101 protein-coding genes and 2 riboswitches (1 of these 103 running past the window's edge) are annotated in these 115,343 nt (G+C 40.9%); of the genes, 45 read left to right on the forward strand and 56 right to left on the reverse strand.

Features of this window, described 5'->3' with window-relative positions:
* From ACI3K6_RS07055 to ACI3K6_RS07070, 4 genes are all read right to left on the reverse strand, one after another.
* Positions 1-396 (reverse strand): nuclease-related domain-containing protein (locus ACI3K6_RS07055; RefSeq protein ID WP_435554258.1); only part of this gene is annotated, 396 nt, incomplete at its 3' end.
* 887 nt (positions 397-1,283) lie between these two features.
* Positions 1,284-2,123: a DegV family protein gene (locus ACI3K6_RS07060; RefSeq protein ID WP_435554259.1), complete on the reverse strand. Its 840-nt coding sequence runs from the start codon at positions 2,121-2,123 to the stop codon at positions 1,284-1,286.
* Positions 2,124-2,318: 195 nt separating this feature from the next.
* Complete coding sequence (locus ACI3K6_RS07065; protein ID WP_335480726.1) at positions 2,319-3,002, reverse strand: response regulator transcription factor; 684 nt, start codon at positions 3,000-3,002, stop codon at positions 2,319-2,321.
* Positions 3,003-3,049: 47 nt separating this feature from the next.
* Positions 3,050-4,192 (reverse strand): sensor histidine kinase, encoded by a 1,143-nt coding sequence (locus ACI3K6_RS07070; RefSeq protein ID WP_335480728.1) that lies wholly within the window; start codon positions 4,190-4,192, stop codon positions 3,050-3,052.
* 275 nt (positions 4,193-4,467) lie between these two features.
* Here ACI3K6_RS07070 and ACI3K6_RS07075 point away from each other — a divergent pair, with 275 nt between their 5' ends.
* Positions 4,468-5,115, forward strand: a complete 648-nt coding sequence (locus tag ACI3K6_RS07075) for a YigZ family protein (RefSeq protein WP_435554260.1) — start codon at positions 4,468-4,470, stop codon at positions 5,113-5,115.
* A gap of 84 nt (positions 5,116-5,199) precedes the next feature.
* On the opposite strand, the gene ACI3K6_RS07080 is transcribed toward ACI3K6_RS07075, so the two are convergent.
* The 10 genes from ACI3K6_RS07080 to ACI3K6_RS07125 form a co-directional block, all read right to left on the reverse strand.
* Positions 5,200-6,264, reverse strand: a complete 1,065-nt coding sequence (locus tag ACI3K6_RS07080; protein ID WP_435554261.1) for a glycosyltransferase family 4 protein — start codon at positions 6,262-6,264, stop codon at positions 5,200-5,202.
* Positions 6,265-6,386: 122 nt separating this feature from the next.
* Positions 6,387-7,451: a glycosyltransferase family 4 protein gene (locus ACI3K6_RS07085; RefSeq protein ID WP_335480734.1), complete on the reverse strand. Its 1,065-nt coding sequence runs from the start codon at positions 7,449-7,451 to the stop codon at positions 6,387-6,389.
* A 407-nt stretch (positions 7,452-7,858) separates the two neighbouring features.
* Positions 7,859-8,710: a dTDP-4-dehydrorhamnose reductase gene (rfbD, locus tag ACI3K6_RS07090; protein WP_435554262.1), complete on the reverse strand. Its 852-nt coding sequence runs from the start codon at positions 8,708-8,710 to the stop codon at positions 7,859-7,861.
* A complete protein-coding gene (gene rfbB, locus ACI3K6_RS07095) occupies positions 8,710-9,732 on the reverse strand; it encodes a dTDP-glucose 4,6-dehydratase (RefSeq protein ID WP_335480738.1) in 1,023 nt (340 codons plus the stop codon). Before rfbB ends, rfbD begins: the two co-directional genes overlap by 1 nt.
* A 12-nt stretch (positions 9,733-9,744) precedes the next feature.
* Positions 9,745-10,305: a dTDP-4-dehydrorhamnose 3,5-epimerase gene (gene rfbC / locus ACI3K6_RS07100; RefSeq protein ID WP_335480740.1), complete on the reverse strand. Its 561-nt coding sequence runs from the start codon at positions 10,303-10,305 to the stop codon at positions 9,745-9,747.
* 19 nt (positions 10,306-10,324) lie between these two features.
* On the reverse strand, positions 10,325-11,200 hold the full coding sequence (gene rfbA / locus ACI3K6_RS07105; RefSeq protein ID WP_435554263.1) for a glucose-1-phosphate thymidylyltransferase RfbA: 876 nt from the start codon (positions 11,198-11,200) through the stop codon (positions 10,325-10,327).
* Positions 11,201-11,317: 117 nt separating this feature from the next.
* A complete protein-coding gene (locus tag ACI3K6_RS07110; RefSeq protein WP_435554264.1) occupies positions 11,318-12,028 on the reverse strand; it encodes a glycosyltransferase family 2 protein in 711 nt (236 codons plus the stop codon).
* Positions 12,029-12,041: 13 nt separating this feature from the next.
* On the reverse strand, positions 12,042-12,878 hold the full coding sequence (locus ACI3K6_RS07115) for a glycosyltransferase (RefSeq protein ID WP_435554265.1): 837 nt from the start codon (positions 12,876-12,878) through the stop codon (positions 12,042-12,044).
* Positions 12,875-14,212, reverse strand: a complete 1,338-nt coding sequence (locus ACI3K6_RS07120) for an O-antigen ligase family protein (RefSeq protein WP_335480748.1) — start codon at positions 14,210-14,212, stop codon at positions 12,875-12,877. Before ACI3K6_RS07120 ends, ACI3K6_RS07115 begins: the two co-directional genes overlap by 4 nt.
* 118 nt (positions 14,213-14,330) lie before the next feature.
* Positions 14,331-15,116, reverse strand: a complete 786-nt coding sequence (locus ACI3K6_RS07125) for a glycosyltransferase family 2 protein (protein ID WP_435554266.1) — start codon at positions 15,114-15,116, stop codon at positions 14,331-14,333.
* 265 nt (positions 15,117-15,381) lie between these two features.
* Between ACI3K6_RS07125 and ACI3K6_RS07130 the strand changes: the two genes are divergently transcribed.
* Both ACI3K6_RS07130 and ACI3K6_RS07135 read left to right on the forward strand, forming a co-directional pair.
* A complete protein-coding gene (locus ACI3K6_RS07130) occupies positions 15,382-16,380 on the forward strand; it encodes an LCP family glycopolymer transferase (protein ID WP_435554267.1) in 999 nt (332 codons plus the stop codon).
* A 129-nt stretch (positions 16,381-16,509) separates the two neighbouring features.
* Positions 16,510-17,781: a flippase gene (locus tag ACI3K6_RS07135; RefSeq protein ID WP_335475352.1), complete on the forward strand. Its 1,272-nt coding sequence runs from the start codon at positions 16,510-16,512 to the stop codon at positions 17,779-17,781.
* Between the two features lie 41 nt (positions 17,782-17,822).
* Here the strand turns inward: ACI3K6_RS07135 and ACI3K6_RS07140 are convergent, their stop codons facing one another.
* The 4 genes from ACI3K6_RS07140 to ACI3K6_RS07155 form a co-directional block, all read right to left on the reverse strand.
* Positions 17,823-18,743, reverse strand: a complete 921-nt coding sequence (locus ACI3K6_RS07140) for a glycosyltransferase family 2 protein (RefSeq protein WP_435554268.1) — start codon at positions 18,741-18,743, stop codon at positions 17,823-17,825.
* A 137-nt stretch (positions 18,744-18,880) separates the two neighbouring features.
* Positions 18,881-21,439: an Ig-like domain-containing protein gene (locus ACI3K6_RS07145; RefSeq protein WP_435554269.1), complete on the reverse strand. Its 2,559-nt coding sequence runs from the start codon at positions 21,437-21,439 to the stop codon at positions 18,881-18,883.
* Between the two features lie 296 nt (positions 21,440-21,735).
* Positions 21,736-22,698, reverse strand: a complete 963-nt coding sequence (locus ACI3K6_RS07150) for a peptidoglycan recognition protein family protein (protein WP_435554270.1) — start codon at positions 22,696-22,698, stop codon at positions 21,736-21,738.
* 107 nt (positions 22,699-22,805) lie between these two features.
* A complete protein-coding gene (locus ACI3K6_RS07155) occupies positions 22,806-23,699 on the reverse strand; it encodes a CPBP family glutamic-type intramembrane protease (RefSeq protein ID WP_435554271.1) in 894 nt (297 codons plus the stop codon).
* Between the two features lie 340 nt (positions 23,700-24,039).
* On the opposite strand from ACI3K6_RS07155, the gene ACI3K6_RS07160 reads away from it, so the two are divergent.
* Positions 24,040-24,339, forward strand: coding sequence for a DUF4359 domain-containing protein (locus tag ACI3K6_RS07160; RefSeq protein WP_335475341.1), 300 nt, complete (start codon positions 24,040-24,042; stop codon positions 24,337-24,339).
* A gap of 263 nt (positions 24,340-24,602) precedes the next feature.
* Here ACI3K6_RS07160 and ACI3K6_RS07165 read toward each other — a convergent pair whose 3' ends face one another.
* Genes ACI3K6_RS07165 through ACI3K6_RS07175 form a run of 3 tightly spaced genes read right to left on the reverse strand, consistent with a single transcriptional unit; the run spans position 24,603 to position 27,463 of the window.
* Positions 24,603-26,372 (reverse strand): hypothetical protein, encoded by a 1,770-nt coding sequence (locus tag ACI3K6_RS07165; protein ID WP_435554272.1) that lies wholly within the window; start codon positions 26,370-26,372, stop codon positions 24,603-24,605.
* Positions 26,359-27,321, reverse strand: a complete 963-nt coding sequence (locus ACI3K6_RS07170) for a hypothetical protein (protein WP_435554273.1) — start codon at positions 27,319-27,321, stop codon at positions 26,359-26,361. The genes ACI3K6_RS07165 and ACI3K6_RS07170 overlap by 14 nt, the downstream gene beginning before the upstream one ends.
* Complete coding sequence (locus ACI3K6_RS07175; protein ID WP_435554274.1) at positions 27,314-27,463, reverse strand: hypothetical protein; 150 nt, start codon at positions 27,461-27,463, stop codon at positions 27,314-27,316. Before ACI3K6_RS07175 ends, ACI3K6_RS07170 begins: the two co-directional genes overlap by 8 nt.
* 204 nt (positions 27,464-27,667) lie before the next feature.
* On the opposite strand from ACI3K6_RS07175, the gene ACI3K6_RS07180 reads away from it, so the two are divergent.
* The 7 genes from ACI3K6_RS07180 (at position 27,668) to ACI3K6_RS07210 (ending at position 41,495) form a co-directional block, all read left to right on the forward strand.
* Positions 27,668-29,446: a vWA domain-containing protein gene (locus ACI3K6_RS07180; protein WP_435554275.1), complete on the forward strand. Its 1,779-nt coding sequence runs from the start codon at positions 27,668-27,670 to the stop codon at positions 29,444-29,446.
* Positions 29,447-29,644: 198 nt separating this feature from the next.
* A complete protein-coding gene (locus ACI3K6_RS07185; RefSeq protein ID WP_435554276.1) occupies positions 29,645-33,037 on the forward strand; it encodes a tubulin-like doman-containing protein in 3,393 nt (1,130 codons plus the stop codon).
* Between the two features lie 136 nt (positions 33,038-33,173).
* Positions 33,174-35,522, forward strand: coding sequence for a hypothetical protein (locus ACI3K6_RS07190; RefSeq protein WP_435554277.1), 2,349 nt, complete (start codon positions 33,174-33,176; stop codon positions 35,520-35,522).
* Between the two features lie 2 nt (positions 35,523-35,524).
* Entirely contained in the window at positions 35,525-36,787 is a 1,263-nt protein-coding gene (locus ACI3K6_RS07195; protein WP_435554278.1) for a vWA domain-containing protein, read from the forward strand.
* Between the two features lie 16 nt (positions 36,788-36,803).
* Positions 36,804-37,442 carry a beta-mannanase gene (locus tag ACI3K6_RS07200; RefSeq protein ID WP_335475322.1) on the forward strand — a complete coding sequence of 213 codons (639 nt, stop codon included), beginning with the start codon at positions 36,804-36,806 and terminating at the stop codon, positions 37,440-37,442.
* Between the two features lie 13 nt (positions 37,443-37,455).
* Positions 37,456-38,721, forward strand: a complete 1,266-nt coding sequence (locus ACI3K6_RS07205) for a TRAFAC clade GTPase domain-containing protein (RefSeq protein WP_435554279.1) — start codon at positions 37,456-37,458, stop codon at positions 38,719-38,721.
* Positions 38,718-41,495: a GAP1-N2 domain-containing protein gene (locus ACI3K6_RS07210; protein ID WP_435554280.1), complete on the forward strand. Its 2,778-nt coding sequence runs from the start codon at positions 38,718-38,720 to the stop codon at positions 41,493-41,495. Before ACI3K6_RS07205 ends, ACI3K6_RS07210 begins: the two co-directional genes overlap by 4 nt.
* 114 nt (positions 41,496-41,609) lie before the next feature.
* Here the strand turns inward: ACI3K6_RS07210 and ACI3K6_RS07215 are convergent, their stop codons facing one another.
* Complete coding sequence (locus ACI3K6_RS07215; protein ID WP_435554281.1) at positions 41,610-42,314, reverse strand: YheC/YheD family protein; 705 nt, start codon at positions 42,312-42,314, stop codon at positions 41,610-41,612.
* 161 nt (positions 42,315-42,475) lie between these two features.
* Here ACI3K6_RS07215 and ACI3K6_RS07220 point away from each other — a divergent pair, with 161 nt between their 5' ends.
* Complete coding sequence (locus tag ACI3K6_RS07220) at positions 42,476-42,910, forward strand: Rrf2 family transcriptional regulator (RefSeq protein ID WP_435554282.1); 435 nt, start codon at positions 42,476-42,478, stop codon at positions 42,908-42,910.
* Between the two features lie 342 nt (positions 42,911-43,252).
* Here the strand turns inward: ACI3K6_RS07220 and ACI3K6_RS07225 are convergent, their stop codons facing one another.
* On the reverse strand, positions 43,253-43,474 hold the full coding sequence (locus tag ACI3K6_RS07225; protein ID WP_435554283.1) for a sugar phosphate nucleotidyltransferase: 222 nt from the start codon (positions 43,472-43,474) through the stop codon (positions 43,253-43,255).
* A 47-nt stretch (positions 43,475-43,521) separates the two neighbouring features.
* Positions 43,522-44,799 (reverse strand): UDP-glucose dehydrogenase family protein, encoded by a 1,278-nt coding sequence (locus ACI3K6_RS07230; RefSeq protein ID WP_435554284.1) that lies wholly within the window; start codon positions 44,797-44,799, stop codon positions 43,522-43,524.
* A gap of 190 nt (positions 44,800-44,989) precedes the next feature.
* Between ACI3K6_RS07230 and ACI3K6_RS07235 the strand changes: the two genes are divergently transcribed.
* The 4 genes from ACI3K6_RS07235 to ACI3K6_RS07250 all read left to right on the forward strand — a co-directional run bounded on the left by ACI3K6_RS07235 (position 44,990) and on the right by ACI3K6_RS07250 (position 48,801).
* Positions 44,990-45,601 (forward strand): NAD-dependent epimerase/dehydratase family protein, encoded by a 612-nt coding sequence (locus tag ACI3K6_RS07235; RefSeq protein ID WP_435554285.1) that lies wholly within the window; start codon positions 44,990-44,992, stop codon positions 45,599-45,601.
* 316 nt (positions 45,602-45,917) lie between these two features.
* Positions 45,918-46,484: a MarR family winged helix-turn-helix transcriptional regulator gene (locus tag ACI3K6_RS07240; RefSeq protein ID WP_435554286.1), complete on the forward strand. Its 567-nt coding sequence runs from the start codon at positions 45,918-45,920 to the stop codon at positions 46,482-46,484.
* A gap of 87 nt (positions 46,485-46,571) precedes the next feature.
* A complete protein-coding gene (locus ACI3K6_RS07245) occupies positions 46,572-47,600 on the forward strand; it encodes a serine hydrolase domain-containing protein (protein ID WP_435554287.1) in 1,029 nt (342 codons plus the stop codon).
* Between the two features lie 580 nt (positions 47,601-48,180).
* Positions 48,181-48,801, forward strand: a complete 621-nt coding sequence (locus tag ACI3K6_RS07250; RefSeq protein ID WP_435554288.1) for a LysE family translocator — start codon at positions 48,181-48,183, stop codon at positions 48,799-48,801.
* 73 nt (positions 48,802-48,874) lie between these two features.
* Here the strand turns inward: ACI3K6_RS07250 and ACI3K6_RS07255 are convergent, their stop codons facing one another.
* The 5 genes from ACI3K6_RS07255 to ACI3K6_RS07275 form a co-directional block, all read right to left on the reverse strand.
* Complete coding sequence (locus ACI3K6_RS07255; protein WP_435554289.1) at positions 48,875-49,477, reverse strand: response regulator; 603 nt, start codon at positions 49,475-49,477, stop codon at positions 48,875-48,877.
* Positions 49,474-50,604 (reverse strand): sensor histidine kinase, encoded by a 1,131-nt coding sequence (locus ACI3K6_RS07260; RefSeq protein ID WP_435554290.1) that lies wholly within the window; start codon positions 50,602-50,604, stop codon positions 49,474-49,476. The genes ACI3K6_RS07255 and ACI3K6_RS07260 overlap by 4 nt, the downstream gene beginning before the upstream one ends.
* A 6-nt stretch (positions 50,605-50,610) precedes the next feature.
* Positions 50,611-51,348, reverse strand: coding sequence for an ABC transporter permease (locus ACI3K6_RS07265; RefSeq protein ID WP_335479950.1), 738 nt, complete (start codon positions 51,346-51,348; stop codon positions 50,611-50,613).
* Between the two features lies 1 nt (position 51,349).
* On the reverse strand, positions 51,350-52,255 hold the full coding sequence (locus ACI3K6_RS07270) for an ABC transporter ATP-binding protein (protein ID WP_435554343.1): 906 nt from the start codon (positions 52,253-52,255) through the stop codon (positions 51,350-51,352).
* A 585-nt stretch (positions 52,256-52,840) separates the two neighbouring features.
* Positions 52,841-52,975 (reverse strand): hypothetical protein, encoded by a 135-nt coding sequence (locus ACI3K6_RS07275; protein WP_435554291.1) that lies wholly within the window; start codon positions 52,973-52,975, stop codon positions 52,841-52,843.
* Positions 52,976-53,241: 266 nt separating this feature from the next.
* Between ACI3K6_RS07275 and ACI3K6_RS07280 the strand changes: the two genes are divergently transcribed.
* Positions 53,242-53,409 (forward strand): acyltransferase, encoded by a 168-nt coding sequence (locus tag ACI3K6_RS07280; RefSeq protein WP_335478364.1) that lies wholly within the window; start codon positions 53,242-53,244, stop codon positions 53,407-53,409.
* A 168-nt stretch (positions 53,410-53,577) separates the two neighbouring features.
* Entirely contained in the window at positions 53,578-54,357 is a 780-nt protein-coding gene (locus tag ACI3K6_RS07285) for a M15 family metallopeptidase (RefSeq protein WP_435554292.1), read from the forward strand.
* A 178-nt stretch (positions 54,358-54,535) separates the two neighbouring features.
* Here ACI3K6_RS07285 and ACI3K6_RS07290 read toward each other — a convergent pair whose 3' ends face one another.
* On the reverse strand, positions 54,536-55,720 hold the full coding sequence (locus ACI3K6_RS07290; protein WP_435554293.1) for a toxic anion resistance protein: 1,185 nt from the start codon (positions 55,718-55,720) through the stop codon (positions 54,536-54,538).
* On the reverse strand, positions 55,717-56,373 hold the full coding sequence (locus tag ACI3K6_RS07295; protein ID WP_335478370.1) for a 5-bromo-4-chloroindolyl phosphate hydrolysis family protein: 657 nt from the start codon (positions 56,371-56,373) through the stop codon (positions 55,717-55,719). Before ACI3K6_RS07295 ends, ACI3K6_RS07290 begins: the two co-directional genes overlap by 4 nt.
* Before the next feature lie 548 nt (positions 56,374-56,921).
* Here ACI3K6_RS07295 and ACI3K6_RS07300 point away from each other — a divergent pair.
* Positions 56,922-58,295: a S1C family serine protease gene (locus ACI3K6_RS07300; protein ID WP_435554344.1), complete on the forward strand. Its 1,374-nt coding sequence runs from the start codon at positions 56,922-56,924 to the stop codon at positions 58,293-58,295.
* Positions 58,296-58,451: 156 nt separating this feature from the next.
* A complete protein-coding gene (galU, locus tag ACI3K6_RS07305; protein ID WP_435554294.1) occupies positions 58,452-59,333 on the forward strand; it encodes a UTP--glucose-1-phosphate uridylyltransferase GalU in 882 nt (293 codons plus the stop codon).
* A 162-nt stretch (positions 59,334-59,495) separates the two neighbouring features.
* On the opposite strand, the gene ACI3K6_RS07310 is transcribed toward galU, so the two are convergent.
* Genes ACI3K6_RS07310 through ACI3K6_RS07320 form a run of 3 tightly spaced genes read right to left on the reverse strand, consistent with a single transcriptional unit; the run spans position 59,496 to position 60,614 of the window.
* Positions 59,496-59,828, reverse strand: a complete 333-nt coding sequence (locus ACI3K6_RS07310; RefSeq protein ID WP_435554295.1) for a magnesium chelatase subunit ChlI family protein — start codon at positions 59,826-59,828, stop codon at positions 59,496-59,498.
* Positions 59,821-59,946: a magnesium chelatase domain-containing protein gene (locus ACI3K6_RS07315; protein ID WP_435554296.1), complete on the reverse strand. Its 126-nt coding sequence runs from the start codon at positions 59,944-59,946 to the stop codon at positions 59,821-59,823. Before ACI3K6_RS07315 ends, ACI3K6_RS07310 begins: the two co-directional genes overlap by 8 nt.
* Positions 59,947-60,005: 59 nt before the next feature.
* Complete coding sequence (locus ACI3K6_RS07320) at positions 60,006-60,614, reverse strand: transposase (protein ID WP_435554297.1); 609 nt, start codon at positions 60,612-60,614, stop codon at positions 60,006-60,008.
* A gap of 245 nt (positions 60,615-60,859) precedes the next feature.
* On the opposite strand from ACI3K6_RS07320, the gene ACI3K6_RS07325 reads away from it, so the two are divergent.
* The gene (locus tag ACI3K6_RS07325) at positions 60,860-61,141 is read left to right on the forward strand and encodes a hypothetical protein (protein ID WP_435554298.1); all 282 of its coding nucleotides are present in this window, start codon (positions 60,860-60,862) and stop codon (positions 61,139-61,141) included.
* A gap of 51 nt (positions 61,142-61,192) precedes the next feature.
* On the opposite strand, the gene ACI3K6_RS07330 is transcribed toward ACI3K6_RS07325, so the two are convergent.
* Entirely contained in the window at positions 61,193-61,633 is a 441-nt protein-coding gene (locus tag ACI3K6_RS07330; protein WP_435554299.1) for a ferritin-like domain-containing protein, read from the reverse strand.
* A 231-nt stretch (positions 61,634-61,864) separates the two neighbouring features.
* On the opposite strand from ACI3K6_RS07330, the gene ilvB reads away from it, so the two are divergent.
* A complete protein-coding gene (gene ilvB / locus ACI3K6_RS07335) occupies positions 61,865-63,604 on the forward strand; it encodes a biosynthetic-type acetolactate synthase large subunit (protein WP_435554300.1) in 1,740 nt (579 codons plus the stop codon).
* Between the two features lie 263 nt (positions 63,605-63,867).
* Here the strand turns inward: ilvB and ACI3K6_RS07340 are convergent, their stop codons facing one another.
* The 3 genes from ACI3K6_RS07340 to galE form a co-directional block, all read right to left on the reverse strand.
* Positions 63,868-64,701, reverse strand: coding sequence for a YitT family protein (locus ACI3K6_RS07340; protein ID WP_335478386.1), 834 nt, complete (start codon positions 64,699-64,701; stop codon positions 63,868-63,870).
* A gap of 307 nt (positions 64,702-65,008) precedes the next feature.
* Positions 65,009-67,162: an Ig-like domain-containing protein gene (locus tag ACI3K6_RS07345; RefSeq protein WP_435554301.1), complete on the reverse strand. Its 2,154-nt coding sequence runs from the start codon at positions 67,160-67,162 to the stop codon at positions 65,009-65,011.
* Between the two features lie 313 nt (positions 67,163-67,475).
* Positions 67,476-68,447, reverse strand: a complete 972-nt coding sequence (gene galE / locus ACI3K6_RS07350) for a UDP-glucose 4-epimerase GalE (RefSeq protein WP_435554302.1) — start codon at positions 68,445-68,447, stop codon at positions 67,476-67,478.
* Positions 68,448-68,755: 308 nt separating this feature from the next.
* Between galE and ACI3K6_RS07355 the strand changes: the two genes are divergently transcribed.
* The 13 genes from ACI3K6_RS07355 (at position 68,756) to ACI3K6_RS07415 (ending at position 83,902) form a co-directional block, all read left to right on the forward strand.
* Complete coding sequence (locus ACI3K6_RS07355; RefSeq protein WP_335478393.1) at positions 68,756-70,060, forward strand: NCS2 family permease; 1,305 nt, start codon at positions 68,756-68,758, stop codon at positions 70,058-70,060.
* 94 nt (positions 70,061-70,154) lie between these two features.
* Positions 70,155-70,958, forward strand: coding sequence for a pentapeptide repeat-containing protein (locus ACI3K6_RS07360; protein WP_435554303.1), 804 nt, complete (start codon positions 70,155-70,157; stop codon positions 70,956-70,958).
* A 74-nt stretch (positions 70,959-71,032) separates the two neighbouring features.
* Entirely contained in the window at positions 71,033-72,475 is a 1,443-nt protein-coding gene (locus tag ACI3K6_RS07365) for an N-acetylmuramoyl-L-alanine amidase (RefSeq protein WP_435554304.1), read from the forward strand.
* A gap of 516 nt (positions 72,476-72,991) precedes the next feature.
* Positions 72,992-73,210 carry a DUF1659 domain-containing protein gene (locus tag ACI3K6_RS07370; RefSeq protein ID WP_435554305.1) on the forward strand — a complete coding sequence of 73 codons (219 nt, stop codon included), beginning with the start codon at positions 72,992-72,994 and terminating at the stop codon, positions 73,208-73,210.
* Positions 73,211-73,350: 140 nt separating this feature from the next.
* Complete coding sequence (locus tag ACI3K6_RS07375; RefSeq protein ID WP_435554306.1) at positions 73,351-73,569, forward strand: DUF2922 domain-containing protein; 219 nt, start codon at positions 73,351-73,353, stop codon at positions 73,567-73,569.
* 145 nt (positions 73,570-73,714) lie between these two features.
* On the forward strand, positions 73,715-73,852 hold the full coding sequence (locus ACI3K6_RS07380) for a YvrJ family protein (RefSeq protein WP_335478403.1): 138 nt from the start codon (positions 73,715-73,717) through the stop codon (positions 73,850-73,852).
* A gap of 394 nt (positions 73,853-74,246) precedes the next feature.
* Positions 74,247-74,750 (forward strand): Lrp/AsnC family transcriptional regulator, encoded by a 504-nt coding sequence (locus ACI3K6_RS07385; protein ID WP_335478405.1) that lies wholly within the window; start codon positions 74,247-74,249, stop codon positions 74,748-74,750.
* Positions 74,747-75,955 carry an aminotransferase gene (locus ACI3K6_RS07390; RefSeq protein WP_435554307.1) on the forward strand — a complete coding sequence of 403 codons (1,209 nt, stop codon included), beginning with the start codon at positions 74,747-74,749 and terminating at the stop codon, positions 75,953-75,955. The genes ACI3K6_RS07385 and ACI3K6_RS07390 overlap by 4 nt, the downstream gene beginning before the upstream one ends.
* 238 nt (positions 75,956-76,193) lie before the next feature.
* Positions 76,194-77,663, forward strand: coding sequence for a GGDEF domain-containing protein (locus ACI3K6_RS07395; RefSeq protein ID WP_435554308.1), 1,470 nt, complete (start codon positions 76,194-76,196; stop codon positions 77,661-77,663).
* A 185-nt stretch (positions 77,664-77,848) separates the two neighbouring features.
* Positions 77,849-78,772 carry a polyisoprenyl-teichoic acid--peptidoglycan teichoic acid transferase TagU gene (gene tagU / locus ACI3K6_RS07400; protein ID WP_435554309.1) on the forward strand — a complete coding sequence of 308 codons (924 nt, stop codon included), beginning with the start codon at positions 77,849-77,851 and terminating at the stop codon, positions 78,770-78,772.
* A gap of 136 nt (positions 78,773-78,908) precedes the next feature.
* A riboswitch (cyclic di-GMP riboswitch) is annotated at positions 78,909-78,992 on the forward strand.
* Positions 78,993-79,094: 102 nt separating this feature from the next.
* On the forward strand, positions 79,095-79,463 hold the full coding sequence (locus tag ACI3K6_RS07405) for a response regulator (RefSeq protein WP_435554310.1): 369 nt from the start codon (positions 79,095-79,097) through the stop codon (positions 79,461-79,463).
* A gap of 285 nt (positions 79,464-79,748) precedes the next feature.
* A complete protein-coding gene (locus ACI3K6_RS07410; protein WP_435554311.1) occupies positions 79,749-82,124 on the forward strand; it encodes a sensor domain-containing protein in 2,376 nt (791 codons plus the stop codon).
* A 92-nt stretch (positions 82,125-82,216) separates the two neighbouring features.
* Entirely contained in the window at positions 82,217-83,902 is a 1,686-nt protein-coding gene (locus ACI3K6_RS07415) for a DUF2207 domain-containing protein (protein WP_435554312.1), read from the forward strand.
* Between the two features lie 199 nt (positions 83,903-84,101).
* On the opposite strand, the gene ACI3K6_RS07420 is transcribed toward ACI3K6_RS07415, so the two are convergent.
* From ACI3K6_RS07420 to ACI3K6_RS07440, 5 genes are all read right to left on the reverse strand, one after another.
* Positions 84,102-85,040, reverse strand: a complete 939-nt coding sequence (locus tag ACI3K6_RS07420) for a hypothetical protein (protein ID WP_435554313.1) — start codon at positions 85,038-85,040, stop codon at positions 84,102-84,104.
* 110 nt (positions 85,041-85,150) lie between these two features.
* On the reverse strand, positions 85,151-85,465 hold the full coding sequence (locus ACI3K6_RS07425) for a DMT family transporter (protein WP_435554314.1): 315 nt from the start codon (positions 85,463-85,465) through the stop codon (positions 85,151-85,153).
* Positions 85,465-85,791: a DMT family transporter gene (locus ACI3K6_RS07430; protein WP_335479030.1), complete on the reverse strand. Its 327-nt coding sequence runs from the start codon at positions 85,789-85,791 to the stop codon at positions 85,465-85,467. Before ACI3K6_RS07430 ends, ACI3K6_RS07425 begins: the two co-directional genes overlap by 1 nt.
* 81 nt (positions 85,792-85,872) lie before the next feature.
* Positions 85,873-86,457, reverse strand: a complete 585-nt coding sequence (locus ACI3K6_RS07435; RefSeq protein ID WP_435554315.1) for a TetR/AcrR family transcriptional regulator — start codon at positions 86,455-86,457, stop codon at positions 85,873-85,875.
* Positions 86,458-86,655: 198 nt separating this feature from the next.
* Positions 86,656-87,891, reverse strand: coding sequence for a serpin family protein (locus ACI3K6_RS07440; RefSeq protein ID WP_435554316.1), 1,236 nt, complete (start codon positions 87,889-87,891; stop codon positions 86,656-86,658).
* 122 nt (positions 87,892-88,013) lie between these two features.
* Between ACI3K6_RS07440 and ACI3K6_RS07445 the strand changes: the two genes are divergently transcribed.
* Positions 88,014-88,163: an Ig-like domain-containing protein gene (locus tag ACI3K6_RS07445; RefSeq protein ID WP_435554317.1), complete on the forward strand. Its 150-nt coding sequence runs from the start codon at positions 88,014-88,016 to the stop codon at positions 88,161-88,163.
* A 146-nt stretch (positions 88,164-88,309) separates the two neighbouring features.
* Here ACI3K6_RS07445 and ACI3K6_RS07450 read toward each other — a convergent pair whose 3' ends face one another.
* Positions 88,310-88,984, reverse strand: coding sequence for a PspA/IM30 family protein (locus ACI3K6_RS07450; protein ID WP_435554318.1), 675 nt, complete (start codon positions 88,982-88,984; stop codon positions 88,310-88,312).
* A 1-nt stretch (position 88,985) separates the two neighbouring features.
* Positions 88,986-89,399: a hypothetical protein gene (locus ACI3K6_RS07455; RefSeq protein WP_435554319.1), complete on the reverse strand. Its 414-nt coding sequence runs from the start codon at positions 89,397-89,399 to the stop codon at positions 88,986-88,988.
* A 180-nt stretch (positions 89,400-89,579) separates the two neighbouring features.
* On the opposite strand from ACI3K6_RS07455, the gene ACI3K6_RS07460 reads away from it, so the two are divergent.
* Entirely contained in the window at positions 89,580-90,701 is a 1,122-nt protein-coding gene (locus ACI3K6_RS07460) for a transglutaminase domain-containing protein (RefSeq protein WP_435554320.1), read from the forward strand.
* 124 nt (positions 90,702-90,825) lie between these two features.
* On the opposite strand, the gene ACI3K6_RS07465 is transcribed toward ACI3K6_RS07460, so the two are convergent.
* Positions 90,826-91,407: an LOG family protein gene (locus ACI3K6_RS07465; protein ID WP_335479017.1), complete on the reverse strand. Its 582-nt coding sequence runs from the start codon at positions 91,405-91,407 to the stop codon at positions 90,826-90,828.
* Positions 91,408-92,129: 722 nt separating this feature from the next.
* Here ACI3K6_RS07465 and ACI3K6_RS07470 point away from each other — a divergent pair.
* The gene (locus ACI3K6_RS07470; RefSeq protein WP_435554345.1) at positions 92,130-95,444 is read left to right on the forward strand and encodes a trifunctional glycoside hydrolase family 18/polysaccharide deacetylase/glycosyltransferase family 2 protein; all 3,315 of its coding nucleotides are present in this window, start codon (positions 92,130-92,132) and stop codon (positions 95,442-95,444) included.
* Positions 95,445-95,524: 80 nt separating this feature from the next.
* Here ACI3K6_RS07470 and ACI3K6_RS07475 read toward each other — a convergent pair whose 3' ends face one another.
* On the reverse strand, positions 95,525-96,070 hold the full coding sequence (locus ACI3K6_RS07475) for a hypothetical protein (protein WP_435554321.1): 546 nt from the start codon (positions 96,068-96,070) through the stop codon (positions 95,525-95,527).
* A 141-nt stretch (positions 96,071-96,211) separates the two neighbouring features.
* Positions 96,212-96,430 carry a hypothetical protein gene (locus ACI3K6_RS07480; protein ID WP_435554322.1) on the reverse strand — a complete coding sequence of 73 codons (219 nt, stop codon included), beginning with the start codon at positions 96,428-96,430 and terminating at the stop codon, positions 96,212-96,214.
* 143 nt (positions 96,431-96,573) lie between these two features.
* Here ACI3K6_RS07480 and ACI3K6_RS07485 point away from each other — a divergent pair, with 143 nt between their 5' ends.
* The 3 genes from ACI3K6_RS07485 to ACI3K6_RS07495 all read left to right on the forward strand — a co-directional run bounded on the left by ACI3K6_RS07485 (position 96,574) and on the right by ACI3K6_RS07495 (position 100,971).
* Positions 96,574-97,437, forward strand: coding sequence for a MerR family transcriptional regulator (locus ACI3K6_RS07485; RefSeq protein WP_435554323.1), 864 nt, complete (start codon positions 96,574-96,576; stop codon positions 97,435-97,437).
* A 134-nt stretch (positions 97,438-97,571) separates the two neighbouring features.
* A complete protein-coding gene (locus tag ACI3K6_RS07490; protein WP_435554324.1) occupies positions 97,572-99,176 on the forward strand; it encodes an amidohydrolase in 1,605 nt (534 codons plus the stop codon).
* Positions 99,177-99,282: 106 nt separating this feature from the next.
* Positions 99,283-100,971 carry a methyl-accepting chemotaxis protein gene (locus ACI3K6_RS07495; RefSeq protein WP_435554325.1) on the forward strand — a complete coding sequence of 563 codons (1,689 nt, stop codon included), beginning with the start codon at positions 99,283-99,285 and terminating at the stop codon, positions 100,969-100,971.
* 131 nt (positions 100,972-101,102) lie between these two features.
* Here the strand turns inward: ACI3K6_RS07495 and ACI3K6_RS07500 are convergent, their stop codons facing one another.
* Positions 101,103-102,017: a LysR family transcriptional regulator gene (locus ACI3K6_RS07500; RefSeq protein ID WP_435554326.1), complete on the reverse strand. Its 915-nt coding sequence runs from the start codon at positions 102,015-102,017 to the stop codon at positions 101,103-101,105.
* Positions 102,018-102,137: 120 nt separating this feature from the next.
* Here ACI3K6_RS07500 and trxA point away from each other — a divergent pair, with 120 nt between their 5' ends.
* On the forward strand, positions 102,138-102,458 hold the full coding sequence (gene trxA / locus ACI3K6_RS07505) for a thioredoxin (protein ID WP_435554327.1): 321 nt from the start codon (positions 102,138-102,140) through the stop codon (positions 102,456-102,458).
* A 113-nt stretch (positions 102,459-102,571) separates the two neighbouring features.
* Here trxA and ACI3K6_RS07510 read toward each other — a convergent pair whose 3' ends face one another.
* Entirely contained in the window at positions 102,572-103,819 is a 1,248-nt protein-coding gene (locus ACI3K6_RS07510) for a cation:dicarboxylate symporter family transporter (RefSeq protein ID WP_435554328.1), read from the reverse strand.
* 198 nt (positions 103,820-104,017) lie between these two features.
* On the opposite strand from ACI3K6_RS07510, the gene ACI3K6_RS07515 reads away from it, so the two are divergent.
* Positions 104,018-105,250 carry a sensor histidine kinase gene (locus ACI3K6_RS07515; protein ID WP_435554329.1) on the forward strand — a complete coding sequence of 411 codons (1,233 nt, stop codon included), beginning with the start codon at positions 104,018-104,020 and terminating at the stop codon, positions 105,248-105,250.
* 2 nt (positions 105,251-105,252) lie between these two features.
* A complete protein-coding gene (locus ACI3K6_RS07520; protein ID WP_435554330.1) occupies positions 105,253-106,203 on the forward strand; it encodes a response regulator in 951 nt (316 codons plus the stop codon).
* A gap of 264 nt (positions 106,204-106,467) precedes the next feature.
* On the opposite strand, the gene ACI3K6_RS07525 is transcribed toward ACI3K6_RS07520, so the two are convergent.
* The 6 genes from ACI3K6_RS07525 to ACI3K6_RS07550 form a co-directional block, all read right to left on the reverse strand.
* Positions 106,468-107,202, reverse strand: a complete 735-nt coding sequence (locus ACI3K6_RS07525) for an SIS domain-containing protein (RefSeq protein ID WP_435554331.1) — start codon at positions 107,200-107,202, stop codon at positions 106,468-106,470.
* Positions 107,203-107,674: 472 nt separating this feature from the next.
* Positions 107,675-109,123, reverse strand: coding sequence for a YfcC family protein (locus ACI3K6_RS07530; RefSeq protein ID WP_435554332.1), 1,449 nt, complete (start codon positions 109,121-109,123; stop codon positions 107,675-107,677).
* 86 nt (positions 109,124-109,209) lie between these two features.
* Positions 109,210-110,793: an amidohydrolase gene (locus ACI3K6_RS07535; protein ID WP_435554333.1), complete on the reverse strand. Its 1,584-nt coding sequence runs from the start codon at positions 110,791-110,793 to the stop codon at positions 109,210-109,212.
* Between the two features lie 107 nt (positions 110,794-110,900).
* A complete protein-coding gene (locus ACI3K6_RS07540; protein WP_335478962.1) occupies positions 110,901-111,611 on the reverse strand; it encodes a GntR family transcriptional regulator in 711 nt (236 codons plus the stop codon).
* A gap of 79 nt (positions 111,612-111,690) precedes the next feature.
* On the reverse strand, positions 111,691-112,509 hold the full coding sequence (locus ACI3K6_RS07545) for a fructoselysine 6-kinase (RefSeq protein WP_435554334.1): 819 nt from the start codon (positions 112,507-112,509) through the stop codon (positions 111,691-111,693).
* A gap of 17 nt (positions 112,510-112,526) precedes the next feature.
* Positions 112,527-113,495, reverse strand: coding sequence for an SIS domain-containing protein (locus ACI3K6_RS07550; protein WP_435554335.1), 969 nt, complete (start codon positions 113,493-113,495; stop codon positions 112,527-112,529).
* 1,285 nt (positions 113,496-114,780) lie between these two features.
* Positions 114,781-114,859: riboswitch (ZMP/ZTP riboswitch) on the forward strand.
* Between the two features lie 48 nt (positions 114,860-114,907).
* On the opposite strand from ACI3K6_RS07550, the gene ACI3K6_RS07555 reads away from it, so the two are divergent.
* Positions 114,908-115,343: the 5' end (the start) of a phosphoglycerate dehydrogenase gene (locus ACI3K6_RS07555; protein ID WP_435554336.1), read on the forward strand. It continues 764 nt past the right edge of the window; the window shows 436 of its 1,200 coding nt (coding positions 1-436); its start codon is at positions 114,908-114,910; its stop codon lies off the right edge, out of view.

The raw sequence follows: 115,343 nt of genomic DNA on the forward strand, positions 1-115,343 counted from the left end.
ATAATGCCACTTTGCTTGAATCCTGGGATCCTCAAAAACGTCTTCTGTTCCATCATCGTTTTTACGGGTTAGTTGATTAAATGTATTATCGAAGGTTAATTTGCCTTGGATATTTTTCAGTTCATTCATAAGGATCCATTTTTGTGAGAGGAGAAGATTGTCAATTTGAAAGTGGATTTCTTTGTACTGCAGCTCAAGGTCGTGGATAATAATGTATTGATCGTGCGGATATTGTTTGAGGTAGTTGCTTAAGGTTAGTTCACCACGATACCCAGCGATTCGTCTAGCGAGGTCCCTTTCGATGTCAGCATGTTTGGGATGCCCCGGGATTAGTCGCCGCTTTAGGGCTGCTGTTTGAAGAAGTCTTAGTGGGGGATATAGTTCTTTTAATATCAAATTTTTTTCACTCCTTTTCTTTTTTGAGATATTTCTTCGTATTTAGATAAAATTCCTGCTGATTGTCGAAATATTTTTTTAGAGGCGTTAGTATTTCCGCTGATTTTGCCTGGATTCCCGCAGGATTTTGCGCTAATTCCGCGTCTTTTCTCAATTTTTCCGCGGGATTTTAACCTTTTCCCGCGGGTTTCCGCATTTATTCCGCGACTCTGCTCCTTAGTTACTCCTTTCTAGTTCTTGCTGAACTAGGTGTAGCTACTCTGATTGGTGAGGATCTTTATAAGGAGAAGCTATAGATTTCCGCCGATTTTTCCTGGATTCCCGCGGGATTTTGCACTAATTCCGCAACTTTCTCAACCTTTCCGCGAGACTTTACCTTTTTCCCGCGGGTTTCCGCATTTATTCCGCGACTCTGCTTCTTAGTTACTCCTTTCTAGTTCTTGCTGAACTAGGTGTAGCTGCTCTGATTGGAGAGGATCTTTAAAAGGAGCAGCTATAGATTTCCGCCGATTTCACCTGGATTCCCGAGGGATTTTGCACTAATTCCGCGTCTTTTCTCAACTTTTCCGCGAGTTTTTTCCTTTTTCCCGCGGGTTTCCGCATTTATTCCGCGACTCTGCTCCTTAGTTACTCCTTTCTAGTTCTTGCTGAACTAGATGTAGCTACTCTAATTGGAGAGGATCTTTAAAAGGAGCATCTACAGATTTCCGCCGATTTCACCTGGATTCCCGCGGGATTTTGCACTAATTCCGCGTCTTTTCTCAACTTTTCCGCGAGATTTTACCCTTTTCCCGCGGGTTTCCTCAATATTTCCGCCAACTCCCCTAACAACGCCATATCCCCCAAAAAAAAAACACCCTAAGAATCGGGGTGTACTGTAATACAATCTATTTCCTCATCCAGCCCATGCCCATGGAGCCTTCTCCGAGGTGGGTGCCGATGACGGCGCCGAAGTAGCCGATGGAGAACTCAACGTTAGGGTATAAGGCTTCGAGCTCGGTTCGCCATTCGTTGGCTTCATCCTCGCGGTTGGCGTGGATAATGACGGCCCGGTAATCTTCGCCGCTGGCTGCGTCTTCGCCTAGCAAATCGGCCACTCGTTTTAGGGCCTTTTTGCGGGTGCGGATTTTCTCAAAAGGGATGATAACTTTGTCTTCAAAGTGCAGCAGTGGTTTGACCTGCAGCAGGCTACCGATCAGGGCTGCAGCGCTGGAAAGCCGTCCGCCGCGTTGTAGGTGGCTTAAGTCATCCACCATGAAATAGGCTCGGGCGGTTTGTTTTAATTCTTTCAGGCGGGCGATGATGGCGTCGGGATGCTCGCCTCGCTCGGCCCATTCTGCAGCTTCGAGGGCGTAGAAACCTTGAACCATACAGCTAACTTCCGAGTCGAACGCAAACACTTCAATTCCTTCCACCATAGTTCCAGCAGTAATCGCACCTTGATACGTTCCGCTTATGCCGCTGGAAAGATGCACACAGACGACGGCATCGTAATCCTTTGCAAGTTTTTCAAAGAGCTCGACAAATTGGCCGATCGGTGGTTGTGATGTGGTTGGGAGCTCTTTCGTTTTGACTTCCTCATAGAACTGTTTCCAGTTAAGATCCACTTCTTCTTGGTAAGCCTCGTTCCCGAAAATGACGTTTAACGGGATCATATGTATATTCCATTTTTCTAGTAATTCTTTTGGTATGTATGCAGTACTATCCGTGACAACTGCCGTTTTCATGTGCAATACCATCCTTGTCCCTTTATTAGCAAATAAGAAACACTCTTATGTCGCAATATATTCTAACCTGCCTAGGTTGGTCAGGTTGTTATTTAACAATATGCATAATGTCTATTTTATATGAAACAGAATAAATTTGCATTATTTTTAGGACAGAAAAAAGACACGCTGATCATGGCGTGCCTTCCTTCATTTTTATCTCACTTCTACCCAGCCATTTTTGATGGCAACGACAACGGCTTGGGTGCGGTCGTTTACGTTCATCTTTTGCAATATGTTAGAAACGTGATTTTTGACGGTTTTTTCACTGATAAACAAAGCCTCGCCGATACCGCGGTTGCTTTTTCCATCGGCCAGCATTTGCAGGACCTCGCATTCACGGCGGGTTAGTAAATGCAGTGGACGGCGAATTTCCATCATTGGCGTGTAAGAGCCGCCACGGGCAACACCTGCCGCAAGTTTGCGATATTCATTTACTAGGTTATGGGTAACCTTTGGATGGAGGTATGAACCACCTTCAGCAACAACACGAACGGCTTCAATCAGTGCGTCTGCATCCATCTCTTTCAATAAATATCCGCTTGCACCGGTTTGCAAGGCATGGGTAACATAATTTTCATCGTCATGGATGGATAGGATAATGACCTTTGTATCAGGATACCCCTCAATTAATTTTCGAGTCGCTTCGATACCGTTCATTTGCGGCATGTTAATGTCCATGATGACCACATCGGGACGATCTTCTTCCACGATGGTCAAGGCCTCACTGCCATCATCCCCTTCGGCCACAACCTTAAATGTTGGTTCGAACTCTAGTATTCTTTTAACACCTTCTCTAAAAAGCTGGTGATCGTCAATAATGGCAATTTTTGTTGTCATCTTATACGCCCCCTAAATCCTCTTCATTTTACATACTTGGGAAAATTTCAAACATTTAACGGGACACGAATCAAAATCTCGGTTCCCTTGCCAATTTTTGAATCCACTTTCAATTCTCCATCCAACAGGTCCACTCGCTCCCTCATTCCGATTAAACCAAACGAATCCGGCTTCTTCTGGCTGGGGTCAAACCCGATGCCATTATCCTTTATTAAAACTGTAACAGTTGAAGTTGTCATTTCAAGCTGCACCCTAATTTGGCAGGCATTCGCATGCTTAAGGGCATTTTGCACCGATTCCTGTATTAGACGGAACAGAGCTACCTCGTATTTCGGAGGTAAGCGGGTTTCCATACCATTATTGGTAAATTCAATGCATGAGTGATTATGATATTCTTCGATTGTGCGTAAATATTTCCTGAGAGTCGGTACGAGTCCTAGGTCATCAAGCGCCATTGGACGCAGGTCGTAAATAATTCTGCGGACCTCATATAATGCGGAACGTACCATTTTTTTAAAGCTTTGGATTTCAGAAAATGCCTCGTCTTCACTTTTTTCGCGAAAAACTCGTTCAATTAAATCTGACCGAACAATGACATTTGCTAGCATTTGTGCGGGACCATCGTGTATTTCTCTGGATAAGCGTTTGCGTTCTTCTTCTTGTGCCTCAATAATTTTCAAGCCAAAATCTTGCTTCGCTTTCGCATTTTCAAAGGCCTCACCAAGTTGTTTTAAATCGCTTTGCAAATAATTCATCACGACAGATATTTGAGAAATCAACTGATCTGCTCGATCAATTGTATCATTTAGGCCAAGCAGTCTGCGTTCCAATTCGTCCCTTTTTTCCAACAGTTGCTTTTTGTATTGCCAGTTAATGGACAGGTCCATTTGCAGCTGATGAGCCTTTTCATATGCTTCTCGGACCATTGCCTCAGAATAGTTTTTAAAGTTTTGGCTTACGGTCGACAGTTTTTTCCTAGCTTGGTTTACTTGCAACTCAAGCTGATCGCTCTCTTCAGTAAGCTTAAGCATCATTTCTTTTATACTGGTTAATTCATTCGTAATGCTTTCAAACTCTTCACGGCATTGCTCACTTATTTGGAAAATGTCACCTTTACTGCACGTAACCGTTGCAATCATTTCCTCACGAATGGCATCAATAGATTTTAGATTCATTTGAGTCATTTTCATTTGCATTCCTCCGGGATGGATTTCCCTTTAGGCTTTGTAAATACTTTACCATCTTTTGTAAGTTTCCGCTAAATTTACGCTCATACTAATTGACTATGCCCTATTTAACGAGATAATAGTAGAATAATAATAGGATTCTACTTCTTTCCACCTAGTATTTTCCCTATTAAACTAGACTTATTATATCATTCGAAGGTTACAGGCATATTAAAGGTATATTACAGCAAATTTCTTAAATTTTTATTAAGCTCTAAAGAAATTGAAAGGAGAACTCTATGCTAGCACGATACTTAACAGTAAAACAAGCCGGGGAACATGAGATCAACATCCAAAGATCCCGATTTATTGCTCACATAAAACGAACCGAAACAGAAACCGAGGCCCAAGATTTTATCCAGATGATTAAAAAACAGCATTGGGATGCGACCCATAATTGCTCAGCCTACTTAATCGGTGAACATGACCAGATTCAAAAAGCGAATGATGACGGTGAACCAAGTGGTACTGCTGGTGTACCCATTCTGGAGGTATTAAAAAAACGTCATCTAAAGGATACCACTGTTGTTGTAACCCGTTATTTTGGCGGAATAAAACTGGGGGCCAGCGGGTTAATCAGGGCTTATGGGAAAGCCACTTCAGAGGGACTAGAAGCAGTCGGTATCGTGGAACGACGGCTCGTTCAGGTCATGCGTGTCAAAATGGATTACACCTGGCTTGGAAAAATTGAGAAAGAAATGCGTGCCTCAACAGAGTATAAACTGAAAGAAATTCACTATTTGGATATCGTTGAAGTGGAAGTCTATGTAGATGAAAACAAAACAAAAGACTTTACAGATTGGATGATTGAATGTACGAACGGACAATGCAGCTTTGAAAAAGGAGAAACAGTTTATCTGGAAGAGGATTTTGTAAGGTCCCCTTAAAGGTAAATTATAGTAGGACTTGCGAAGGAAAACAATTGGGAAAATTTTTTAAAAAAGGGCACCATTTAAATTTGGGGCCCTCTATTATGTTCGATTTTTGGCGGTTCCCGTTTTCAGGATGTTGAAAATACGGAGTAATGGCCGATAGTTCCGACCCACTAGACCGATTTTTTCAGCGATAATTTCAATAATTAGAACCACTACGGCCATCAGGAACAGTGCACCACCAAAGCGGGCTTGGGAAAAAATAACCGCAACCAAGCCAAAAAATGCGGCCATGGCATAAATCAGCAAAACGGTTTGCCTGTGAGTATAGCCCATCCGAAGCATGCAATGATGCAAGTGAGATTTATCCGGAGCTGACAAAGGCTTTTTGTTGATGATCCGCCGGAGAATGGCAAAAAAGGTGTCGGAAATCGGTACCCCGAGAATGATGACCGGGATAATAAAAGAAATGAAGGTAATATTTTTAAAACCAAGTAAGGATAGCACTGAAATGATGTAGCCTAGAAAGAGTGCCCCCGTATCCCCCATAAAAATGCTTGCCGGATGGAAATTGTAAAATAGGAAACCTAGAATACTCACTAATACAATTAAGCCTACAGCCACCACATAGAGGTTTCCTTGGAGAAAAGCAATTCCCGAGATGGTAATTAAGGCAATTGACGACACTCCTGCAGCCAAACCGTCAAGCCCGTCAATGAGATTAATGGCATTGGTAATTCCGACAATCCAGAGGATCGTAATGGGAACACTTAATAGCCCAAATTGAAACTGCCCGCCAAATGGAAGGTTGATGAACACGACATTAAGTCCTCCAATAAATACCACAACACAAGCTGCGATCAATTGCCCTAGGAGTTTATACTTTGCCGGCAGCTCGAACATATCGTCTAAAACCCCGGTTATTACAATAATGAAACTTCCAAGTAGAATCGCAAAAGCGGCTGGATTTTCAGGTTTTAAGAAGATTATTCCGATTATAAAACTAAGAAAAATCGCCAATCCTCCCAGACGGGGCATGATGGTTTGGTGGACTTTGCGTTGATTTGGTCGATCGGTTGCTCCGATCATAAGGGCGAATTTTTTTACGATAGGAGTTATAAGTACTGAAATGACAAAACATACTACCAAGGTGAGAAACAGCATAAAAAATCCTCCTTCATTTTAGTTTGTCCATTTGGAGGAAATCGAAAACACGAAAATGGATGGTAAAAAATCGGAAGGGTACTAGAACAAAAAAAAGCCTAAAACCCAAAGGGTTCTAGACTTTATCGGTTACGTAGATTAATCGGTTTAAAGCCTTTTATAAATTTCAACAGAGGCTTATAATCTTCACGAACGAGCCCGATCTTTTCAACGAATAATTCAATGATAATCAGTAGGACTAAGATGACCATAACGGATCCCCAGACAGTTGCTTGTGAGAAGATAAACGCAACTAGACCGAAAATAGCAGCCATGGCATAAATCAATAAAACGGTTTGGCGATGTGAAAATCCTGCTTTTAATAAGCAATGGTGTAGATGTGATTTATCCGGTGCAGATAGAGGCTGCTTGTTTACTAGACGACGGATAATCGCAAAGAATGTATCTGAGATTGGTACGCCCAGAATGATTACTGGGATTACCAAGGAGATAAACGTTACATTTTTATATCCCAGCAATGACAGCACGGAAATGATATATCCTAAGAACAACGCACCCGTGTCTCCCATAAAAATCTTAGCAGGATGGAAGTTGTAAAATAAGAAACCGATAGTCGCAGCAGTGACAATGAATGCCATAATCGTAACATAACTGTTCCCCATAACAATGGACATTCCACCAATTGTTAACAAAGCAATGGAGGAAACGCCCCCTGCAAGGCCATCCAAACCATCAATTAAATTGATAGCATTCGTAATACCAATAATCCAGATCATAGTCAATGGAACGCTGAAGTAACCAAAATCGATGGTTCCACCAAATGGCAATTTAATAAATTCAATGTTCAAGCCTCCATAAATGACAACAATTGCTGCCGCCGCAACCTGACCTGCCAATTTGACCTTTGGTGAGATCTCCTTCACATCATCCAACATCCCTGTCAAGATGATGATAAAAGCGCCCAGCATAATCGGAAGATGAAATTCGCCAGCTGGCTTAAAGATCAGTACACCAATCAAAAAGCTTAAATAGATGGCCAAACCACCTAACCTTGGCATAATTTTCGAATGAACTTTTCGTTTATTTGGTTTATCAGTTGCTCCAATTTTAAAAGCAAACATTTTTACTAACGGGGTAAGGAGTATTGCCGCAAAAAAACAGATTACTAGAGTCAAATAAAATAACATACAGCGCCTCCGTGATTATATATCCAAATTCGACATAATTTCCAAAAATTAGATAAAACATTTATTTAAACATTATCCTAAAGGATTATAGCACACCCAGTTAAAGAAATAAACACCTCTTTTCAAGACCACTATTTCTTAAAAAAATAGACTAATAACTTACATGAAATGAAGGTTTCCATCTTATTTAGCGACCTCGTACCATTTAGGGCATACCAATATGTATAGACGTCAAAAAACGCGGAAAGTTTCAAGAACCTGCAAAAATTTCACCAAGTCCTCAATATTTTTATCTTCCCATAAAAGAGTGAAAAAGCGGTGAAAAAAAAACCACAGTCATAGACTGTGGCAGACCCTTTTCAGGTTATTCATTCCCATTCTCTTTTAGAACCATCTTAAAGGAGATTTTATTTTTTTTCATTCGTTTCAATGAGATAAGCATCCAAAGCAGCCTTCCAATCCTGAAGCGGTGTGAAACCCTGCTCCTCCAGCATCTTCTTGCTTAGAACCGAATATTTTGGTCTTGCGGCAGGGCGTGGGAACTGCTCCGTTGTTAACGGATTTACCTTCACCTCTACTCCAGCTTGCTTGAAAATTTCCACAGCAAATTCGTACCATGAACAAACTCCATTGTTTGTAGCATGATAAACACCATATCGATCTGTTTCCACTAATTCTACCATGAACCTGGCCAAATCAACGGTATAGGTTGGGGAACCGACCTGATCATGGACGACACCCACTTCACCCCGTTCTTTTCCAAGACGCAGCATGGTTTTGACAAAGTTCTGCCCATATGCACCAAAGACCCATGCTGTACGGACAATGAAAAATTGCTCTAAGTGCTTTTGCAGCAGCTGTTCACCAGCCAATTTCGTTCTACCGTATGCCCCAATCGGATCTGTTGGATGATCCGTTTCATAAGGTTCAGTAGCATTCCCGTTAAACACATAGTCAGTGCTGATATAAAGCAGTTTGGCCCCTGTTTGTTTCGCAGCTTTTGCCAAATATTCTGTTCCCAGCGCATTGATTTGATACGCCACTTCTTCATTTTCTTCCGCTGCATCCACATTGGTATAAGCAGCACAATGAAGAATCGCATCAGGCTTCACTTCGTTCATATAAGCCAAAACATCTGCCTCAACCGTAATATCTAATTCTGAACGATCAATTCCAACCGCCTGATGACCCTTTTTCTCCAATTCCTTAACAACATCCTGACCTAATTGACCAGCAGCACCTGTAACAACAACCTTCATTACTCTGCTCCCAATCTTTCGCCATATTGAGATTTAAAGTAGTCCTGATAGTCGCCGGAAATGATGTTTTCCCACCATTCTTTATTGTTTAAATACCAGTTGATTGTTTGTTCAATACCAGTATCAAATGTATATTTAGGTGACCAGCCAAGCTCTGTACGAAGCTTAGTTGCATCGATTGCATAGCGGCGGTCATGGCCTGGACGATCAGTTACATATTTGATTAAAGATTCCGGTTTGCCTAAAGCTTTTAGAATCGTTTTAACGATATCAATATTGGTGCGTTCGTTATTACCGCCAACATTGTATACTTCACCAACACGGCCTTTATGCAGTACAAGGTCAATCGCTTGGCAATGGTCCTCTACATGAAGCCAGTCGCGGATATTTAATCCATCACCGTATACTGGAAGCTCTTTGTCATTCAACGCATTAATAATCATTAATGGGATCAACTTCTCAGGGAAGTGATATGGTCCATAGTTGTTGGAACAACGAGTAATATTCGTTGGTAATCCAAAGGTTTCGTGATAAGCACGAACAAGCAAGTCTGCCCCTGCTTTACTTGCACTGTAAGGGCTATTTGCGGCAAGTGGAGTTTCTTCACTAAAGTAGCCAGTTTCACCAAGTGTACCGTACACTTCGTCTGTTGAAACCTGCAAGTATTTTTTCACGCCAAAGCTTTTAGCCGCATCAAGCAATGCCAATGTACCTTGAATATTGGTTTGTACGAAAATGCCAGGGTCGGTAATACTGCGGTCCACATGGGATTCAGCCGCAAAGTTCAAGACATAATCAAATTTTTCTTCTTGGAAAAGCCCTTGAACAAACTCGCGGTCTGCGATATCTCCGCGCACGAATTTATAGTTTGGTTTATGTTCAATGTCCTTTAAGTTCTCCAGATTTCCTGCATAGGTTAATAAATCTAAGTTAACAATTTGGTATTCAGGGTATTTATTTACCATATAGCGGACAAAATTGCTGCCGATAAAGCCGGCACCGCCTGTCACTAATAGTTTCATTTTGTAAGCCTCCTATTTTTCAAAAACAAAATTAAGATGGGTTGCATCCTTTAATCTAGGATGTTTTGTATCCTTTTCAGACAGGATTGGATTGGAAGTTGGCCAATCAATGCCTAAATCCGGATCATTCCACAGGATTCCCCCGTCATGTTCTGGAGAATAATACTCGTCCACTTTATAGGCTACTGTGGTGTCAGGCACCAATGTGCAGAAGCCATGCGCAAAACCTTTTGGCACTAATAACTGGCGTTTATTTTCCGAACTAAGGATAACGCCAACCCATTGTCCATATGTTGGAGAGCCTTTACGGATATCTACTGCGACATCATAAATCGCTCCAGTGATACATCGGACAACTTTGGTTTGTGCCTTCGGATTCAACTGAAAATGCAGCCCCCTTAAGGTGCCGGTTGGCGCAGACAATGACTGGTTGTCCTGAACAAAGTCATAATGTAAACCAAGCTTTTCGAACAGTTCTTTATTATAGCTTTCCATAAAATAACCACGGTGGTCGCCAAACACTTTTGGTTCAAGGATTTTTACACCTGGTAATTTTGTTTCCATTATATTCATTTGTTGTTAACCTCGCTTATCATTTCGTTCCTTGACTGGCAATTTTGAGCAGGTATTGACCATATTGATTTTTCTTTAATGGCTCAGCCAATTCCAACAGCTTCTCTTTTGTAATATAACCCATTTTGTAAGCAATCTCTTCAAGGCAGGCAATTTTTAAGGATTGTCTTTTTTCAACCGTTTCAATAAACTGGGATGCCTCTAACAATGATGCATGTGTACCCGTGTCAAGCCATGCATAACCACGGCCCAGGAGTTCTACACTTAACTCGCCCATTTCAAGGTATGCTTTGTTAATATCTGTAATTTCAAGTTCACCACGTGCCGATGGCTTAATATTTTTCGCAATGTCAACTACACGATTATCATAAAAATAAAGGCCTGTGACAGCGTAATTAGATTTTGGCATCTCTGGTTTTTCTTCAATAGAAACAGCCATTCCCTCTTGATCGAATTCAACCACGCCAAATCGTTCAGGATCATTCACGTAATAACCGAACACGGTTGCCCCTGTTTCTCGAGCAGCCGCTTTACGTAATAAATTGGTTAATCCATGGCCGTAGAAGATATTGTCTCCGAGCACTAATGCTACATGATCGTCACCAATAAATTCATCGCCCAAAATGAATGCTTGGGCTAATCCGCCTGGATGCGGCTGGATTTTATATGTAAAATTCATCCCTAAATCGGATCCGTCTCCCAAAATTTGTTCAAAACGATGGGTATCTTCAGGAGTGGAAATGATTAAAATATCTTTGATTCCAGCTAACATTAATACGGAAAGCGGATAATAGATCATCGGTTTATCATAAACCGGTAAAAGCTGTTTAGATACGACCTTTGTCAGTGGGTAAAGTCTTGTACCACTACCGCCTGCGAGAATAATACCTTTCATAAATGACAACTCCTTCTTCTAATCTTCTACAATTATCGTCATATTGGCCCTTCCCCATTATAATGAAGGAGCCCAAAAAAAGACAAACATAATAAAAAATGTAACAAAAACGTAAAATCACTGAAATTTGTATCTCGTGATAGCGGAAAGCGTTTTAACTCTCCCTTTTAGCTGGGAAGATAAAGATCGTTTCTTCATTCCTGTCACATTTCCTCCGTGACGGACATATTTCATCAACGGTTGATCAATATACGTGATTTTTTGCTTCTTCATCATACAAACAAGGGCAATCCACTGATCATGCATTTCAATGGATGGAGGAAAAGGTAAGATGTCAGACACCAGTTCCTTTCTAATAGCCATCATGGCACCGGTAAAAGCATTTTTTATTATATTCCCTACAATTCCTTGATTTATGTTATTGGCATTGTAGTGGTTCCAAGATGGATCAATGACCTTGAGATGGCCATCCACCACGCTCGCATCGTGGACCACCAATGTCGTTCCGGGGTCCTCAAAGGCCCGGACAATTTCAGACACCTTTCGATCCTCCCAAACATCGTCCTGATCGCATAGAAAAAGGATATCTCCCTTAGCCAAAGATATCGCTTTTTCAAAACTTTTAATCGCTCCTACATTTTTCTCATTTACATAAACCTGAACCCTGTCGCCATATGTTTCTTTAATAAGCGGAATCGTTCTGTCCTTAGAACCATCATCGACAATGATGACTTCATCATTTGGGCTCAATTGTTTCAGCACCGAATCCAGCTGTCGAACAATGAATGGCTCTCCATTATATGTTGCCATACAAACAGATAACATCATGACTTAACTCCTTTTAAATTGAAAAAAACTTCCGTAAAGTGTACAAGGCAATTTGTTTATTTTTCACTAATAACAGTTGCTTGAGAAAGCGCTTCGCCAACTGTTTTTTATAGGCTTGGAATAAATCTTGTTTATAATTTTGGTAAAAATGAATTTCTGAATTTAAAATACTTTGATACCGTTTGAGTGATACTCTGCTGTAATCCATAACCGATAATTCATGCTCTAACGTTACAGGCAAAATCCAAACCTTTCTTTGCTGGGCATATACTTGATGAAATAGCCAATGATCTAGGTAATCCAATGGAAAAGATGAATTAAAACCCTTGATGGACTGCAAAAAATCCACCTTCAAGAGTGTACCGGAATTGATGGCCATAACTTCCTGCTCCTGAAGCCCTTCCTTTGGACGGTCTCCCTGCAATGGTCGTAATGACGTGGTATAAACCGGTGAAATCATGGTGTTTTCACTGATAATTTTCGGAACAACAGCTGCCACCTTTTCAGGAAGATCCGGTAAGTTCAATGCTTTTTCAAAATAGTCCGCTGTTAATTCGGTATCATGGTCTAAAAGCAGCAGCCATTTGCTGCCATTAGCAATAGCCTGTGCTAACGCATAATTGTAGGCTGTGGCAATTCCCAAATTTCGGGGATCATGCACGTATGAAATGTGGTTCCCCTCATATTCTATGGGAGTAAACTCATGTTTGTCAGGACTATTATCATATAGAATAATGTCAATATCCTTTAACGGTTCATGACTGGAAAACAAGGTTTGCTTTAATGAATGAAACGTTTTACAATTTTCAGGGTTTACATTATATAAAACCACTACCATTGTGATGTTCATTTATATTCCTCATTTACGCGCAGTTCCTTCCTGGTTTGTGAAGCAATCAGTACCACCAAGAAGAAACTAATTCCGATTGGATTGTTAATAAACGGATTAATATTTGTTAATAATAAAATGCCTAAAAACGTCGCTAATAGGGAGAGATCCAGAGTCGTTAATCTTTGGCCTTTTTTATAAGCGATATAATAATTATAGTAAATCATTAAAAATAAATATCCCCATATGGCAAGGCCAATCACTCCCTGCTCGACCAAGATATCTAAAAAGCTCATTTCAATCCCTGTGATTCTCCCGGCAATTTCTGTTCCATATCCAGTACCAAATACCAGATTCGTCGGCTTAACAAGGATGTCCTTGGAGGCAGTGATGAATTCCATCCGAGCATTTACACTCGTATCATTCACTTCACCCTTATTTTTAGCATTTTCTTCAGCCGACTGCTGAACATTTGTTACCTCAAAGCGTTCCAGTGTCATATATTTGTACAAGAAAGGTACGGCAATCATGACTACTAATGAAATGGCAAACTTCCTTACAAATTCTTTTGAATGTATCAGCTGTTCAATCTTTTTGGCCAGACCCTTAATGGGGTCAACCAGAACTTTCGCATCAAGAACAATGATGGCAAGCACAATTAACATAAATGCAAGCAGGAATCCGCGGGTTTCAGACCAAAGCACGGAAATGGAACCTAAAATCACAAGGGTAATATTCAGCTTGCTTTTATTTTTATTTAACAAATCATTAAAAGCGAGGACCAGCCCGATGAGCACAAAGAAATGGCTTTTGTAAAAAACACTATTGCTTGGTCTGAAAAATAAATCATCCTTCATGACCGAGTTTATCGCATCATAAAAGGTTCCGAAATTACTGGCAAACACGGTTTTTCCCAAAATCGAAACAGATATCGTAAAAATCGCCACCGCTACAGCACTATATTTCAATAGCACCATAATTCGCTGAATCGAGAAACGGTCTTTGGCAATATAGTAGGCGAGCGGGAAATAAACAACGAAGTAGGATACCCTTAGAAAATCAGTCACGATGGCCCCTAATGGATGTCCATGAAGATAGCCAATCAGACTACTTGCTACAAACCAAACCAATAATACATAAATACCAATGGTTACAGCATTAAAACGAATAAAGGTATTACTATTTTTATCAAAAATTGCCTTATCTTTAATGATGCGATAGACATAAGTCAGCAACAATAATAGAAATAAAACTTGCCGGATCGAGACGATGCCAAAATCAATCAGCCTTCCACCGCCGCCAACAAACAATTCTACAAAGAATACGGTTAATAATACTTTTTCAAACTTATTCATGAAAGAATACCTCTCCTACAACCTTCCACCCATCTTTTCCAATGATAGAATAGGGCTTTTATTTAGTATCAATATTGATGGACACTTTTATGAGACAATCTTTTAGCACTTCTCTTCTTTAAAACCAACGCCAACCCCATTTATTGAAATATTTGTACATGGATTGCATAAATATCCTAAATAATTTTCCACTTTTGTGAGCACCACGTTCATAAAAGTGCACCACTTGGGAAAACGGGGTAAACACAATTCGTTTATTTTGTTGTTTTAATTTTATACAAAGATCATAGTCCTCAAAGTACATGAAATAACGTTCATCAAATCCGCCAACTGCCTTGAAATCACTGCTGCGCAATAACATAAAACATCCAGAGCCAATCCGTATGTCCACTTCTCGATCAGTAGGGATATCTCTAAGTTCATAGGTTGAAAGCCGTTTGTCAAACATGTTTTTTACAAATTGGAACGGTACAAAGCGTAAAAAATAATCGAAAACTGAAACGCGATCACGCATTAAATGCTGCGGTGTCCCATCTGAATTTAGCACCCGGGGAACGACTAACCCAATCGATTCATCCCGATCAAGGATTTTGATCATTTGCAGCAGGTCTTCTTTTACTAAAATAATATCAGGGTTAAACACCAAGAAGTATTTTTCCGGGGCGGTCAGTAAATTATAATTGTGCCCGAACCCAAAACCTCTATTTTCATTGTGAAAGGTAATCTCGGCAAAATCCTGATATTCTTTTAAACGGTTTTTATAATCTTCATTTGAATTGTTATCAAATAGAACAAAGCGAAATTTGTCGTCTTTTCCAAATTCCTTCTTTAATTGGTCCAGTACATTAAAAATATGTTTGCTGTTATAGGTCACAATACTAATTGCAACTTTTGCATTAGCCATTTTTCCACACTCTTTCATCACATTCTGGTTAAAGGTTCCTTGTTATTTTCTGCAAGGGGATTAGCCTACATTCAAAAATGTTGATGCAAAAAAACAAATGAATAGGGATAACAAAAGTCAATTATAGCACCATCGTGTCAAAATTTACACTTCTAACTGTCGATTTTTTTCTATTTTTAATTGCACTAATGGTTGCTGGATATTATAATTTAGGTTATGATTGTCAAATTTTAAGACTAAACCTGTAAAGAGGGGATTACTATAAATGAATTCTACTAGAGAAAGTGTAAAAAGAAAGAGACGAAGACCAAAAAAATGGCTACGATTTACATTATTCATAGTTTTCGTTCTATTAGTTGGCGGGGGCGTTTATTTCTATAATGTGTATTCAGATGTTGCCAAAGCCGTTGATAAAATGAATAAACCAATTTCCAGAGAAGTTTCCAAAAAACGTGAGACGAAAGTGGAAGTGGAGAAAAAGGATCCAATTTCCATTCTATTAGTCGGGGTTGATGAACGAGATGGAGATAGCGGCAGAACCGATTCCATGATCGTAGTTACCGTAAATCCTGAGAAAAAATCGACGGTTATGTTAAGTATCCCGCGTGATACTCGAACAAAATTGATTAACAATGAAAATCCAAACAAAAATCGAATTGCGAAAATTAACGCTGCCTATGCGTATGGCGGAATTGAAGAATCAATCGATACAGTCGAAAACTTCCTAAATGTACCGATTGATTATTACATCAAGGTCAATATGCAAGGGTTCAAAGATATTGTCGACGCGGTAGGCGGTATTGATGTTGACAATAAAATTGCCTTTAATCTGGACGGAGTTACCCTTGAAAAAGGACCACAGCATTTGAACGGAATTGAAACTTTGATGTACGCACGGATGCGAAAAGCGGATCCTCGAGGAGATTTTGGCCGCGAAGAAAGACAGCGAGAAGTGATCTCCAAGATTATTGCCAAAGGCAAATCTATTAAAACATTAACGAAATACGATGATATTCTCAAAGCACTGGAGAACAACATCAATACAAATCTCAATCTATCAGATATGATTGATATTCAATCTAACTACAAAGTCGCTGCCGAATCCATTGAAAAGCTTCAAGTTGAAGGTGAAGGCAAAATGATTAACGGAGGCTGGTATTGGGTTGTAGATGATGAAACCAGACAAAGCCTTTCAGACAAATTACGCGAGCAGTTAAATTTACAATCCGAAGCAGTAGCAAAAATCAATACGTATTCCAACTAACTCTTAAAAGCCCATTTAATTTCCAAATTAAGTGGGCTTTTTTAGTTTCCTTCATTGAATCTTTTCCTATTCACCGTTATGATAATAGAGGTGCAAAAAGGTTATAACAAAGGAGCATTCTAAAACTAAATGTCACATAAAAAACGTTTAATCACTAACTTCCTATCTTTGGCCAGTGTGCAAGGTTTAAACTTAATTCTGCCTCTCATCACACTGCCCTATTTAATGCATGTATTAGGTGCGGGGAAATTTGGTTTGGTTCAATTCGCACAAGCTCTTATCCAATATTTTATCATTTTTACCGATTACGGCTTTAATTTAACCGCAACAAAAGAAATATCTTTAAATCGTGATGATAGACAACAAGTATCAAAGATTTTTTCATCCGTCATGACGGTAAAAATGGTGTTGCTCATTGTCTGTTTCTTAGTGATGTTACTATTGGTCCTATTCATACCGAAGTTTCAAGAAGATAGCATTATTTACTTCCTAACCTTTGGAATGGCCATAGGCAACGCACTGTTCCCAATCTGGTTTTTCCAGGGGATCGAGCATATGAAAGTTATCTCTATCTTGAATATTATTTCTAAACTCATTTTTACAATTGGTATCTTTGTTTTGGTGAAAAACAGTGATCAATTTTTAATCGTCCCTCTATTGAATTCACTGGGATATATTCTAATTGGTGTGATTGCCTTATATATTGTACTCGTGAAATATAAGGTGAAACTGTATTTACCAACAAAAGCTGATATCATATTTCAACTGAAAGAAGGATGGGATATTTTCATCTCCACCTTTGCGACCACTATGTATACAACCAGTAATACCTTCATCTTAGGCTTTTTTGCCAGTAATACCGTAGTAGGCTATTATGCAGGTGCAGAAAGGGTCATTAAAGCGATCACCACGATTATTGCACCGCTGATTCAAACTGTCTATCCTTACTTAAGCAAGGCACTAAAGGAATCCAGACAGTCTGCTTTAAATATGCTCAATAAATTATTTATTTTGATTACCGTGCTGATGGGAATTCTGTCCCTCTTCGTGGTACTTTTTGCGAAGTATGTGGTTTTGATTGGTCCTGAATATGAGAATAGTATTCCTTTGCTGTACATTATGGCTGGGCTACCGCTGATTTTGGGATGGGCCAATGTGTTTGGAACCCTAACGATGATTAACTTTGATTATAAAAAACAATTATCACGCATCTATATTTATTCCAGCATCTTCAGCATTGTCTTAATTGTGCTGTTAATCCCGACATTTAAAGAGGTCGGAACCGCTTATAACTCATTACTGACAGAATTGTTTGCTACTATGTTAATGGCAATCTTCCTCTGGAAAAAAGGCATTCATATTTGGAAGTTTAAAGAGCAAATGAAAGTTAGTGAGGAATAAAAAAACGCAAAGGATTCTCGAGTCCTTTGCGTTTTTTCCTATTAATAGCTCTTTATCGAATATAATAATTTGAAAATAAGTGTATCCCTATGATTCTGCCGGTAAAGTGGAGTGTTCAAGCTATACCCCAACCGCTTCAAAAAAGAATTCCGCTTATATAAGAAATCTTCTATTTCCTTTCGATGCGCTTCGGTCAGGTCATTTTTAAATAAGCGATAGAATTCCTCAGCCTGCTTTGTGAATGGCTTGTCCCTGCCCGTTTTCTGAAAGTTTTTATAGCGAACCATTGCACTTTTGATTTTATTGTCAGCCATTCCTAACGTGTTGGAGGAATGCTGACGATACAGGAGATGGGATTCCGGGTCATAGACAATTTTGCCAAACGCCGCCCCCAATAAATAAAACCAAGCATCATGCATGGTAACCTTATCCACTGCCGGAACATGTGAAATAAAGAGCTCACGCATTGCTTTGTTAAAATGAATCGTGCATCCTGTCGCCACATTTTGAATCAAGGCATTTTCAAAGCCGACACCTTTCGGAGGAATTTGAGAATGCTTTAAAAATTGCAGATTCTCATCGACAATTTCCAGGCGTGAAAAATATAAGACAGGAACGCTGGCAGCTTCTTTTTCCATCAAAGCAACTGCCCTGGAAACCTTTGTAGGCTTCCAAAAATCATCCTGATCACAAAAGGCAAAGTACTCAGCGGAATCTGATGCTTTTTCCACCAATTCAAAGAAACTGGAGATAACTCCTTTATTCACAGTCTTGATCAACTGGATATTCGAATGTTCGGCTGCATAAGATTCTATTATGTTGACCGTTTGATCCTTCGAGCCATCGTCACGAACCAGTATTTCCAAGTTTTGATAATCCTGTTGGAGAAGACTGTCCAGCTGCTGAGCTACATATTTTTCTCCATTATAGGTAGATAATAAAATCTGTACTTTTTTCACCATAATACTCCTATCACTTTCTATTATATGTACATATTATCATCAAAAGGGTCTAGGTTTCATTCCATTTCAATAATTATCCCAATTATACTAGCAAAAAAGGATAACCCGGAAATGAGTTATCCTTTCAGTGCACATTTTTACTTAAACGTTAATGCCCCTCCATATACCCAGCCTTGCTGGCCATTGGCTAAAACCCGGTACCAACGGTAGTCGTATGGATATTTGGTCGCATCTCCCTGGTAGTATAAAACATCTGTATTGTATCCTAATACTTTTACATTCGTTCCAGCTGCTAAAGATTTCAGAGATGTGGAAGCGGAGACGTACGGTAATGATCTTAGCGTAACGCCACCTGGATTAACGGTTGCATAAGTATCTACAGTGTTGTTAATAATAATATCCGATGGGTATGGTTTTCCTGCTGGAATATCCCTTCCAAACAATGGAGGATCTGTTGATGAAGCTCCCATAACATTTGATTTAAAATATTGAGCTGCATCAAACGGTTTAAGGCCCAGCATGAGATTTGCAATGCCATTCGCCCAATTTGGATCCGTTGCATATCTAACATTCATTCCTGTTAAAGTCGGACCATTATAGTAACTTCCTGTAGAGTTCAGATAATCCCGTCTGACAACAAAGGCTTCATAATTAATACTGTCTCCTGCTGTCGGGAAATAATATCCACAAGTAAAAGGACAGGAATCATAGGCACCATAACCAAATAGGTTGTGCTTATAGTTTTTTAAATTGGACCCGCCCCAACCTGTTTCCCAAATCGCATGGGCAACAAGATACTGTGCATTCACACCATACTTGCTCTGTGCATCAATAAAGTATTGAGCGTAATCTTTTAATGGACTGTCAGCATGATTCTTTTTATTGAAAAAATCAATAATGTCAGCTGCTGTGATATTCGATGGCTTTCTTAAATCGATTTGCAAATAAGGATTTCCATTAGAAACAAAAATTGTATTATTAATAGTAGTAATCGAGCCATTTTTTCCAGTTTCTTTCACAGTAATGGTATGTTGACCTTCAGAAAACATTAAACTATTCACGGTTAACTTGTATCCAGAGTTAGAATTTTGGAAATCCGGATAGGCATTAAGGACATCAGGACGGTCACTTCCATAAGTGGCTGTACCAATACTTTTGCCATCCATCAATACTTCAATCGTGGAGACACCGCTCAAGTCTAAAAACCAACCGCTAACCACCATGTCGCCTTTAACTATCGAACCATTTAATGGCGAATCAATCGAACCGATTGCCGGAGGATTTTGCACGTTTACCTTAACGCTGTTTAACGTATTGGAAACTCCGTTTTGGCCCGCCTCTTTTACCGTTACCGTATGTTGGCCATTTGCTAAACTTCTCGTATTAAAAAGTAGCTTATAACCGGCATTGGTATTGTTATAGGCTGGAAATGCTCTATAGACATCAGCTCGTGGAAGACCATACTGGGCGACGTCTACACTTTTGCCGTCAATTAAGACTTCAATCTTAGATACGCCGCTTACATCTAAAAACCAACCGCTGACTACCATGTCGCCTTTAATCGTTGCGCCATTTACGGGAACATCCAATGATCCCTTTGGTTCCGGATTCTGCACATTTACTTTTACACTATTTAGTGTAGTCGTTGAACCATTTTTCCCCGTCTCTCGAACCGTTACAGTATGCTGTCCTGCCGTAAGGCTAGTAGTATCAACTGATAACTTGTAACCCGAATTGCCATTTTTGTAACTAGGGAATACTTTCGCTACATCTGGACGAGATAGACCGTACTGAGCTTGTCCCATATTTTTGCCATCAATCAAGACCTCAACCTTGGAAACTCCGCTTGCGTCTAGGAACCAGCCGCTAACGTCCATTTTACCTTTAATCGAGTCATTATTTAAAGGTGTATCCATCCAGCCTCTTGCTAAAGTATTTTGTACATTTACCTTTGCACTGCTAAGAGTAGTGCTACCACCGTTCTTCCCGGTCTCTTTAACAGTCACGGTGTGCTGACCGTTTGAAAGGCTGCTCGTGTTAAAAGTTAACTTGTAACCAGAATTCGTATTGTTAAAACTTGGAAAAACTCTCGCGACATCTGGTCTGGATAAACCGTACTGGGCTTGTCCCACACTTTTGCCATCAACTAGGACATCAATTTTAGAAACACCGCTTGTATCTAAGAACCAGCCGCTGACAGTCATGTCACCCTTAACTGTTGCACCATTAGTTGGAAAATCCATACAGCCCCTTACGGCAGCTGCTATCGCATTTTGTACATTAACCTTCGTGCTGTCCAGCGTTTTGGTAGCACCGGTTTTGCCAGTCTCTCGAACTGTCACCGTGTGTGGACCATTTGTGAGTGTCTTTGAGCTCAAAACCAGGTTATATCCTGAATTTTGATTATTATATTGCGGATATACTCTGGCTACATCCGGGCGTGACAGGCCATATTGAGCTTGTCCGATGATTTTTCCATCGACGAGAACATCGATTTTTGCTACGCCGTTTCCGTCCAAAAACCATCCTTTAACGATCATGTCGTCTTTAATCGTTGAACTTTGAGTAGGTAAATCAATATATCCAGTTGGGAGCAAAGCTACATTGCTTGCCAAAGCTTTATGTTGACCAAATACTGCTAATGTAGTAAAAAAAGAGGCAAACAATAGTAGTTTTTTTGTTTTCTTTTTAATCATATTCACCTCTATTTTAGATAGATTTATATAGTTTCATAACAATACAGACTAATAATAGCAAACTATTATTTTTTCGACAATCACCATTCGACATTTTTCTTGGAAATCTATTTCCTATTTTACTATTAATTTGTACTACCCGTCAGAAAGATAAAAAGTAATATACTACTATTTTTATTTATTGCTTTTCATAAAATTACAATTTTCGACAATTATAAAACAATACTTTTATCCTGTTTTTCAAAATAAACAGGAAAGGAGCTTAACCAAAAATAATTGGCTTCAACTCCTTTTTTCTAAAATATAGCTGTCCACGTTTTCGACCCCACTATTCCATCGACACTAAGACCATGTTGCTTTTGGAACTCTCTTACAGCTGCTTCTGTTCTCGGTCCAAATGTTCCTGTTGGACTAACTCCCAACATTTGCTGGATTCGCAAAACATTTTCTCCACTTGAGCCTCTTTGAATCAAATGACCTGGGTATGGGATGCTATCAGCTTGTTTGTTACGCGCTGCAGGGTTATCAATCCAATAAAGATTCTGCCCACCGTTTCCATCAATCCAGTTTGCACCGCCAACATTATGCCAATCTCCTTGACGGGCGTACACATCAAATACTTCTCCTGGCTCAGTGTCCCGAACAAATTCGGAGAGATGTGTCGGTGCTTTTCGGATATCGGTCCTCACCAGCGCACGGACCCTCTGAATAATTGTGTTACTCTTAACAAATACAGGATCCGCTGGTACAATCGGCTCAACCTGAACCGTGTTTCTTTTTAACATAGCGATAAAGTCATTCCAATTAATACCTTTTTCTCCACTTCTTAAATACCTCGGACAGTTTTTTCCAGTCCAATGGTTATGTTGAACAATATTGGAGATGGGAATACGAAACCGCACCATCAACTCCCGAACCACTTCACTTGTATTCCGTACTGCCTTCTGGTAATCTCCATCAGCATTGACACAAATTTCAATATGAATCGACTTTGTATTCCCTAGCCCATTACGGCCATCCCCAGCTGCCCAGGCAATTTCATCAAATGGAATGGATTGGATCGCCTGATTTTCATCAACTTGCATATGCCACGAAGCCTGCCTGCTATTACCGCGTTCTTGCAGCCGGGCGTGCGCAACTGCATCTGCACCCCGAGCCGGATTATCAGTTTCATGGATCGTAATGTACATAGGCACCATTCTAATTCCCGGCCGTGTTTCTTTATTAGATGCCGGGATCAGTCGCTGAATAATATTCATACATATCCTCTCCTCTACTATTTATATATGCAAAGGAGTGGCATCTGGATAGGGCCTCGCCTCATTGAAAAAGAAAGACAGCGACTGTTTAGTGGTCGCTGCCTTTCCTATTCCGCAATATTTGTGTGGACGTTCTCCACCAATCTTATTTGACGATTTTTCCTTTTTTCCATAATAAATAGTGTGATATGGACGATTAATACAACAAGAGCAAATAATTCAACGGCATAATCGAGATAGTACCAAGACACCGTGGCGGTTATGTCATAAATAGAATGGACCAGCACGGTCAGCCACAGATTACGTGTCCATAACAGGATGATACCAAAAAGGAAACCCATATTGGTAAATGTCACGATTGTGCCAATTTTCACCGTCCAAGCAGACTCGGTATCCAAAGTATGGTCCACACCAAAAATAACCGAAGTCAAAAATAGCGCAACCATCAGAAAAGGATCCCTTGAACCCGTCTCCCATCGTTTGGAAAATAGCTTTTTGCACACTAAGAGAATAAGAATGATGTAGGCCAGACGCCAAACCTCTTCAAGGCCGGCCAAGGAATCCGTATATAGATCATCTCCAATCGTATCAATCTTATCAATAAACGACCAAAATGGAGTCATTTTAGGAGCATGATTTTCTGGAACTCCAGACTGGATTTCCGTATAGGCCTGCACATATTGATCATAGTCAGTGCTAAAATCCTTAAACACCATATTGGAATAGACATTAATGATCGTACTCCCGAGAAAAAAAAGCAAAAAGGCACCGGTAAATTGTAGGGTCAGCTGCCGCTTTGTTTTCGGGGCAGCGTGTTCATCCCTTAGGCGAGGATGCAGCTTCATACCCACAAAAATGGAAGCCACCATCACCGCATCATACAGTGTGCTGGCCAAATAACTATAACGGCTGACATAAAGCAATATTTCAGCCCCAATTGCTACAATCAGTAGCGCAACAAGTAACTTTTTCGAAATTGTTTGTGTTAGATTCGTCGTCATCCCGTCAGCCCCTGCTTGTAAAATTTATCTCTGCTATCTTCCCAACATATATACCGCGGCTATCCCCAAACCGTTTAAGAGAATAAGGAATAACACGCTGGCAATCATCCATTTCCATGTTCTCTTCATGAAGATATCCCCTTTTATTTGAGAGTTTATAATAGTACTAATTTAACATAGGAAATTGCCATTATCACCTTATTTTATTCGTAGAGATTAGAAAGTAGAAGCTTCTTTTGCATGGTGTCAGGCGGTTTCAAACGTTTGTTTTGTTATTTTTCCGGCGATACTGTCATATGAATGTACAAGCCAATTTTTTATAGAATAGGAGCCGAGAAAAATGAGACGCATGTTTTCACTCATTCTCTTAATTGCCGTTATTTATGTCCTATCCAACACGAACCCAAGCCGAACAGAATACATCGACTGGATCAACCACAAGAAGATGGACCAATCCTCCAATATTTTGCAAAAAGGAATATTGTCGGTTGCCGGAAAGCCTCTCTTTGACGCTGGCACTACGCAAAAAGATTACTTTGTCTTTTCAATTTATAAAACGGACTTTACGGACGCCGGGATGGGGAAGCTTACAACGGTCGGGGTGTTTAATCGGTTTTTTACGGTTTCGGAGGTGAAATAGAGCTTTTGAGCTGGTTTAATAAGGGGTGTCTTGGGAAGAATGTGGCTTTCTTGGACATCTCTTATTATTTTTTGGAGAGTGAATGTTTTGCATCGGTTCTATCGGTCTTCTCTTTTATTTTTTTGTAGCGGGAATTCCTGGAGACCCATTCTATCGGAATTCTCTGGGCCGGTTTTCTCGCGGGATGTCCTTCAGATGCTCTGTTAAAATTTATCCTCCCCACATAATAATAACCAGCCTCCCTATTGAGGCTGGCCCATTCTCTATTCCACTTTTTCCACCTGAAACACCGGAACTTCAACCAGTTCGTCGTATTCATTCGTAATGGTATCATATCCATGAAGGACGCCAATAATTGAGTAATTTTGATAAATGGTCAGATCCACACGACCTTTCAGTAATAAGTACTTCTTTTCCATTCGGGATTTGCTGGCATTGAATTCTTCTGATAACACCACCAGTGCACCCTCGTTGGTTTTTGATGCCATGAATGCAGTGAAACGTACTTTTCGGTTGTTATATTTCAGAATGTCTTTTACATCAATATCAACAAAATCGACCTTTATCTTGGTAAAACGGTAGTCTCCGCTGCCATCTGCCTCATAATAGCTGAGCTCTCCCTCGCCTTTTCCTACTGGGTTGTCCACTACCACTACACCCTTCGACTCAACTGTTAAATTGTCTGCGTCGATATCCAGAATTTTTCTTAATGATTCGCCCCGGACTTCATAGGCCAAATAGCGATGTTTCCGAGTTGAAGATTTCGCATCAATAAAGATTACAGGAGTGTCGGATGCGCTTAGTTTGCTATTGAACCCTAACTGATTTACAGCCTGTGTTCCGTCTAAACTTCCTTGCACCACCGACATCGGATTGTTGCCTGTAAGTTTGCCAAAATATAGGCCGCCATCTTTGGAAATTGCAGCCACAACACTGTTAGCCCCCCATTTATTTCGTGCATCAACAAAGCTTGTGAACTCCTTGTCTGCAAATTGCCGCTTCAGCACCCGAATCGGTTCCGCCTGGTCCCAGGCCTGATTGGCGTCTGCTATTAATTGACCTGTATCAACTAAAGGCTCTAACGCCTCATAAATAGCAATGGCGTCATCAAACTTTTTTCCGGCCATGAAATTTTTTGCCTTTTCCAACAGGCTCTCCTTCGTTCGTCCTATAAAAGAAAATACATTGGCATCTCCCATTTCAGCCGACAGTTTTTGAATCGTGCTAGCCTGTCCGGCAAAAGCGGTATAGTCTTTCTTGGTGATTGCCGCCGTCAGCACCTTTACCAAGTAGCGGTCCAGTTCCTCTTTCAGCCAGATGGAATCTATTGAAAATTGCGCCAGCAAGCCAAATTGCCGTCCGCTTTCGTCGACTATTTCTACAACCGAAGCATTTGCTGATATCAACTTTTCAATTCTGCTAGCGTAATAGGTTTGGAAAGAGCTGCGAATCGCCTTTTTCTTGGCGACCTCCCCTCCATAGTACTCCGCAGGAATCATGTTTACATTTTTATGAATTGCTGTTTCATCCGGATAACGGTTTGATAACTTAGCCCATTCCGTTTCTTTTAAACGTGAAAAGTAGCGGGATAACTCCTGATCAAGACCAGTCAAAGCAAGCATCTCTCCATACATATCCTTTTGTATTGGAGTTCCATTCAGCCAATTTTTACTAGTGACCTGCCATTCCTTATACAATTTGACAAGCTGTTTCAAGTCCTTCTTTTTATAATAACTGTCGGCATTGTCAGAGTAGTCCTCCATTTTCTCGCGGATCGGAGATAATATTGAAAGCTTCTCCTTTATTTCAGCATTATGGTCGATAACGGCCACATTGAGCTTTGCTTCGCGGAACTTTTTCTCGGCCGCCACCAACTTCCCGTCATGATACAATTTTATCGCTTCCTGATAATCAGCTAATTTTTCATGTGCCATCACCCATTTACCTGCAACAAGTACCAGGAGGAGTACGAAAATGACGATAAGAATATTCCTCGAAATGTTAACTTTTTTATAAACACTAAGTTTGAGCATAATCTGGAATCCTTTCTTCTAAAGCAAACCGCTTAAAATCGGGGTCGTAATGATATTTCACAGCCACTAATCGCTGGGTCTTTTCACCAAGGCTGCCCCAGTTGACATCAGGATTCGCGTACATCATTTGGCAAAGCCTGAGAATCCGATCCTTAGGAAGATACTCTAGGAAATCTTCGATGAACCCTGAAAACTCAAGGATATAAAGCTTCATCCGCAACGCTGTACCGGCTGCAGCAATGAGGGGTGTCACGCCGAAATCTCGGATAATCTCCAGACGATGCGTTACAAAATAGGCGATACACTTTTTGGTAAACAGATTTCGCTTCAGTTTTAAAATTTCCAACGCATAGTTGACAAAGTCTTTATCATAACGGGACGGAATCAGTGACTCGAGTTCAAGGTCCATGTCAGTTCTGAGGATAATATCGTTAAGAATCATGATTCGGCGGATTTTCACTTGGTCAGCATGGATAAACTCACCAATCTCTCGCAGTTTTTCGTATGCTGAAACAAGCCGCCCCGCTTTGGTGTCCTCCTTTGCCAGCTCACTGTCATAGTGGAGTCCTGCTTTAATTTTTCGCAAATCAACCCGCAACAGTTTCTTTAATTCGGTTACATACTCGGTTTTGAAAAAACTTGAAGTAAGAACGATATACCCCATGCAAAAAGTACTGCCGGAGATGAGGGTGTAATAAAGTGTTTGTACAGTCGGGGAGGCAATGATACCAATACAGACAAAAATTAAGATCCATAGGATTTCGTTAAGTAAACGATTTTTCACTATTTTTTTCGTGAGGATTTCGATGCCGATAAAAGGTGTTCCGCATTTTGGACAGGACTCCTCATTCAATACGGAGTAGCGATTGCATTTCTTGCACATCTTAAGCTTTTGGAAGTGAAATGTTGTTCGATATCTTTTTGAAAATTGGAAAGCTTTTTTAGCCAATGGAATCACCTTCATTGATCATGATGATTAACTCTTCATCAATATCCTGATAGGTACTGCTGTTTCGTTTATTTTTGAATAATTGGTAACCTTTGCGGAATAAAATGATAGCCAGTAGACCTGTAAACACTGTGATATACATTGCGATTCCCCTTTTTTCGCTAGAATCATAAGTCAATATTTTCATATATTTTCCATAAAATCCTATCAATTTTCATTATAATAATAAAATTTTAATAATTCTAGACAATTATCATTTGGGAATAGTCTGGGCGGAGTGGTAAAATATTATTATAACACTAAAATTTGTAAGTTTTTCACGAAACTGCCAGTGGAGGTTCGACAGATGAATAAAAAATGGTTTAGCAGTTTATTAGTTTTCATCTTCTTGTTCTGGAATTTTCACTCTTATAATGTACGCGCGGAAAGTTCGTTACATGCCACATCACGGATTGAGGGGATGCTCGTTGTTGATGTCAGTAATTCGATGAAAAGCAGTGACCCTAATAATATTAGCTATGAAGCTATGAAAATGTTTATTGATATGGCTTCGTTAAAGGGCGATAAAATCGGGGCGATCTCTTATGCAGATGAGGTCATGCGTGAAAAGGCGCTCGTTACGATCCGTTCCGCCCAGGATAAACAGGATTTAAAGGAATTTATTGATTCCCTTGAAAAATATACATATACAGACCTTTCCTCCGGGATGAAGGAAGCAGTAAAGGTGCTGGACAGCAGCCATGAGCAAGGGTATTTTCCGCTAATTGTGCTGTTGGCGGATGGGAATAATGAATTGGATCCGAAAAAGTCCAAATCAATGAAGCAAGCGGATGAGGATCTGACGAAGGCCGTCAATGCAGCAAGGTCAAAGGGCTATCCGGTTTACACCATTGGGTTGAGCGCAAATGGGAAGCTGAACAAGAACGTGCTGACGGATGTGGCGAAAAGCACGGGCGGGAAGTTTTTCGAAGCCAGTTCGGCTGACCAGCTGCCGGCGATTTTAAGTGAGATTTTTGCCAATCATTTAAAGTTAAAGATCGTACCCGTTCATCAATTAGTCGGGAACGGGGATTATCAGGACGTAAAGTTGACTGTTCCCAATGAAAACGTGTTGGAGGCTAATATTTCGTTGATTTCCAGCCAGCCGGTTGAGGTGAAGCTGATGGATCCTTCCGGTAAGGAGCTAGTGGTTCCATCCGATCAGGTGTTGCTGTCGCGTTCGCGGACCTATTCATTAGTTAAGCTGATGAAGCCAGTTCAGGGGGACTGGACGCTGAAGGTCAAAGGGGTTCCCCAGGATAAAATTGATATTAATTTGGTCTTTAACTATGACCTGCAGCTTAAGCTGGAGTCACTAGCCAAGCAAAGCTATAAAGCCGGGGATACGGTGCAGATTGGGGCGTATTTCGAGGATAATGGGACCGCCGTTTCCAACCAAGAAATCTATCAATCTATGAAGGCGAAGCTGCTGGTGAAGGATTTGGATAAGGGGAAAAACGAAGAGGTGACTTTGACAGCCGGGGATCAGGGCTTTACCGGTCAGTTCAAGGTTGGTAATTCGGCTGCATATGAAGTTGTAGTTCGGGCGGAGGATAATAGCTTTTTCCGTGAGACGGCACCACAAAAAATTGAAGTGATGCAAGGGGCCACCGCGCCTGCTGCTGCCAAACCGGCTGCCGGAAGTACCGAAAATGAAAAAGCATTCCCATGGCTTTATGTTGGGCTAGGAGTGATCGGGTTGCTGGTACTGGCCGGACTGGGGTACTTCTTGGCTAGAAGGGTGAAGCATGCCAACCGAGGCTTTAGCGGCCAGTTCGTCGTGGAAATCAAAGACGAAGATACCGGCGAGCGCACCAGTCCGCAATATAAAAAGCTGAAGGGCTTCAAAGGCAAATTCCGCCTGCATCAGCTGCTCTCACTAGCGCCTGAATTCGCCGAAACCGACCAAATCACCTTCAAGCCGCTCTCAGGCGATGCTCTGCTGCTAATCAACAACTCAGGGTGCACCATCGAAAAAAGCGGCCGCGCCGTCGACGCCAAAAAAGGCTTGCCAATCAAACGCAATGACCGCCTTCGTGTCGTGCTAAAGCAGGTGAACAAATCCATCTATATCGAATACTTTTAGTATTGGTGCCTGACACCTTTTTAGGCATTTTGAAAAGCACCAGATGTGCCATTTGGTTCCAGCCACTCAGGGTGTCCACCTCACGCGGACAAAAGTGACTGTTTTGTCCATTAGCGGTGCCTGTCACCTTTATTGGATATTCGTCGTCAGTTTTTATATCACTTTATTTACGATACATCGCAGGAGAGGAGTTTTTACATGAAGGCAAATGTTAGGGAGCATATTTCGCAGTTGGATGTTTCTCTTGGCGGGGGGATTATTTCGGAGAAGATTCGGGTGGATACGATTGATAATCCGATGTTGGTGATTGGTCTCGGGGGAACCGGGATTGATGCGCTGCTCCGATTGAAGTATCAGGTGAATCGGCGGTTTAAACTGCCGCAGGATCCCCTTTCCCGAAAGAAAAAAGAAAAACCGGATAATATTGAGTTTCTGGCGTTTGAGACAAATGAGTATGATCGCAATAAGAAATATAAAGGAATTGGTCTTGATCCAAATAAGGAGTTTGTCTTGCTGTCCAATCCGGAAATCGGCGGCCTCCTTCAAAACCGGAGCATCCTTGAGCCATACATAAAGGAATGGCTGTCACCAGAGCTCCTTATCACCGACGGGATCAGCGGAGCCTCCGGAGTTCGCCAAGCTGGGCGACTTCTCTTGTTCACAAAAATCAACCAAGTTGTTCAAACGATTGAAAGAAAAATTGAAGCCGTTCTCGAAGGAAGCGGGAAAAAGCTGTATGTGTTTATCCTTACTGGTCTATCCGGCGGTACCGGAAGCGGCTGCTATCTCGATATTTCCTACATCACGAGAGGCATCATTGAACGAAAATTTGGCGCCACGGGTGTCGATAAAATCAGCATTCTCGGCTACCTGTTCACACCTGACGTTAACCTATCGAAACGCGGACTAAGCTCGCACACTGTTGAATACATTGAAAAGAACGGCTACGCCGCCTTAAAAGAACTCGATTATTGGATGAACTGCGACGAGCGTAACGAGCGGTTCAACATGAAATACGGCAGCCTCCTAGAAGTCAACTCCCCTATGCCGCCGTTTAACCTATGCCATTTAATCTCCGGGACCAACCTTGAAGGTAAATGGCTTGAAAATGCCTACGATTACTGCATGAATGTCACCGCAGAAAATATCACCAACTTCATGGCCAATGAGGAAAAACAATCAGGCGAAGAATTTGCCATCCACGACTACATTAGCAACATCCGCACCAATATCGCCCAAATGCCGAAGCCATATGCCGCCAATTATCAATACAACATCATCGGAGCTTCCATGGCCGAAATCCCTGTGGAAGAAATGACCACCTACATCGGCTATAAGCTTTTTGAAAAAATGAACAGAATGTTTGATACAAATCCTGACCAAGCTGACGTCGAACAGTTCTCCGAAAAACTGCGAATAGACCCGGATTCTGTGCACTACCGTTTTAGTGAACGTGTGCCTGAAGCATTATCCGGCTATGAAAACAGCGATCGCTTTTCCTATAATAACGTAATCCGGACGAACGTCATTAACCTTGATGAAGAGTTAGAGCGGGAATTTCTCGCCAAGGCCAAGGATCAGTATCGAAAATGCAAACTCCAGCTTCCGGGGCAGGTCATGGAGGAGTTCCGCCAGCAAATCGAACGTCTTTTCTTACATCCGAAAAAAGGACCCATTTATGCGTCAAGACTCATTTTCACCAAGGACGGCTTCTGTCTCCTAAAAACCATTCAGGCCTACATCGAAGGGCTGCGTGACCGACTCGAACGGCTGCCAAAAGCCATTCAATCTGAACAGGAATATGCCCTAAATAAATTAGAGGATGCCCGAAGCGCCTTCATCTCGAAGGACCGGAAAAAGAATGCCTATATAGAGGCCAAGCTGAATGAATATGATGCCCGTGCCGAAAAAGCTCGCATCGAGGAAATGATTGAATTTTATGAGGATCTATACCAACTCATTAACAGCCAAAACAACAAAATTTATGAAATCTATAAAGAAATCCTTGAAAACCTGAAAAGAATTTTTCAAAAAAATGCCGATATCCTTGTGAACGGTGAAGAAGTCCGCCATGACCAAGGTGTTACTTATTACTGGCATTTAGTCAGTGTCCCTGACGTTGCCCGCGAAATCCAGCGGATGTTTGATTCCAAAGATGGCGAGCTATTGGTTCAGCAATGGTCCGAGATGCTCCTGGAAAAATCAACTTACTGGGTGCAAGATTCCGATATCGATGTCGTCGGAACGGTTTCCGAGTTCTTAACTGACCAGTTCGGTGATCTGATCACCAAATCAATGGAAGACTTTTTACGGCTTAAATACGGTGAGGATCAGCCGATTGACCGAATTATTGAGGAAAAAATCGCTGCCCGTCTGGACCAAGATGCCCTGCCCGTGTTCCATCTAGCTAACAACAATGGCCAGCTGCACTTCCCGCAATGGGGCTTTGTGTCCGTTCCAGTTAAGGCACCAAGTATTTTCAACGGCATCAAAAATTTCGAACGCCATTCGCTCAGCCATTCCCGCTACACTATCAAGGAAAGCGAGCTGAAAAACCGGATATTCTGGTTAAACACGAAAAACGGGGTTCCGTTATTTGCCTATGCGCCGCTCCAAGTGTACGAGCGTTCTTATGAAAAAACGATTCTAGAAAAAGAGGGCGTCGGCCGCCATCTTGTTCAAACAGCATCTGAAAACTGGGCCTACCTCCCTTCACCCCTTCCGGAGAAATCATGGGGCGATACGTATAGCAATGAACGGATTAAAGCCTATAATGCCAGCATCCGCGCCTTATTTGATCAAGCCCAGAAATACGGCTGCATAACTGAAAAGGATACCGACCAAAACACCAGTGCCCGATTTAAGTGCCATTTTACGAAAGAAATCAGTATTCCCGAGCTGTTTGCCAAATACGGGGTCAATCCAACACAACTCGATCAGGCCAGCCTCGGTAATGTAAAACAGCTTCTCCGTGAACTGAAAGATCTGTTTGCTGGCAATATGGAATCCACCGCCTCCAGTGATATCTTTGGCAGCACCGGTGTCGAGCTCGCCAAGGAAAACTTCATCCGCTCACCGAAGCTGATTGAAAAAATCAAAGCCGAGGTAAAAAAATACAGCCAGCTTGAGGAGAAAATCACAGAGCTTGACCACTATCTTCAAGGGAAAAAGGAACAAGAGGAATTAATCAATTCCTTCCTTCAAGCCATGTACACAAAAACGATACGCAAACGCGGTGCCCTTTTTGTGTATGACAAAGAGCTGGAAGAGGACGCCTGGGAACCATTCGTTAACCTAATGAAGACAACGAAATTCGTCGATTTCGAAATCTATCGGGCGTTTAAATCCCTTCATCCAAAACAAATGGATCAGCTTGGCCGCAAATCGGAGCGCCGAAGCAATGAAATGATCAGCCAGGAAAATGCAAACGAGCTAATTGCTGCCCTCGAAGAAATGGCTGCATCCTACCAAAAAGAAAAAGAAGCACTGGATTATGACTATAAAGACTTTGTAAACGGCGAAGAACTGTACCATTTCTACAAAGAAATCATGATCAAAGTACAGGAAATGCTACGTCAATTAAAATCATAAAATTGGCACAGTCAATTTGGTGCCTGTCACCAAAGGTGTCCACCCCACGTGGACAAAATCGACCAATTTGTCCACGGGCGGTGCCTGTCACCTTATAGTGTCACCTATAGTAGCTCCTTAAAAGGGGGGAAACAGCTTGCAGGAACTATTGCAAAAGTATGCCAACACCTTTTCAAATCAGATGGAACAAAATAGTCTGTCACAACATGAACAGCGCAGTGTGCGTCACCCGGTTGTGTTTTTAATACTGGGGGATTCGGTAAAGGAATCCTTAAGCACCATCATTCAAATCAATGAGGAAAAATGGCATAACAGCCCGGGTGTCCTTTATGTGCACGCCTATCAAACTGAGACAGTTACCCATCAGAATGTGTTTTCCTTTCAGCTGCCCAAACCGGAGTTCGACCGCAAGGAGTTGCGCAAACATCTTTATGATACCTTCCACCATGATGACAACTTTCTGATCGAATTAAATAAAACCTATCGACGGCTAACCACAAAAATAGCGGAAAATGGAAAGTACTTTTCTTCCCTGCAAAAGGTTCATCTTTGTGTGGTCACAGCCATCGATGACCCGGCCAATATCCTGATTCAGGAGTTTACTTTATTGTTAAGAAGCCTGCTTCAGGAATCGTTCAAGACCATTGAGGTGGATTTATATGGACTCCTAAGCGAAAAACAAGAAGACGACCAGTTTGCCTTTGCTGCATCAATGGGATTCAGTTTTTTGCGTGAACTAGATCGGTATCAGCGCGACGACTATACCTTTGAACAAGAGCTCCAACTCATTGACCATCATCTAAGACTGCCTGTTACCCATTCCGCCCCATTATTTGATTTGGTTTATTTTTTAAGCGATAAAAATGAAAATGGCCTGATTTCCAGTGATGCCCCGAGGCAAAACGTGGAAATGATTAGCTATCTCAATCTGTTAAAAAATCGAAAAATGATTACCGATTACCATGAAAAAATGGACAGCTATATTCATCAGGATTTTAAACGAGCCTCTCGTGGAAACTCTCTTGAACCAGTCTACGCCTCTGCCGGATTTGCCAGAGTGAACCGCCCCAACAAAGCCATCGCTCTGTATGCAGCAAGCCATTTTTTCACGGAGTATCTCAAGAACATTTCGGAAACAGCCGATACGGTCCCACTGGAAAAACGACTCGAATTGTTTGAGCTGTCTCAAGGCGACTTTGAGCGATATTTTACCAAGTTCCTCCCTTCCGCTGCCAAAATCGAGGAGATGAACGGATTGCTGACTGTCACCAACTCTTATCAATTCGTAAAAAAAATGACTGTACGCGAAGCGGAGGATTATTTGTTCGAGGGAGGTACAACCCTCTTTTTCGCTGCTAACTTTGCCGATCCGGTTCGCGAACATGTATTGAATTTGGATTTGCGCTCAAAAATAGAACACTGCTTATATGAAAAAATCATCAACAATGAACAATACGGCCTCAACTGCGGATATGGTTGGACGGCCGATACGGGCGAAAGTGTGATGGCAGAGATCCACAAACAGCTCCGCGACACGAAACATGAACTTCATGAGGCGGAAATCCGGCTGGATCAGCTGTACCGCCAAACCGTGGATCAGTGTGAGTTCAAAAAAAGCTATCGCCCATTTAGTGATAAAAAAAATCTGCAGCTGTATTTGGATTACTTTTTCGAACATGTATATGGAACAAAATTGGAGGTCCTCAAACTTGAGGTGAAGCAGGGAATTCTTCACCAGTATCAACAGATACTTGAGGAGCGACATCAAAAGCTGAGTCTAAAGGTTGACACAATGCATCAGCTCTCCTCCCTTCTCAAACAAACGGCTGCCGAGAGTCTCCATGAAGATTCCGATGACTATTTGGATAAAAATATCGCGGAGTATTATGCCGATGTTATTCGCGAGATCACGAATAAGCTAAAGGAAAAATATGGCCCTCACTTCTTTTCGAGCGAGCGATTCTTCGGCAATATATACCATCTTTTGAAAAAGCCAAATGCCTTACTGGAAAGGCTCCTTACCGTTTGCAACCGCGAAGTGCTGTCTCGTGAGGAGTTCCACCGCAGCTTTGAGGACGAATTATTAGAGCGTTCTAATGTTCATACCCAGTATGACAATCAGGACGTTCTTTCTAAGGAGGAACTGTTTAAGCAGCTCTATAATCGCCTGAATGACAACGCTGCGATTCATATCGAGGTATTTCAAACCTTCCTGGAACATCGCTATGAGGAAAAATATTTTATCGGCGATTTTTACAGCAAATTTATGCACTACGCCTTGGAAAAAGAGCAGGATACCCGGCATTTCAAGGTTGGCTGTGCCCACGAAAAAAAATCGAGTGGGATTGAAAAGCTATTATTAATGGGCGGCTTCCGTCTTAAAGATTTAACCTACTATCGTAAGGCTGAACGTTATTATAACGCCCTGATCAAGGACGGATATGAGCTTCATGCCGGGGAGCGAAGTCCTGCAAGGGAGGTGTAAATATGCCTGTTCGAAAGTTTAGTTTTCTATTGTTGATGTTTAGCATCATTGCCGGGCTGCTTGGTGCCTTAATTGGCGAATGGCTGCTGGATGCTTTTTACGGAGTTTGGCCCAATATTCTTTTAATCGGTGCCTATTTTGGGGTGCTGGCTCTATTGTTCGGGCTCTTCTGCCTGCTGGCGGAGCTGATGACTCCGGTGATCAACGGTCGACGCTGGCGGCTGGAATACTCCAGTTTTTCCTGGAAGGTGCTCGTACCCTCCACCCTAGTAATGCTGTTTGCAGCAGGACTGTTATTTCAATTCTTTTATTCTATTAATTTTTCCAGCGTGAAGCCGCCGGATGATTTCGTGGTCGTCCTTGATACTTCTGGCAGCATGAATAAGACCGACCCAAACCATGAGAGCCTGAAAGCTGCTGCCAAGCTGATTGACGGCATGAAGTCCACCCACCGGGCTGCGGTAATTTCCTTTAATGACCAGGCTAACCTTACGAAACCGATGTTTTCCATTGGTGACAAACCGGAACGGGGCGATGCGATTGCCCAAATTAACGGGTTGGAGGATGATGGCGGGACCAACATTGGCCGTGCCTTAGACTTGGCACTGAAGCAGATTGACGACAACCGGCAGAACGGCCGCAAGCCGATGGTTATTCTTTTCTCCGACGGCTACAGCAAACTTGATTTTAGCAAAGTGATTGAACCATATCAGCGTGAAGATATTGTCATTAATACCGTGGGGATGAGCAAAATTGACTGGGGCGGCGCACAGTTGCTAAAAAAGATTGCTTCTAAAACCGGCGGATCGTTCCATGATGTGAAAAATGCCGACGAATTATCGAAGGTTTTTGAAAAAATTTATCTCGATAATCAGGACCGTCTCCTTATTGACGAACGGTTTGGAGTGTTTCAGGACAGCACCTATTTGGCCATTCTCCGGGTAATCCTGCTGACCCTACTTGGCGGGCTGTTTGGTTTAAGTCTTGGAATCCTGTTTGACAACCGATATCTGGCGAAAAGCTATGCGATCACCGGACTGGTCTCGGGAGTATTAGCGGGTTTGGTTCTGGAGTCTGGACTATTTTCCGGATTTTATAATAGATTGCTTGCGGATCTTCTACTAACAGTGGTAACGGGACTTGGAACGATACTCATTCCGATTCGGGAGAAGTTTTCAAGCGGGGTGTCGCGGCATTCCGGTGATATTGATTTTTCTATAAGAGGCACTAAGCCGCAAAAGGATAATATTAGAAAAGGTTTTTAACAGGAGGATGATGACCATGAACTGGGAACCCCTTCCTTCCCCGGCCCTTGCCATTCGGGATGTGCGAACCACCATCAGAGGTTCAGAGCTTCATTTATCCTGGTTTTGGCCCAAGGAAGTCGATTATGTTTACCTGTATAAAGCTCCGGTAGACCAACTAAAGCAGCTCCACGACTTGGAAGAACGGGATTTGTTGTTCTATACCAAAGAGGAATACAAAGCCAATCAGGGTTACAAAGGGCGCTTAGAAGCGATGGGACGCAGTGCCTATCGGATTATCCCCTGCCAAAAGCGGGACGGCAGGCTAATACTGCTCTATCAAGACAACGACGACAATCTGACTTATATAACCGGATCGAAAGCGAAGATTTATTTTTCCATCAGCTATAAACAAATATGGCTGAAGCCAAAAAAACTGATGAAAATGTCGATTATGACGGAGTTTCCGATTGATAGAGACTTGTTGGTGTATGTGAAAAAACGCGGCAGCGCCCCGAGTTCGCTCGAAGACGGCACGGTGTACCCGTTTAATCGTAATTTTCCGTCCGGGACGACTGAGTTATTTGAAAAGGAACTCGATAAGGACGAATATATTCGCATCTTTTTCAGAAACGGAAAGCACTCGGCCCAGCATTACGAGCTGATTCCACAATAAGGAGAGACTTGAGATGTTCGGAATTTTAAAGAAGATGTTTGAAAAAAAGCCTCCGGCCAAGGAACGGCTGCCTTTCTACGATATCATCTGCCCCTACTGTTTTGCTAAATTCCATCATGAGGATGTTGTTTTTCGAGCGGCGCATTACCGTGACGATGACGAAACATTGGCACTACAGGAGGATGAAAAATTGAATCAGTACCGGGCGAAATTCGGGCTGGCTCCAATTGATTTGGAAGCAGTGATAGAACCGGCGATGATCCCCGACGAAAACAAAATTTATTCGGACCGCGTCTTGATGGGGGTTTCCGATAAATACTCGGTGGTGACGAAAACTCGCCTCTGCCCGGAGTGCCACAATGAATTGCCGGTAACCGCCGGTAAATATCCCAGCAATATTGTATCAATCGTCGGCGCGACCTCTGTTGGGAAATCAGTCTACATGACGTCCTTGATTCATACCTTGCAGCATGTAACGGCAAATAATTTCCATGCTGCCTGCATTCCGCTAGATAACGAGATTAGCAGACGATTCCGGCAGGAGTATGAGGTTCCTTTATTTGAGAATGGCAGCTTGCTCGATTCAACTGCGAGGACACGCCGACAGGAGCCATTTATTTTTCAATTTGTTTTTAAAGATGAGGATCAAGCCCCGTTGACGCTGGTGTTTTTCGATGTTGCCGGCGAGGGGATGACAGACAAGGATTATATACAGCTTCACGCTGCCCATATCAAGAATTCTTCGGGAATTCTATTTTTGGTCGATCCGATGCAGATTCGCTCCATCCGCGAGAAATTAATCCATCAACTGGGTGAAAATCCTGGGAAAATTGTCGGGATGGCCGATGAACCGCGTGAGGTGGTCATTTCCTTATTCGGAGATTTTATCGCCCATCTGGACACCAACAAAACGAACATTCCGACAGCCGTTATTTTAACAAAAAGCGATTTGTTGAATGCGTTGAAATCGGAAGAAGGAGAGTACATTCGTACGAACAGCAATATTTTTCAACATGTGACCCATCAAGGCTATCTTAATCTTGATGAATTCAACAATATCAATGGCGAGGTCCGAAGATTTCTTGCCAAGGTTGATGTTCCGTTTGTGAATGCTCTTGATGTCTATTTCCGTGATACCTCCTATTTTGCCGTGTCCGCCCTTGGAAGCAACCCTGTCGATCAGCAGATCAGCGGGATCATTAGTCCGATACGGGTCGATGAGCCGTTCATTTGGCTGCTGTATAAACTGGGGTATATTGAAGGGAGACATACACATTGAAGGATCGAATTCAGCAGCAAATGTATACTCGGGAACGGGGCGGCATTTTTCATGCAACGGATGGCTATGATACGATCGCGATTTCCACAAGGCTGGATCAAGCATTTGTCAGCAAATATTTGCACCCCTTCTGTTTATATGACTCCCCAAAAAGCTTAGTGGCAAGCGGGGAAAAGGATATCACGCAGTATCCGGAGGCGGTGACGATTTTTCAACCGGAAACCGGTGACCTTGTAGTGGGCCAGGCCGTGTTTGTGCCAGCAGATTTTACAGGGGAACGCAGCACGTATTTTATGCACAACTATGTAATACCCCAGGGGCGCAAGGAAGAATGGATAAAGAATCCCGGGAAACTGTTTCAAATGACGGGTTTTTGCATTTCCTATGATGTTTCACTTGGGCAGAAATTAGAGGAACTAGAGGATCTTGAACATGATGAGAGGCCTGCTGAAGGGATTCTCGGCGATTTGGAGATTTCGGTGGAGCAGTTTAAACAGCTGCTGTTCGCTGTTATGTCTTCGGTCGCCGGCAAGAAAAAAGTATTTGTTTCCCTTAAGTCACCTTTGCAGGAGTATTCCAAACAGGCTTTGCGGCTATTAGAGCTGATCTGGAGCTATTTGCCTTATGCGCACCGCCGTCGTTTCGGGGCCTTAACGTTTACCAGTGACCCCGTTGTAAAAAATTATTTGCATGTGGTGTTTTTTGAGCCAGGGACCTTGAATTTCGGAGATCGCTCTCTGGAAAAGCAGTTCATTTTTGATTTTGCAGGCGGGAGTATATCCGGGGTTGAGATTGCCGGGCAAAAGCATGAATACCTTGACTTGGCACTTGATTATTTTTCCAAGGGAAAGCCCATGGATGACTTTTTTATGTTTGCAGAAGAGTCTTTGTCCGGGCTGCCTGACGATCAAAAGTTGGAACTGGCGAGTTACTATCAGTTAGCTGATTTTTATCTTGATGATTTTTCGATTTATCGAAAAAATAAATTGGGATACTTGTTGGGATTGAATAAATTTTTACAAGTCAACAGCGAGCGGAAACCTGCTTTGTTGTCGCTGTTTTTGAGGTTACTGCAAGAGGAACGGGTAGCGGGCGATGCAGAAATCGCTGCTGAGTTTATTCAAACAGTGATTTCGTTAAATACATTCCTCAGGCATGATGAGCCGCTGTCGTTTATTCTCAGTACCCTTCAGTATTATCAAGGACATCCCCTGTTGCAGCAGCTTTGGAAGGTGGTTGAGCAGGACAAGCCTACCTGTGAAGCAATATTGAGCTTTATTCATGATCATCTGGTTTATGCGGATTTATTACAGGTATATCTAGAAGAAACCTTAGAGCCTTTGACAAAGATCGAGGAAGTCTTAGCCAAAATCAGCGAGCTGTTGGCGGCCCCGTTCCTGCTAAATGTTGAAATTTTTAGAACAGTCGTCAATAAAGCAATCGCTGCTACGGTTCGTGCCGCAGAAAACCCTTTTATGGCAGTATGCGCGGTCAAGAATTTTGATATAGACATCGACGACCCCCAGGCTTTTCAACATTTTAAAAAGGACCTCTTAAAGTCAGCTGTGGTTGGCTTGCTCTATGCAATTGATTTGGAAAAGCTGTCCATTCGGGATGTGCTGATGTTTGGAGAAATAGTCCCGAAGGAAGTAAGGATTAAAGATGATAGAATTAAGCGGAATTATTCGATTACCTATGCCTTGTATCAGTTGTTGAGCGAGCCAGGACACAGTAGAACGGCCATTTTGCACACACTAAGGCGGCAGGAACGGGGTGAGCTCAGGAAAACTCTCCGACGATTATTGCAAGGGGAGCAGCAGCAGGACCATCTATCGGTTTTGGTCCTAGCGTTTGAATCGGAGCTGGGCGAGGTTGATTATAATGGACTTTTTTCCCATTTGACCCACTATGGTGGCGCCAAAGTAGCCGTTTCTTTTATCAGAGAAAATGTGGCCCTGCTTGGCTCTAAACAGTATAAGCAGGCCTTGAAAAGCTATTTGGTTGATCATCCGGAGTCCATTTGGAAAAATCGAGCGTATCGGAAGGAATTGGCTACGATTCGCAACATCAGTTTAAAAGAATTGTTAAAAGAAGTGGAATTAGAAACATCGGGTCTGCTAGGGAAGCTTTTTAAGAAGCGAGGGCTATCGTTGGCACTGGCTGTTGCCCTTCTTGGGGCTGCGGGCGGTGGGGCTTGGATTGTGTTCGGGGATCGGAATGTAGCTCCGCCCAAGGCAGTCAAGACGAACGGAACGGAAACTGGAACCAAAAAACGGAGCGCGCTAGAATCTTTTAAGCAATTTTCTAGCTTACAGAAGGGGAGCATCGTTCTGAATGGAGAAATGGTCCAAACGATTGATATTCACCCTCAACCGGACGGAACCAACCTTTATTATCTAATGGATACGACCAATACGGCCATTCCACTCAAACTAGAGGTAAATGGAGAAACCAGCCCTTTTGATAAAAAAGAGCGATTACGGGACAGCTTTTCCCTATATGGGGCTGAGCACGACTTTGATTCGGACGCCTCAAATGACGCATCCAACATTGTCCTAGCAGCCAGCAATAACCAAGATGAAACCTATGTATGGGTCTATTCACTCAATAGCAGCAGGACCCAAAATGACCCCCTTACACCCATTTTCCAAACAAAGGGGGCATTCGCCGAACTCAAACTAGAGGGAAACAAAATCACCCTCCCTCTAACCAACAGCAAAAACATCCAATACCAATACTCCACCACAGAAAACAAATTCATCAAGAAAAAATGAAAAACTAGGAGCACACCACAACGGAAGTGCTCCTGGTTTTTTCTTGTCAGACAAAATGTCCACCCGGTATGGACATTTGTGTTTTTGTAGTACCTGTCACCTTTTACACTCTTCTCACTCTTTTAAACGTTTAAACATAGCGCGGCTAGGTTTGAGGTTGGCTTCTATGATGTATATTTTTCCGGATTTGGTGATGCCGATGTCTAATCCGATTGTGTTTGAGCTGGTGTAGTATTCTGCTAGTTGGTGGGTGGCATGGATGGCGAGGTGGTCGATTTTTTTTATTAGGGTCAGGGGTTCATCTTCTTGTTTTTTTAGGTTGGATCGGGAGAGGGCTTCGTGTAGGGGCAGGATGTCGGATGCTACGTTGGTGATGAAGTAGCCTTTTTCTGCTAACTTTGCAAGCCTTCCGGTGACTTTCCATTCGTCTTTATTTTGTTCGCGCTCGACCATAATCCTACTATCAAATGGCTTCCCTTCCACTCTGGCCAAAGGAATTCTCTCTTGGACAATATACATTTTTCTTTGGTATTTCTCCTTATCCAAAAGTTGCAAAAGTCCGTATCTGTCCGTTTGTATTCGGGTCTTTTCCCTATGGATTTCGTATTGGTCTAGATCTAGTTTTGATACTTTTACCACCCCATATCCTTTAAGACCTTGACTTGGTTTAATGACTACCGCCCCAAATCGGTCTAGATACTCCCATATGGATTCTCTACATAATAAATCGGTCTGTGGCAAGTGGTTGACCAAGATGTCATCCTCACTCAGGATTAGGTGTTTTGTCCATTTTCCACTTGAGATGCTAATGGGGGTCACCTCCTTTTCTAATTAACCCTTTATTATTAGTGTATTCCCTCCATGATTACCTTCTTGGACTTCGTGATATTTTACTTATATCCGTAACCGTTTTACGTTATAATAAATTGTAATCACATCAATTACATTACACTCTACATTTCCATTTAGAAGGTGAAAACATGTCAATCAGCAGCCGTTTTGCTGTCGGAATTCATATATTAGCTTTAATTGAAATGAACAAAGATGGGGTGAGTTCATCAGAATTTCTTGCTGGCAGTGTGAACACAAATCCTGTTGTAATTAGGAAAATAACCGGAATGCTAAAAAAGGCCGGACTGGTAAACGTACATCCAGGGGTCGCGGGTGCCTCACTTGCCAAAGAATTATCAGAGATCACCCTCCTAGATGTCTATAAGGCCGTGAATGTGGTCCCTGAAAAAGAGTTATTTAGTGTCCATGATCAGCCAAATCCTGATTGTCCTGTTGGCAGGAACATCCAGGACAGTATTATTCCAATATTTACAACTGCACAGCTGGCTTTGGAGAAGTCATTGGAGAACGTAACCATCGAAGACGTAGTAAAGGACTTAATCGAAAAAGAACAATTGACGTAAGAGGGTGCCAAAAGAGCACCCTTTTTATTTTGCATCATGAATGCTGCAAAAAAGGGCTCTTAAACCTATCCAACTTGTATTTTTCTATTCAAAATGCCCTGTCCAACTTTCTTTCATGGAATATATTAGTCTGTAGCACAACCGGAAAGGAGATGAGAAGAGATGGGAAGCAAGGACAAAAACAAATATCCTGAAGGCAGTATGGCTAGTGCCCTGAAAGGATATATCGGCTATGAAGTTACCCTTAAAACTTGGACAGGCGATGTACTATCTGGTGAATTAATCAATGTATCAAGATATGGTTTAATTACATTGCGTGAACCGGAGACTCTAAGTCCATTTTTAGCAGAACGATTTACGTATATCATGTACAATGACATTGAATATTTCTCTGTAGTGCTTTTCCACAATAGTCATAATAGATTCGGTTTGTTCATCAAGGATGGCCACTCCGTATCGTTCCGGATCAGGCACTTCTTTTAAAAATACAATGGCCTCATGGGATCCGGCCTCGAATTCTTGAACAAAATTACTTAAATCCTCCTCAAAGAGGTTGTCCTCCAATACTAAAATGGATGGTTTTCCCTACATACTGGTAATTCGATAAATGGTTAACCATTAGCTACTCCCATATAATGAAATCCTATTTTCTCCATTTCTGTTTTCGAAAGGATATTTCGTCCATCAAAAATATAGGGTTGGTTCATTAACGATTTCAAGTTAGTCCAGTTGATTTTTTTATAGTCCTCCCAATCTGTGCATATGCACACCGCATCCGCCCCTTTGACGGTTTCCTCGATGGACTCCCGTTGATAGGTTGTACCCCATTTAACAACAGGATCGTGAACGGTAACCTCTGCCTGCTCAGCCATTAATTTTTCTATTAAATAAAGACTTGCAGATTCTCGTGTATCATCTGTATTTGCTTTAAAGGCTAATCCGAGTATGGCAATTTTTCTATTTTTCAATTTGCCTCCAAGTGCGTGTTTTATCTTTTTTAAAAAATAACTGGTTTGTTCCTCATTGACCTTTACAACACTTTCCAAAATCGTTAGAGGGTTACCGGACTTTTTCGCCAGATAGATTAGGGCACTCACATCCTTAGGGAAGCAGGAACCGCCATATCCCATACCTGCTTGAAGAAATGCTGGGCCAATTCGCTGATCCATTCCGATCCCCTTCGAAACATCATTTACGTTAATTTCAAGTTCATCACATAATTTTGCAAGTTCATTAATATAGGATATTTTCATTGCCAAGAATGAGTTGGAGGCATACTTAATCATTTCAGCCGCTTCCGGCAGAGTTTCCAGCGTAGGGCAGGCAAACGGCTCATAGAGGCTTTTCATGATTTTCATTGCTTTTTTACCGGTTGTACCAATAATGATCCGATCAGGGTTTAAGGCATCATGAAGGGCAGAGCCTTCCCGAAGAAACTCAGGATTCGATACAACATCAAATTTTATTTTGTCTTCTTGTTTTTCTCTGATCCATTTCGAAACTAATCCGGATGTTCCCACAGGCACAGTACTTTTTGTCACAATCACTTTATATTCATTCATATAGGTCCCAATGGATTCAGCCACACTTTTCACATAGGAAAGATCCGCATCTCCATTCTTATCTTGGGGTGTGCCCACACAAATAAAAATAACATCATTTTCTTTGATGGCCTTCTTAGCATTTCTTGTAAATGATATATGATTCTGTGAAATATGTTTAGCAAGCAAATCCTCAAGACCAGGTTCATAGAAATGGAGTTTTCCTGATTTTAAAGATTTTATCTTCTTCTCATCCAAATCTAAACCTGTTACCTTATGACCCATTTCACAGAATAGTAACCCAGTTGTGGTTCCCACATACCCTGTACCGATGACTAATATTTTCATAACCGCTGTTTCCCCCCAGGGCCAAAATCAATCATTCATTAACTCAAACGTTTTGAGTAGGTCGAGTTAGAATATCTTATTCTTTTTAGAGGGCAGTGGAAGGTTGTCCGATATAAAAGGGGCTGTTTTTCAACACTCCTACCTGTTTTTTTCATAGAATATGGGTGACATATGATTAGGAGGTGCAAGGATGAAGAAAAAAGCATTAATTACTGGAGTAGGAAGCGTTTTAGGCTCGAACTTGGCAAGGAATCTCCTTGAGGACGGTTATGCAGTGATAGGGGTAGATCATTTTTCATCAGGAAAAATTACCAACATAAAGGGCCTTTCAGACGGCCAGTTTATATGTAAGGAAATGAACATATGCTCAAAAAGATTACTTTCGGACACTGACTTTCTGGACGTTCAAGAAATCTATCATATTGCATCATTTTTGGATAACCAATCTGATCCATTCGAAACCATTGAGGTAATTACGGTCGGAACTAAGAATATCTTGGAATTAGCGAAAAGGCTGCAGGCAAGCATGGTTTTTGCTAGCAATTTAACTGCATTTGAAGGCAGCAGGAGACAGCGCAAAAATGCAGGAAAAAAAGTGTACAAAGAATCCTTGCAACTGGGCGAGACCCTTTGCCAATTATACTCCTTACATTTCCAAACGAAAGTGAAAGTGGCGAGGATTTCCTATCCGAATCAAGAACATCAGGATACTGATATGGAAACAATCATGCATTTGCGGGAATTGATGGCAGTACTGAATACAAATGTTGGAACAGCCCATAAAAATAAAAAATCCTTCTAATGTAGTTTTATTAAAAAGATTGATCCTTTAAACTAGGTTTGGTTATTTAAAAAAAGTTTGATTATTTTTAATAAAGTTTGATAAAAATTCCTGTGTTGATATATACAGGATTTTTTATTGTCCAAGTGTCGGGTCAGATTGTTACATAACAAATACTAAGAAAAATTTTAATTGTATTACTTTAACTTAAAATAACCGGTTGCTAACAGTAGTCTTTTTCTTATTAACTAAAGGACCGTTTTATTCAAAATAAAATAGACAGTATATTGACTAAATCGCATTTTAGACAGTATAATGGCTAAAGTGGAGGTAATTTATGGATATTTACAGAGAACTTTTTTTAATGCAGCAGACTTACGGGACCTTATTTTCTCTAGCAAATAAAATTCAGGTCAAAGGTGACAAGTTCCTTGAACTTTTAACATCCCGACAGTATATGGCAATGGTAGCAATTGCGCATTTACCTGAAGATGAAACGACCTTGAATAATATAGCTAGAAAATTAGGGACCACAAAACAGAGTGTAAAACAGGTAATCACCATTATGGAAAACAAGGGATATGTTACCGTAGTTCCTAGCAGGAAAGATAAACGAGCGATTAACGTAAAAATAACTAAAACAGGAAATGAAGTATTGCTTGTCGTTGCAGAAAAAGGAATCTTTTTTTTGGAAGAACTTTTTAAAAAGTTATCAACTGAAGAATTAGAAACAATGTGGTACCTTTTAAAGAAACTTTATAGTTATGACGGTGAAGAACACGATGGATTTGAAGAAGAAGGTAACTTACAAATGGATAAAGATAACATTGAATTACAATTAAGAGTATTGAAGGAGTTTGAGAGACGAAGAATTCAAGCAATTAATAAGGGGAAAAAAATGTGAAAAATAATCACAGAGGACGATTCATCTTTGAGGAATATATCTATTTTCCCGAAATATTTCTAAAATGAAGGATGAGGGAGTACAATTATGCTTGAAATCAGTGATGAAACATTACGATTAATTAAAAGGGCAAGCAGAGGAAAAAAACATTTAAAATTAACTGTTGGCTATTTAACAGACAATGATTCTGTAATAAAAATTTATAATGAAAACGGTGAACTTGATTCATCAAAAAAATATCATTATGAAATTGGGTCTATTACAAAGACTTTTACTGTATCTTTGCTATCAAAATATGTATTTGAAAAAAAGTTGTCATTAAACAATTCAATACAAAAATATATAGAGGGGATTAAGGGAGACGATTACTATCCTACATTGCACCAACTTGCTACTCACACTTCTGGGTATTCTGCAAGACTGCCTTTAAATAAACGGGAATATTCTAAACTAATTTTAGGTTTGATTATTGGCGGTGGTGATTTGAATAAGCATAATCCATTAAATATGGATTTAAACAAAATGAGAATGTTAATTGAAAATAATAAATTAAAAGAATTAGATTATCCATGGAAATATTCAAATTTCGGTATATCACTTATTGGGTATGGGTTGGGGATTGTATCAGGCAAGGGGTATTGGGACACTATGAATGACTTTCTTCATAATGAGCTTGGACTAAGCGATACTTATTTAGGTACATCAAACAATAATTTACATGGTTACGACAAAAAAAATAATGATTGCGGCAATTGGAAATGGAACAAAGAGAATCTTATATCACCTGCGGGTGCAATAAGTTCAACTGCTGATGATTTACTTAAATATGCAAAAATTAATATTTACGAAGAGCAACCATATTTGTGTCTTTGTCATAATAAACATGGAAATGGAACAAAGAAGTATGATATGGGTCTTGGATGGTTTCTTTTAAAGAAAAACAATAATGTTATTTTGCATGGCGGTGGAACAGGTTGCTTTAGTTCATTTTTAGGTATTGATAAAGAAAAGAAAGTTGCCGCCGTAGTTTTGGCCAATTATCAATTAGGTAGAAATGATGATGAAAATATAGGAATTTCCTTATTAGAAAGTCTACAAAAATCAGTCATTTCTTGATTATTGGCTCTACCCTGAAATAACTGTGGATAACTATACTTTAGCAGTTATTTCATTTATTGATGTGCAAATTTTTACATGGATGTCTGTTAAACTTGTCTGTTGATTTCCGCTCCAGGTGCAAGCGTTTCGTGGGCGTTTCGGGGAGCCTCCTCGGCGCCTGCACCTGCGGGGTCTCTCCAGAACCGTACCCCCACAGGACATTGAATTGCTTCCTTGACTCCGCCCACGCACGAAGGAAATGCGTTAGCATTTTCGAGGAGTCTTCGCACCTACCGCTCCAATCAACAGAGTGTAAAAAATCAACATTGTTCTTTAACACAGCCTAATTATAAAAGTGTGCGATTGTGGAGCAACATTAATAGGCAACAATCAAACTTTTTTATAAAAGAATAAGTCAATTAAGAATATAAGAGCGTGTTTCGATCATTTATTTTTACAAAAAAGCTTTTTTCTATGTCCTATTATCAAGGTTATTAGTATCAAATTGATAAAACATTATTTTAAAGCAATATCTAACTGTTAAAAACCAGCTAAACTTTCCATAATATTCAAAAGTAACTTAGATAGGAGGATTGGCATGTTATCATTTATTTTGGTTGTTTTAGTATTGTTTCTAATTCCTGGCCCCGCCGTGTTATTAACCGTAACCCAAGCGGCGCGAGGCGGGCAGAAAGCGGGAATCGTGACCGGTGCCGGGATAGCCGTCGGAGACATGATTCATACAATTGCTGCAGTCCTTGGACTTTCTGCCATTCTGATGACCTCTACATTGGCATTCGAAGCCGTCAAATATCTGGGTGCAGCCTATTTACTCTTTGTTGGGGTAAAATCGTTTTTAGAAAAATCAAAGCAATGCTCCGAAACGAAACCTAAACCGAACGCAAGTCCCGCCGTATCGTTTCGCCAGGCTCTCTTGATCGAACTGCTCAATCCGAAAACCGCCTTGTTTTTTCTCGCCTTCCTACCACAGTTTGTCCGAAATGACGGACCGCCCGTTTACTTGCAGTTACTGACACTGGGATTCATTTTCGTACTCATGAGTATTTTATATACGACCCTATTGTCGCTGATCACAAGCTCAATAGGAAAGCGGATGTTTATGAAAAAAAACAGCTGGTTCCACCGGCTTCAAGGGAAAGTGGTCGGTATAATCTATATCGGAATTGGCTTACGGCTGATCATGCAGAGCCAAAAATAAGAAACTTGCCGTTTAGCAAGGACAGTGGCGTGCAGTTATTTAGGAATTGACCTCCGTGCTGAAGCACCGAGGCTTAGAGCCATCCCTTTTCTTGAGCGATGGCAGCGGCTTCAGTGCGGTTTTTAGCTCCGAGTTTGTGGATGATTTCGGAGATGTAGTTGCGGACGGTCCCCGATGAAAGGTAGAGTTCGCTGGTAATTTCCTTGGTTGTTTTTCCAAGGGAGGCCAGTTTAAGGATTTCTTTTTCTTTTGGGGTAAGCGGGTTTTCTTCGCGAATAGTGGTGAAGGCCAATTCCGGACTGAATACACGTTTACCGGCCACTACTTTGCGGATCGCCTCAGCTAGTTCCTCGATTTCCCCATCTTTCAATAAATATCCATGTACCCCTATTTTAACGGCACGCTCAAAATACCCCGGCCGGGCAAAGGTTGTCAAAATGATTACCTTGCTGGGTGCTGAGCGGCGCGCCAACTCCTCTGCCACCTCTAGCCCGTTCTTCACAGGCATTTCAATATCCATCAGGCAGACATCCGGTTTTAGCTCTAAAATCGAAGACAGAGCTTCCTCGCCGTTCATCGCCTGCCCAATAACCTTCATATCAGACTCCAAATCTAGCAAGGACCCCAAGGCCCCTAATAACATCCGCTGGTCTTCTGCAATAAATAAACGAATCATACCACCGCTCCTTCCTTGTTAACAATGGGTACGGAGATTTCCAAAACAGTTCCATTATGATTATAAAGGGACAGGGAACCCTCAATTAATGCCAATCTCTCTGACATTCCCTTCAGCCCATTGCCAAATCCCTTATTCTTTGCCACGCCCATCCCATCGTCCCGCACCAACATCTTTATTTTTTCAAATGATTGATTAATAGAAATGGAGCAATGCGTAGCACGGCTATGTTTCACCACATTGGTCGCCGCTTCACGTACGCACATCGCCAAAATATTTTGCGTAAATGGAGCGATTTTTGAAAAATCAACCTCTCCATTGTACTGATAGGTAATTCCTGCTGCACGCAAAATTTGCTGGACCTGCAGCAGCTCCTCGGTAATGGTTGCTGCCCTCATATCTGAAACCAGCTCCCGCACCTGTTTTAGAGCTGTCCGCGAAGTCACTTCCATTTCCTTTGCCTCATGTCGCGCTCGATCAGGATCCGCCACAATCAATCTTTGAACAAGCTGACTTTTCAGTGTCAAAAGGGACAAGGTATGCCCAAGTGTATCGTGGAGATCACGGGCAATACGGACCCGCTCCTCTCGTTTCACCAGCTCTTCAATCCGTTGGTTCGCTTTATTGAGCTCTTTTTCCAGTTCCATTCTTCGGTTCATAGACCGGATTCCAAATGGTGAAATCAGCATGATAATCAAAAACGGAACAAAGAACAAAAGCTCCTGTGGGCTCAAGAAACGACCGGTTTTTGCAACATAATAGATAAAGGGAACAACCATAATAATGGCCAGGCTTAATAACCCACGGTTAAACGCCCTCTTTTCCCGATACCAGCCGATAAAGTTAGCTGGAAAAAAACCCATAAATATATAGTTCAGATGATAAAATAAGCCAAAAATAAAAACGATAGCCAGCTGACATGCCAACCAGTAGGTGAAGCTTCTTCTTCCCATGGAAAAATAAAGCTGCCGATACGCAACTAAAAATAGCAGCACCATTCCAAAGCCAAACAGCTGCTTGATCCCTGTTTCCTTCGTCAAATAGAAAATCGGAAACGCTAAATACAAGAGAAAAATATAGGGGAAGAAGCCATATTTTCTTGGGAAGATGCTGAAGTTTTTATTCATCCTTCATCACACCGCTTCTTGTTTTCTTCTGATATATTTTGATAGTAGCATGAACAGGACTAAATAGGATATTAAAATCAGAACATTTTTCCATTGGGGCATACTGCCACGAACAATTTCCCACGCTCCGTTTCCAAAATTATATGACGGAAGCCATTTCCCGATGTTTTGCATGATTTTTGGCATGATCTCTAAAGGCATCCACATACCGCCGGATACTGCTAACACCATGTATAATACATTACTCACACCAGCTGCAGTTTCTACTTTTTTCATCATGCCAATCAAAGTTCCTAAGCCCAAAAACGGTAATGACCCCAGTAAAATCCACAGACCACTCAGTACCCATTCTGAAGCTGTCAGGGAAACATGATTGATGAGGGCGCCTGCGATAAAGATAATCGTAATCGATAGAACATGAATCACGCTTTGGCCAACCATTTGTGCGGATAAATAAATGCTGTCCGACAGAGGGGTAGTCCGGATAAACGTAGCCCACCCTTGGGAGCGTTCCTGAACCATACGAACGCCCAGTGTCATAATCGATGATCCCATCACACTGAATGCCGTCATCGACATGAGATAGTGGGCCTGCCATTCGGCTTTATTAGGCGCATTCGTATTGACCACATTAGTAAAAATATAATAGAACAATATCGGCATGACCAAGGACCAAAAGACAAAATAGCGATTCCTTAGCACCCGAATAATTTCCGTTTTACACTGCACTTGAAAAGTTTTCATCTTACATGGCCTCCTTTGTTCCGCTCGTTAATTGCTCAAACGCTTCCTCTAGCTTACCTTTTTCAATTTGAATATCATGGGCACCTAATTTTTCTTGAAAAATAAGCTCCAGGACTCGATCGGTATTGTTGGATTGGACATAGACACGATTGTTTTTTCGATAAATATCAACAACTTCACTGTGGAGAAATAGACTTTCTAATGATATTTCCGGGTCTACGATAAAAGAAACAGACTGTTTGGCTATTCGTGCCTTGATTTGCTCTGGCGTGCCGTCAGCCACAATAGCACCATCCTTAAATAATAAAATGCGATCTGCGGCATCATCGGCTTCTTGCAGATAATGTGTGGAAAAAATAATTGTTTTCCCTTGATTGGCCAGCGTCCTAACCGTTTCCCAAAACCGATTTCTTGATGTGATGTCCATTCCGACAGTTGGTTCGTCAAATATAATTAACTCCGGATTTCCGGCCAGCGCCAGAGCAAAACTAAGACGGCGCTTTTGGCCCCCGGACAATTTTTCCGCACGGGTTCTTAAATCCTGCTCAGTAAGTCCAGTGAGATTGACCAGATCTTTTAATGCTAATGGTTGTGGATAATAACTTCTAATCAGTTCAAGAATCTCTCTGACTTTTAAACCTGGCATTACGCTGACCTCTTGAAGCATAGTTCCGATTTTCTCACGGACTTTCTTTTCATCAGGTTGGTGATCGAACAATTTAATCTCCCCTGATGTTGGCTTAAGCAACCCAAGAATCATCGAAATCGTCGTCGTCTTCCCAGCCCCGTTTGGACCAAGAAGCGCCACAACCTCCCCCTTAGAAATCGAAAAAGAAACCTCCCTCACCGCCGTCTTCTCCCGAAAACACCTCGTCACCTTTTCCAAACACAAAACCTCATCACTCATCATCACTCATTCCCCTCCCTCAACTCTTAACCACATTATACGGCGCAATTGGGAGGACTTTTAGTAAGCAACGTCACCAAAATCAAATGACAAATGTCATCTTTGGTGGTTATGACAATGTGGTAGTAACAGTGTGATGACATCAGTCTGGTGACAGGCACCACTCGTGGACAAAAAAACCCAATTTGTTCGCCACAGGTGGACAAATTGGGGTTTTTTGTAAGGTTATGAAATTTAGCAGGTGAACTGTTTTAAGTTTGCTACGTTGTGTATAGTGAATTGGTAGGAAAGAAACTTTTTTCTTAAAAGTATCCACAGGAGTTATCCACTTATTTCGGATAGTTATTCACAATTTCAATAGTATATCCACAGGGTTATACACATTTTGATGTGGTTTATTGGAAAAATAGGTGGAATTACAGATGATTGGTACCTGTTCTTATAGGCAGGTTTCCACAAATATTTAGCGTTTATCCACATTCCACAAGGGGTTATCCACTAATACCACAGTTTATCCACAGTTATTCCACAATAATATTTATATTTGTCCACAGACATATTGCGTTCACTCTGCCATCACCATTATTATTTCTGATCCTCAGCCTTTTCCGCCTTTCCATTTTCCACAATCTTTCTAAGTTCACCTTCATCCCCCTTAGCATTGATGATCTCAAAGATTTGGTTTAATCCTTCACTTGTTTCATCCACTTCTTTTTTCATTCTCTTAACCCTCCTTTATCTAATAGAATGACCAGTTTTTTAAGAACTATTTTCCACATGTCACACTAAGTCCTTTTATCCACAGAATGTTCCCCAATTACTAAGCTTTAATGTCCCAATAAACACTCTAAGTGTCAGGCTCTCCACTGCGCCTTTTTGTAAAACGAAAATGGTGTCGAAATTATTGTTTCTCTACCTGACATGTTTCTTCATGTTTTACTACTATCATTTGTTATGTTTAAGAAAAATAGATAGGGGGCCAAACGATGAATTTTGAGTCGCTGTTAGATGCCATTTTAGGAGTAAGAAAGATTTTTTATGTACTTGAATGCCCTGTCTGTGGAATGGAAGAAATTTATTATGAAAATGAAGTAACAAGACGACTGATTGGACGAGCCTGCTCAACTTGCCATTTTGTCCAAAAATTTGATTAAAAGGCGGTTGTTAGTTTAAAATTGATAAAGCCTAGGAATCCTGGGCTTATTTGTTATTAAATTTTGCAAGACTTCCCATTTTAATAGAACTTATTTGTCACGTGTTTTAAAGTCTATATTCGTGTCTATGATAGTAGTAGAGAATTTTAATAAAAAGGAAGTTTTTGCATGGGTAAAAATTATTCTGTACTGGTAGCACTGGCTTTGATTCTTTTGATAATAGTAGGATGCTCTGAACAACTTCATTTTTCCAACAGGGACGAGAAGATTTCGAATCGTGCCCAAGTAAAGGTCAGCAAGCAAACCTCCATCAATCCCCAAACAAAAGATAGTAAGACAAACGATCGTACCGTGAAGGTTGTTGAAAATCCAGGTAGCATTCCTGTACTGGTAAACAAACTGAATATGCTGCCTGAACAGTATAGTCCGAGTGATTTAGTGTACCCGGATATTCCGTTTATTTTTGAAAAAAAATCATCTAAACGTGAAATGCGTCAAGAAGCTGCACAAGCGATTGAAAAATTATTTGCCAGTGCCAAGAAGGACGGCGTCCCGCTCCTCGGCGTTTCTGCTTACAGATCCCATACTGCGCAAAAGACTTTATTTAATTACTACGTCAACCGAGATGGTATAAAAGCAGCACAAACGTACAGTGCCCTTCCCGGAACTAGTGAGCATGAGACAGGACTAGCCATCGACGTCACTGGTAGTGACGGAAAATGTGCCGCAGAAAACTGCTTCGGCAGTACAAAAGAAGCAAAATGGCTCGCACGCCATGCTGCCGAATACGGCTTCATCATCCGTTACCCAAAAGGAAAAGAAACCATTACCGGCTACCAATACGAACCCTGGCACCTCCGCTACGTCGGCAAAACCATTGCCCAAAAAATCACGGCCCGCGGCATCACACTAGAGGAATATTACAACGCCATACCTGTAAATAAATAAATTAGGGTAACGTGTTTAGAAAAAAAAGTGGTTTCATTGTGACACTGCTGAAAAAGTGACAAAAACTGAATGGTGACAGGCACCATCCATGGACAAATGTCCTCCTGAGGTGGACGCCCTTGAAAATGAATATAAGACACAAAAATCCCTGCTGTTTGGGTTAACAGCAGGGATTTTTTTATTTTCCTTTGATTTCCAATAGTTTGATGCGGAGTTCGTTTTCCATGGCGACGAGTTCTTGTTCGGCACTGCGGCGTTTATTGCGCCCTTCTTCTTGGATTCGCAATGTTTCTTCCAATGTGCTGATTAGATTTTCCTGAGTTTTCTTTAGTGTTTCGATATCGACAAGGCCACGCTCATTTTCTTTGGCCGTTTCGATGGTGTTGGTTTTCAGCATTTCAGCGTTTTTCAACAACAGTTCATTGGTTGTTTTTGATACTTGCTTTTGTGCCTCCACTGCATGGCGCTGGCGAATAAGCGTCAACGCAATGGCCACCTGATTTTTCCATAATGGAATCGCGGTTACAATGGACGACTGAATTTTTTCCACAAGTGCTTGGTTGGTGTTCTGAATCAAACGGATTTGCGGCGCACTTTGAATCGTAATCTCCCGACTGAGCTTCAAATCATGCACACGTTTGTCCAAACGATCTGCAAATTGAATCATATCGTTCACTTCTTGGAATTTCATCTGATCATTCGTCGTTTGAGCCTGGCGCTTCAATTCTGGAATTATTTTTTCATGCATCTCTTCCAGCTTAATTTCCCCGGCGGCAATATACACATTAAGAGCATGGAAATATTCTTTATTGGATTCGTAAAGCTGTTCAAGCAACTTTATATCTGATAAAAGCACATTTTTGCTGCGATCTAATTTAACAGAAATTCGATCAATTTGTGCCCCTGTTTTCTGGTATTTAGATAGTGCCTCTTGCAGCGAGTTTGAAATTTTTCCAAACATCCGGCCAAAAAAGGACGGTTTCCCATCCTTCAGCTCGTCCGGATTGACTTCATTTAATCGCTTCATTAAATCATTAATGATTTCCCCGATTTCGCCAACATCCTTTTTCTGAACATGCTCGAGCATGGCTTGTGAAAAAGTCAACAGCTTGCCTTGGGCTTGTGTACCATATTGTATCATTGCCTGGTGATTGGTTGGGTCAATCTGCTCCGCCAACTGGTAGGCCTTCGCTCTGTGCTCTTCAGGGATTACATCAATTAATTTAACAGGCTTCGCATCACTTGTTTGCTGCGGAAAAGGGCTTTGGACTGGCGGCTGTTGCTGTTCCCCAAACGGATTCGCCAATATATCATTTAATAAATCACCGGATTTATTGTTTGCTATTGGATTGTTTTCTGTCATTTTAACCACCTATTCTCCTCAGGAATTTTAGGGTCTTTTTGCTTATTGATGGTATATTTCGCCACATCAATTTCAAAATTTAACGTATCAACATCATTTGACACAACTTGATATAAATCCTCTTCCAACACCTTTGCCAACTCATTTAAGGTTTGCTTCGTTTCAATCAAAGATTGATTAATTTCCAAACTCTTTTTGGGTTGAGATGCCAAAAAGCTGTACTTTTCGGTCAATTCCACCACAGAGTCCAAATGGGAGAAATAAAACGGTTCAGCCTGATAAAAACGCTTTGGCTCTTTTACCGCCATTTTTTGAATTTTTTTCGTAACTCTTAATATATCCAGACGTTGTTTTACAGAAGATATATCGCGAATATTGAACAGTGATTTATTCAAGCGGCGAATTTTTTTATTAGCATCAGCCAGATTCTTCTGGATATAGCGATACTCTTTCCAGGAAAGTTGATGTTTTCTTAAAAAATTCCAACCCATAATTGGTGCCAAAATAAAATGCGTGGCTATTCCGCCTACAATCGCAAATCCTGTTGCGGGCCAAAAGTTAAGATCCACGCCCCAAAAGCAAATAATCCAAGTCAAAACGGTCACGGGCACGGCCACAAGTGATCGAATAATAAATGAAAGGATCGGGTTCATCTTAATCTACTCCTAACTAAAAATCCTTTATATACATACGAATAAATCAATGGAATGTTTCAATTTCTTAAAATTCATAACAACAGAAGTTATTTCCATTTATTAGTTCAACAATACACGAAAAAATTCCTGCCTGCCATAGACCACAAACCGAACATTTCTACGACCTAAGACGTATTTTTATCAATCTAATTTGTGATACTTTTTTAAAGATATCATTAATCAAACGTTTGATTAAAAAATTGCCCTTTAAATTGAAGAAATCCACACCATTAGCATCAGTTGGGGTGTCATTATTCGAGTACATATATCCACTTATTAACAATTTGTCCGCCGCACATGGACAAATTCAGTCGTTTGTCCACGAGCGGTGCCTGTCACCCTGAATGTTACCTTGAATTTTTACCCTGAATGTCACCCTACTTGTTACCACAGGGACTTTCCCCCTAGCCTATTTATTTTCAGGTACAAATTCCATTTATTTCTTTCGAGAATATATTAGTTTTGTTAGTTCTAAATATTCATTCGAAGAGGTGAATTAAATTTTGATGAGAAGGGCTCTTTTTACGGTTCCTATAATATTGCTACTTGTTGCGGTGATCGTCGGGTCTTTTGTCTTAATGGGCATGAAGCCGGCTACGGGTAAAATTTCTCAAGCCCAAAAGCTTGCGGAGTACTCGAAGCCAGCGGTTGTTCGGATAGTGGATTACGCGATTGTAAAGTGGCAGTTTAATAACCCGTATGATACGGAAGTACTTGGTATCTTAAATGAACTAGGCAATCAAACGGTCATTGGTGGATCCGGCTCTGGGGCCATTATCAGTTCGAACGGTTACATTGTCACGAATGCCCATGTAGTGGAACTCACGAAGAAAGAGGATGCAGATGTCGCCAACGCTGCATTTGAACAACTGGTAAACATAATGGCAGACTATTATAAGACAGACTATGATACAGCCTACAACTACATGGTCAAATACACACAATATACCGCTATTGAAAAGGCAACAAAGGTTATCTTGCCGAGCGGTGACATTCTTGATGGAGAATTGAAAAGCTACGGTGCCCCAATTAATGAAGGAAAAGATGTTGCTGTATTAAAAATTGAAGGAAAAAACTTCCCAACCCTACCGCTTGGAAACTCTGACAATATCCAAAATCAAGACAACATTTGGGTTAGTGGATACCCTGCCGCCGCAGATTCCGATCTTTTATCCCCAGATTCTTCTTTAGTTTCTTCCATGAACGCAGGACAAATTTCAGCAACAGAGAAAAAGACCGAACAAGGCAGTCCGGTCATTCAAATTAATGCAGCTGCCACACATGGCAACAGCGGTGGTCCAGTCATCAATCATAAAGGGCAAATTATCGGTCTGCTCACTTTTAGAGGAGACACTGTCAATGGCCAAGAAGTTCAAGGATTCAACTTTGCAGTTCCTGTTAATACCGTCAAAGAATTTGTGAATCAGGCGGGTGCTAAAAATAGCAAAAGTGCCACAGACCAACTCTATCAAGATGGACTAGAATTATATTGGGGCGGTTATTACAAACATGCTTTGGAAAAATTCGAGGCCGTCCAACGAATCTATCCTAATCATTCGGAAATTAAGGATTACATCACTAATTCCGAAAAGAAAATGAGCAAAAGTAAAACACTTTGGTCCGACTATTCCACCATTTTCTACATTGTTGACGGCGTTTCCGGTTTACTCATCTTAATTCTCTTATTAGTTACCTTTGCATTTAGACCTAAACAGCAGGAATTGGCGGTAGCAGCAACAGTACCAGCACCGGCACCGGCAGCACCGCCGACACCTGAGAACAATACAGTAGACCTAAACAAGGATGGAAAAGTCGATATTCAAGACATCCTCATGGCCCTACAGGAACACCAGAAAAAACAAAAGAAGGATGACGAATAAAATTTTTTATAAAAGGAATTCCTGTATCTAGAACGCGGGGGTTCCTTTTTTCATAGGTATAAATGGATATTTCACCGGGAACATTATGTATAGTATGGTCACAGCCGTGTCCAATTTTTTCCGTTATTTTTTCAAAAAAAGAATGAGGTGCATTGGATGAACGTTCGCAAAGCCATCATTCCTGCAGCCGGATTAGGTACCCGCTTCCTCCCGGCAACTAAAGCACAGCCAAAGGAAATGCTGCCGATTGTCGATAAACCGACATTGCAATACATTATTGAAGAAGCTGTAGCCTCAGGAATTGAGGAAATTTTAATTATTACGGGCAGAAATAAAAAATCGATTGAGGATCACTTCGATAAATCAGTGGAGCTTGAGCTCGAACTTGAATCAAAAGGGAAATTTGAGTTATTGGAAGAAGTGCGTCAAATTTCCGACATGGTGAATATCCATTATATCCGTCAAAAAGAACCTAAAGGGCTAGGGCATGCAATCTTTTGTGCGAAAAATTTTATTGGGAATGAACCTTTTGCCGTCCTGTTAGGGGATGATATTGTCTATTCCCAAAAACCTTGTTTAAAACAGATGATTGACACTTATGAAGAGTACAAGACGACCATTTTAGGTGTACAAAAAGTAGCAGAGCAGGACGTGGATAAATACGGAATTATTGAGGGGAAATTAATCGAGGACAGAATTTATAAGGTTAAAGGTTTAATTGAGAAGCCTTCCATTGCAGATGCCCCCTCGAATATTGCCGTCCTTGGGCGATATATTATCAACCCAGCAATCCTAGATATTTTAGGAGAGACACAGCCTGGTAAAGGAGGAGAAATCCAGTTAACGGATGCCCTTAGAGAATTGGCTAAAAAGGAAGCAATGTATGCCTATATTTTTGAAGGAAGACGCTATGACGTAGGTGATAAGCTTGGTTTTCTACAAGCCACAGTAGAATTCGCTTTAAGACGCGACGACCTCAGTGATGAATTTTTAAAATACTTAACCCATATTACAAAAGGAAAAATGACCACATCATAGGAGCGGCCTTCTAAATCTCTCCTTCATATCGAGAACACAGACGGCCGCATCATTTTTCCCTTTCACTCAAGATTTCCAATAGCGGCGTCCGCCCGACGCGGACAAATGTCCACAGATGGTGCCTGTCACCCTATTACCTCTCATTTCACTCCTATTATAATTTCATTTTATCCCCCCATTTAATTGAATTGCTTCGATGATACTCTGGTCGCTGATCTGCTGGTTTGCTTGGAGATCGGAGATGGTTCGGGCGAGGAGAATGATTTTGATTTGGCTACGGTTGCTTAGTGCATGTTTGATCTCCAAAACATGTTTAGCCTCAGCATGTCCAACTACTTGCTGGAAATCCAGGTTGTTACAATCATTCTGAAACAAGATATCTTTTTTTAAAAAATCAGGGACCGACGGACTCCACTTCCCCTCCAGATGTTCAATCACATCCTGTAAAGAACGTACATAAATCATTTCCACCTCTAGAAAGTCAACATCAGGCAAATAGTGTCGTCGAATTATGGATATAACCGAATGATCGAAGTGCCGCGTGGATTCGTTCCTTCGATTCCTTCACAACAGCATCCGGCAGCCCGAAGATTTTAAAAGCATCATTTCCCACCTACGAACTGACTTCAACATTCACTCGATACCCTTCCATCCCTTTAAGGCCAACACTGGTCACTCGAGCCCACACAGCGACTCCTCCTGTCGTATGAAATAAATTTTCCCATCATACCAATGAAATTTATCAGTATACCGACTTTTCATATAGTTTTCATAGGTTTGAGAGGAGGGATTTGGAAAATAGGATAGAACTGGTGTGGGATCTACTAGGGGTTGTATTTCGCCATAAACATAGCATGGGTAACTGCTCCAGGGGTAATCCTCAGGGGTCTCCGTTATTCCTGCGGTCACGGGGTTTAAATGAATATACTTGCTTACATCAATCTCGTATTCGGGGGAATTTAACAGTTCAGCGCTATATCTTTTTTCAAACACATGACCTGTACAGGTATATTTTTTATTAAAATACTTTGCAAAACTTGTGTTGAGGTATTTCATGATGGTGCTAATCGGGGTTTCCAGCGTGTCGATTTGAAGATGGGTGTGATTGGTCATTAAACAATAAGCATGAAGAACAAACGGAAAACGGGCCTTACTCTCTTTCAGAATCGATAAATACTTATTAAAATCTTCATCGTCCAAGAAAAGCTTCATCCGGTTATTACCTCTGCTGGTCACATGAAACTTCGCACCTTCATGCCAAGTACGAATTCTTCGAGCCAAAATGGATCACTCCTTATTAATTTTTATACAGCGGAAAAACAGCAAATGTTGAGTCGCACCTCCGCTGTCTCCCATTATACAAGTCCGATTTGGTTAGGAATACCATATTAGTAAATTTAACATTTTGTTCAAAAATAGGATCCTATTAAAAAGGGCATGTTCAAAAAGATGGCCAATGTATAAAAAGACCTACGTATAAATAAGTATTTTATAAAGGGGCAGTGCTTACATTCTAAGAAGGGGGAATGCATCTGGGGGCGATACGGGTAATCCGGAGAGTAATTGGTGTTCTGCTGCTTGCATATGGAATTTATCTGATTTTCGGTACTCAGGAGTTTTTCGGTACTTTGTTAATTATTCTGGCATTTCTCATTTTTCCTAACGCAAAAAAAAGACCGAAAAGTTACTATAGCAATGAGGCGGACTATGATGAATCCTCCTCTGGTGACTCTCCGATTGAATCAAGTAGTGATTTTGGAGTCTGGAACAGTAGCGAGGAATCCAACGGTGACAGGAACAGTGACTGAATCCACAAAAAAAAGCTCATGCACACATGGGCTTTTTTGTTGATCGAATTTTTATTTATTTTTCGTAAAAAAATACAAAAACCACACAGCATGATTCTGCTCATCCGCGGCTGCCCTTCGAAACACGTTTCTTACATATTGATCCCCCGCGTAATCAGCAATCTCCATATAAAAATCAACGGTCATCTGCTCATCCTTTAATGCGAATTCCAAGCCCTTGAGATACGTACTAGGGCAGCCCTCCGTAATTTTCGGCTGTGGCTGCCTTCCAGTAAGCTGTGTATAAATCTGAACAAAATGCCGATAATGCTTAATCTCATCCTCCCGAATCTCTAAAATCCGCTCCCTCTCCTCCTTATTCGTAGCAAGATTAGCCAATCTCGCATAACAATCAATCGCACTATACTCCCCATTTATCGCCTTCTCCACATCAGAAACCAACTTATTCGATTGCCTACTCAACGCATCAACATAATTCGTAAATGGAAACATCGCAGTCCCCCCAATTAACATTCATCTTATACATTATGTATCGCTCTTCAATTGGGTGAATATGTAAAATGGTGACAGGCACCGTTCATGTACAATTGTACGCCTCCAGTGGATACTGATCTGCAGATTTGAGTGAAAATAATTTATATTACATGATTTATCTCACATACTTTTGATTTCTGATAATTTACAATATTTCTTAAAAATCAGAAATCAGGTGGTTGAATGTCAATGTTAAACGAAAAAACTGTTACACAATTGTTTGAGTCCTTGGGTTTACTTGGGGTTGACTGTGTCTTTGGGTGTGATGCTGATCTCCTAAATCCAGCTTTTCATCCAACGGTTAATAATGAGGGAATTCGCTATTTTCAATTAAAGCATGAGCAATCTGCCGTTCATGCAGCTGACGGTTTTGCACGGGCAACCGGAAGGCCTGGTGTAGTACTACTCACTTCCCCATCTGGCATCACCAACGGAATCACAGGGATTGCCACGGCCTATAGCGACTCTATTCCGCTCGTTATCATAGCTGGTCCGCTCCATACAGGTCCAATCAACAATGATACGATGCAAGAATTGGATATCGCCGGCATCACTATGCCCATTACAAAGTATACTTATGAAATAAGTCGGATCAAAGACTTGGATTCCCTTTTGTCCGAAGCTCTAAAAGTTGCCGCTTCTGGCAGACCTGGACCCGTTTTAATAGCGCTAAAAGCAAGTATTTCTTTAAACTCTAAAAAATTCACATTAGCTCCCATAGATTCGAATGACAAGATTAATGAAGATATTTTTCCCAAAAAATATTCCGGTAACAGATGGAATAATGGCAGCAAACACAGAGAAAACCAAATTACGCCCAAAAATATTGAAAAGGTAAAAGATATGATCGAAAGAGCCCGAAAGCCGGTAATCTTCATAGGCGGGGGCATCATAGTGTCAGACTCTTCTGAGGAGCTCAGAGAAGTGGTAAAACATGCACGAATCCCCGTTGTCAGCTCACTCATGGGGATTGGTGCAATGGAGGCCAATGATCCGCTTTACCTTGGTATGCTCGGGATGCACGGGACGTTTGCCGCCAATAAAGCTGTCCATCATTGTGATCTCCTGATTAGCATTGGAATTCGTTTCAGCGATCGGGTCACTGGGAAAATCAGCGGCTTTTCCCCCAAGTCAAAAAAAATTCATGTAGATATTGACTCGGCTGAAATCAACAAAATCGTTACTGTTGACCTCCCGATTACAGGTGATGCGAAGCAGTTTTTGAAGGCGATTAAGAGCATTTTGGATTATCAGCAAATTCAATTAAATACGGAGATTTGGACAAATGAGGTCATCGAATGGAAACGAACGGTGCCGCGATTTGATAAATCCAACAGTATTCTAAGCCCACAAACCGTGATTCGGTTACTAAGGGACAGCTTCGGAAAAGACACGATCGTGATCACCGATGTCGGGCAGCATCAAATATGGACTGCCCACCATTATGCATTTTCTAAACCGAGAACACTGATTACCTCGGGCGGATTGGGGACTATGGGGTTTGGGCTCCCGGCGGCTATTGGAGCGGCCGCCGCTTGTCCCGAAAAACCGGTCATCTGCGTGTCAGGGGATGGAAGTTTTCAGATGAACCTTCAGGAGTTGATGACAGTAGTCAAATACCAACTCCCTATCAAGCTAGCGATTATGAATAACGGCTATCTAGGGATGGTTCGACAGTGGCAGGAATTATTTTACCAAGGCCGCTATTCTGCTGTTAAAATGACTTCCCCCCATTTCGTCAAACTTGCTGAAGCGTATGGCGTGGCGGGACTAAGCGCCCAAACAGAAGACCAAGCAAAACATGTTATACGAACAGCCTTCCAGACGAATGGCCCCGTTCTCATGGAATTCAACGTCATCGAAGAAGAAAACGTCTACCCAATGGTGCCGCCAAACCACAACAACCATCAGGCCATACTTTCACGATAAACGGTAAAACAGCAGTCCCCCTACCAAAAAGGCGCCTCATCAGTCGCAAATGTGGAGCACCTTTTCACAAAAATCATTTGTCATTTCCGCCCTGTCCATCCAGGGCGGACAAATGTACATTAGTGGTGCCTGTCACCATTTAGGCTCCCCTCTCTCACCTCCAGCCTAAAATGCGCATACCGAGGAGTAGTTTCACTTAAGCCTGGATAGGCAGGGGAACTTCTAGCAGCCAAAAAAGGCCCACGAACGTGGACCTTTTTGTGTTATGTGGCTTTGTATCCCTTACCTAGCATTTCATGGACATAATGGATGGTAACGTAGGCGTGTTCATCAATTTGATGGATGATGTTCTTCAGTTGGACGATTTCCTGTTTATTGATGACGATGTATAGTACTTCTTTGTTTTGTCCTGTGTATCCCCCGCGTCCGTCCAGGATGGTGAGCCCTCGAGACATTTTATTGGTAATGCTCTCCAACACCTTCTCCGGCGAATTCGAGATAATCAACACTGCAACACGTTCGTCCAGTCCCTCGACAATAAAATCAATCGCCTTCGCCCCGATATACACGACCAATAGGGTGTACATCGCTTTTTCCAAACCAATAACGAAGATTGACCCGGCCACCACTAATACGTCCATGACCAGCATCGCCTTCCCCATACTCCAGCCTAGGAATTGATTTGCGATTCGAGCCAAAATGGTCGACCCACCTGATGTTCCGCCTGACCGAAAAATCAAGCCTAATCCAATTCCAACTAGGAAACCGGCAAACACGGATGCCAACAAAGTGTCCCCGGTTAGCCTCTTACCAAAATCCTCTGTCAAAAATAAAAACAAAGAACTTGCTCCAATAGATAGTAACGTATAAACAAAAGTCCGTTTTTCAAAAAATTTATACCCCACCGTCAAAAGAACTATATTAAACACAAAGTTAACTACCCCGGGTGACCAATGAAACAAATAGTACGTAATAATGGTAATCCCCAGAATCCCACCCTCAGAAAGCCGATTGGGAATGGTAAAATAATTTACCCCCACTGCAAAAATAAACGAACCAATTAAAATAAAAATAAGATCCTTCACAAATTTTTTCATACCAATGCCATCCCTTAAAAAAATAATTCTTTTATCCTCATAAAATATTATCCACTATCTTACTATAAAAGCCACCAAAACAAGGCAACATCCAAAGAATAATTTTCAAATCCAAAAGTAACAAGACCAATACCTAACCCTTGCATCGAAAAACTCGAAAAAACACAAAAAAAGCGCCTGCCGTAAAAACAGCAGTACACTTTTTTTAATATTTAGGGTGACAGGCACCACTCATGTACATTTGTGCGTATCCAGTGGACACCACCATCTTAAACACACAACTCTATGTTTTTGGTTACTCCCTGCATTAAAACAGGACAAATATCTGCCATTTTCCAAATAAATTTTTGCTTCCTGGGTACAGTAGGTTTGTCTGGATGAGAATACTTCTGTTCAAGGAAGGCTCCCTTGCTACCCTAGGTGGCGTGATTCCTTTTGACCAATTGCCGCTATTTTTGATGGAGATGGAGATCTTTTTTGTGGAAGAATTCCCTTTACTAGTTTTATCCTGGTGCTTGACCGTAATAAAAACGGGCTCACTGCGATTACCGGCAAAATCAGTAGCTGTAATCCTCAATTTTGCCCCAGCTGCTTGCTTAGTAATCAATACCTTGAATTTGCCATCAGTACCAGCTGAGCCGCTTCCTATCAAACTACCATTTCGAGAAATTATAATCGAAGCGCCACTCTCCGCTTTACCCTCTATAAATTTCATCTGATCGGTTACACCATCGACACTTGGCTTACTTGGAGCCGTCACATCTTTTACCACAACAGTGGTAGGCTTACTTATATTACCTGAGGCATCCTTGGCAATAATTTTTACAACGGTTCCAGCTGCTTGCTTCCTAATCGGAAGAGCAAAAACCCTGGTCCCTCGGCTTACTGCATGTCCAATTTCTTTAGAACCTACGAAGGCAACTACCGTTGCATTCAGCTCAGCCTTCCCCGTAATCTGCGTATCGGCATCCCCGACACCATTGACAATCGGGCTCGCAGGCGGGGTCATGTCAATTTCTGCCACACCTTGATGCTTGTCCACCAATGTATAGGTGATATTTGCCCCTTTTGCAGTTGGAAGGGCAATGTTTCTCCGCGGTATCACCACCGCACCTCCACCATGCAATTGCACAGAATTCCCAGTGAAAAATTGATCTTGGAGGGCATTAAAAAATGCATCACCCTTAAATCCGTATAACCCCTTCGGCTCTTTTAAAAGTAGGGCAATTCTAAAATCGGTCATTAACTTTCCGAATGTCAGTTTTGGGTTAATATATTTTTTCGCCATATTTTCAACTGCTTTGTAATCATTGTTGGGGTCCCTCATAATCTCTTTAAATATTTGGTCACCACGGCCCGATTGAACTTTTAAATACTGACCAAATAAATACGACAACGAATAATTGGCAAGAGTGTCCCCATAAGAATCCCAGTACAATAGCGAATGGCCATTTTCAATTGACGCAGATTGGTTAAAATAATCAAGACGATCGTTAAGTCCATGCCCCAAATACATTTGTTCTGCAGCCATTGACATTGCTTCGTCCAACCATGTATCCATTTCCTTTCCTTTTTCCACCAGCACATTTTGATTATAGTTCACCATATGCTGAAACTCGTGAGCTAGAGTCTGATAGGCTTCCGTCACATCCTTAGTAGAACCCATTCCCATGGTTGGGTAAGTATCGATGTAAAAAATTTCTTCTTTATTTGAATAGGTGGTATTATACAAATCATCTGCACCGAAATATCCCCCTATATACCCACCGCTTCCAGAAAAGCCATCCGGTATATCAAAGCATAAAATATCAATTTTCCCATCATGATTTACATCTGATTCTGGTCCAAAGTGATTGACCACTGTCGAATAAATTTTTATATCAAACTCCGCACCTAATTTTACAGCATCAGCATTGGTAATTTGCTTTTGATATACCCAAACATTAGCTTTTTTGCCACTGTAGCCCAGTGTTGCACTAATTTGCTCATGTGAATAATCCGTAAAATCTGTGATCCAAAAATTTTTGCGGTCCCCAACCTTATAGGTAGTAACGATTGAGTGCGTGCTTTTTCGATATATATCCTTCTGCTTTTGTTTTTGTCCCAAGGATTGATTCACATCAATTTTATAAGTATTGTCCCCAGGTTTTTTTAAGTTTCTCATCTGAAAACTACCAGTAGGCTGGATCACTGCTCCATCAGTAGATTCATTGCTGATAACAATATATTGATCATTACTGGCCAGTTTACTAGATATGGAATTTTTTTCTAATACACTTTGTTTCTTTGACACGGACAATTTAGTTAGATTTATCGCAAACTTGGCTTTCGTTGGCATCAGACTTCCTTTTTCAATATGTATGGATTGACCGTAAGAAGCTGCCGCCGCACTCGGACCCGCACTTAATACTGAAACAACCATCAACAATACCACCAATAAAAACACGTTCTTCTTCCCCACAAAGCCTCACCCCAACTCATTCCTAAAACACTATCAATCTATAAAATAATAGTACCAATTTCTCAGCCCCATCTGAATCAACAAAACATGGAAATTCCCTATAAATGACTAACAATTGAACTAACTACACAAAAAAGGGAGAGCCCTCCGATTACAGAAGAATTCCCTCCCTTACATAGTAGAAATGGTGACAGGCACCGTTCGTGGACAATTGTACGTGTGGAGTGGACACAGCCAGAAACAATAGCTTTTCCCACTCTATTCACCGTCATTATGTTAAATTAGCTTAATTACGTTACAACTTCTATATCCTTTAATATCTCTGCTCGCAATGCCACTTCCATGCGTCACTGATGATTTTTTCAAGGTTTCTTTCCGCTCTCCAGCCAAGCTCGTTCAGGATTTTTTGAGATGAGGCAACGAGTCTTGCCGGATCTCCTGGGCGCCGATCAGTGATTTCTACATTAGCCTTCAAGTCAGTCACTTTTTCACAAGTTTCAATAACCTGCTTGACGGAGTAACCAAGTCCGTTTCCAAGATTATAAACCTCAGCTTTTTTCTTGCCGATCATCAAAGCCTCAAGAGCAAGAATATGAGCGTTAGCAAGGTCGGTCACATGGATATAATCTCGAATACACGTACCGTCCTCCGTATTGTAATCCGCGCCAAATACAGAAATTTTCTCCCTTTTCCCTAATAACTGCTGAAGAACTATTGGGATTAAATGAGTTTCAGGATCATGACTCTCGCCAATCAGTGCCGAATCATGGGCACCTGCGGCGTTAAAGTAGCGGAGAACTACATATTGAAGGCCATATGCTTTTGAAAAATCAGACAAAATCTGTTCAACCATCAGCTTTGAATGCCCATATGGATTAATCGGCCTGGTTGGAGTGGTTTCATCGATAAGATCCGCATCAGGGATCCCATACGTTGCAGCAGTTGATGAAAAAATAAAATTTCTTACCTTAAACCTATTCATGACTCTTAATAAGGTTAAAGTCGAAGCAACATTATTTTGATAGTATTTTAATGGATCAACAACAGACTCTCCCACTAAACTATTAGCTGCAAAATGCATAACCGCTCTAATCGGGTAACTTCTAAAAACCATTACAAGGTCATCGATATTACCCAAATCCCCCTCAACAAAAACAGCCCTCCCGTCAACCGCATCACGGTGGCCCGTCGACAAATTATCCAATACCACAACCTGGTGCTTCTCCACTAACTCCTTCACAACATGGCTGCCGATAAAACCAGCCCCACCAACAACAAGAATCATACCTCATTACTCCCTTAATAAATTTCTTGTTTTCCTATCCTATTATAACATTATAAAAATGAGGTAAAACTAATTGAACTTTATTGGCAGGGTAGAGGGTTGCGCCGAGGTGATACTATCGAGGGTGACAGGCACCGCCCTTGGACAAAACCGCCTATTTGTCCACGTGGGGTGGACATTCGAGGAGATCCTACTAGATCCATCCCTAAGTGGTTTAAGAAATTTCATTTTTCCACTTGCATTTTTACCTAAAAACGAATAATATGTTTTAGTAATCAATTTAATGTTCGTGTTTTGGAGGAGCTATCATGTTTAAGCTTAAAGAAAATCATACAAATGCAAAAACGGAGATGCTTGCGGGAATTACCACTTTTTTTACAATGGTATATATAGTCGTGGTGAATCCTGTTATTCTTGCTGATGCAGGAGTACCGTTTCAACAGGTTTTCACGGCAACAATCTTAGCCACTGCCATTGGTACTCTGTGGATGGGCCTATTAGCCAATTATCCCATTGCCATCGCACCAGGAATGGGACTGAACGCCTATTTCGCCTATTCCGTTGTCGGCGGCGGCCACCATATCAACTATGAAACCGCCTTTGCTGCTGTCTTCGTTGCCGGAATTATTTTTGTCATTCTTTCATTAACCCCACTACGTGAAAAACTGATCGAGGCGATTCCTGCCAATTTAAAGCACGGAATCACCGCAGGAATTGGCTTGTTTATTGCTTTTATCGGCTTGCGTCTTACAAAAATTATTACAGCCAACCCGAGTAATCTTGTTGGTCTTGGAGACCTGCATGCCCCTTCAGCCATCTTAACTTTTGTTGGCCTTGCTGTTACTTTAGTATTAATGTTATTACGAGTAAACGGAGCCATGTTTTTCGGGATGATCATAACGGGTGTGATTGCCTTCTTCACGGGCCAGCTAAAATTCGATAAAGGGTTTGTTTCATTTCCTTCCCTACCAGAAGGACTTTTAATATCGAATCCGTTCAGTGCCTTTGGAGATGTCATTCAACACAGTCTATATGCCGTCGTATTTTCCTTCATCCTTGTTACCATTTTTGATACCACGGGAACCATGATTGGGGTTGCCAATCAGGCCGGACTAATGAAGGGCAACAAGTTGCCACGTGCACGCCAAGCCTTACTATCTGATTCAATTGCAACAGCAATTGGTGCCATTTTTGGTACTAGCCCAACCACTGCCTATATCGAATCGACTTCAGGGGTTGCCGCTGGGGGCCGAACAGGATTAACATCCGTAACGGTCGCTGTCCTGTTTATTCTAGCTGCCTTCTTTGGTCCGCTTGTTAGCGCTGTTTCCGGAATTTCTGCTATCACAGCCCCTGCTCTTATTATTGTTGGCAGCCTAATGATGGGGAACATCTCCAACATTAAATGGGATGAACTCGACGAAGCATTCCCAGCATTCCTCACGATCCTGGCAATGCCGTTGACATCCAGTATCTCAACAGGAATTGCGCTGGGCTTTATTAGCTACCCACTTCTAAAAGCAGTCAGAGGAAAATGGCGCGAAGTGCACCCGCTTCTATATGTTTTTGCAGTTTTATTCTTTATCCAGCTTGCATTTTTGCAGCACGTGTAGGGTTTGGAAAAATTTGACGATTGAAATGATTATTCATTTTAATCGTCTTTTTTTATGGTATGATAAAAACATCACTACATGAAGAGGATCGAGTATGAAACGACAATTAACCCCCGATTGTGAAAATTGTTTTGGTTTATGCTGCGTGGCACTCCCCTTTGCCAAGTCGGCCGATTTTGCTTTTAACAAAGATGGTGGAACTCCCTGCAAAAACCTGCAATCTAATTTTCTCTGTGGCATTCATAGTCAACTTAGAGACAAAGGCTTTAAAGGCTGTACAGTTTTTGAATGCTTTGGTGCAGGCCAGCAGGTTTCACAAGTCACATATAAAGGTGCAGATTGGCGGAAAAATCCCGAATCGGCCAGTGACATGTTTGAGGTTTTTCCTATAGTGCAGCAACTCCATGAGATGTTGCTCTATCTTAACGAAGCATTATCAATGAAAGAAACACAGCCTATTCACAAGGAATTGAAATCCCTTATTGAAAAAACAGAACATCTTACCAACCAGGATCCACAGTTTCTTTTAACACTGGATGTTCCTGCCCATCGTGCTAAAGTGAATCCATTACTTTTAAAAACTAGTGAGTTAGTTCGCGGAAAAATAAAGCCCTCCCGAACAATAAGCAAGGACAACTTAATAGGAGCCAAACTCAAAGGGGCTGATCTGCAAGGCTCAAATTTGAGGGGTGCTTTATTAATTGCTGCCGATCTCCAGAAAGCTGACCTAAGAATGTCTGACTTTATTGGAGCAGATATAAGAGATGCCGATTTAAGCGGCGCCAATTTACAGGGCAGCTTTTTTCTAACCCAAGCCCAAATTAATTCTGCTAAAGGTGACCGTAGGACTAAATTGCCAAATTCCTTAAAAACACCTCAACACTGGCTCGTAAACTAAAACGGGTGCCCGTTACCATTGCTCATCTATCCACATAGTATATAGTTGAAAGTCTATTATTTGGAGGAGATTACATGAAGCTTTACTTGGATCCAGGTCATGGCGGTGCTGATCCGGGAGCTCAGGGTAATGGTATAAATGAAAAGGACGTTACATTAGAGATTGCCTTAAGAATCCGGGCAATTTTACAGGATCATTATGAAAATGTGGAAGTACGGATGAGCCGGTCAGATGATTCCACTAAGAGTCTTGGACAGCGGACGGGCGAGGCAAATACTTGGGGTGCAGATTATTACCTATCCATTCACGCTAATGCCGCGGACAGTTCTGCCTCGGGCTATGAGGATTATATCTATAACGGGCTATCCGATTCATCCACCACCGCCCATTATCGCGATATCATTCATGCAGAAGTTATGAGGGAAAATGAACTGACGGATCGAGGTAAGAAAAAGGCCAATTACCATGTACTCAGAGAGTCCAACATGCCGGCAACGTTGTCAGAAAATGGGTTTATCAGTAACGCGCACGATGCGTCCTTAATGAAGTCAGGTACTTGGCAGCAACAAGTAGCACAAGGTCATGTCAATGGGCTAGCAAAAGCATTTAATCTTAAACGAAAACCTACCCCAGCTCCGACACCTAATCCGAGTCCATCGTCGGCACCTGAGCCGACTCCGGGAACACTTAATAAGGTTTATGCCGGCTCATTCAAAGAACGTAAACATACTGATGAGCGAGTGGCCGCATTAAAAAATAAAGGCATTGACGCCTTCATTCATACAACTCCAATCAATGGAGAAACATGGTATCGCGTTCAGGTTGGTGCTTTTGCAAACCGGAAAAATGCCGATCAGCGTCTTGCTGAGATTAAACAAGCTGGGTTTAGTGATGCCTTTGTCATTATTGAAAATCGTGGTGCCGTCACAGCTAATGATCCAACTCCGGTCAACGAAGAGCGAAACGAGGATTCAGGGGCCGTTCCAAACCCAGCTAGTTTTACCATCTTCGGCCCTACATTCTTGTCACCTGAAAAGATGAACCGTTTTGTAAAATCTGTTAACCCCGATTCCCCGGATCTTGGAAACTATTATTATACCATTGGTGAGTATTATGGAATCAGAGGGGACGTTGCCTTTGCGCAAGCCCTGCATGAAACGAACTTTTTTCGCTTTACAGGGGTCGTGAAACCTGGGCAAGACAACTATGCAGGAATAGGAGCAACTGGAGGGGATAACCCAGGAGCCAGCTTCCAAACACCGGAGGAAGGAGTAATTGCTCACTTCCAACATCTATTCGCCTATGCCACAACGAGGCCGTTACCTTCAAAATATCCACTAGTTGACCCTCGCTTCCACCTGGTTCACAGAGGTTCAGCAGCAACATGGATCTCATTAAATGGCAAATGGGCAGTTCCCGGAGCAACCTACGGTCAATCCGTTCTAAGCTTGTACAATAGAATGCTCCAATTCTCCATTCAACATCTATCAACCATTCAGAACGAAATCAGCAGCTAACTCCATCTTGCACTAATCAAACGTCTGATTAAATTTATTAAGAAGGCTGACCATTACCTTTAAAACTTTCCACAATTCCAAAAATCAGCTAAAGTCCTCACCAATTCACATAAAACCAATCAAAACGTTCCAATCAAACGTTTGATTAAAAAAACTGGATTCGAATGCAGAATCCAGTTTTTTATTTGAGGAGATTATTTATATTCCTTTCCCTAACAGGTTGGTAACCGTATTTAGTTCTTCTCATGAGTTGATTAACTCCATTCCTGTTGCCACTGGTAACCTGTTTAATCATGCATCTTTTTTACGGTTCAAAAAATTGATCCCTCCACAGTGACATCGTTTCAAATATGATTTTTGATTAAAGAAAAGCTTTTTTCTTGTATACTAGTATGCTATTTGTGGCATTTAAAAATAAAAATAATGAATCCTTTAAAAAGATTAAAAAAATATCCCATCACCCTGTCCATTTCGCCCTCCTTTCCCTAAATAGAAGGTGAAAGGAGGTGAATGAAAATGGCAAATACACTACTAACAGATACCCAGCTCCGCGTAGTATACCAGGTTGGTATAGACGACCAAGGCAAGCCCGTCTTAAAAAACAAAAACTTTAACAACATCAAAACAGACGCATCAGCCGACCAACTAATCCAAACCGCCCAAGCCATCGCAGCACTTGCCGGCGACACCCTTTACAAAATCGAACGAAACGACAGCTCCGAACTCCTAGCCTAATAATTAGGCCAACCAGCCAAGGTGGCCAGGGTTAATCCGTCCACCACAGGCGTACAAATGTCCACGATTGGTGCCTGTCACCAATAGTAATACAGCTAGATAGAAATAGGGACATCAACCATGATTGGAGGTGAAAGGAATTGGCTAAAACGTTAGAATTACAATTTGGTACGGAATTTGGGAAGACAGCTAGAATTTCGGTGGAAAACCCTAAGGAACCAATTGATAAAGTTGTAGTTAAAAACTCTATGGAAAAAATCATTGCAGCAGATGCGTTTACCACTTCAAGCGGTAAACTATCCGTTGTCCAAAGTGCAAGAGTGATCGACCGCAATGTAACAGAATACGAATTGGTATAACCAACCTAAGAGGGCCGGATTCGACACTGAACCGGCCTTTTTGTACAGGGTGATCTGGTAAATGTCCACCCAGTAAATACAAATGTCCACGAATGGTGCCTGTCACCCTAAGGGTTGTCACCCAAAGAGAAAGGAGGGAAAACCTGTGGAGCAAATCATTCCATTCATTAGTGAGGTGGGATTTCCGATTGTTGTGACGCTTTATTTGCTGTACCGAATTGAGTCGAAGTTGGATTTAGTAGTTCAATCAATTCAGAGTCTTCCTGAGCGGATGAAGGTGTGAGTCTCGGAAATCTCTACCACTAGACAGATAAATAATTTACCTTGAAATACAAATGCGAGCCACTCTTTTTAAATTGTAAGAGTGGTTTTTGCATCTTTGCTACAGGTATTAATTGCATTCTGGTGATGTGGTATATGGTGCCTGTCACCAACAGCCACAAGAGTAGCACAATTCCCCCATTTTCAATTGGCCAAGCCATCATTTCTACCGGATAACCAGCTTCACTCTAAGTAATTCCAACCAACTCTAGTCTTTTCCCCATTTAAAAACCTAATTCTTAAAAAAATATCGCTAAAACCCAAGATCTACTATATTACAGAACACAACTTGATGACAGTTTCCCTATCCAGTTATATAATAGAAGATAATTTTAATTGTGGAGGCTATGTATGCTATGAAGTTGAGCAGTGAAGAAATTGAGATATTAAGGGTTATTGAGGAAAATCATCAGGTACCGGTTGAGACGATTGCCATGATGGTTTCTAGTGATGCAGAGACAGTCCGAGCAACGATTGAAAAGTTAGAAGCCGAAAAGATTATTATGTGCTATCCAACATTGATTGACTGGAGTAAAGTGGAAGGTCAAGAGAACGTCGTTGCCATGATTGATGTCAAAGTGACACCAAAACGAGGCGTCGGATTCGACGAGGTTGCCGAACGAATTGCCCGTTTCCCTGAAGTCACTTCTCTTTATCTCATGTCTGGTGCATATGACCTCTCCATCACGGTGGAAGGCAAAACAATGCACCAAATTGCATCCTTTGTGTCGGAAAAATTATCACCAATTGAAAGTGTCGTTTCCACCACCACCCATTTCATGTTGAAAAAATACAAGCATGACGGCGTGAGATTTGTAGATGGCGATGAAAAAGACCGCAGAATGGTGGTTACACCATGAAAAACGATTATTCCAGTTACATTTCAGATACAGCCAAAGAGCTTCAACCCTCAGGGATTAGGAAATTCTTCGACCTTGCTGCCAGTATGGAAGGAGTTATTTCACTCGGTGTGGGTGAGCCCGATTTTATTACTCCATGGAACATCCGTGAGGCTACCATTCTTTCATTAGAACAGGGCTTCACCTCCTATACAGCCAACCCTGGTCTTCTTGAACTAAGACAGGAAATTTGCAATTATTTAGGTTACCGATTTGGAGTTCAATATGACCCAAAGAGTCAAATTATTGTGACAATAGGTGCCAGTCAGGCGATTGATCTGGCGTTCCGTGCTATTTTAAATCAAGGGGAAGAAGTGCTCATCGTGGAACCTGCATTCGTTTCGTATGCTCCACTGGTATCACTTGCCGGCGGCACCCCAGTTCCAGTGTCGACCTCACCTGCCAACGGCTTTAAAGTCACAGCAAAACAAATTGAAAGTGCTATTACCGAAAAAACAAAAGCTATCTTGATCTGCTCACCAAACAATCCAACTGGAAGCACCTTAACCAAAAAAGATTTGGAGGAAATTGCTGAAGTTGTTAAAAAACACGACTTGATTGTGATATCAGACGAAATTTACGCTGAATTGACATATGACGAGGTCTTCACAAGTTTTGCTGCCATTGAGGGAATGTATGACCGAACTATTCTGATTAATGGCTTTTCGAAAGGCTTCGCCATGACCGGTTGGAGACTGGGATACCTTGCTGCTCCAAAGCCATTCGTCGAAGTAATGCTGAAAATTTTCCAATATACCACTATGTGCGCACCAAATATGCTGCAGCATGGCGCTATTGAAGCTTTGAGAAATACCTATCATGAGGTTGAAGCCATGCAAAGAAGTTATCGCCGCAGACGGAACTTTATGGTACAAACCTTAAACCAAATCGGGTTGGACTGTCACACACCAGGCGGCGCCTTCTATGTTTTTCCGTCCATCCGAGCAACAGGACTGACATCTGAGCAATTTGCCGAGGAGCTGCTCATGCAGGAAAAAGTTGCAGTCGTACCAGGCAATGTCTTTGGCGCCAGCGGTGAAGGCTATGTCCGCTGCTCCTACGCTTCCTCAATGGCTCAGCTGCAAGAAGCATTAAAACGGATGCAACGCTTCATAGAATCAAAGGGAGTCTCCCCAAAAACACAACCAGAAGAAATAAAAAATTAGCCACAAAAAGCCCATTTCAATCAGTAATAACGAAATGGGCTTTTGCGTTGCCAAAAATTTGAATTTTGTCCACCCTACATGGACAAAACAACATAATTGTCCACACGCGGTGCCTGTCACCGCTTTTAGAACCGCTTTTATCTCTATAACTATATACTCGCTTACCCCTTCATTCTCGACAGCAAGAGGTGCCTATGCTAAACTACATGGGATAAACTGACAAAAGGATGAATGTTTGATGTCATTCGCTGCTAAGGATTTTAAGACAAGTACGGGTTTTTTGCGATATTATAATGATGTTTTGTTTGAGCGCCTGCGACTTGTTTCGCTTATGCTGATTTTTACATATCCTTGTTTTTTTGTTGTGGACTTTATTCTTTTAAGAAAGCCGCTCGTCCCTATTTATAAAGAAATACTTATATCTGTACATATTTTTGGCCCAGTTATTTCCGTTATTTTCTTAATGATCTACCGCCGTCACCAACAAGCTTCTAAAGAATCCGTCGTGAAATGGTACACCCTTATTTATCTGTTGGTTGGAGCAGTTTCTTCCATTAACAGTCAACTATTAACGGGAAATCTGTACGCATACATCATTATTTTATTTGGAGTCGCTGTTATTTTCCCTATTAGGCCTAAAATGTTGATCTATTTCCTGATAATCGTACAGTCGTTTTTTATATCAGGATTATATCTTTTGGAAAAAAATCAGATTGAATTCATCTTAAAACTAGTAAACTCCACAGGCGCTGTCGTTATTTCGTATGTTGTCGCCTATTCTTTTTATACCTATCAAAAAAAAGATTATATCAATAAACAGAAATTATGCCAGAATGAGGAAAGTTTTCGTAGATTATTTCATTTAAACCCCAATCCGTTAGTCCTAACCACCATCGATAATGGAGAAGTCTTACTAATCAATAAGCAAGCTATCGAGTATTATCACCTTAAAGATGTGGAACCAGTCCAATTCGATACTAGATGTCTGTTTAAGACAGAAGAGGAACGACTGGAAATATTAAATAGGCTTGAAAAAGAAAATAGCATAAAAAATTACGTAATCGAACAGCAAATTACTGTTGATCTAAAAAAATGGGCCTTGCTGCACTTCGAATCGGTTGATTATTTGGATCAAACATGCATTTTAATTGGAACAACGGATATTACCGATATGAAAGAAAAAGAATCCGAGCTGGTTCTACATGCCTCAATGGACATATTAACTGGGGTGAGAAACAGAAGAAGCGGTATCGAGTTGCTTCGTGGACTCTTGAACTCCGGTCAAAATACAAAGGAATTTATCCTTTCTTTTATCGATATTAATGATTTAAAAAAGGTAAACGATCGATATGGTCACTCCATCGGTGATGACCTTATCAAAACGAGCTGCGACATTATCCATTCGCAAATTGACCAAGAAGATGTACTTTTCCGTTATGGCGGCGATGAATTTATTGTTATTTTTTACCAAAAACAAATGGAACAGGTCCAGCAGGTGTGGGCTACCATCCAGTGTCACTTCCAAAATCTAAACAATACAAAAGAAAAACCATACACCATTTCTGCCAGCTATGGTCTTTACCATTACAAGCCTGGAACAGTTATTTCTTTAGATGAAATTTTGGAAATTGCCGATCGGGAAATGTATAAAAATAAAGCCATTCATAAAAATAAGCTTACTTCGGTGCCTGTCATCAATAGTAAATAAGCTTAAACCAATACAAATTATATTGGAAACCCATTTCAAACTGTTAAAACTTAACGCACTTAGAGTTATAACTACAAAACTAAAAAACAATTAAATTCCAAAAATTGATATATCCATTCCCCTATTTTTTTGTTATTATAATTTGTGATTGTAAATTTTTGTTTAAAGTCTGGAGGATTTGTCGAATGCGGACGAAGAAAAAAAGCAAGAAATGGCTAAAGATAACGGGTGTTATTCTATTGATTTTGGTTATTGCTGGCGGCGCGTATGCCTTTAGTGTATATAAGTCTTTTAAAAATGCGGTTGAGACGATGCATCAGCCAGTCGATCGGGAACAAACAGTAAAGCGTGATAATCCAGTAAACTTCGCAAATAAGGATCCATTTTCCGTCTTACTGCTTGGCGTCGATGAGCGCAAAGGCGATAGAGGGCGATCAGATACCATCATTGTATTGACAGTGAATCCTCAAAAAAATTCTGTGAAAATGTTAAGTATTCCGCGTGACACACGTACTGAAATAGTTGGAAAAGGTACACAGGATAAAATTAACCATGCCTACGCTTTTGGAGGCGTGCCAATGTCCATGGATACCGTTGAGAAGTTCCTTGATATTCCAATTGATTATTATGTTCAAGTAAACATGGAAGGCTTTAAAGATATTGTTAATGCCGTTGGCGGTGTAACAGTGCAAAACGACCTTGATTTTACACAAAATGGCCACCATTTTCCAAAGGGTGAAGTCAGCCTGAATGGTGAAGAAGCATTAGCCTTCACAAGAATGAGACATGAAGACCCAAGGGGCGATTTTGGCCGTCAAATTAGACAGCGTGAAATTATCCAAGCGGTCATTAATGAAGGTAAAAGCCTAAGTACTTTAACTAAATTTTCTAATATCTTCACAGCACTTGGCAACAATGTTAAAACAAACCTGACGTTTGACCAAATGGTAGATATCCAAAAAAATTATAAAGATACAAGCAGCAACATCGAGCAAATGTCGGTTAAAGAAACAGGCACAAGAATCAATAATATCTATTACGGACTCGTTTCAGATGAGGAAAAAGCACGAATCCAAAGTGAATTAAAAACACAGCTTGACTTAAATTAACTTTTAAAAAACTGATTGGCGAGTAGATCCCAATCAGTTTTTTTTCAGGACGTTCTAATAGTAAATAGTGGAATACTCCTATTTTTATCGTCCACTCATTCATTTTTTTGTTATAATAATGATAACAATCAATCTTCACCGATAAAGGCAAACTTATTGAAAAATAAGGACGCAAAGCTACGGGCCTACCGCGAATCGCTACGGCAGCCGGGCTACCGAAGCAACTAGTTAGTAAGATGGACCTAGTTTCTTCAGGTTCATCTTTTTTATTCATCCTGCTACAAACTATATAGCTACTAACATGATTAAGGGGGGACTAACTATGAGGACTGCATTGATTGTCGATGACTCTGCCTTTATGCGGAATATCGTCAGAAAAACAATTGAGCAGCATTTCCATGTGATTGCAGAGGGCTGTGATGGACGTGAGGCGATTTCTCTTTACAAAAAATTCTTACCCGATGTTGTCTTGCTCGATTTAACGATGCCACATGTTGACGGATTGCTGGCCCTAAGAGAAATTATGAATATCAATCCCCTTGCCAAAGTCGTTGTCTTTTCTGCCTGGGGAACCAAATTTACCATTATGGAGGCCATTCAATTGGGCGCGAAGGATTTTATTATGAAACCTCACTTTGAACAATTATTGCCTGCATTGAGGAAGCTTTTTATAGAGGAAAAAATAATTTGACCAGTATTCGCTCTCCTTTTAATAACCTTGATTCGACCCACCGCAACAATATGGGTCTTTTATCACAAATTAAGGAGGGCGAATACAAAGATCTTTTACATAAGAAATCTTAGAAACAACGAACTATTCTCGGTAATGTGAATGGCGTTGACCATTGCAGATCAGAAAATTAAGTACTTTTAAGATGGTTAGTTTTTTTCCCAGTTACATTTTTCGACAATTACAGTGTAATAGGTCCTAAATCTATGGTATAATTCTTTTAAATCTCTGGACGGTGACGCATCTATGAAAAATAATAGGCTTTTACTACTATTCCTTATCCCGCCCATTCTCAGTCTACTCGGCAAGCCTGACCATTATATTCATCATGCCCTTTGGGCACTTTATCTTATCCCTCCCACTTTAATCGTATTACTTAAAGGTGTTAATTACAGCATTTTATCAATTTGTACTAGTTCGTTATTATTCTTGACAGTTGAGATCATAAAAACGGGCAAAGTCGACCTACATACGTTTATCTCATTTCTTGAACTGATTATCGTCAATATTGTTTTTAATATCTTTGTAAGCACAATTTCAAAACAGAATAGTCAAAAGCGACAGGAATTAATTCAGACACGAAAGCTATTAGACAGTATCCTGAACAACGTTGATATCTCCATTTGGTCGTTAACACCTAATAAGGACCATCTATTTTCAAGAGGAAAAGAGAAAATTTACGGCTCCCTTACGGCCGAGCAGTTAAATGAAGAAGGTCTTTGGAGAAAATCCATCCACCCGGATGATCTGCCACTTGCCGACGAAATAGACAGCAAATGGGAAGTTTTAGAAGATTATGAATATGAATACCGAATTGTCCAACCTAATGGCACAGTTCGCTGGATTCGGGATCGCGCATTTCCTGTCATCGATGAGGATGGTGCCCTTGTTCGTTATGATGGAACCAACATCGATATTACAGCTCAAAAGGAATTGGAGTTTCACTTAAAGGAATCGGAAGAACGTTATAAAAACCTAGTAGAAAATGCATCACTTGGCGTCTTCATGGTACAACATCAGCGTATTATTTTTATGAATAAATGGCTCATGAACATGTTGGACTTGACGGAAGAAAAGCTCCACGAAAGAACCTTTTTTGAGCATTTTTTAGCAAAAGATAAGGATCGGCTGATTGAAAAATTCCTTAGGCTCTATACACAAAAAGAAGCTTTCTTTAAGGATCAAATCCAATTGACTTTTCCGAATAAAAGAGCCTGTTTCCTGGAAATTCAGGCATCGACCACAGTGATTAATGGGAAAAAGGCAGTTTTAGGAATTGCTCTGGATGTGACAGAAAAATTGAAATCTCAGGCTAAGCTGGAATACTTGGCTTATCATGATGCCTTAACAACTACGCCCAATATGCACTATTTAAACAATAAAATTCGGGAAGAAATTTGTTTAGCTAAAAAACATGGCTCGCCGGCAAGTATGATGTTTTTTAATCTTGACCGTTTCAAATTAATTGTTGATTCCTACGGACACCAAGTGGGTGACCATTTATTAAAGAAAGTAGCTCTGCGGTTAAAAGGATTAGTTTCTGAAAAGGGAACCTTGATACGGGTCGGTGGCGATGATTTTATCGTTTATTTACCAAACTTTGAGTTAACACGTGCAGAGCAATTTGCTAAATTCTTAATACAATCTTTTTCTGAGCCATTTTTTCATAAAGATCATGAAGTTCGTATTAGTGCAAGTATCGGGATCTCATTTCTAAAAACAGATAGTGTGTTGGAAAAAATGGTTCAAGAAGCTAGCGCTGCTATGCATGTTGCAAAAGAGATTGGCGGAAATCAATACAAGGTATATAGCGCTGATTTCAAGGAAAAGTCAGACCGGAAACTGCAAATTGACCAAAAGCTGCGAAAAGCTATTGAGCAGGACAATCTTGAGCTGTATTATCAACCAAAGATAGAACTTTCCCACCATCAATTAACTGGGATGGAGGCACTCATTCGCTGGAATGATCCAGAGCTTGGATTTGTTTCACCAAGTGAGTTTATTCCAATTGCCGAAGAAACTGGTTTGATTATTCCGATTGGAAAATGGGTGCTCGAAACGGCCTGCAAACACAATATTGAATGGCAGAAAAAAGGATATGCTCCTATTCAAGTATGCGTCAATATCTCAAGCAAGCAATTTTTACAGGATGATTTTATTAACATGGTAGAAGAGTGCCTCCAAGACAGCGGGCTGTCCCCAGAATACTTGAATCTCGAGATTACCGAGGGAATTGCCCTTTATAATATAAAGGAAGCCATTGTTAAATTGAATAAATTGAAACAGCTTGGTTTGAGTGTCTCCTTGGATGATTTTGGAACAGGATATTCTTCGCTGAGCTATATTAAATCATTGCCAATTGATGTACTAAAAATCGATCGTTCCTTTATTATTGATATATGTGAAAATAAACAGGATGCAGCCATTATTCAATCAGTAATTTCCTTATCCCATTCCCTTGACCTAATTGTAGTAGCAGAGGGCGTGGAAAATGAACAGCAATTGAGCCTACTAGGTAACTTGAATTGCGATGAAATACAAGGCTATTATTATGCAAAGCCTATGTCATATTCGGATTTTGAGAATTTTTTAACGAATGTTCATCAAAGAAAAATTTCTTGATGCTTTTAACCCCAATGTTTTTGTAGCATTGGGTTTTTTTGAATCCTCCTCCCTATTTGTTCGTATAAATGATAGAGAAAGAAGGTGCAGGAATGAAAAAGTGGCTTAGTTGTTTCCTATTACTGACTTTGTTAATCGTTTTTCCTACTCAAGGCTTGGCCGTTGAATATTCGATCACGAAGGTAAAAATGGATGCTTACCTGCAGGAGAACGGAACTGTTAAAGTAGTAGAAACGTACACTTATGATTTTGATGGGGACTTTCACGGCATTACGCGTGAATTGATCCCCAAAAAAGGAACATCGATTACAGATTTTTCCGCCGATGAAAGAGGAAAGTCATTACGAGTTGAAAAGAAAGACGGTCTTTATAAGGTTTACCGTAAGGGGTCAGATGAACGTATCACCGTTACCCTTCACTACACCATTAAAAATGGGGTCGAAGTGTACCGGGATGTTGCCCAGTTTTATTGGCCATTTTTTGATGACCGGAATGAATCGGCTTACGAAAATTTAACCATCACGATTCACCCTCCCAAGGCTACCGAAGATGTGATTGCTTTCGGATACGATGAAGCCTTTGGTACGGAAAAGGTGAAGGCAGATGGCACAGTGGTTTTCAATATGGGAAATGTGCCAAGCAGTACCAACGGAGATATCCGGGTGGCATATGATAGCAGTCTTTTTTCGACTGCTTCCATCACAGCAGATAAATCAATGAAAGCGAGTATTTTAAAGGCGAAACAAAAGCTCATTGATGACAAAGCAGCACATGTTAAAGCGAAAAATTGGCTTGCAACGGTTGGTGGAGTAGGAATTCCTGTTTTTTCAATCGTTCTTCTATTGTTGATCGGGTGGAACTGGAAGACCGCACGTGCCAAGCGTTCCGGAATCAGGCAGGAGGGCTTTGACTTTGTAACTCTGCCGAATTTGATCATGAGTTTGCCGGCAACGATTTATTTTACCAATCGAAGATCTCTGCCACCTCAAGCCATGGCTGCAGCGCTGCTGGATTTAATTCGCAAGGGATATGCCAAACAAACCTCCAGCGACCTTTTTGTGTTGACCGGAAAAAAGAGTAAGCGAAAGCATGAGAAAGTGCTGATGGATTGGCTGTTTAATAAAATTGGAGCAAACAAACAGTTTACCTTTGATGATCTAGCCAATTATACGAAGGACAGCAAAAATCATAACCGGTACAACTCTTTCCAAGCAAGTTGGCGGGACGCCGTCAGAGAGGAAGTCGACAGCCTACCCCTTTATGAGAAGAAAACAAGGTACCGAATGATGGTCGGTTTTTCCAGTTTGCTGTTACTTCCATTTATCGTATTGTTTCTCGTTTATGAAATGTATGGCTCATTTTTCGCTGTCCTGATTTTGTTCCTTACCGTGATTATTTATGCCATTGCTTATCGTCCACTGACTTGGGAAGGGGCTAGGATGTCCTTGGAATGGAGAGAATTTAAGGATCGTTTCAATGAACTGCCTCAGGAGGAATGGGAAAAATGGTCAGAGGATGACCAAATGAAGGCCTACATCTACGGACTTGGGATGAATTCAAAAGCAATTATCAAGAAAAACGACGATCTTATGGATGCCTTCACTCCGCCTAATAATAGCTATACCGAATACGCCGGGATCTATTCCTTTGCCTACGTCGGATCTACAGCCTCTACTGGCTTTCATTCCGCCTACCAATCAACCGTAAGCAGCAGCGGCGGCAGCGGCGGGGGTGGTGGTGGAGTCAGCGGTGGCGGCGGCGGATCCGGGGCGTTCTAATAAGAAAAATAGTGTGCTATCATGAAAAATGATAGTACTAACAATATTCGAACTTTGAGAATACCAAAAAAGCTTGAGGCATGGCCTCAGGCTTTTTTGGTTCATTTCTTTAGGAATATATATCCATTTTGTACGCCCCACGTGTACAAAACGGTACTATTGTCCACGAGCGGTGCCTGTCACCCTCGCTCATCTCCACTTATAGACTTTCCACTATTACCTGCTTTTCATGGTGGATTTGCTCTAGTTTTTTTCGTTTTCTTTCGGATTGTAGTTCGAGGTTTGTCAGGATGTCTCCTACATGATTATAGTGGTGTTTTGTTTGGTTGAGGGAGTTGTTAATTTTCCCTTGGACCAGGTAGTCAGAGATGAAACCGTCGAAGAAAAAGTCGGCGAATTTCAGCATTCCGGAAATGTTCACTTCTGGAAGGGCTGTTTGTTTTACATCTAACAGTTCTTTTTGGAATTGGCGCATGTTTGTTTGTGCTTGACGGAGATAAGCTTCTGCCTGATCTATTTTTTGGTGCTTGGCAATATCTGATATAGTTCCACCGCCGAATAAATCCCATGTCGCCCAGTTTTGAGCTTTCTCTAGTGCAGCTATAGCGTCCGAAAGCGCCCCTTCTACCCGCCTTCCGGCAAAAATAGCTTCGTCCAATTCGGTAATATAGGCTTTCAGGGCCCCCTCCTGTTCACTCAATTCAAACACCTTTGCTGCGTATGAAGCCCCGCTTTGTTTGATCAATTCTTCTTTCTGTCTTAGCAATGTTTGATACTCATTTTCCGTATTTTTCAAATTCCCCAGATGATGATAAAGCCCCTCCATCGCCTCATCTATTTCTCTTTTTGTCTTTTCAGCTGCTTGCAATTTATGCTGTGCAGCCATCATTTCTTGCTTTTCTTTTGACAACTTCTCATCTTTATTACCAGATAAGGTGGCAATTAAGTTTGCTAGGCTAATATGTTCTAGTTTCTCAACATCCTTTTTCTCTGCAGTAAATTGGGAACGTAGTTGGGTAAGTGTCCTTTCGACCATTTTCAGTTCTTCCTGGTAATCAGCAAGCTGTGTTTGATATTTTTCCTTTTTCCGTAATTCTCCTTTGATTGCAACAATCCTTGCATTCATTTCAGAAAACATACGTAGGCCTCCCAAATTGTATTTACCAACTCTTACGTTAAAAAATGACAAAAGTTTCATATCCCTAAAAATAAAACGACCGAACCCATTGAAGAATCCGGTCGTTACCATTATGAGGTCAGCCTTAACCCAATGACCCCTATTAAAATAAATCCAAGTGAAATAAGCTGATAGATTCCAAATCGTTCTTTAAACCATAGAATGCCAACGGTCGTAATCCCGAGGCAGCCGATTCCTGTCCACATCCCATATGCTACACCTGCTGGAAGAACCCGCATAGCTTTTGACAGGCAGTAAAATGAAAAAATAAACCCGCACACCATCACAATTATTGGCCATTTCTTCTTGACTCCATCCATATATTTCATCGCAACCGTCGCAATAACTTCCTCAATACCCGCTAACACTAATAATAGCCATACCATTATTGCTCACCTCTTTTGTTTTCTTTTGTAAATGTCTTCATCCCTACAATTCCCATCAACAGTATCATCAGAAAGAGAATTTGTTTCATCGAAAAGGCTTCACCCAAATAAATTCCCAACAAATATGTTCCCACTGTTCCGATGCCAACGAAAACGGTATAAGCCGCAGCTACCGGGATGGTTTTATATGAACGAATTAGCATAGTAAAACTTACCGCAATGAGTAAAACCGTAATCACCCAATCTGATATGGAATCAGCATATTTTAAAAACGAAGCCCATAACACCTCTAAAATTCCTGCCAAAAATATCATAAACCACTTCATATATATTCCTCCTCTCACCTATGAATGACTGTCAGTCATTTTTTAGCGATGAATAAAAGTTAAAGGATCACTCCAATAACTTTACCTTTTAGCTAATGATCTTTTAATAAAATTAAACGTCTCATCCTTAAAAACGTCCAAGTTTTCTTCTTGCTCACGGCTAATATAAAAACGTTCTGCCGAGTTTTCAATCAAATTGATGATGGTTCTAGCCATCAGTTTTACATTAATGTCCGAGATAACCAATCCATCCTGAATTGCTTTTATCAGGATATCCTCTAGCCAGTTATAATATGGTTTGTAGATGGAGTTCCACTTCTCCATGGAATGGTCAAACGCCAGCCCTGAATAGCAAAGGACAATCACATCGGTGTGCTCACTAGTAATAATAAAGGTCTCGTCGATAATCACCTTTATCACATCCCAGAAATCCTGACCTTCCCGAATCCGCCCCTTCACTCTCTCCAATGTTTCAGTAAACAGGGAGTCTGCGATTGCCGGTATTAACGCAATTTTCGATGAAAAATATAAATAGAACGTGCCCTGGGCCACCCCGGCTTTTTTGACAATATCTGAAACCGAAGCTTTATCAAGTCCCTTCTCGGATATAACTTCAATAGAGGCTCTTAATATTTTTTCATATTTACCATCAGCACTCCTTGGCATATGAAAAACCTTCCTTCTTATTATATGAATGACTGTCATTCATTTTACCATATAATTTAAAAAAAATCAAAAAGGGCTCAATCTTTTGTTCGACAAAGGATATGGTGACAGGCACCACAAAAACATAAATGTCCACTCCAGATGGACAAAATACCCCAAGTTGTCCACGAGTGGTGCCTGTCACCACCAATGCTTTGGCTACTCTCCGGGATTTGTTACTGTGCCCATGAACAGGATTGCACCAGTTTGGTCATCGGTTATGGCGATGAAGAATGGGCGATTTATTACCATGTGGAATGAGTCTGTGATAAGTAATTTTTCCATTTCTACGGATGTTGAAGCGGCGGCTTCTGTACCTTTTTCAGTTACTTCTAAAAAGGTTTTTTGTTTAACCTTACTGATTAATTGGGAGTCGTTTTCTTTGATCATTTTTGTAAATTTCGCTCTCTCATCAAATGCAGAGGTCATCCCCAGCTGCTTTAGTGCATTTTTGAGTTCCGTTTCGTATTCCAACTTAAATTTGGGCAGTGTGACCATGCACTCTTGCTCTCGCCATTGTGAATTCCATTTTCCCCAGTTATCTTTGTTAAGGATCGTCCTAAATTCCTCCAAATTGGAATCCTCCTTTGGGAGAAACACCTTCATACTCATTTTCCCATCAACATATGGAAGCGAAACAGCCTGAAAGTCTTCATTTTCCATATACGGCAATTCCTCGTTAAGGGTCATGAGCGGCACATCTTTTGTTGTGCCATCTTCAAAATAAAAGGTTCGTTTTTCCGTTAGCGCTTTGTTAAATTCATGCGTCCAATCCCCTTTAAAGTAAGTAGCGTTAATCAGTAAAGCTACTGTATCTTGATCAATATCATCATCCTCGACAAGCTTTTCTATTTTCTCATTAGTAGTCTTCTTTACCCAATCATTAATGAGTTTTGGCGTTTTAGAACTAGTAACAACCATTTCTTGAATTTTGGCATGATAATAATCACGAACATTCTTTGCAAAATCATCTTGGAAATGAAATTGATCATTGAGCCAAATGGAATTAGCTATTTTTAGCTGATTATGCTTAGATCTACTTTGTAGAACGGACATCAAGGAAGCGTTGGCTTTATTGAGCTGGTTAACCTCGATACCTTCCTTATGTAATACCTGTGCCATTTCCTCTTTCGTGATGCCGTCCGCCCCATTGTAAACCATTGAAAGCGCCATTGATAAACTCGTTGGAGAAATAAAAACATTTCCCTCTTTGTTTGCCTTGACCTTCGCCAATAAGTCAAAGCCTAATTGATTATTTGCGGAAATTATCCCCTTATAATCATCCTTTTTAAAAATTACATTGCTCTTACCGCTTGCTGTCTTTTGATTTGTTCCACAGCCAACCACCATAACAAAAAAACTAACGACTAAGATTGGAATGATTAATTTCTTCATACCCGCCACCTCCGTTTACTCTATTAGACTTTAAAAATCTATTATTGTTTCACGGCTATTTCTCTTTTATTTATAAAAAAACCAAATTCTATTTTCATGATGTTCATAGTACTAAATAGACGGTGAACCCTAGCAACGCCACTGATAATTCTCTGACTTGGAAGAGTAGTAATCCTAGCGTAGTGACTGTCGAAGCGAATGGCAAAGTCCATGCTGTCGGTTACGGTTTGGTGGTAATCACAACCGCTTCCGTTCAGATCCTACTAAAATAAGGAAGTGCACAGTGGCAGTAACAAAATAAAAAAAATAACCCTATAAGCAAACTTACGGGATCATTTTTAATGATTTTTCACATGGTCTCCTCTCCTAAAGAAAAGGAAGCACCCGACTATACTGCCAGTGCCTCCATTCTCAAATATTATTTTACTAATACAGCTTGTTCATGCTTTAATTTCTCCAATTCACTATTTTCTTCGTCATCAGCAATATAGTGGCTATATGCAGCATCTTGCTGGGCAAGTGGTTCGGCAAACTGCGTGCCGGCTTGTAGTTCAGCTTCCATTAACAGAATCTTGTCTTCTGCACGAGCTACCCCGCGCATAATAGCATCGGTATGGAAGGATACAGTTGCCTTTTGGATTTGCTTCATTGATTGTGCCACATTGGCTCGTGATGCCAGAAGAACCTTCTTGTGCTGCAATTCGCTATAGGTTTGGTGCAGATCAGCTATTTTTCCCTTCAGCCCCTCAGTCTGGTCCTTGATCGCTTCATATTGCTGTTCATAAAGAGCCAACTGCTTTTCGTTCGTTAGTTTTTCCTGAACGGCCAATTTAGCAATATTCTCCTCCCCTTCTTCTAACGCCAACTTCGCCTGACGCGTCCTTTTTTCCACTAACGCTTTAAGCTCCAAAATGAGCGCTGCCTGTTTATTCTCTACAAAAATTTGTCGTGACAGAGCTTTTTGTGCTTTGGCTATTTCCTGCTCCATTTCTCTCGAATATTCATTTAACATAGCAATTGGATCTTCAAAGCTATCCAATAGTCCATTTAGATCAGCCTTCGCAATGGTTTTGATTCGTTTAAAAATGCCCATATTATTCATTCTCCTTTTTGGTTTTAATAGATTGTTCCCACTGATCTAATACACTTGCATTGTGGTTCACGGTAGGTCTATAGGAACTCATCATTGAAGTATCAATAAACTGCTGCATAGAGGATTCTTTTGATTTTCCTCTCAGCCATTTCACTACGAAATAGCCAACAGCGATGATGATTGCCAGAAATACTAACGTTCCAATCCAGGAAAAGCCTCCATGTTGTGGAGCATTCATCATTTGATGGCCGCCCCCAAAGCCACCGCCTTTAGGTCCCATTCCCATTCCGCCACGATCGTGGCCATGGAACCCAGCTGCTAGGGCATTTGAACCTCCCGATAGAAAGGGGAATCCTAAAACTATTGGCATCATTATAGCACCCCAGAAAATACCTTTTTTCACTTTCATATTCATCGTTATCCTTCCTCCTTTCGTTCTTGATGTTTACAGTTTAGTAGAGTTTGGTGAAAACTTGGTGAAAGGTGAAAGTTTTTTTAAAAAAGATAGAAGGAATGCTATCAAAAAATATATGACACCAGCCCATTTGGGGAGTACAATATTCCTATCAGAAGGTTAAAAAGGGGGACACTGCTTGTGAGGAAAGTACATCTTAGTTTTCCTGTTTCAAAGTTTGCTGTTTTGCTATTGTTTACACTCTTATTTCTAACGCCAAAAGCCTACGCAGCCGTTGATTCCGTCTCTACTTTATCTAGTTTGCAATCAAAAGTGGATTCTGCGATGCATGAGAGAAAAACTTCCTATCAAATTGTGTATAAGGGAAATATTAGTACACTTCAACAAGATATCTCCAATATCATCAACAAGATCTATAATGCTGATGACTATCTACGCTATACTAGTAAGGGTTATTACTATTCCTATAAATATAGTAGCAATATGGCAACCATTACCTTTACTTTCAACTATTGGAATACAGCACAACAAGAAAAGACCGTCAATACCAAGGTAACAGCCATTTTAAATCAAATCATTAAACCGGGCATGAATAACTTTGAAAAAGAAAAGGTCATCCATGATTGGATTGAAAAACATGTCGCGTATGACACAAGTTATTCGAAATATTCTGCTTACGATGCCCTGGTGTCGCCTTATAAAACAGTCTGCCAAGGCTATGCATTGCTTTCATATAAAATGCTCAATCAAGCCGGGATCAAAACAAGAATAATTGAAGGTACCGCTGGGGGGCAATCTCACGCTTGGAACCTCGTAAATCTTGATGGCGTTTGGTACCACTTTGATTCAACCTGGGACGACCCGCTCCCGGATGTTGCAGGCCGTGTAACCTATGATTATTACAATCTGACAGATGCTCAAATAAAAAGAGACCATTCTTGGGTTAAAACCTATCCAGCCGCAACGACAGATTTTTACAATACGTTGAACAAAAAGCTTGTCACCGATCCCGCTAAAGCAAGTGTTTACCGGGGGCTGCTCACTGCATTGGACCTTAACCTTTTATCGAAAAAATACACAGCAAACAATAGAGACGAACTTGCTGCCATGATGAAGGAAGCTATTAAAAACAAGCAATCTACGATTCATATTAGATATATGAATCGTTCTACTCTGTTAAATGACATAGCAACCGCTATTAAAGGAATCCCGAATCTGTCCTATTATTCCTACTCCTATTCTGATTATAAAAGAACGAGCAACATAACAAATGATGTCGTATTGAATGTATCATTTAGATGACACTGGATTTCGCTTAGAGGAAAAAGCCTTGCCGATTTATTCACGGCAAGGCTTTTACTATTTAGAAATCAAGCATAACCTCTATACTCTATTTATCTCACCCATGAATCTTTAAAACCATGTTTCATATTTCTTCATCAGGTTTGAATATTTTTATTGTGGGAGGCACATAATTGGAAAACGCATCAATCAATGCGTTAGGCTTTTCTTCAATGATGGCCATTGATCGGAATTTTTCCTGCAAAAATTTTTGTTCCACCATATGATCAAACAGGTTGATTAACGGGTCGTAGTAATGATCAATATTAAGAAGGCCGCACGGTTTCTGATTCAAACCAATCTGTGACCATGTAAAAATCTCAAAAAACTCTTCAAGGGTTCCGGTTCCGCCGGGCAAGACAATAAATCCATCCGCTAATTCTGCCATTTTTGCTTTTCGTTCATGCATCGTTTCAACCCTATATAGTTCCGTTAAACTTTTATGAGTTATTTCCCGTTCTTCCAGCACCCGAGGGATCACACCAATCGCTTCTCCGCCCTCATTTAAAACTGTATCCGCCACTGCACCCATCAAGCCGATGCTTGAACCTCCATAAACCAACGATATGTTGCGTGCTGCTAATTCTTTACCCAATTGAACAGCTCCAGCTCTATAAGCTTCTGTCGCTCCCAAACTTGAACCGCAAAAAACGGCTAATCGTTTCATTCTATTCCCCCCATGGCTTTTCTTTCCCTATTAAGTATATATAGATTTCCACTAATTTAAAAACCTCAATAGGCTTATTTTCTGTTCGTTAGATAAGCTAGCAACACTATTAACTGATTCTTTCACTCTCCTAAAAACCCATTCTGCCTCCCTCATACCATGTTAAAAAAATTGGTTACGATTTAAATAATATTTTATAATCGCTTGTTTTTTATAACGAAAATATCTTAATTACCATATAAAACTTGAGAGAACTTTTCAGCCTACCCTCAAATTCTTCATACAATTACCTAAGTTTTTAATGTTAGTTACTTTTTTCGACACTAACCTATAAAGGAGGAGTTTTAGTGGATCGAATTTTCAGGTGGATAGTTAAATCATTGTTTGCACCTGTTACTGGACATGCAGGAGCGGTTGCGAGTACAATTGGATTTTTTCTGGCCTTTTTGCCTTTAGATAGTTTAAAAATTCCATTATTGTTTGTTTTGTCACTTTTGTTGCGTCTGAATATCATCGCCTTATTTCTTGGTACGTTAATTACGATTTTTATCCCTAACATTCGTCATTTACCAACCCTGGATTTAAGAATATTAGAAAATTACCCGTTATTTTCTGCCTTTAAAATGAAAATGGAATCTATGCAAGCCATCTTATCAGGGGTCTTTGGAAGCTTGATTGGACTTGTCTGTTATTTTTTCTTCCACTGGCTTTACAACTTGGGGCTGAGAAAAAACGAGCGAAGGAAGGAACAGGTTTTTCTGGATCCTGCAAAAAGACGCTGGTCCATCATTAAACGAATGAGTGCATGCTTTGCAGTATTAATCGTTTTAGCTTCTACCATTTTTATTGAAAGTCTTAATACAAACCCGGCATTTCCTGAGCTGCAATTGGATGAAAGCACAGCAAAGAACGGGATTGAGCCGATTAATACCAAGTTCAGTGAAGCAGAACTGGCAACACAGATTCAAAAAACCAATCCTTCCCCACTTATCCAAAAAAATACGAGGTTATCCAACAAACAGGAAGTGTATGGTTTTTACGTCAATTGGGACGTCAACAGCAAAATGTCTTTCAAAAGGAATACCGATTCCATTACAACATTAGTGCCTGACTGGCTGCAGCTTACACCTGACCTTACCCTTAAAAGCAGTACGGAAAGTTCAATTGCTGCAGAGGCAAAAGCACATGATATAAAGGTTCTTCCATTAGTGAATAATTTTATTAACCATAAATGGGATGGCGAGACACTGCACCGCTTATTCACTGAACCGGGTGCTGAAGATCGTTTTAGTAAAAATTTGTTAACCTATGTAAGCACCAATGACTTTGACGGGATTAATATAGACTTTGAAGGAATCATGCCAAATGACAAAGAGAATTTCACCAATTTTATTGAAAAAGTATCTAAAAGCTTTCATCAACATGGGCTCATGGTCACAGTAGATGTCCCGCCAAAAAACAAAAGTTTTGACTATATTTCTTTAGCAGCAAACGTTGATCGGATGATTGTCATGCTTTATGACCAGCATAACTCCATAAGTAAACCGGGGCCTGTGGCTCAATCGGATTGGGCAAAGGAGAGCTTAACCCAACTCCCTATTCCTTCTGATAAATTAATTGCCGGTTTGGGGATTTACGGTTATGACTGGGAAGAAAACTCCAAGCAACCCGCAGCTACAATGACGTTCGGGGATATCATGAATCTCGGAGCGGGAAACAACCTCCAAATCCATTGGAATCAACAGACAGGTAACCCTTATTTACAGTACAAACGAAATGAAAAAAAACATATTGTTTGGTTTTTGGATGGTGCTACTTTTTATAATCAAATGAAGCTGGCTGTAGATAGCGGCGCAAGCGGAATAGCGGTTTGGCGTCTTGGTTCCGAAGATCCTTCGATTTGGAATTACATCAATAAAACAAAAGAAATGGAAAATCCATCCAATACTCTTAAAACCTTAGTGAACCCTGAACCTGTTCACTATACGGGTGCCGGAGAAATTCTAAAAATTGATTCTCAATCAGAAAAAGGGAACAGAACGATTCGATTAGATTCACTAGGTCTGATTCAAACCGAAACCTATACGGATTTACCCAAGCCATATAATGTAACTCGATATGGCAAACCCAAAACGAAGGAAGTCGTCCTTACCTTTGATGACGGCCCGGATCCAGTCTATACGCCGCAAATATTGGACATTTTGGACAAGAATCATATTAAAGGGGCTTTCTTCATTATTGGAGAAAATGCAGTGCAGCATCCCGAACTCGTTAAAAGGATGTATGAAGAAGGCCATGAAATTGGCAATCATACCTTTACCCATCCTGATGTAGCATCGATCGCCTCATGGCAAACGAAATGGGAGCTGAATGCCACTCAAAGACTTTTTGAAGAAATTACCGGCCGTTCGATGACACTCTTCCGCCCGCCGTATGTAGCTAATGCGGAACCAAGTACAAAGAAAGAACTGTTACCTATATTACGGGCACAGGATATGGGGTATTCCATGGTCGGAGAATTAAATGACTCTGACGATTGGAAAAAGCTATCAAGTAATGAAATTGTAAAGCGGGTATTGGATCAGCTAAAAGAAGGCCATGTGATCTTGCTTCACGATTCTGGCGGTGACCGGTCCAACACTGTAAAGGCCCTGCCGATGATCATTGAGGAGCTTAAAAAGCGAGGTTACACATTTACCACCATTGGCCAGCTTATTGGAAAGAGTCATACTCAGATTATGCCCCCTGCAAGTCAAAACAACCCTTATATGGTTTATGACAAGGCAGTATTCAAGCTCTTGCAAGGCTGGCATTACGGACTAAGCTTCCTGTTCTACTCAGCGATCCTTTTAGGAATCTTACGGATGGCAATCTTCGTATTTCTTTCAAGAAAGCAGATAAAAAGGGACAAGGATTCCAAGATCGACCCCGGCTTTACACCGTTTGTCAGTGTTGTTATTGCTGCCTATAACGAGGAAAAAGTGATTTGCAAAACGGTTGATTCCATTTTATCCAGCGATTACCTTGCTTTTGAGATCCTAATTATCGACGATGGCTCTAAGGATGATACCGCTAAGGTTGTCCAAAAAACGTATGCAGAACACGCCCAGGTCAGATTGCTGACCAAACCCAATGGAGGGAAATCGTCCGCTGTTAATCTCGGTTTTAAAGAAGCAAAAGGGGAAATCGTGGTGGCTCTCGATGCGGATACTCTCATTGCCGAAAATGCCATTTCCCTTCTTGTTCACCATTTTAAAAATGAAAATGTGGCAGCAGTTTCAGGAAATGTTAAAGTTGGCAATAAGGGAAACCTTCTTACAAATTGGCAGCATATCGAATATGTAACAGGCTTTAACCTAGAGAGAAGGGCCTTTGCTACTCTCAATTGTATTACGGTTGTACCAGGCGCAATCGGTGCCTGGAGAAAGACAGCAGTAGAAGAAGCTGGTTACTTTAAAGAAGATACATTGGCCGAGGATACCGATATTACTCTTACGCTTTTACGCCAAGGAAAGAAGATTAAATTCGAAGAAAAAGCGTATGCCTTTACGGAAGTGCCGGAGGATATTAAAAGTCTGGCAAAACAGCGTTACCGGTGGGTTTATGGCACACTCCAATGCTTATGGAAGCATCGCGAGGCTTTATTCAATAAGCAACATAACTCATTAGGTTATATCGGCCTTCCAAACATGTGGCTTTTCCAATATTTTTACCAAACCATATCACCGATTGCAGATATCCTGTTCATAATTGCCCTGTTTGGTCCACATCCTGGAAAGGCAGCGATAGGATTTGCCCTATTTTATCTGCTGGATTTCTTTACTTCCCTATATGCGTTTCGATTGGAGAAGGAAAGTCCAAAACCGCTCGTTTCCTTATTTCTGCAACGAATCCTATATAAACAATTAATGACATATGTGGTCATTAAATCGATCTTCTCGGCGATTAAGGGAGTAACTGTTGGCTGGAATAAACTGAAGCGAAATGGAAATGTAACTCAGGAATCTTCCATGATGAAGGGTGAGGAATATATGTAAGGCGTCAGGTCTTCCCTTTTTAGGGAAGGCCATTTTTAATTACAACAAAAAGGACCACCTTCTTGTTGTGACCCTTTGACTTACTTTTTCTTACCGTTCATTTCTCTGATGTCTCGACGGCTAGCAGCCTTATCTTTAGCAGCTTGGGATACTTTTTGCCCATTGTTGGTTGTTGTGGTGTTCGTACTTGTTGTATTAGATCCTGACGAAGTGGTTGTCGTTGTTTGTACTGATGGTGCACTAATGGCAGGTGTCGCTGTAACGGCATGTGTAGCAGTCGTTGTGGTAATTACATGAGCAGGACTTGGTGAAGTTTCCTTGGTGGAATTACTTTTTTTCGATTGAACAGCCACAATTACTCTATTATTCTTTTGGCTATTATTTAAATCTACCTGAGCAGCAGTACTGTTAGTAGACGGCTTGGTTGGCTCCGGATTCACCTTGGCTGTTGGCGTTAGATCCTTCAGCGTTTTTTCGTTGGTTTCCTCCGCTTTATTATTGTCACCGGCAGGATTTTTTCCTGCTGCTTGATTAGGAGATTGATTAACTAGTAGAGAGTTGGTGACAGAAAACGTGACAAATCCAACTAACACCATGGAAAGAGCGCCCTTGGTCAGTTTGTTCATACTATTCCCCTCGTGCTTTTTGTATTCCTATTAAAAGAATACGATCAAGCATAAATGGATTATGGGGGTAGCTAAAAACTATATACGAACATACATCATAAAGCACCTACTCACCAATCGGATTAATTAAACCGCTTCAAATCAATATACATAATTCCGATGTTCTGCCGATTCATCTACCTGATCAATTGCCTGTGTAAGACGATCATTTAATAAGAACCTATTAGAAAATCTGGTTAAAGGATCCATTATGCACAATTTCATTATCTTTTCTTCAGCCTGTTTACGTTCACTGATATCGCGAATGTTGCTGCTGAAGGAGATGCTTCCAAGCCCCTCCCCAGTAATAAGATCCTTCACCTCAACTCCCCTTGCCAAAGCAATGGGTTCCAACATAATGAGAATTTATGTTTTTATATCCAGAAATGAAATCCATCATTTATAATAAAGAATAATTCGACAAATTACCTATTATTTCTTTGATTTGAAAAGGGGAAATGGCCATGCATAATAAGTTGAGTATAGGAAGAATGGCGAAACTGCGAAATGTAACAGTCGACACGCTGCGCCATTACGACAGAATAGGTTTGCTGAAACCGTATCTGACTGACCCGGATTCGGGATATCGCTACTATTCCATATATCAGTATGAAGTTCTTGGGACCATAAAAGAATTAAAGAAAGTTGGTTTCTCTCTTGAAGAAATTAAGGACTTTCTAACCAATCGCAATGTCAAAAAATCCGTTCAATTACTAAGAAAATCAATAGGCAATATTGAGGATAAAATCCAGGAATTGCAAGAGATTCGTGATATTTTAACCACAAGGTTATCCAATATTGAGGATTTTACAAATCATTATCTAGATTCGGATATCATAATCAAACAACTCGAAGAACGTAAATACATTCAGCTTGAAAAACCTGTAGGTTGGGAGGACCAAGAAAACCTTTATCTAGGAATCCTAGAGTTAGAAAATATGATTGGTGGGGCCATTCCAGCATTGGCAAGTAATATATTTGGAGATTTTATTAAAAAAGAGTACTTTAACGAATTACGTCATACTTCTGATTTATCCCATCAAATTAGTACTTACCAATCCCAATTATTTATACTTGTACAAAATGAAGAGCCAGTAATCCCAACACTCAAACTTGAAAAAGGACTTTATGTTTGTTCTTATTATGGAGGAGTTGTTAGGGAAAAAATGCTGGCACAGTTTAAAAAACTACTTCGTTATATTGATACTCATGGCTACCAGATTATAGGTGACGCTGTTCGAATCATGCAGGTTGACATATCATTAACAGATCAATACGATGAAGCATTTTATGAAATACAAATTCCCATTAAAGAGCCTTCGAAATGACATAATCATTTCAAGGCTTTTTTTTGTCACATTGACTCTCGAGTAAGACGATACTTTATGATGAATTGGAACGTTCATTTTCCAATTTGCTGAAAAAGAAACGTTGGAAAGATTAATGAGGGGATGGGTGAAACATGGCTAAACATCTAGCCGATATCATTATTTCAAGTAATGCAGTATTTACGGGTCTATCCGACCAGCCAAAACCTGCTTCCATAGCCATCAAAGACAACAAAATTATGGCAATTGGTTCTAAAGAAGAAATGGAATATTTCGCGGCAGAACACACTAAAAACTATCATTTCAACGACCAGCTTATAATGCCGGGATTCCATGATTTTCATCTTCATATTATGCAAGGTGCTGTTTCCCTTAAAAGTGTCAATTTGTTTGCGGCCCGCTCGGAAGAAGAAGCACTTCAAATGATTAACAAATTTGCCCAATCAAATCCGGAAAACCCATGGGTCATTGGATTCACATGGGATGCTAGCTACTGGGATACTCAACAATTACCTGATCGTTATTCATTAGATCAAATCATCCCGGATCGTCCAGCCCTTATGTTCCATGCAGAAGGACATTATGCTTGGGTAAATTCAAAGGCATTAGAAACTGCAAATATTACCGGTCAAACAGAAAACCCTTCTTACGGAGTAATCGGAAAATATGAAAATGGCGACCCGAATGGCCTCTTATATGAAAAAGCAATGGATGCTGTCATTCAACACGCCTTCAATTTCAGGGACATACAAAAAGAGGATATGTTCGCTAACTTCTTAAAACATGCAGCAAGCCTTGGAGTCACTTCCGTTCACGATTTACATGCGTTAAAAAATATAGACGCCCTCGAGGTTTTCAAAAAATTTGAGGATAAGGGTGAATTAACAACACGTATTCATCTTTGGCCTGCTTTAAATGGTGATCTAGAACATGCTAAACAACTACGTAATACCTATCATTCAACTAAACTCCGAGTGTCTGGGCTCAAACAATTTATCGATGGTGTCATTACTGCTCGAACAGCCTATTTATTAGAACCTTATACTGATCAACCAGATATATGTGGTGAGACCTCTTTTCCACCTGAGACGATAAAAAAGTGGGTAGTGGATGCGGATAAAGAGGGATTCAGCATTCGCTTTCATGCAATTGGCGATGGAGCGATCCGTCTTGCTTTAGATGCTTATGAACAAGCGCAACGGGTTAATGGCAAGCGTGACTCCCGTCATAACGTGGAACATATTGAAGTGATTCACCCTGATGATATCCCTCGTTTCCAAAAGCTTGGTGTAACGGCTTCAATGCAGCCTGACCACTTGGCGATGTCGGAACGAGGTGTTTACACTGACAAAATTGGACCTGAAAGAGAAAAACAAGTTTTCTTGATTCATACACTGCAAGAATCCGGTGCAACAGTAGCATTTGGAACTGACTTCCCTATCGATATCCTGAATCCACTTCAACAAATCTATCGTGCCGTCACAAGAATTGACAGCAGCGGAAACAAGGTATGGCATCCGCATGAACGGATAGCCCTTTCGGATGCCTTAAAAGCGTATACGATTGGCCCGGCTTACGGCTCATTCCGAGAACATGAATTAGGGACATTGGAAGCGGGAAAACTCGCGGATCTAGTTGTTTTGGAAAGAAATCTCTTTGATATACCAGAAGAAGAAATACCGGATACAAAGGTTCTGTTAACACTGGTTGATGGGAAAGTAGTTTACCACCATATCTAGTTCCAAATTAGCATAGTTTACACTGAGGATTCCACAGTGGGAGAATCTCTTTTGAATTTGAACAATTTTTCACTATACAACATTGCGACTAGCAGGAGGAAAAAATATGAGTATTAAGTTTAAATTAATGCTAGGATTTACATCTGTTTTAATCGTAAGTATGGTTGGATTTGCCATTCTGTATTTTTCTATGCAAAATCTAGGTAAATCATATGATGATGTCATCCAAAACGATGTGAAATTGTACAACCTGGCACAAGAAATTCAATATGAGGACTCGGTGATCAGCGGTACTGTAAAAGGAATGATTATTCAGCCTGGCAGCAAGGCGGAAAAAAGCCTCTATGATAAATATGGAGAGCAGATTACTAAAAATATCAAAAAAGTTTCTTCTAAGGTTACCGATCAAAAATCTAAGACCATTCTAAAAAATCTCGAAAGCAACAACAAAACATTATGGGATTTAGAATCTAAAATGAGGAAACTCGCTTTTACAGATAAGGAACAAACGTTAGAAATTTATAATGGGGAATATTACCAAATTAACACTATTTTTTCAAACAATGTAGCGGATTTTAAGCAGATACAGCTAGATTTATTGAATGCGAAAATCAAAGAGCAAAAGAAATTAGTTAAGGTTCGTTCCATTATTAGTGTAGTCGTTATAATTATTTCCATTTTTATAGGCATAACCCTTTCCAGCCTTATCTCAAGAAAAATTACAAAGCCGCTATTCTCCATGATGCAAAAGCTTGATCAATTATCAAATAATGATGGGGATTTAACTCAGAGATTGGAAGTACGAAGTAATGACGAAATTGGCCAAATGGCACTTGCCTTTAATAAAATGATGGAAAATATTCAAAACATTATCAAACAGGTTCAATTAGCGGCAATAGAGGTAGCGTCATCCTCCGAAGAGCTGATGGCGAGTGCTGAACAAAATTCAGTAGCCACCAAGCAAATTTCTGCCTCTATCGAAGAAATTTCCACCGGCATCAAACAACAAGTCGGCGGGACAGATCAGATCTCGATTGCAATGAGAGAAATGGCCATCGGAATCGTGACAATTGCCAATTCTACCGGAATCGTGACTGAGTCGGCTTACAAAACGATTGATGATGCAAATGAGGGACATACGGTTATTGAAAAAACAATTGAACAAATGAAAACAATCCAAGCATCCGTTGGTGAAGCTGGTGAAAAAGTTCAAGAATTAGGGAATCTTTCACAAGAAATCAGTCAAATTATTGATGTTATTACAAATATAGCGGAACAGACCAATTTATTAGCATTAAATGCTGCCATTGAAGCCGCACGGGCCGGTGAATCAGGAAAAGGATTTGCGGTTGTCGCGGAAGAAGTAAGAAAGCTTGCCGAGCAGTCCAAAGACTCAGCAGCAAAAATTTCAACAATCGTGTCCAGCATTCAAGTCAATACTTCTAATACAGTCAACTCGGCCAATAAAGGTATGGATGATGTGAATACCGGTATCCTGGTCGTGGATGAAGCAAGAATTGTATTTAATCGTATTGTCCAGTCCATCCAGGATGTCACCGAACAAATCCAAGAAGTATCAGCGGCATCCCAACAGATGTCCTCAGGAACAGAGCAAGTTGCCATGTCTGTTACAAATTTGGCAGCCATCACAAATCAATCTTCCGCCAATGCACAAAACGTAGCGGAATCAGCAAAGGAACAATTGCTGTCAATCCAAGAGATTTCCTCCTTCTCTAGCAACTTGTCTAACATGGCCAATAACTTAGAAAAACTTACAGGTAAATTCAAAGTTTAATAACCTGCTAGAAGCACTTGCCCAGAATCGGGCAGGTGCTTTGTTTATTTTCATTACCCTTCGTCAGCTTCGAGGATGATCAATCCCGCAGTGAAAATACTTGAAAACGGCCTCACTGGTGTAGACACCCTTTATCTTTTTTTCACAATAACAGATTGATAACTATTAAATAATTTCAATGACAAGTTCTTAGTGAATTCCTGTGCCTCGTGGATAAATGCTTTTAGAGCAGGATTCATGAAATGGGTTGAACGCACCTCTAGCCCTAAGTTTTGATAGACTTGCGGGCTTAAATAGGATGCCGTGACTTTGGATAAGGTAGACGGAATGGCCAACTCCGGAAGAATCGTATTTCCTACCCCCTCCTGAACCATTGCGATGATCGTGGCAATGTCACTGACTTCAAATTGAACATTTGGAGAGATCCCTTGTTCTTTAAATATCTTTCGAATAACATGGTTACACTCTTTTGGCATGATGAAGGGCTCACTGGCAATATCCTTTACATGAATGGCTTCTTGATGGCGTAACGGATGATTTTCCGAAACAAATACAACCATTTTATCCTGGAGCAAGGGGATAAATTCAAACTCCCGCTTTTCTTCGGTGACCACGCCAACATCCACCACTGATAATGTAAGCCAATTTTTTACCTCATCTTGGTTTCCTTCATATAGCACGACTTCTACACCCGGAAATCGTTTCTTAAAAGAACTAATCATTCCAGGTAATAGCTTAGCCGCCATACCTGCAATACTTGCCATTCTGATCGTTCCTGTTTCCAGTTCTGTCATCCCCGTCGCTTCATGGATGATCTTTGTTTGTATCACCATCAATTCCCGAACCAGAACTGAGATGCGTTCCCCAACCTTTGTTAAACTAATCCCACTTCTGCTTCGGTTCAGTAATTTAACATTTAACTCCGATTCCAGAGCTGCCACCGCCTGACTGACGGCCGATTGCGAAAGGCCGATCTGCTCACCGGCCTTAGTAAAACTTTTTGCTTCCACCACTTTTAAGAAAACCTCTAATTGAAATAAAGTCATCGTAAACCTCACTCCTACATTAGATTTTACTTATTTAATATATTCAAAGTATTAATTTTACTTATAGTATAACTCATCATATACTACTATCAAAAGACAAATGGAAAGGTGAGGAAAATCATGAGTATTTTACAGGCAGAGGGACAAGAAATTTATAAGGAGATTGAAACAAGTCAGTCCGTCTTGATTGATTGCTGGGCTCCCTGGTGTCCACCATGCAGATTGATCGGGGCTGTCCTAGAAGAAATTGATTTAGAGTATGATGTAAAAATAGTTAAGGTGAATTCCGATGAAAATCAGGAGTTTATCAGAGAGTATGAGGTAATGGGGATCCCAACATTATTATTTTTTCAAGAAGGACAGCTGGTGAAAAGGATATCTGGGTTCCAACCGAAAGCTCAGCTGGTTGAAACCTTAAAAGAATCTGGGTTCATTCAATAGGTCAGGGAATTCCCTACCAAAAAGGGATATTTATTTAGAAATAACAAAAAGGGCTAGCCGCTAGAGGCTAACCCTTCTTTTATTAATCGGTCACTTTTACTGAGCTACTCATATTAGGCAGCTTTTTGCTCAAATGCGTCTCCAACTTTATGCCCTTCCCATTTTGAAATTACAATGCTGGCTAGTGCGTTGCCGACGATGTTAACACATGTACGAGCCATGTCAAGAATTCGGTCAACACCAAGTATAAAGGCCAAGCCCTCTACCGGAACGCCCACACTGCCTAAGGTTGATAAGAGAACAACAATCGAAACACCCGGTACACCAGCAATTCCTTTGGAGGTAATCATTAAAATGAGAACCAATGTGATCTGGTGCCCAATACTCATATGAATGCCATACATTTGAGCGATAAACAATGCTGCAATGGCCTGATACAAGGTGGAGCCATCCAGATTAAAGGAATAACCGGTTGGGATGACAAAAGATGTAATTCCTTTTGGACAGCCGATTCGTTCCATTTTTTCCATAATTCGCGGAAGTACCGTTTCTGAGCTTGCAGTTGAATAGCCTAGAATTAATTCGTCTTTTAGATAGGCTAATAATTTAAAGATGTTGTAGCCGCAAATTTTTGCTACAATGCCTAGAATAACGACAATAAAGAATGCCATCGCACCATATACAGTAATAACCAGTTTTCCTAGCGGGATTAACGAAGACAGTCCAAATTTTGAAACAGTAACCCCAATTAAAGCAAATACACCGAATGGAGCAACCTTCATAATCTGATTGGTTATATAAAACATTGCATCGGCAGTGCCCCTAAAAAAGTCGATAATCGGCTTACCTTTTTCACCAATGGCCGCTACACCAAGTCCAAACATAACAGAGAAGAAAATAATCGCCAGCATGTCTCCATTTGCAAATGCCTGTACGACATTGGTCGGTACAATATTTACAAATGTATCAATTTTGGAGTGGGATTCCGTTGCTTTTTCAGTCGTTACATAGGAACTAATATCTGACTTTACTAATTGAGAACGATCCACACCTGTCCCCGGATGAAAAACATTTGCAATTAACAAGCCGACCACAATCGCAATGGTGGTAATAATTTCAAAGTAAAGCAGGGTTTTGCCGCCTAGCTTCCCTAATGTTTTCATATCTCCGGCACCTGCTACTCCTACAACTAGGCAGGCAATCACAATCGGTACAACAATCATTTTAATTAATCGTAAAAAGATATTACCAATCGGCTGTAAAAATTGTTCAACATGCGGATTACCGTAAAAAACGGCCCCCACAATAATCCCCAATATTAATCCAATAAAAATTTGCCAAGCTAAGCTATTCTTTTTCACTCGCTTCTCTCCCATCTTTTGATACTATTAATAGTAGAAAATACATTGTAAACGATTCCATGGATTAATCGTACATCCCTAACTACGAAAAACTACAAAAAACTACAAAGATGAATTATAATTTTTAGAGTAGTTAGAATCTTCGTTGCATAAAAGGGGGAAGAACCGATTCGTGACAAATTATTAGCTTATTTGTTTATGATGATTGCTGTACCGATCGCTGGTGAAGTAAAGGTGTATCCCTTTAGCAGCCCTGATCAAAGGATCAGCATGAGTGCGCCGGTTTTTTTCTTTATCCTGTTATGGTCACGTAAAATCCATCCAATTTTTGCAGGCTTTGTAACAGGGGCCTCCGTTCTCTGCTTTCGAATGATTCACGACAAACTGCTAGATGGAGCATTCCAATTTTCTACTAATTTTCCTGTGTTTTTTTATTACATGCTTTTTGCTCTGTTTTTTCATATTTTCAAAGTTAAAAAGATGTATTCCAAACCTCTGCTAATTGGCCTGCTAGGTATGGTTCTTGAAATAATCGGAAATGTAACAGAAATGACCATTCGCCATTTCACGACCGATATGAAAATGACGGGTTCAAACTTACTGATCATCGTTTTGGTCGCCATGATCCGCAGCTTTTTTGCACTCGGTTTTTTTAATGCTATTTTAGTTCGGGAAACAAGATTGGCCGAAGAGCAGCAGCGACAACGGACCGAACAAATTTTATTATTTGTGTCGGAATTATATGCTGAAAAATTCCAATTGGAGAAATCGATGAAAAACGCGGAGGAATTAACCAGCACCTGCTATGCCATTTACCGGGATTTAAAAGAGGAGAACCATCTTACACATGCACAAGCCATGCTAAAAGTCGCTGGTGAATTGCATGAAATAAAAAAAGATAATCAACGGATTTACGCAGGATTATCCCGTTTAATGACCAAGGAAAAGTTGGCAGATTTCATGGATATTAAGGATATTATCTCTGTCATCAGCCTCTCAAATAAAAATTATGGGGAGCTTCTTCGGAAATCGGTTCAAATTCAAGTTAATATCTATGGTGAGCATCCGAAGTACCAGACTTTCCTCCTCCTCTCCATCCTAAATAACCTTGTCGCCAATGCGGTGGAGGCGATCAAGCATGAGGGGAACATTGCGTTAACAGTGGAAATGGTGAAAGACCAAGTCAAAATAACAGTAAAAGATAATGGAAACGGAATTTCTGAGAAAAACAAAGCGTATATTTTTGAACCGGGCTTTACAACAAAGTTTAATCAGGACGGAATAGCATCAAATGGCATTGGTTTATCTTACACAAAAAATATTATTGAAAATCTAGGAGGCACTATAAAACTGGTTCAGTCATCACAAGAAAAAGGAACTACCTTTGAAATTCATCTTCCAGTTGCCATGTTAATTAAAAAGGAGGAATGAAGATGAACTTTTTCATAGTCGATGATACCGCTAACATCAGAGGAATGCTTTCAAATATCATTGAGGAAGAAGAATTGGGTACCATTGTAGGGGAAGCAGCCGATGGAGCCGAAGTAGATGCTCAGACTCTGAACAAAATGGAAGTCGATATCCTTATTATTGATCTTCTCATGCCCATTAGGGACGGAATTGAGACCGTAAGAGCGATCGCCCCTTATTTTCAGGGGAAAATCATCATGATCTCGCAAATCGAATCGAAGGATATGATTAGTGAAGCATATTCCATCGGAGTAGAGCATTATATTACAAAGCCGATAAACCGGCTTGAAGTGGTTAGCGTCCTTAAAAAGGTAAGCGACTATCGGTTGTTGGAAAAATCGCTTCATACCATCCAGCATTCCTTAAGCATTTTAACCAAGAGTACCACCAAAAACCGCAAACTTGAAAGCCAGCAACCAACAAAGCAGCCATCATTCACATCCACTGCAAAGAAAATCTTGTTTGAACTTGGTATGGTTGGCAAGAGCGGTGAAAAGGACCTTTTGGATCTATTAGAACAGATGCATCAATGGGAAATGCAAGGTAATTACGAAATCCCTAACTTACATGTGCTGTATGAGCTTACAGCAAAAAAACATCTCGATGTCTCTGCAACTCAACAGGAACTCCGAAAAGAGTGCAAAGCAGTGGAACAGAGAGTCCGCCGGGCAATCCAACAGGTGCTTGAGCATCTCGCTTCACTGGGATTAACCGATTACGCCAATCCAACTTTTGAATATTACTCATCCAAGCTATTCGATTACACCCAAGTACGAATGAAAATGCACGAGTTGGAAGGCAAAAACACCGCAACTCCTTCACGAATAAACATAAAGAAATTCCTCCAGGCCTTACACATGGAAATAAAGTTCAAGGTAGACATGTTCACCGAGATGATGGATGTTTCAAAATGAAGCACCAAATACAGAAAAAAAGAGGCAAAGAAAATTGAAAAATTTCCATTGCTGCGCCACATGCCAACATTTCCGAGCAGAGAAAAAAGCAGAAGGAATGAAATACTTTTGCAAAAGATTAGGCTATGAAACAAAGACACACTATCAATTTCAATGTTGGAACCCAAAGGACTCTATTATCAAACTCATTCAAAAGCAAAAAGACGACTGAAATTCACATTTTTGAGATAAACAGTCGTCTTTTTTAGCTTCTTTAACCGGAATTTATTTTAACAGCGGAATTCTATCCCGGTATTTTTCTATTAATTGCTGGTTATGTTGATCAGCTCCATCAATGTTTCCACTTAAGAAGATTGGTGGTTCAAAGCCATTGTCTGCCATCATTTTTACCGCTTCGGCAAAGATGGCATTAATGATGACTGCCCCCACTACAGTTGATGTGGGGCCAAATGGTACACTAACCTTTTCATAAGAAAGGGCTGCATCCCCTTTGGTTGAATAGTTATCGATCACTAAGTCCACCGAATTAAATAAGTGTTTACCGCTCTCATGCCTGGATGGCTGGCTCTTCGAATATTCCAAGGAAGTGATCCCAATTACAAAAGCCCCTTTTGCTTTAGCCATTTGGGCTACATCCACAGGAACCGGGTTACGGCCAGAAGTGGAAATGACAAACATAACGTCTTCTTTACAGATGTCTTGGGTGCCCATGAACTCAGCTGCTAAGCCGTTTTGTCGTTCTAACTGTGAGGACCTTATTGCGCCTTCATGCAGCATTAAGGGCTCAAACAAGATGGGATTAATAGGAACAAGTCCGCCAGCTCGATAACATACCTCTTCTGTTAAAATATGAGAGTGGCCGCAGCCGAATAGTTGAACGATACCGCCATTTTGAATCGCTTTTGCCACCTGTTCAGCTGCTTCCTTCAAATTCGCCATTTGATTTTTTTCAACCAGTTCAACCTTTTCTTTTGCCTTTTCAAAGTACTGTTTTAACATGGTCCTGTCCCCCCTGCCAATCGAATAAATTTTACCACCTCTTTTAGGAATAGTTCTTCCCGTTTCTATGTCAAAGTTACTCCCTTATAGACAAAATTTAATGGATATTCCTAATATAAACCCAATACCTAAAAATGTAGAGACCCATGCCCCCCCACTTTTTATACCATTCAAGACTAAAGCATGCAGATCATGTTTGCAAAATTGAACTATATTTTATAAATAAGGCTCTGTTCAACTTGTATGTTGATTTCCGCTCCAGGCACTTCGCTTTCCGTGGGCGTTTCGGCGAGCCTCCTCGGCGCTTGCGCCTGCGGGGTCTCTCCAGAACCGTACTCCCACAGGAGTCTTCATGCCTTCCGCTCCTATCAACATGTATTCTTTAAAATAGCCAATAAAAAAACCAACTCCATGTGTGAACGAGTTGGTTTCATTTTGCCAAAGACATCTAATTTCTATGAGGTTTCCTTTATTACATCCCAACGTAAGCAGAGATGGCAGCAAACACAGCTGCAATAATCCACAAAATTGGGAATATTTTTAGCATTAATTTGAGCCATTGACCAAAACTGATTCTGGCAATCGCTAAGCCAGCTAATAATACCCCGTTTGTTGGAGAAATAATATTCGTTAAGCCATTACCGAATTGATAGGCGGTAACAGCCGCTTCTCCATGAATCCCCATTAGATTCGCCAATGGAGCCATGACAGGCATTGTTAACGAAGCCTCACCAGATGAGGATGGGACGAAAAACGTAATAATGTTGTGAACCAATAGCATGATGGTAGTAAAAGCAAACTTTGGCAGCCCCCCCATCATGGAAGCCAATGAATTTAATATAGTATCAATAATCATTCCATTTTCAGCAATAACCAAAATACCGCGGGCAAGTCCAATAATGACAGCCGCATAAACAAATTCGCTACAGCCTTGAACAAAGTTTTCAGCCAATTCCTTTTGGTTCATTTTTGCCACAATACCTGCAAATAAACCTAACCCCACAAATACCGCACCTATTTCGGTCATGTACCAGCCGTGTGAAAGAATACCCCATATAATGAGTGCAAGAGCTACGCCAAATCCAGATAAAATAATTTTATCACGAACAGAAAAACAAACGACTTGTTCCACTTCTTCTTTTATAAATTGAGATCGATTTTCTAAATCGTTCTTATACACAACTGACTTCTCTGGATTTTTTCTAACGCGGGCTGCGTACCACATCGTAAAGCCAATTGAAACGCCCGTAAACACAATCCATTCAATAAACCGCAGCCATAATTGCGGATTACCCTTAATGCCGGAAACTCCTTGTGCAATCAGAACAGAAAATGGATTAAGCGTTGAACCCACATATCCAATTTGAGTACCTAAAAATAGGATTAAGATGGCTGTAATCGAATCAAATTTCAGGACAAACATAAGGGATATAAAAATAGCATAGAGCGGAATGGTTTCCTCACTCATTCCAAAAGTTGAACCGCCCAAACTGAAAAGGATCATAGCAATCGGAATGACAAAAATCCCTTTATTTTGCAGCTTGTTTGATAAGGCAATCAGGCCTCTGTCAATAGCACCCGTCTTTAAAATAATTCCAAAGGCTCCACCAACAATTAATACAAAGGCTACTACGTCTGCAGCATTGATAACACCCTCCATTGGGGCACTTAGTATTCCTGTGATCCCTTGACGCAAATCACCTGCATCACTTACCTTTGGAATCGTATGAAATGTTCCCGGTACGATGACACTTCTTGTTGAGCCATCTACTGTCACATCTTTCCGGTCAAATTGTCCGCTTGGCAAAATCCATGTTAGTAGGGCTACGATGATAATAATCAAAAAAATAAGTGAATAACTATGAGGCAGGGTCCACTTTTTCCGTTCTTTTGCCAGCTTTGCTACCATTTTAGCTTCCATTACTAGTCCCTCATTTCTCAATTAAATGACGTCCCTAAAACGTATTATCAAGAGACATAAAACATCCTGTTTTTCATTGGAAATAGCTATACGTGAATCTTTTCCTTGGTTAAATCATAAACAATATCCCCATCGACCATTGTCAAAATCGCTCTGGCATTTCTTACTTCAGAGGCAGGAGTTTCAAATAAATTCCGGTCAAAAACGGCAATATCTGCATATTTTCCCTCTTCTATGAAACCTGTTATGTCCTCCATAAAATGATGCCTTGCCCCATTAATCGTCCATGCCTTCAACATTTCAGCGATCGGCATTCCTCGTTCAGGGTGCCATCCATCCTCAGGTGAGCCATCTGGAAAAAGCCGCTTAGATGCAGCATAGATCGAATCTGGAACACTCGTGATAAACAAAGGTAAATCTGTCCCCGCAGTAATCGTGATCCCTGCGTCTAGCATCGCCCTATAATCATAAAAACGATATTCTTTTTCCACTCCTACCACATCGGCCATATACGACTCTTGATAAGAAGGAATCAGCAATAAAATCTGTGCATAAATTTCTGCAAAAATCTGATTCTCTCCCATGCGTTTTAAGTCATCGGGATGCGGAAACTCTAAGTCACTAATCGAATGGCGCGCATCACGATACCCATTGATCTTCCTGCATTTTTCTAAAATGGTAACAGCCTGACGGATCGCAGCATCCCCCTCTGCCGTTAAACAGCATTTCAAACCATGACGGTCAGCCTCTACTACCCAATTTTCAATTCTCTCATAATCAACTTCTCGTAAATTTCTGACATCCGCCATATCTGCATATGGCTCTAACATATCACCAGTATGATCCGCTACAACCCCATCTACCATTATTTTGTATCCTTGAAACTGCAGATGATCATGTTGATATTGTTGCTGATAAGCTTTTCCTACTTCAATATTAAGGGGCTGCAACACAGGTTCCAGAACAAAATGAACCCTGATTGGCAGTTGCTCCTCATTAGATAATTCCCTTAAAACAGGCAGCAAATCATACTCGTCAAAACCGATATCTTTTATCGAGGTAACTCCCCTAGAAGCTAACAGCTGACAAAACTGAAGGAACTCTTCCCTCACTTTCTCTTTTTCTTTCAGCATATCTTTTAATAATGCTGCACGGTCCTCAGCACTGCATTGACCAGGAGTAAATCCATACTGATCAATGGCCCTTTGATTCATCCAACACCAATTTTTTGTTCGATTAATAACAATCACCGATCTGTCCGGAAAGGCTTTATCCAATACACTTTGTTCAGGAATACACCCAAAGTTTTCCTTATCCCAGCCAAATCCATAAAGATTCTCAGTTGGCCCCAATCCATTAGAATACTCTTTTAATAGAGTAACAGCTTCGTTTACAGATGTGACCTTCGACAAATCCAGACCACGATTCATGGACATATATCCGGTAAAGAATACATGGTTATCGTGAATTCCCGGCATTATGAGCTGATCGTCAAACTGATATACCTTCGTTTTCGGACCAATCCAGTGATATTGCTCGTTTTTATGACCAACTGCAATAATTTTTTTATCCTTAACAGCAATAAACCCGGCAAACGGGTCGTCTTCTTTCCCTGAAAAAATAACATTAGAAACTAGCACAGTATCGGCATTTAAATGGCTAGTAGGCATCCAGGCACCTTCATTCTCACACAAATTTTAATAGCGTTTTCATTTTTTTATAGTAACCACCGTTATAACGTCCACAATACGTCATAACGGTGGGTAAAGGATCTCTTTTACAACGTAAATTGATAGCGATCCCCAATAATAAACTGTTTCCCTACATGAACAGGCATGCCGTGTTGATCGTGAATAATGGTATTCATGAAGAACAACGCTTTTCCAATGGAAGTTTCAAGCAACTGGGCCTTTTCTTCATCTGCCACTTCAATTTCCAGTGTCGTATTCCCAGACTTCACAGGATCTATGCCATACTTCTCCCGTAATAAATCGTACAATGAACCTTCCAGTGACTCATCCATTAAAAAATGAAATCGATTATATGGATAATAGTTATTCTCCAGCATCAACGGGTGATCACCTGCATATCTAATCCTTTGGATATAGATGACCTTTTCATCTGGTTCAAGATTTAGCACCTTTTTAAGTGCTGAATCCGGTTCCATCATTTCCTTCTTGGTCACGACACTATGAGACGATAAACCGTTTGCCGTGCAGGTTGCAGTAAATCCCATTACATGTTTGATTTTACGATCAATTTTCGAATGACTGACAAAGGTCCCAATCCCATGTCGCTTCACTAAGTATCCTTCCTTCACAAGCTCTTCCACTGCTTTACGGACGGTAACTCGGCTCACCTTGTATTGATCCATTAATTCCGTTTCGTTTGGGATTTTCCCCCCCTGCTTAAATGTTTCATTTAAGATCGCAGACTGAATGGCTTTTTTAATTTGCATATATAATGGTTCTTGCTGATTGACGTACACCTTTTTCTCCCCCCACATTTTTCCCTTTATGTAGAAAGAGTATCAAACGTTTTACGATATCACAAGCCGCGCGAAACAATTATTGATAGGACACCCCAAACCCAAAAGAACCTTCAACAAGGCAGCTATTGGCTGCAAACACCGCCGCTTCCCTCATTGCCTGTGCTATGTCAGGATGTTGAATATAGTGAAGCAAAAATGCCGTAATGAAAGAATCTCCAGCTCCCATTGTATCTACTGGTTTAACATACTCCGGATACTGATAAAAGTACTCTTTTCCATCATAGGCAACGGTGCGATCACTTCCGCGGGTCGCTATGAGAATTTGGCCATTCTTAGAAAAGTTGCTTTTTAAAAATTCCTTTGTCTCCTGTTCAGATAAATGACTGCAGGAAAAAAAGGCAAAGTCCACAAAATGAATATATTGATCGATTTGCTCCTGTTGAAAATCATCGGAAAAGTCAAAAGATAATGGCACCTGAAGGCTATTCAGTTGTTCCAATATATGTCCGGTATGACTGTACAAACCTGTATGGACCAACAAACAATCTTGTAAATACTCTATATCATCATTCGTTAGTTCCAACAAATGTTCACGAGTTACACCGCCATCATTGCTACCAAGAAAAACACGATCTCCATCCTCAAGAGTGACACGGGCACATCCATTTTCTCCGCTGAAATGTCTGCATCTGGATATGTCAATTTGCAATTCTTTTAGTACATTTTCTACATGTTCCGCTTCCCGGTCATCACCAAATGTCCCGATAAATGCGGAATCAGCCCCTAATTTTTTCGCAAATACACTAAAGTTAAGGGCATTGCCGCCAGGATACATGGTTTTAATATGAACATATTTATCTACAACATTATCTCCAATTCCAATAACCTTTACCATTTGACTGTCACCTCGTTTTAGTATGCAACTTTTCCCATATACCGACGTGTTTCCAATGGATGATTCCGTACATCAGCTAGTGCCTGGCGATATACGCACATAATACTATAGAAGAGAATGGGATTAAAATATTCAACAACCTCATCCGCGATCGTATTAATTCCCAATTCTTTCGCATCAACAACTTCTACCTTTTCCGCGTATTGATCAAGGAATGTTTTGACACGTAAATCCAAGGCACGTGTTCTGCCCTCATTGACCAACAATATAAATGGAGTTTCTTTGTCAGTTACTTCAAAAGGCCCATGGAAGTATTCCCCGGAATGGATCGATGCCGCATGAAGCCATTGCATTTCCATTAATGAGCAAATCGCAAAACCATAGGCATGGCCATAAGATGCCCCACTTGAAAGGATATAAAATAATTCCTCATTTTGATATTGGTTGGCAAACTCCTTTGTTCTAGCAGCTACCAACTGCTCTCCCTTTTTAATGATTCCATTAATTTTTTCAAATCCATTTTGGAAGGCTTCATAGTACGAATATCCTTCAGTCAATGTGAGAACCTCAACAGCCAATTGCAGAATAATGGCCATTGGGTTATTTTTGACATCACTTTCAGCCCCCCATTCATATATAAACGCATGATCGGAATATTCCAGCAATGAGGCTTCTTTATTATGTGTCAAACCGATGGTGTGGGCCCCATGCTCCTTGGCTACCTTCGCTGCTGCCACGGATTCCGGTGTGTTTCCTCCATGTGAGCAAACGATCACAAGAGAATCTTGATTTAACCGTTTTGGTGTTGCATGAACAAACTCATTTGCTGTAAAAAGACCTGTGACCACTTTTCTGGCTTCGGACTCAAGAAAGTATTTTGTGGGATACATATCGACTAACGAGCCGCCACACGCCACCAAGTAAACTTCCGTAATCCCTTCTTTCGTTGCTGAAATCATCTCATTTACCACTTTTGCAACATTCATTTCTGCCACTCCTTTACTAAGACGTATTAAAGACGTATTACTGTTATGTATTTAATATAACCGTTTTCATTTTTAGATTCAATAGGAATCTTTTATTTTTTTTACTAGATTGAAAAATATATCCTGTCTGAATTGAAGCTGGCTTTCGGACTGCTACTCTACTTTCTCCTGCCTTCATTTAATTTACCAAGATGTCTGGATTGCCATTTCTAAATCCTTCCAAACGCGTGAACTCTAGCAAAGTCAATGAGTAGAGGTGATAGAGAATTCCTTCTTCGGGCACCGCTGAGCCTATCAGGCGTGTTCGTGTCCGAACATCTCACTTCTTCGGACACCGTCGGGCTTATAAGACCTGTTCTTGTCCGAACATTTACCTTCTTCGGACACCGCCGGGCCTATAAGACCTGCCTCTGTCCCAACACTTCTCTTCTTTGGACACCGCTGAGCCTATCAGGCGTGTTCGTGTCCGAACATCTCACCTTTTCGGACACCGCCGAGCCTATAAGACGAATTCTTGTCCGAACATCTCACTTCTTCGGACACCGTCAGGCCTATAAGACCTGTTCTTATCCGAACATTTACCTTCTTCGGACACCGCTGAGCCTATCAGGCGTGTTCGTGTCCGAACACATCCCTTCTTCGGACACCGCCGAGCCTATAAGACGAATTCATGTCCGAACACCTCCCTTCTTCAGACATCGTCGGGCCTATAAGACCTGTTCTTGTCCGAACATTTACCTTCTTCGGACACCGCCGGGCCTATAAGACCTGCCTCTGTCCCAACACTTCTCTTCTTTGGACACCGCTGAGCCTATCAGGCATGTTCATGTCCGAACACCTCACCTTTTCGGACACCGCCGGGCCTATAAGACGTGCCTCTGTCCCAACACTTCTCTTCTTCGGACACCGCTGAGCCTATCAGGCGTGTTCGTGTCCGAACACCTCCCTTCTTCGGACACCGCCGAGCCTATAAGACGAATTCTTGTCCGAACACCTCCCCTCTTCAGACACCGACGGGCCTATAAGGCGTGTTCGTGTCCGAACACCTCCCTTCTTCAGACATCGTCGGGCCTATAAGACGTGCCTCTAGCCCAACCCCTCCCTTCTTTTGACATAACCTTTCAAAAAAACGGAATCAAGTCCGAAGTCGCATAAACTGACCCCCATTTCAACCTTCGCCCACCCCAATAAATTCCACCAACCAAAAGTATTCAAATTTTTCAATATATATAAAGTATTTAAGTGGCAAACCGAAAAAAAGTATGGTAAAATGAAACCAATTAAAAGGGCCATGTGTGACTGGCGAAACGCGGATCACCGCGAGGGAGCACATGGTGTCGAAGCCGTTCGCCTGGGCAGAGGTAAGGGAGTGATTCCCTTACCTCTTTCTGTTTATTAAAGGAGGAAAAAGAATGAGTACAATTACGCTGGAAAAAGTAAAAACCATCAAAACCCTTAACAGCATTGCAGAACGAGGCCTAAAAATCTTCAATAAGGACGGCTTTAAAATTGACAACGACCATGAAAATCCGGATGCCATCCTAGTTCGCAGCTTCAATATGCACAGTACTGAATTCGGAGCCAATTTAAAAGCAATCGCAAGAGCAGGTGCGGGTGTCAATAATATTCCCGTAGATCGATGCACAGAGCAAGGTATCGTGGTGTTTAATACTCCGGGTGCCAATGCCAACGCTGTTAAAGAACTAGTTTTAACTACACTAATCGCCTCTTCCCGCAACCTTTTTGACGGTGTTGCCTGGACTACTTCACTTCAAGGTGAAGGTGACCAAATTCCCAAGCTCGTGGAAGCTGGTAAAAAACAGTTTGTTGGAAAAGAAATTAAAGGGA

Origin of the sequence: Neobacillus solisequens (assembly GCF_051233465.1) — a bacterium.
In the GTDB taxonomy this organism is placed as follows: Bacteria; Bacillota; Bacilli; order Bacillales; family Cytobacillaceae; genus Neobacillus.

What these genes read in the sequence shown, in the direction of transcription:
- ACI3K6_RS07060 (WP_435554259.1), bottom strand. Translation starts at nt 2,123, where the DNA reads ATGAAAACGGCAGTTGTCACGGATAGTACTGCATACATACCAAAAGAA.
- ACI3K6_RS07065 (WP_335480726.1), bottom strand. Translation starts at nt 3,002, where the DNA reads ATGACAACAAAAATTGCCATTATTGACGATCACCAGCTTTTTAGAGAA.
- ACI3K6_RS07070 (WP_335480728.1), bottom strand. Translation starts at nt 4,192, where the DNA reads ATGAAAATGACTCAAATGAATCTAAAATCTATTGATGCCATTCGTGAG.
- ACI3K6_RS07075 (WP_435554260.1), top strand. Translation starts at nt 4,468, where the DNA reads ATGCTAGCACGATACTTAACAGTAAAACAAGCCGGGGAACATGAGATC.
- ACI3K6_RS07080 (WP_435554261.1), bottom strand. Translation starts at nt 6,264, where the DNA reads ATGCTGTTTCTCACCTTGGTAGTATGTTTTGTCATTTCAGTACTTATA.
- ACI3K6_RS07085 (WP_335480734.1), bottom strand. Translation starts at nt 7,451, where the DNA reads ATGTTATTTTATTTGACTCTAGTAATCTGTTTTTTTGCGGCAATACTC.
- rfbD (WP_435554262.1), bottom strand. Translation starts at nt 8,710, where the DNA reads ATGAAGGTTGTTGTTACAGGTGCTGCTGGTCAATTAGGTCAGGATGTT.
- rfbB (WP_335480738.1), bottom strand. Translation starts at nt 9,732, where the DNA reads ATGAAACTATTAGTGACAGGCGGTGCCGGCTTTATCGGCAGCAATTTT.
- rfbC (WP_335480740.1), bottom strand. Translation starts at nt 10,305, where the DNA reads ATGAATATAATGGAAACAAAATTACCAGGTGTAAAAATCCTTGAACCA.
- rfbA (WP_435554263.1), bottom strand. Translation starts at nt 11,200, where the DNA reads ATGAAAGGTATTATTCTCGCAGGCGGTAGTGGTACAAGACTTTACCCA.
- ACI3K6_RS07110 (WP_435554264.1), bottom strand. Translation starts at nt 12,028, where the DNA reads ATGATGTTATCTGTTTGTATGGCAACATATAATGGAGAGCCATTCATT.
- ACI3K6_RS07115 (WP_435554265.1), bottom strand. Translation starts at nt 12,878, where the DNA reads ATGAACATCACAATGGTAGTGGTTTTATATAATGTAAACCCTGAAAAT.
- ACI3K6_RS07120 (WP_335480748.1), bottom strand. Translation starts at nt 14,212, where the DNA reads ATGAATAAGTTTGAAAAAGTATTATTAACCGTATTCTTTGTAGAATTG.
- ACI3K6_RS07125 (WP_435554266.1), bottom strand. Translation starts at nt 15,116, where the DNA reads ATGGCTAATGCAAAAGTTGCAATTAGTATTGTGACCTATAACAGCAAA.
- ACI3K6_RS07130 (WP_435554267.1), top strand. Translation starts at nt 15,382, where the DNA reads ATGAATTCTACTAGAGAAAGTGTAAAAAGAAAGAGACGAAGACCAAAA.
- ACI3K6_RS07135 (WP_335475352.1), top strand. Translation starts at nt 16,510, where the DNA reads ATGTCACATAAAAAACGTTTAATCACTAACTTCCTATCTTTGGCCAGT.
- ACI3K6_RS07140 (WP_435554268.1), bottom strand. Translation starts at nt 18,743, where the DNA reads ATGGTGAAAAAAGTACAGATTTTATTATCTACCTATAATGGAGAAAAA.
- ACI3K6_RS07145 (WP_435554269.1), bottom strand. Translation starts at nt 21,439, where the DNA reads ATGATTAAAAAGAAAACAAAAAAACTACTATTGTTTGCCTCTTTTTTT.
- ACI3K6_RS07150 (WP_435554270.1), bottom strand. Translation starts at nt 22,698, where the DNA reads ATGAATATTATTCAGCGACTGATCCCGGCATCTAATAAAGAAACACGG.
- ACI3K6_RS07155 (WP_435554271.1), bottom strand. Translation starts at nt 23,699, where the DNA reads ATGACGACGAATCTAACACAAACAATTTCGAAAAAGTTACTTGTTGCG.
- ACI3K6_RS07160 (WP_335475341.1), top strand. Translation starts at nt 24,040, where the DNA reads ATGAGACGCATGTTTTCACTCATTCTCTTAATTGCCGTTATTTATGTC.
- ACI3K6_RS07165 (WP_435554272.1), bottom strand. Translation starts at nt 26,372, where the DNA reads ATGCTCAAACTTAGTGTTTATAAAAAAGTTAACATTTCGAGGAATATT.
- ACI3K6_RS07175 (WP_435554274.1), bottom strand. Translation starts at nt 27,463, where the DNA reads ATGTATATCACAGTGTTTACAGGTCTACTGGCTATCATTTTATTCCGC.
- ACI3K6_RS07180 (WP_435554275.1), top strand. Translation starts at nt 27,668, where the DNA reads ATGAATAAAAAATGGTTTAGCAGTTTATTAGTTTTCATCTTCTTGTTC.
- ACI3K6_RS07185 (WP_435554276.1), top strand. Translation starts at nt 29,645, where the DNA reads ATGAAGGCAAATGTTAGGGAGCATATTTCGCAGTTGGATGTTTCTCTT.
- ACI3K6_RS07195 (WP_435554278.1), top strand. Translation starts at nt 35,525, where the DNA reads ATGCCTGTTCGAAAGTTTAGTTTTCTATTGTTGATGTTTAGCATCATT.
- ACI3K6_RS07200 (WP_335475322.1), top strand. Translation starts at nt 36,804, where the DNA reads ATGAACTGGGAACCCCTTCCTTCCCCGGCCCTTGCCATTCGGGATGTG.
- ACI3K6_RS07205 (WP_435554279.1), top strand. Translation starts at nt 37,456, where the DNA reads ATGTTCGGAATTTTAAAGAAGATGTTTGAAAAAAAGCCTCCGGCCAAG.
- ACI3K6_RS07220 (WP_435554282.1), top strand. Translation starts at nt 42,476, where the DNA reads ATGTCAATCAGCAGCCGTTTTGCTGTCGGAATTCATATATTAGCTTTA.
- ACI3K6_RS07230 (WP_435554284.1), bottom strand. Translation starts at nt 44,799, where the DNA reads ATGAAAATATTAGTCATCGGTACAGGGTATGTGGGAACCACAACTGGG.
- ACI3K6_RS07235 (WP_435554285.1), top strand. Translation starts at nt 44,990, where the DNA reads ATGAAGAAAAAAGCATTAATTACTGGAGTAGGAAGCGTTTTAGGCTCG.
- ACI3K6_RS07240 (WP_435554286.1), top strand. Translation starts at nt 45,918, where the DNA reads ATGGATATTTACAGAGAACTTTTTTTAATGCAGCAGACTTACGGGACC.
- ACI3K6_RS07245 (WP_435554287.1), top strand. Translation starts at nt 46,572, where the DNA reads ATGCTTGAAATCAGTGATGAAACATTACGATTAATTAAAAGGGCAAGC.
- ACI3K6_RS07250 (WP_435554288.1), top strand. Translation starts at nt 48,181, where the DNA reads ATGTTATCATTTATTTTGGTTGTTTTAGTATTGTTTCTAATTCCTGGC.
- ACI3K6_RS07255 (WP_435554289.1), bottom strand. Translation starts at nt 49,477, where the DNA reads ATGATTCGTTTATTTATTGCAGAAGACCAGCGGATGTTATTAGGGGCC.
- ACI3K6_RS07260 (WP_435554290.1), bottom strand. Translation starts at nt 50,604, where the DNA reads ATGAATAAAAACTTCAGCATCTTCCCAAGAAAATATGGCTTCTTCCCC.
- ACI3K6_RS07265 (WP_335479950.1), bottom strand. Translation starts at nt 51,348, where the DNA reads ATGAAAACTTTTCAAGTGCAGTGTAAAACGGAAATTATTCGGGTGCTA.
- ACI3K6_RS07270 (WP_435554343.1), bottom strand. Translation starts at nt 52,255, where the DNA reads ATGAGTGATGAGGTTTTGTGTTTGGAAAAGGTGACGAGGTGTTTTCGG.
- ACI3K6_RS07275 (WP_435554291.1), bottom strand. Translation starts at nt 52,975, where the DNA reads ATGAAAAAAGAAGTGGATGAAACAAGTGAAGGATTAAACCAAATCTTT.
- ACI3K6_RS07280 (WP_335478364.1), top strand. Translation starts at nt 53,242, where the DNA reads ATGAATTTTGAGTCGCTGTTAGATGCCATTTTAGGAGTAAGAAAGATT.
- ACI3K6_RS07285 (WP_435554292.1), top strand. Translation starts at nt 53,578, where the DNA reads ATGGGTAAAAATTATTCTGTACTGGTAGCACTGGCTTTGATTCTTTTG.
- ACI3K6_RS07290 (WP_435554293.1), bottom strand. Translation starts at nt 55,720, where the DNA reads ATGACAGAAAACAATCCAATAGCAAACAATAAATCCGGTGATTTATTA.
- ACI3K6_RS07295 (WP_335478370.1), bottom strand. Translation starts at nt 56,373, where the DNA reads ATGAACCCGATCCTTTCATTTATTATTCGATCACTTGTGGCCGTGCCC.
- ACI3K6_RS07300 (WP_435554344.1), top strand. Translation starts at nt 56,922, where the DNA reads ATGAGAAGGGCTCTTTTTACGGTTCCTATAATATTGCTACTTGTTGCG.
- galU (WP_435554294.1), top strand. Translation starts at nt 58,452, where the DNA reads ATGAACGTTCGCAAAGCCATCATTCCTGCAGCCGGATTAGGTACCCGC.
- ACI3K6_RS07325 (WP_435554298.1), top strand. Translation starts at nt 60,860, where the DNA reads ATGCATCTGGGGGCGATACGGGTAATCCGGAGAGTAATTGGTGTTCTG.
- ACI3K6_RS07330 (WP_435554299.1), bottom strand. Translation starts at nt 61,633, where the DNA reads ATGTTTCCATTTACGAATTATGTTGATGCGTTGAGTAGGCAATCGAAT.
- ilvB (WP_435554300.1), top strand. Translation starts at nt 61,865, where the DNA reads ATGTTAAACGAAAAAACTGTTACACAATTGTTTGAGTCCTTGGGTTTA.
- ACI3K6_RS07340 (WP_335478386.1), bottom strand. Translation starts at nt 64,701, where the DNA reads ATGAAAAAATTTGTGAAGGATCTTATTTTTATTTTAATTGGTTCGTTT.
- galE (WP_435554302.1), bottom strand. Translation starts at nt 68,447, where the DNA reads ATGATTCTTGTTGTTGGTGGGGCTGGTTTTATCGGCAGCCATGTTGTG.
- ACI3K6_RS07355 (WP_335478393.1), top strand. Translation starts at nt 68,756, where the DNA reads ATGTTTAAGCTTAAAGAAAATCATACAAATGCAAAAACGGAGATGCTT.
- ACI3K6_RS07360 (WP_435554303.1), top strand. Translation starts at nt 70,155, where the DNA reads ATGAAACGACAATTAACCCCCGATTGTGAAAATTGTTTTGGTTTATGC.
- ACI3K6_RS07365 (WP_435554304.1), top strand. Translation starts at nt 71,033, where the DNA reads ATGAAGCTTTACTTGGATCCAGGTCATGGCGGTGCTGATCCGGGAGCT.
- ACI3K6_RS07370 (WP_435554305.1), top strand. Translation starts at nt 72,992, where the DNA reads ATGGCAAATACACTACTAACAGATACCCAGCTCCGCGTAGTATACCAG.
- ACI3K6_RS07385 (WP_335478405.1), top strand. Translation starts at nt 74,247, where the DNA reads ATGAAGTTGAGCAGTGAAGAAATTGAGATATTAAGGGTTATTGAGGAA.
- ACI3K6_RS07390 (WP_435554307.1), top strand. Translation starts at nt 74,747, where the DNA reads ATGAAAAACGATTATTCCAGTTACATTTCAGATACAGCCAAAGAGCTT.
- ACI3K6_RS07395 (WP_435554308.1), top strand. Translation starts at nt 76,194, where the DNA reads ATGTCATTCGCTGCTAAGGATTTTAAGACAAGTACGGGTTTTTTGCGA.
- tagU (WP_435554309.1), top strand. Translation starts at nt 77,849, where the DNA reads ATGCGGACGAAGAAAAAAAGCAAGAAATGGCTAAAGATAACGGGTGTT.
- ACI3K6_RS07405 (WP_435554310.1), top strand. Translation starts at nt 79,095, where the DNA reads ATGAGGACTGCATTGATTGTCGATGACTCTGCCTTTATGCGGAATATC.
- ACI3K6_RS07410 (WP_435554311.1), top strand. Translation starts at nt 79,749, where the DNA reads ATGAAAAATAATAGGCTTTTACTACTATTCCTTATCCCGCCCATTCTC.
- ACI3K6_RS07415 (WP_435554312.1), top strand. Translation starts at nt 82,217, where the DNA reads ATGAAAAAGTGGCTTAGTTGTTTCCTATTACTGACTTTGTTAATCGTT.
- ACI3K6_RS07420 (WP_435554313.1), bottom strand. Translation starts at nt 85,040, where the DNA reads ATGTTTTCTGAAATGAATGCAAGGATTGTTGCAATCAAAGGAGAATTA.
- ACI3K6_RS07425 (WP_435554314.1), bottom strand. Translation starts at nt 85,465, where the DNA reads ATGGTATGGCTATTATTAGTGTTAGCGGGTATTGAGGAAGTTATTGCG.
- ACI3K6_RS07430 (WP_335479030.1), bottom strand. Translation starts at nt 85,791, where the DNA reads ATGAAGTGGTTTATGATATTTTTGGCAGGAATTTTAGAGGTGTTATGG.
- ACI3K6_RS07435 (WP_435554315.1), bottom strand. Translation starts at nt 86,457, where the DNA reads ATGCCAAGGAGTGCTGATGGTAAATATGAAAAAATATTAAGAGCCTCT.
- ACI3K6_RS07440 (WP_435554316.1), bottom strand. Translation starts at nt 87,891, where the DNA reads ATGAAGAAATTAATCATTCCAATCTTAGTCGTTAGTTTTTTTGTTATG.
- ACI3K6_RS07450 (WP_435554318.1), bottom strand. Translation starts at nt 88,984, where the DNA reads ATGGGCATTTTTAAACGAATCAAAACCATTGCGAAGGCTGATCTAAAT.
- ACI3K6_RS07455 (WP_435554319.1), bottom strand. Translation starts at nt 89,399, where the DNA reads ATGAATATGAAAGTGAAAAAAGGTATTTTCTGGGGTGCTATAATGATG.
- ACI3K6_RS07465 (WP_335479017.1), bottom strand. Translation starts at nt 91,407, where the DNA reads ATGAAACGATTAGCCGTTTTTTGCGGTTCAAGTTTGGGAGCGACAGAA.
- ACI3K6_RS07475 (WP_435554321.1), bottom strand. Translation starts at nt 96,070, where the DNA reads ATGAACAAACTGACCAAGGGCGCTCTTTCCATGGTGTTAGTTGGATTT.
- ACI3K6_RS07485 (WP_435554323.1), top strand. Translation starts at nt 96,574, where the DNA reads ATGCATAATAAGTTGAGTATAGGAAGAATGGCGAAACTGCGAAATGTA.
- ACI3K6_RS07490 (WP_435554324.1), top strand. Translation starts at nt 97,572, where the DNA reads ATGGCTAAACATCTAGCCGATATCATTATTTCAAGTAATGCAGTATTT.
- ACI3K6_RS07495 (WP_435554325.1), top strand. Translation starts at nt 99,283, where the DNA reads ATGAGTATTAAGTTTAAATTAATGCTAGGATTTACATCTGTTTTAATC.
- ACI3K6_RS07500 (WP_435554326.1), bottom strand. Translation starts at nt 102,017, where the DNA reads ATGACTTTATTTCAATTAGAGGTTTTCTTAAAAGTGGTGGAAGCAAAA.
- trxA (WP_435554327.1), top strand. Translation starts at nt 102,138, where the DNA reads ATGAGTATTTTACAGGCAGAGGGACAAGAAATTTATAAGGAGATTGAA.
- ACI3K6_RS07515 (WP_435554329.1), top strand. Translation starts at nt 104,018, where the DNA reads ATGATGATTGCTGTACCGATCGCTGGTGAAGTAAAGGTGTATCCCTTT.
- ACI3K6_RS07520 (WP_435554330.1), top strand. Translation starts at nt 105,253, where the DNA reads ATGAACTTTTTCATAGTCGATGATACCGCTAACATCAGAGGAATGCTT.
- ACI3K6_RS07525 (WP_435554331.1), bottom strand. Translation starts at nt 107,202, where the DNA reads ATGTTAAAACAGTACTTTGAAAAGGCAAAAGAAAAGGTTGAACTGGTT.
- ACI3K6_RS07530 (WP_435554332.1), bottom strand. Translation starts at nt 109,123, where the DNA reads ATGGAAGCTAAAATGGTAGCAAAGCTGGCAAAAGAACGGAAAAAGTGG.
- ACI3K6_RS07535 (WP_435554333.1), bottom strand. Translation starts at nt 110,793, where the DNA reads ATGCCTACTAGCCATTTAAATGCCGATACTGTGCTAGTTTCTAATGTT.
- ACI3K6_RS07545 (WP_435554334.1), bottom strand. Translation starts at nt 112,509, where the DNA reads ATGGTAAAGGTTATTGGAATTGGAGATAATGTTGTAGATAAATATGTT.
- ACI3K6_RS07550 (WP_435554335.1), bottom strand. Translation starts at nt 113,495, where the DNA reads ATGAATGTTGCAAAAGTGGTAAATGAGATGATTTCAGCAACGAAAGAA.